This is a genomic window from Uliginosibacterium sp. H1 (assembly GCF_036017065.1).
In the GTDB taxonomy this organism is placed as follows: Bacteria; Pseudomonadota; Gammaproteobacteria; order Burkholderiales; family Rhodocyclaceae; genus Uliginosibacterium.
Genome location: NZ_JAYXHR010000001.1, coordinates 1,881,942 through 1,995,111 on the forward strand (window position 1 = coordinate 1,881,942; position 113,170 = coordinate 1,995,111).

The 113,170-nt window shown below is 66.6% G+C and carries 107 protein-coding genes, 2 tRNA genes, 1 other RNA gene and 1 riboswitch; of the genes, 62 read left to right on the forward strand and 48 right to left on the reverse strand.

Features of this window, described 5'->3' with window-relative positions:
* Positions 1–226: 226 nt before the first annotated feature.
* From VVD47_RS08490 to VVD47_RS08500, 3 genes are read right to left on the reverse strand one after another with little or no spacing between them, the layout of a single operon-like run.
* Positions 227–1,651, reverse strand: coding sequence for an efflux transporter outer membrane subunit (locus VVD47_RS08490; protein ID WP_327602970.1), 1,425 nt, complete (start codon positions 1,649–1,651; stop codon positions 227–229).
* Complete coding sequence (locus VVD47_RS08495) at positions 1,641–4,790, reverse strand: efflux RND transporter permease subunit (protein ID WP_327602971.1); 3,150 nt, start codon at positions 4,788–4,790, stop codon at positions 1,641–1,643. The genes VVD47_RS08490 and VVD47_RS08495 overlap by 11 nt, the downstream gene beginning before the upstream one ends.
* A gap of 24 nt (positions 4,791–4,814) precedes the next feature.
* Complete coding sequence (locus tag VVD47_RS08500) at positions 4,815–6,062, reverse strand: efflux RND transporter periplasmic adaptor subunit (protein WP_327602972.1); 1,248 nt, start codon at positions 6,060–6,062, stop codon at positions 4,815–4,817.
* Positions 6,063–6,230: 168 nt separating this feature from the next.
* On the opposite strand from VVD47_RS08500, the gene VVD47_RS08505 reads away from it, so the two are divergent.
* Entirely contained in the window at positions 6,231–6,851 is a 621-nt protein-coding gene (locus VVD47_RS08505) for a TetR family transcriptional regulator (protein WP_327602973.1), read from the forward strand.
* Between the two features lie 100 nt (positions 6,852–6,951).
* On the opposite strand, the gene VVD47_RS08510 is transcribed toward VVD47_RS08505, so the two are convergent.
* The 16 genes from VVD47_RS08510 to btuB all read right to left on the reverse strand — a co-directional run bounded on the left by VVD47_RS08510 (position 6,952) and on the right by btuB (position 20,814).
* The gene (locus tag VVD47_RS08510; protein WP_327602974.1) at positions 6,952–7,791 is read right to left on the reverse strand and encodes a hypothetical protein; all 840 of its coding nucleotides are present in this window, start codon (positions 7,789–7,791) and stop codon (positions 6,952–6,954) included.
* A 115-nt stretch (positions 7,792–7,906) separates the two neighbouring features.
* Positions 7,907–8,731, reverse strand: a complete 825-nt coding sequence (locus tag VVD47_RS08515; RefSeq protein ID WP_327602975.1) for a sulfite exporter TauE/SafE family protein — start codon at positions 8,729–8,731, stop codon at positions 7,907–7,909.
* Entirely contained in the window at positions 8,731–9,738 is a 1,008-nt protein-coding gene (locus tag VVD47_RS08520; RefSeq protein WP_327602976.1) for a Gfo/Idh/MocA family protein, read from the reverse strand. Before VVD47_RS08520 ends, VVD47_RS08515 begins: the two co-directional genes overlap by 1 nt.
* A complete protein-coding gene (locus tag VVD47_RS08525) occupies positions 9,735–10,202 on the reverse strand; it encodes an EVE domain-containing protein (protein WP_327602977.1) in 468 nt (155 codons plus the stop codon). Before VVD47_RS08525 ends, VVD47_RS08520 begins: the two co-directional genes overlap by 4 nt.
* A gap of 83 nt (positions 10,203–10,285) precedes the next feature.
* A non-coding RNA gene (gene ssrS, locus VVD47_RS08530) (6S RNA) lies at positions 10,286–10,468 on the reverse strand.
* A gap of 110 nt (positions 10,469–10,578) precedes the next feature.
* Positions 10,579–10,875, reverse strand: a complete 297-nt coding sequence (locus VVD47_RS08535; protein WP_327602978.1) for a cell division protein ZapA — start codon at positions 10,873–10,875, stop codon at positions 10,579–10,581.
* Positions 10,875–11,078: a hypothetical protein gene (locus VVD47_RS08540; protein WP_327602979.1), complete on the reverse strand. Its 204-nt coding sequence runs from the start codon at positions 11,076–11,078 to the stop codon at positions 10,875–10,877. Before VVD47_RS08540 ends, VVD47_RS08535 begins: the two co-directional genes overlap by 1 nt.
* A gap of 59 nt (positions 11,079–11,137) precedes the next feature.
* Entirely contained in the window at positions 11,138–12,076 is a 939-nt protein-coding gene (locus VVD47_RS08545) for a cobalamin-binding protein (protein ID WP_327602980.1), read from the reverse strand.
* Positions 12,073–12,918 (reverse strand): ABC transporter ATP-binding protein, encoded by an 846-nt coding sequence (locus VVD47_RS08550; RefSeq protein WP_327602981.1) that lies wholly within the window; start codon positions 12,916–12,918, stop codon positions 12,073–12,075. The genes VVD47_RS08545 and VVD47_RS08550 overlap by 4 nt, the downstream gene beginning before the upstream one ends.
* Positions 12,915–13,898, reverse strand: a complete 984-nt coding sequence (locus VVD47_RS08555) for a FecCD family ABC transporter permease (protein ID WP_327602982.1) — start codon at positions 13,896–13,898, stop codon at positions 12,915–12,917. The genes VVD47_RS08550 and VVD47_RS08555 overlap by 4 nt, the downstream gene beginning before the upstream one ends.
* Positions 13,895–14,572: an HAD family hydrolase gene (locus VVD47_RS08560; protein ID WP_327602983.1), complete on the reverse strand. Its 678-nt coding sequence runs from the start codon at positions 14,570–14,572 to the stop codon at positions 13,895–13,897. Before VVD47_RS08560 ends, VVD47_RS08555 begins: the two co-directional genes overlap by 4 nt.
* Complete coding sequence (locus tag VVD47_RS08565) at positions 14,569–16,113, reverse strand: cobyric acid synthase (RefSeq protein ID WP_327602984.1); 1,545 nt, start codon at positions 16,111–16,113, stop codon at positions 14,569–14,571. Before VVD47_RS08565 ends, VVD47_RS08560 begins: the two co-directional genes overlap by 4 nt.
* Positions 16,101–17,111 carry a threonine-phosphate decarboxylase CobD gene (cobD, locus tag VVD47_RS08570; RefSeq protein WP_327602985.1) on the reverse strand — a complete coding sequence of 337 codons (1,011 nt, stop codon included), beginning with the start codon at positions 17,109–17,111 and terminating at the stop codon, positions 16,101–16,103. Before cobD ends, VVD47_RS08565 begins: the two co-directional genes overlap by 13 nt.
* A complete protein-coding gene (gene cbiB, locus VVD47_RS08575; RefSeq protein ID WP_327602986.1) occupies positions 17,104–18,021 on the reverse strand; it encodes an adenosylcobinamide-phosphate synthase CbiB in 918 nt (305 codons plus the stop codon). Before cbiB ends, cobD begins: the two co-directional genes overlap by 8 nt.
* A gap of 230 nt (positions 18,022–18,251) precedes the next feature.
* Positions 18,252–18,860: a cob(I)yrinic acid a,c-diamide adenosyltransferase gene (gene cobO, locus VVD47_RS08580; protein WP_327602987.1), complete on the reverse strand. Its 609-nt coding sequence runs from the start codon at positions 18,858–18,860 to the stop codon at positions 18,252–18,254.
* Between the two features lie 94 nt (positions 18,861–18,954).
* A complete protein-coding gene (btuB, locus tag VVD47_RS08585) occupies positions 18,955–20,814 on the reverse strand; it encodes a TonB-dependent vitamin B12 receptor (protein ID WP_327602988.1) in 1,860 nt (619 codons plus the stop codon).
* A 123-nt stretch (positions 20,815–20,937) separates the two neighbouring features.
* A riboswitch (cobalamin riboswitch) is annotated at positions 20,938–21,241 on the reverse strand.
* A gap of 121 nt (positions 21,242–21,362) precedes the next feature.
* On the opposite strand from btuB, the gene cobU reads away from it, so the two are divergent.
* From cobU to VVD47_RS08615, 6 genes are all read left to right on the forward strand, one after another.
* Positions 21,363–21,908: a bifunctional adenosylcobinamide kinase/adenosylcobinamide-phosphate guanylyltransferase gene (cobU, locus tag VVD47_RS08590; protein WP_327602989.1), complete on the forward strand. Its 546-nt coding sequence runs from the start codon at positions 21,363–21,365 to the stop codon at positions 21,906–21,908.
* A gap of 42 nt (positions 21,909–21,950) precedes the next feature.
* Positions 21,951–23,006 carry a nicotinate-nucleotide--dimethylbenzimidazole phosphoribosyltransferase gene (cobT, locus tag VVD47_RS08595; protein WP_327602990.1) on the forward strand — a complete coding sequence of 352 codons (1,056 nt, stop codon included), beginning with the start codon at positions 21,951–21,953 and terminating at the stop codon, positions 23,004–23,006.
* Positions 23,007–23,016: 10 nt separating this feature from the next.
* Positions 23,017–23,784 (forward strand): adenosylcobinamide-GDP ribazoletransferase, encoded by a 768-nt coding sequence (locus tag VVD47_RS08600; protein WP_327602991.1) that lies wholly within the window; start codon positions 23,017–23,019, stop codon positions 23,782–23,784.
* A 9-nt stretch (positions 23,785–23,793) separates the two neighbouring features.
* Positions 23,794–24,342 carry an alpha-ribazole phosphatase family protein gene (gene cobC / locus VVD47_RS08605; protein WP_327602992.1) on the forward strand — a complete coding sequence of 183 codons (549 nt, stop codon included), beginning with the start codon at positions 23,794–23,796 and terminating at the stop codon, positions 24,340–24,342.
* A gap of 92 nt (positions 24,343–24,434) precedes the next feature.
* A complete protein-coding gene (locus VVD47_RS08610) occupies positions 24,435–25,304 on the forward strand; it encodes a hypothetical protein (RefSeq protein WP_327602993.1) in 870 nt (289 codons plus the stop codon).
* Entirely contained in the window at positions 25,304–26,575 is a 1,272-nt protein-coding gene (locus tag VVD47_RS08615) for an O-antigen ligase family protein (RefSeq protein WP_327602994.1), read from the forward strand. The genes VVD47_RS08610 and VVD47_RS08615 overlap by 1 nt, the downstream gene beginning before the upstream one ends.
* 6 nt (positions 26,576–26,581) lie before the next feature.
* Here the strand turns inward: VVD47_RS08615 and VVD47_RS08620 are convergent, their stop codons facing one another.
* Positions 26,582–27,286 (reverse strand): fumarylacetoacetate hydrolase family protein, encoded by a 705-nt coding sequence (locus VVD47_RS08620; RefSeq protein ID WP_327602995.1) that lies wholly within the window; start codon positions 27,284–27,286, stop codon positions 26,582–26,584.
* 286 nt (positions 27,287–27,572) lie between these two features.
* On the opposite strand from VVD47_RS08620, the gene VVD47_RS08625 reads away from it, so the two are divergent.
* From VVD47_RS08625 to holA, 6 genes are all read left to right on the forward strand, one after another.
* Positions 27,573–27,908: a hypothetical protein gene (locus tag VVD47_RS08625; RefSeq protein ID WP_327602996.1), complete on the forward strand. Its 336-nt coding sequence runs from the start codon at positions 27,573–27,575 to the stop codon at positions 27,906–27,908.
* A 39-nt stretch (positions 27,909–27,947) separates the two neighbouring features.
* Entirely contained in the window at positions 27,948–30,137 is a 2,190-nt protein-coding gene (locus VVD47_RS08630; RefSeq protein WP_327602997.1) for a type I secretion system permease/ATPase, read from the forward strand.
* The gene (locus VVD47_RS08635; protein ID WP_327602998.1) at positions 30,137–31,534 is read left to right on the forward strand and encodes an HlyD family type I secretion periplasmic adaptor subunit; all 1,398 of its coding nucleotides are present in this window, start codon (positions 30,137–30,139) and stop codon (positions 31,532–31,534) included. The genes VVD47_RS08630 and VVD47_RS08635 overlap by 1 nt, the downstream gene beginning before the upstream one ends.
* Positions 31,535–31,552: 18 nt before the next feature.
* Entirely contained in the window at positions 31,553–32,176 is a 624-nt protein-coding gene (locus VVD47_RS08640; protein ID WP_327602999.1) for a response regulator transcription factor, read from the forward strand.
* Positions 32,177–32,238: 62 nt separating this feature from the next.
* Positions 32,239–32,778 (forward strand): LPS-assembly lipoprotein LptE, encoded by a 540-nt coding sequence (locus VVD47_RS08645; protein WP_327603000.1) that lies wholly within the window; start codon positions 32,239–32,241, stop codon positions 32,776–32,778.
* Positions 32,779–32,788: 10 nt separating this feature from the next.
* Positions 32,789–33,793, forward strand: a complete 1,005-nt coding sequence (holA, locus tag VVD47_RS08650) for a DNA polymerase III subunit delta (RefSeq protein ID WP_327603001.1) — start codon at positions 32,789–32,791, stop codon at positions 33,791–33,793.
* Positions 33,794–33,869: 76 nt separating this feature from the next.
* Here the strand turns inward: holA and VVD47_RS08655 are convergent, their stop codons facing one another.
* A complete protein-coding gene (locus VVD47_RS08655) occupies positions 33,870–34,790 on the reverse strand; it encodes a hypothetical protein (RefSeq protein WP_327603002.1) in 921 nt (306 codons plus the stop codon).
* A 207-nt stretch (positions 34,791–34,997) separates the two neighbouring features.
* Between VVD47_RS08655 and VVD47_RS08660 the strand changes: the two genes are divergently transcribed.
* Positions 34,998–36,026 carry an extracellular solute-binding protein gene (locus tag VVD47_RS08660; RefSeq protein ID WP_327603003.1) on the forward strand — a complete coding sequence of 343 codons (1,029 nt, stop codon included), beginning with the start codon at positions 34,998–35,000 and terminating at the stop codon, positions 36,024–36,026.
* Here VVD47_RS08660 and VVD47_RS08665 read toward each other — a convergent pair.
* Complete coding sequence (locus VVD47_RS08665) at positions 35,995–37,251, reverse strand: MFS transporter (RefSeq protein ID WP_327603004.1); 1,257 nt, start codon at positions 37,249–37,251, stop codon at positions 35,995–35,997. The genes VVD47_RS08660 and VVD47_RS08665 overlap by 32 nt on opposite strands.
* Before the next feature lie 164 nt (positions 37,252–37,415).
* On the opposite strand from VVD47_RS08665, the gene rpsU reads away from it, so the two are divergent.
* The 6 genes from rpsU (at position 37,416) to VVD47_RS08695 (ending at position 43,569) form a co-directional block, all read left to right on the forward strand.
* The gene (gene rpsU, locus VVD47_RS08670) at positions 37,416–37,628 is read left to right on the forward strand and encodes a 30S ribosomal protein S21 (protein WP_327603005.1); all 213 of its coding nucleotides are present in this window, start codon (positions 37,416–37,418) and stop codon (positions 37,626–37,628) included.
* A 131-nt stretch (positions 37,629–37,759) separates the two neighbouring features.
* Positions 37,760–38,206, forward strand: coding sequence for a GatB/YqeY domain-containing protein (locus tag VVD47_RS08675; protein WP_327603006.1), 447 nt, complete (start codon positions 37,760–37,762; stop codon positions 38,204–38,206).
* A 19-nt stretch (positions 38,207–38,225) separates the two neighbouring features.
* Positions 38,226–39,998, forward strand: coding sequence for a DNA primase (gene dnaG / locus VVD47_RS08680; protein ID WP_327603007.1), 1,773 nt, complete (start codon positions 38,226–38,228; stop codon positions 39,996–39,998).
* 56 nt (positions 39,999–40,054) lie between these two features.
* Entirely contained in the window at positions 40,055–42,040 is a 1,986-nt protein-coding gene (gene rpoD / locus VVD47_RS08685; RefSeq protein WP_327603008.1) for an RNA polymerase sigma factor RpoD, read from the forward strand.
* 57 nt (positions 42,041–42,097) lie between these two features.
* Positions 42,098–42,176 (forward strand) — tRNA-Ile (locus tag VVD47_RS08690).
* Between the two features lie 178 nt (positions 42,177–42,354).
* Positions 42,355–43,569: a tyrosine-type recombinase/integrase gene (locus VVD47_RS08695; RefSeq protein WP_327603009.1), complete on the forward strand. Its 1,215-nt coding sequence runs from the start codon at positions 42,355–42,357 to the stop codon at positions 43,567–43,569.
* A gap of 204 nt (positions 43,570–43,773) precedes the next feature.
* Here the strand turns inward: VVD47_RS08695 and VVD47_RS08700 are convergent, their stop codons facing one another.
* Positions 43,774–44,028 carry a hypothetical protein gene (locus tag VVD47_RS08700; protein WP_327603010.1) on the reverse strand — a complete coding sequence of 85 codons (255 nt, stop codon included), beginning with the start codon at positions 44,026–44,028 and terminating at the stop codon, positions 43,774–43,776.
* A 112-nt stretch (positions 44,029–44,140) separates the two neighbouring features.
* Between VVD47_RS08700 and VVD47_RS08705 the strand changes: the two genes are divergently transcribed.
* The 7 genes from VVD47_RS08705 to VVD47_RS08735 all read left to right on the forward strand — a co-directional run bounded on the left by VVD47_RS08705 (position 44,141) and on the right by VVD47_RS08735 (position 52,638).
* Positions 44,141–44,716 (forward strand): hypothetical protein, encoded by a 576-nt coding sequence (locus tag VVD47_RS08705; RefSeq protein WP_327603011.1) that lies wholly within the window; start codon positions 44,141–44,143, stop codon positions 44,714–44,716.
* Between the two features lie 59 nt (positions 44,717–44,775).
* On the forward strand, positions 44,776–45,015 hold the full coding sequence (locus tag VVD47_RS08710) for a helix-turn-helix transcriptional regulator (RefSeq protein WP_327603012.1): 240 nt from the start codon (positions 44,776–44,778) through the stop codon (positions 45,013–45,015).
* Positions 45,012–45,353 carry a hypothetical protein gene (locus VVD47_RS08715; RefSeq protein WP_327603013.1) on the forward strand — a complete coding sequence of 114 codons (342 nt, stop codon included), beginning with the start codon at positions 45,012–45,014 and terminating at the stop codon, positions 45,351–45,353. Before VVD47_RS08710 ends, VVD47_RS08715 begins: the two co-directional genes overlap by 4 nt.
* Positions 45,354–45,560: 207 nt before the next feature.
* The gene (locus VVD47_RS08720) at positions 45,561–48,185 is read left to right on the forward strand and encodes a DUF927 domain-containing protein (RefSeq protein ID WP_327603014.1); all 2,625 of its coding nucleotides are present in this window, start codon (positions 45,561–45,563) and stop codon (positions 48,183–48,185) included.
* Complete coding sequence (locus tag VVD47_RS08725) at positions 48,178–48,771, forward strand: hypothetical protein (protein ID WP_327603015.1); 594 nt, start codon at positions 48,178–48,180, stop codon at positions 48,769–48,771. The genes VVD47_RS08720 and VVD47_RS08725 overlap by 8 nt, the downstream gene beginning before the upstream one ends.
* A gap of 592 nt (positions 48,772–49,363) precedes the next feature.
* Positions 49,364–51,322 (forward strand): ABC transporter substrate-binding protein, encoded by a 1,959-nt coding sequence (locus tag VVD47_RS08730; protein ID WP_327603016.1) that lies wholly within the window; start codon positions 49,364–49,366, stop codon positions 51,320–51,322.
* Between the two features lie 164 nt (positions 51,323–51,486).
* Entirely contained in the window at positions 51,487–52,638 is a 1,152-nt protein-coding gene (locus VVD47_RS08735) for a methyltransferase family protein (RefSeq protein ID WP_327603017.1), read from the forward strand.
* Positions 52,639–52,734: 96 nt separating this feature from the next.
* On the opposite strand, the gene VVD47_RS08740 is transcribed toward VVD47_RS08735, so the two are convergent.
* The 7 genes from VVD47_RS08740 to VVD47_RS08770 form a co-directional block, all read right to left on the reverse strand.
* Positions 52,735–53,214, reverse strand: coding sequence for a VOC family protein (locus VVD47_RS08740; protein ID WP_327603018.1), 480 nt, complete (start codon positions 53,212–53,214; stop codon positions 52,735–52,737).
* A 141-nt stretch (positions 53,215–53,355) separates the two neighbouring features.
* Entirely contained in the window at positions 53,356–54,642 is a 1,287-nt protein-coding gene (locus tag VVD47_RS08745) for a sulfate adenylyltransferase subunit 1 (protein ID WP_327603019.1), read from the reverse strand.
* 1 nt (position 54,643) lies between these two features.
* Positions 54,644–55,579 carry a sulfate adenylyltransferase subunit CysD gene (cysD, locus tag VVD47_RS08750; RefSeq protein WP_327603020.1) on the reverse strand — a complete coding sequence of 312 codons (936 nt, stop codon included), beginning with the start codon at positions 55,577–55,579 and terminating at the stop codon, positions 54,644–54,646.
* 85 nt (positions 55,580–55,664) lie between these two features.
* A complete protein-coding gene (locus tag VVD47_RS08755) occupies positions 55,665–56,432 on the reverse strand; it encodes a phosphoadenylyl-sulfate reductase (protein WP_327603021.1) in 768 nt (255 codons plus the stop codon).
* Positions 56,429–57,076 carry a DUF934 domain-containing protein gene (locus VVD47_RS08760; protein WP_327603022.1) on the reverse strand — a complete coding sequence of 216 codons (648 nt, stop codon included), beginning with the start codon at positions 57,074–57,076 and terminating at the stop codon, positions 56,429–56,431. Before VVD47_RS08760 ends, VVD47_RS08755 begins: the two co-directional genes overlap by 4 nt.
* Positions 57,069–58,754 carry a nitrite/sulfite reductase gene (locus VVD47_RS08765; protein WP_327603023.1) on the reverse strand — a complete coding sequence of 562 codons (1,686 nt, stop codon included), beginning with the start codon at positions 58,752–58,754 and terminating at the stop codon, positions 57,069–57,071. Before VVD47_RS08765 ends, VVD47_RS08760 begins: the two co-directional genes overlap by 8 nt.
* A gap of 17 nt (positions 58,755–58,771) precedes the next feature.
* Positions 58,772–59,551, reverse strand: a complete 780-nt coding sequence (locus tag VVD47_RS08770; protein ID WP_327603024.1) for a sulfite exporter TauE/SafE family protein — start codon at positions 59,549–59,551, stop codon at positions 58,772–58,774.
* Positions 59,552–59,687: 136 nt separating this feature from the next.
* Here VVD47_RS08770 and VVD47_RS08775 point away from each other — a divergent pair, with 136 nt between their 5' ends.
* The 5 genes from VVD47_RS08775 (at position 59,688) to VVD47_RS08795 (ending at position 62,296) form a co-directional block, all read left to right on the forward strand.
* The gene (locus VVD47_RS08775) at positions 59,688–59,810 is read left to right on the forward strand and encodes a hypothetical protein (RefSeq protein WP_327603025.1); all 123 of its coding nucleotides are present in this window, start codon (positions 59,688–59,690) and stop codon (positions 59,808–59,810) included.
* 13 nt (positions 59,811–59,823) lie between these two features.
* Positions 59,824–60,315 (forward strand): YiiD C-terminal domain-containing protein, encoded by a 492-nt coding sequence (locus VVD47_RS08780; RefSeq protein ID WP_327603026.1) that lies wholly within the window; start codon positions 59,824–59,826, stop codon positions 60,313–60,315.
* Positions 60,312–61,256 (forward strand): CysB family HTH-type transcriptional regulator, encoded by a 945-nt coding sequence (locus VVD47_RS08785; protein WP_327603027.1) that lies wholly within the window; start codon positions 60,312–60,314, stop codon positions 61,254–61,256. The genes VVD47_RS08780 and VVD47_RS08785 overlap by 4 nt, the downstream gene beginning before the upstream one ends.
* Before the next feature lie 140 nt (positions 61,257–61,396).
* Positions 61,397–61,777: a DUF1090 domain-containing protein gene (locus VVD47_RS08790; RefSeq protein WP_327603028.1), complete on the forward strand. Its 381-nt coding sequence runs from the start codon at positions 61,397–61,399 to the stop codon at positions 61,775–61,777.
* Positions 61,778–61,786: 9 nt separating this feature from the next.
* On the forward strand, positions 61,787–62,296 hold the full coding sequence (locus tag VVD47_RS08795; protein ID WP_327603029.1) for a GrpB family protein: 510 nt from the start codon (positions 61,787–61,789) through the stop codon (positions 62,294–62,296).
* Positions 62,297–62,560: 264 nt separating this feature from the next.
* Here the strand turns inward: VVD47_RS08795 and VVD47_RS08800 are convergent, their stop codons facing one another.
* The 8 genes from VVD47_RS08800 to cadR form a co-directional block, all read right to left on the reverse strand.
* Positions 62,561–64,795, reverse strand: coding sequence for a pectate lyase family protein (locus VVD47_RS08800; protein WP_327603030.1), 2,235 nt, complete (start codon positions 64,793–64,795; stop codon positions 62,561–62,563).
* A 374-nt stretch (positions 64,796–65,169) separates the two neighbouring features.
* A complete protein-coding gene (locus tag VVD47_RS08805; RefSeq protein ID WP_327603031.1) occupies positions 65,170–66,042 on the reverse strand; it encodes an AEC family transporter in 873 nt (290 codons plus the stop codon).
* Positions 66,043–66,052: 10 nt separating this feature from the next.
* A complete protein-coding gene (locus tag VVD47_RS08810; RefSeq protein WP_327603032.1) occupies positions 66,053–66,928 on the reverse strand; it encodes an AEC family transporter in 876 nt (291 codons plus the stop codon).
* Positions 66,929–67,074: 146 nt separating this feature from the next.
* Positions 67,075–68,304 (reverse strand): NAD(P)/FAD-dependent oxidoreductase, encoded by a 1,230-nt coding sequence (locus tag VVD47_RS08815; RefSeq protein ID WP_327603033.1) that lies wholly within the window; start codon positions 68,302–68,304, stop codon positions 67,075–67,077.
* A 152-nt stretch (positions 68,305–68,456) separates the two neighbouring features.
* The gene (locus VVD47_RS08820; protein WP_327603034.1) at positions 68,457–69,164 is read right to left on the reverse strand and encodes a DsbA family protein; all 708 of its coding nucleotides are present in this window, start codon (positions 69,162–69,164) and stop codon (positions 68,457–68,459) included.
* A gap of 79 nt (positions 69,165–69,243) precedes the next feature.
* The gene (locus VVD47_RS08825; RefSeq protein ID WP_327603035.1) at positions 69,244–69,720 is read right to left on the reverse strand and encodes a disulfide bond formation protein B; all 477 of its coding nucleotides are present in this window, start codon (positions 69,718–69,720) and stop codon (positions 69,244–69,246) included.
* A 119-nt stretch (positions 69,721–69,839) separates the two neighbouring features.
* Positions 69,840–70,241, reverse strand: a complete 402-nt coding sequence (locus VVD47_RS08830) for a hypothetical protein (protein ID WP_327603036.1) — start codon at positions 70,239–70,241, stop codon at positions 69,840–69,842.
* Between the two features lie 75 nt (positions 70,242–70,316).
* Entirely contained in the window at positions 70,317–70,745 is a 429-nt protein-coding gene (cadR, locus tag VVD47_RS08835) for a Cd(II)/Pb(II)-responsive transcriptional regulator (RefSeq protein WP_327603037.1), read from the reverse strand.
* Positions 70,746–70,835: 90 nt separating this feature from the next.
* On the opposite strand from cadR, the gene VVD47_RS08840 reads away from it, so the two are divergent.
* Positions 70,836–73,262 carry a heavy metal translocating P-type ATPase gene (locus VVD47_RS08840; RefSeq protein WP_327603038.1) on the forward strand — a complete coding sequence of 809 codons (2,427 nt, stop codon included), beginning with the start codon at positions 70,836–70,838 and terminating at the stop codon, positions 73,260–73,262.
* 133 nt (positions 73,263–73,395) lie between these two features.
* Here VVD47_RS08840 and VVD47_RS08845 read toward each other — a convergent pair whose 3' ends face one another.
* A complete protein-coding gene (locus VVD47_RS08845; RefSeq protein WP_327603039.1) occupies positions 73,396–74,838 on the reverse strand; it encodes a pectate lyase family protein in 1,443 nt (480 codons plus the stop codon).
* 490 nt (positions 74,839–75,328) lie between these two features.
* Between VVD47_RS08845 and VVD47_RS08850 the strand changes: the two genes are divergently transcribed.
* The 10 genes from VVD47_RS08850 to VVD47_RS08895 all read left to right on the forward strand — a co-directional run bounded on the left by VVD47_RS08850 (position 75,329) and on the right by VVD47_RS08895 (position 88,781).
* Complete coding sequence (locus VVD47_RS08850; protein ID WP_327603040.1) at positions 75,329–76,033, forward strand: PEPxxWA-CTERM sorting domain-containing protein; 705 nt, start codon at positions 75,329–75,331, stop codon at positions 76,031–76,033.
* 97 nt (positions 76,034–76,130) lie between these two features.
* Positions 76,131–76,619 carry a hypothetical protein gene (locus VVD47_RS08855; protein ID WP_327603041.1) on the forward strand — a complete coding sequence of 163 codons (489 nt, stop codon included), beginning with the start codon at positions 76,131–76,133 and terminating at the stop codon, positions 76,617–76,619.
* 203 nt (positions 76,620–76,822) lie between these two features.
* Entirely contained in the window at positions 76,823–77,509 is a 687-nt protein-coding gene (locus VVD47_RS08860) for a TetR/AcrR family transcriptional regulator (RefSeq protein ID WP_327603042.1), read from the forward strand.
* A 44-nt stretch (positions 77,510–77,553) separates the two neighbouring features.
* Positions 77,554–80,055 carry an acyl-CoA dehydrogenase gene (locus VVD47_RS08865; protein ID WP_327603043.1) on the forward strand — a complete coding sequence of 834 codons (2,502 nt, stop codon included), beginning with the start codon at positions 77,554–77,556 and terminating at the stop codon, positions 80,053–80,055.
* A gap of 2 nt (positions 80,056–80,057) precedes the next feature.
* Positions 80,058–81,359 (forward strand): acetyl-CoA C-acetyltransferase, encoded by a 1,302-nt coding sequence (locus VVD47_RS08870; RefSeq protein ID WP_327603044.1) that lies wholly within the window; start codon positions 80,058–80,060, stop codon positions 81,357–81,359.
* Between the two features lie 35 nt (positions 81,360–81,394).
* Positions 81,395–83,341 (forward strand): 3-hydroxyacyl-CoA dehydrogenase NAD-binding domain-containing protein, encoded by a 1,947-nt coding sequence (locus VVD47_RS08875; protein WP_327603045.1) that lies wholly within the window; start codon positions 81,395–81,397, stop codon positions 83,339–83,341.
* A gap of 2 nt (positions 83,342–83,343) precedes the next feature.
* Positions 83,344–83,736, forward strand: a complete 393-nt coding sequence (locus VVD47_RS08880; RefSeq protein WP_327603046.1) for an acyl-CoA thioesterase — start codon at positions 83,344–83,346, stop codon at positions 83,734–83,736.
* A 102-nt stretch (positions 83,737–83,838) separates the two neighbouring features.
* On the forward strand, positions 83,839–85,089 hold the full coding sequence (locus VVD47_RS08885) for an OmpP1/FadL family transporter (protein ID WP_327603047.1): 1,251 nt from the start codon (positions 83,839–83,841) through the stop codon (positions 85,087–85,089).
* Between the two features lie 76 nt (positions 85,090–85,165).
* Positions 85,166–87,565, forward strand: coding sequence for a 3-hydroxyacyl-CoA dehydrogenase/enoyl-CoA hydratase family protein (locus tag VVD47_RS08890; RefSeq protein ID WP_327603048.1), 2,400 nt, complete (start codon positions 85,166–85,168; stop codon positions 87,563–87,565).
* Between the two features lie 13 nt (positions 87,566–87,578).
* On the forward strand, positions 87,579–88,781 hold the full coding sequence (locus VVD47_RS08895) for an acetyl-CoA C-acyltransferase (protein WP_327603049.1): 1,203 nt from the start codon (positions 87,579–87,581) through the stop codon (positions 88,779–88,781).
* Between the two features lie 64 nt (positions 88,782–88,845).
* Here VVD47_RS08895 and VVD47_RS08900 read toward each other — a convergent pair whose 3' ends face one another.
* Positions 88,846–89,673: a YdcF family protein gene (locus VVD47_RS08900; protein ID WP_327603050.1), complete on the reverse strand. Its 828-nt coding sequence runs from the start codon at positions 89,671–89,673 to the stop codon at positions 88,846–88,848.
* An 89-nt stretch (positions 89,674–89,762) separates the two neighbouring features.
* Here VVD47_RS08900 and VVD47_RS08905 point away from each other — a divergent pair, with 89 nt between their 5' ends.
* From VVD47_RS08905 to VVD47_RS08920, 4 genes are all read left to right on the forward strand, one after another.
* Positions 89,763–90,383, forward strand: a complete 621-nt coding sequence (locus VVD47_RS08905; protein ID WP_327603051.1) for a DUF2802 domain-containing protein — start codon at positions 89,763–89,765, stop codon at positions 90,381–90,383.
* Positions 90,380–91,105 (forward strand): SPOR domain-containing protein, encoded by a 726-nt coding sequence (locus VVD47_RS08910; RefSeq protein ID WP_327603052.1) that lies wholly within the window; start codon positions 90,380–90,382, stop codon positions 91,103–91,105. Before VVD47_RS08905 ends, VVD47_RS08910 begins: the two co-directional genes overlap by 4 nt.
* 164 nt (positions 91,106–91,269) lie before the next feature.
* A complete protein-coding gene (gene fliW, locus VVD47_RS08915; RefSeq protein WP_327603053.1) occupies positions 91,270–91,713 on the forward strand; it encodes a flagellar assembly protein FliW in 444 nt (147 codons plus the stop codon).
* Between the two features lie 69 nt (positions 91,714–91,782).
* Positions 91,783–92,163, forward strand: coding sequence for a Rid family detoxifying hydrolase (locus VVD47_RS08920; RefSeq protein ID WP_327603054.1), 381 nt, complete (start codon positions 91,783–91,785; stop codon positions 92,161–92,163).
* 77 nt (positions 92,164–92,240) lie between these two features.
* Here VVD47_RS08920 and VVD47_RS08925 read toward each other — a convergent pair whose 3' ends face one another.
* A complete protein-coding gene (locus tag VVD47_RS08925; RefSeq protein WP_327603055.1) occupies positions 92,241–93,812 on the reverse strand; it encodes a pectate lyase family protein in 1,572 nt (523 codons plus the stop codon).
* 438 nt (positions 93,813–94,250) lie between these two features.
* Here VVD47_RS08925 and recG point away from each other — a divergent pair, with 438 nt between their 5' ends.
* Positions 94,251–96,299 (forward strand): ATP-dependent DNA helicase RecG, encoded by a 2,049-nt coding sequence (gene recG / locus VVD47_RS08930; RefSeq protein ID WP_327603056.1) that lies wholly within the window; start codon positions 94,251–94,253, stop codon positions 96,297–96,299.
* A 25-nt stretch (positions 96,300–96,324) separates the two neighbouring features.
* On the opposite strand, the gene VVD47_RS08935 is transcribed toward recG, so the two are convergent.
* Both VVD47_RS08935 and VVD47_RS08940 read right to left on the reverse strand, forming a co-directional pair.
* On the reverse strand, positions 96,325–97,014 hold the full coding sequence (locus tag VVD47_RS08935) for a transporter substrate-binding domain-containing protein (RefSeq protein WP_327603057.1): 690 nt from the start codon (positions 97,012–97,014) through the stop codon (positions 96,325–96,327).
* Between the two features lie 74 nt (positions 97,015–97,088).
* Positions 97,089–97,913, reverse strand: coding sequence for an HDOD domain-containing protein (locus VVD47_RS08940; RefSeq protein WP_327603058.1), 825 nt, complete (start codon positions 97,911–97,913; stop codon positions 97,089–97,091).
* A 371-nt stretch (positions 97,914–98,284) separates the two neighbouring features.
* Here VVD47_RS08940 and VVD47_RS08945 point away from each other — a divergent pair, with 371 nt between their 5' ends.
* From VVD47_RS08945 to VVD47_RS08955, 3 genes are read left to right on the forward strand one after another with little or no spacing between them, the layout of a single operon-like run.
* Positions 98,285–98,485 (forward strand): DUF1328 domain-containing protein, encoded by a 201-nt coding sequence (locus VVD47_RS08945; protein ID WP_327603059.1) that lies wholly within the window; start codon positions 98,285–98,287, stop codon positions 98,483–98,485.
* A 27-nt stretch (positions 98,486–98,512) separates the two neighbouring features.
* Entirely contained in the window at positions 98,513–99,160 is a 648-nt protein-coding gene (locus tag VVD47_RS08950) for a response regulator transcription factor (protein ID WP_327603060.1), read from the forward strand.
* On the forward strand, positions 99,160–99,567 hold the full coding sequence (locus VVD47_RS08955) for a response regulator (RefSeq protein ID WP_327603061.1): 408 nt from the start codon (positions 99,160–99,162) through the stop codon (positions 99,565–99,567). Before VVD47_RS08950 ends, VVD47_RS08955 begins: the two co-directional genes overlap by 1 nt.
* 116 nt (positions 99,568–99,683) lie before the next feature.
* Here the strand turns inward: VVD47_RS08955 and VVD47_RS08960 are convergent, their stop codons facing one another.
* On the reverse strand, positions 99,684–101,057 hold the full coding sequence (locus tag VVD47_RS08960; protein ID WP_327603062.1) for a CHASE3 domain-containing protein: 1,374 nt from the start codon (positions 101,055–101,057) through the stop codon (positions 99,684–99,686).
* Positions 101,058–101,269: 212 nt separating this feature from the next.
* On the opposite strand from VVD47_RS08960, the gene VVD47_RS08965 reads away from it, so the two are divergent.
* The 9 genes from VVD47_RS08965 (at position 101,270) to VVD47_RS09005 (ending at position 108,056) form a co-directional block, all read left to right on the forward strand.
* Positions 101,270–101,398, forward strand: a complete 129-nt coding sequence (locus tag VVD47_RS08965; protein ID WP_327603063.1) for an entericidin A/B family lipoprotein — start codon at positions 101,270–101,272, stop codon at positions 101,396–101,398.
* A gap of 97 nt (positions 101,399–101,495) precedes the next feature.
* The gene (locus tag VVD47_RS08970; RefSeq protein ID WP_327603064.1) at positions 101,496–102,059 is read left to right on the forward strand and encodes a ferritin-like domain-containing protein; all 564 of its coding nucleotides are present in this window, start codon (positions 101,496–101,498) and stop codon (positions 102,057–102,059) included.
* Between the two features lie 45 nt (positions 102,060–102,104).
* Entirely contained in the window at positions 102,105–102,290 is a 186-nt protein-coding gene (locus VVD47_RS08975) for a PLDc N-terminal domain-containing protein (protein WP_327603065.1), read from the forward strand.
* Between the two features lie 47 nt (positions 102,291–102,337).
* A complete protein-coding gene (locus VVD47_RS08980; protein ID WP_327603066.1) occupies positions 102,338–103,447 on the forward strand; it encodes an AI-2E family transporter in 1,110 nt (369 codons plus the stop codon).
* Positions 103,448–103,543: 96 nt separating this feature from the next.
* Positions 103,544–104,413 (forward strand): bifunctional methylenetetrahydrofolate dehydrogenase/methenyltetrahydrofolate cyclohydrolase FolD, encoded by an 870-nt coding sequence (gene folD / locus VVD47_RS08985; RefSeq protein ID WP_327603067.1) that lies wholly within the window; start codon positions 103,544–103,546, stop codon positions 104,411–104,413.
* Positions 104,410–104,907 (forward strand): 5-(carboxyamino)imidazole ribonucleotide mutase, encoded by a 498-nt coding sequence (purE, locus tag VVD47_RS08990; protein ID WP_327603068.1) that lies wholly within the window; start codon positions 104,410–104,412, stop codon positions 104,905–104,907. Before folD ends, purE begins: the two co-directional genes overlap by 4 nt.
* 73 nt (positions 104,908–104,980) lie before the next feature.
* Positions 104,981–106,186, forward strand: coding sequence for a 5-(carboxyamino)imidazole ribonucleotide synthase (locus VVD47_RS08995; protein WP_327603069.1), 1,206 nt, complete (start codon positions 104,981–104,983; stop codon positions 106,184–106,186).
* A gap of 16 nt (positions 106,187–106,202) precedes the next feature.
* A complete protein-coding gene (locus VVD47_RS09000) occupies positions 106,203–107,177 on the forward strand; it encodes an L-threonylcarbamoyladenylate synthase (protein ID WP_327603070.1) in 975 nt (324 codons plus the stop codon).
* A gap of 105 nt (positions 107,178–107,282) precedes the next feature.
* Positions 107,283–108,056, forward strand: coding sequence for a ferredoxin--NADP reductase (locus VVD47_RS09005; RefSeq protein WP_327603071.1), 774 nt, complete (start codon positions 107,283–107,285; stop codon positions 108,054–108,056).
* Between the two features lie 76 nt (positions 108,057–108,132).
* On the opposite strand, the gene VVD47_RS09010 is transcribed toward VVD47_RS09005, so the two are convergent.
* A complete protein-coding gene (locus VVD47_RS09010; RefSeq protein WP_327603072.1) occupies positions 108,133–109,029 on the reverse strand; it encodes a pirin family protein in 897 nt (298 codons plus the stop codon).
* An 89-nt stretch (positions 109,030–109,118) separates the two neighbouring features.
* Complete coding sequence (locus VVD47_RS09015; RefSeq protein ID WP_327603073.1) at positions 109,119–109,730, reverse strand: FMN-dependent NADH-azoreductase; 612 nt, start codon at positions 109,728–109,730, stop codon at positions 109,119–109,121.
* Between the two features lie 118 nt (positions 109,731–109,848).
* On the opposite strand from VVD47_RS09015, the gene VVD47_RS09020 reads away from it, so the two are divergent.
* On the forward strand, positions 109,849–110,790 hold the full coding sequence (locus VVD47_RS09020) for a LysR family transcriptional regulator (protein WP_327603074.1): 942 nt from the start codon (positions 109,849–109,851) through the stop codon (positions 110,788–110,790).
* 18 nt (positions 110,791–110,808) lie between these two features.
* Here the strand turns inward: VVD47_RS09020 and dctP are convergent, their stop codons facing one another.
* Positions 110,809–111,741: a TRAP transporter substrate-binding protein DctP gene (gene dctP, locus VVD47_RS09025; protein ID WP_327603075.1), complete on the reverse strand. Its 933-nt coding sequence runs from the start codon at positions 111,739–111,741 to the stop codon at positions 110,809–110,811.
* A gap of 264 nt (positions 111,742–112,005) precedes the next feature.
* On the opposite strand from dctP, the gene VVD47_RS09030 reads away from it, so the two are divergent.
* Positions 112,006–112,081, forward strand: a tRNA-Ala gene (locus tag VVD47_RS09030).
* Between the two features lie 124 nt (positions 112,082–112,205).
* Here VVD47_RS09030 and xdp1 read toward each other — a convergent pair.
* Positions 112,206–113,090 (reverse strand): exosortase-dependent surface protein XDP1, encoded by an 885-nt coding sequence (gene xdp1, locus VVD47_RS09035; protein ID WP_327603076.1) that lies wholly within the window; start codon positions 113,088–113,090, stop codon positions 112,206–112,208.
* Positions 113,091–113,170: the final 80 nt, after the last annotated feature.

Consider the following 113,170-nt stretch of genomic DNA (forward strand, 5'->3'; position numbering starts at 1 on the left):
CTCCACGCCGCCAGGTGGAACGGGTTGGCCGCCTCACGGCAACACGGTCCGCTGACCGGACAGGCTTTTACAGAGGTTTGTCCGGAGAGTTGTCTCCTATCTGTCCTCCGTTATGGCCGTCGTCGCGATGCGAACGACGGCCATTTTTTCTGTGCTGCCGCCGGACGCGGACAAGAAAAAGCCGCGAAGGGCATGACCCCTCGCGGCTGGATGACAGGGCAAGCGCTCAGCGCGCTGCCGTAGCCTGACTGTCGATGGACCAGCCGCCGCCCAGTGCCCGGAACACATCCACCGTGGCGCTCATGCGGTCCTGACGGGTCGTGATCTCCTCGGTCTGCGCCTCCAGCAGGGCACGCTCGGCGTCCAGCACCTGCAGGAACGGCACGCTGCCGGAGCGATAGCTGACGCGCGAGATGCGCAGCGCCTCGTTCAGCGCGGTGACGCGATCCGACAGCGGCCGCAGCGTGGCGTTGGCGGCCTCCAGCGAACCCAGCGCGTCATACACCTCCTTGAAGGCGTTCTGCACCGTGCCGACATAACCGGCCTCGACCTGCTGCTGGCGCGCCTTGGCGGCATCCACCTGGGCGTCGATCTTGTTCAAGCCGAAGATCGGCTGCACCAGGCCGGCGGCCAGACGCCACACCACGGCCGGACCGGTGAACAGGTCCGACAGGTCGGCGCTGGAACTGCCGTAGCTGCCGGTCAGCACGATGGTCGGGTAGTAGCGGGCGCGGGCGGACTTCACGTCGGCCTGTGCCGCGGAGAGTCGCGCTTCCGCTTCACGGATGTCCGGACGACGGGCCAGCAGGTCGGACGGCAGGCCGGCCGGTACTTCCGGCGGAGCCGGCAGCACCGTGGTGTCGGTCGCCGCGATGCGGGACTCGACGATGGCACGCGGCGAATCGCCGGCCAGCAGCGCCAGTGCACGCTCGGTACGGGCACGCGCCGAGCGCAGGCCCGGCAGGCGCGAGGCCACGACATCTCGCTGGGCTTCCGCCTGGCGCAGATCGAGGTCACCGCGCAGGCCGGCATCCACCGCCTTGCGCAACAGGCCCACCGCATCTTCGCGGGTCGCCACCGTGCGCTCGGCCAGCAGGATGGTCTGGTCCAGCGCACGCAGGTTGAAGTAGGTGCGCGCGACCTGTGCCGCCAGTGCGGACCGCAGCGCATTCACCGCCTCACGGTCGGCCACGAGGCGCGACAGTGCCGCGTTGCTGGCGTTGCGCACGCGCCCCCACAGGTCCACCTCGTAGGCGACGTTCAGGCTCACGTCATAGTTGTTGCTGAGGTAGGGCGTGCCGGACGGCCGCGACATGACGCCGGCAGCACTGGCACGCTCGCGCGCCGCAGTCGCCGAGACGTTCATGTCCGGCCACTGGTCGCCCCGCGCAAAACGCAGCTGCGCAGCAGCCTCGTCGACGCGGGCCACGGCCATGCGCAGGTCGGTGTTGTGCTGCAGGGCGCGCTCGATCAGGGCGGTGAGCGCCGGGTCATCGAAGCGCTGCCACCAGCGCGACAGGTCGGTCGCCGCCGCGGCGGTAGCCGGTTCGGGCAGCGCCAGCTTCGGGACTTCGGCCGGCTGGTACGTGGTCGCGCAGGCGCTCAGCAACACCACGAGGGGCAGCGCGGCCAGCAGGGACTTACGAGGCATGGCTGGCCTCCTTTCCTTCTTGGTCTTCATTGTGGTGGTGTTTCTCGCGCACCTTGGTGCGGTCCGCGATCAGCTTGAAGAACAGCGGCACGAAGAAGATGGCGAGGAAGGTCGCCGCGATCATGCCGCCCATGACGCCCGTACCCACCGACTGGCGCGCACCGGCACCGGCACCGCTGGAGAAGGCCAGCGGCACCACGCCGAGGATGAAGGCCAGCGAGGTCATCAGGATCGGACGGAAGCGCAGGCGTGCTGCCTCCAGCGCCGCATCGAAGGTGGACATACCCTCCTGGCGTTTCAGCATGGCGAACTCCACGATCAGGATCGCGTTCTTCGCCGCAAGGCCGATCAGGGTCACCAGACCGATCTGGAAGTACACGTCGTTGGTGAAGCTGCGCAGCCACACCGCCAGCAACGCGCCGAAGATGCCGAAGGGCACCGCCAGCAGGATCGACAGCGGGATGGACCAGCGCTCGTACTGGGCGGCGAGGATCAGGAACACCATCACCGCCGCCATGCCCAGCGCGAGGCCGGAGGTCCCGGCGGAGCGCTTCTCCTGGAAGGACGCCCCCGTCCAGTCGAGACTGAAGTCCGGCGGCAGCGTCTCGCGCGCGATGCGCTCCACCGCGGCGATCGCCTGGCCGGAGCTGACGCCTGGCGCGCCCTGGCCGAAGAACTTCACGGCCGGCAGGTTGTTGTAGCGGTCCAGCGAATCCGGGCCTGAGCTGTACTTCACCGTCGCGAAGGCCGACAGCGGCACCATGCGGCCATTGCTGGAGCGCACGTACATGGACCCTACGTCTTCCGGCTTGGTACGGTAGCTCTGTTCCGCCGACATCAGCACCTGCCAGCTGCGGCCGTACTTGCTGAAGTCATTGACGTAGTAGGTGCCCAGGGTCGCCGACAGGGTGTTGAAGGCGTCGTCCAGATTCACGCCCAGCGCGCCGGCCTTCTCGCGGTCCACGTCGACGTAGAGCTGCGGCGTCGACGCGCGCCACAGGGTCTGCATGAAGGCGAGGTTCTTGTCCTGCATCGCCGCGCCCATGAAGGCGTTGGCCACCTCTTCCAGGCGCTTGGCGCCACCCTCACCGCGGTTCTGGATGTAGACCTCGAAACCGCCGGCCGCCCCCAGGCCGAAGATCGCCGGCGGGTTGAAGGCCAGCACCAGGGCATCGCGGATGCCCGCGGTCTTCATGAACAGCTCCCCCACCAGCGCGGAGGTCGGCACGTCGCGTTCGTCCCAGTGCTTCTGCGTGACGAAGATGGTGGCCGCGCTGTTCTTGTAGCCGCCGCCCAGGAAATCGAAGCCGGTGAAGGCGATCACGTCCTCGTTGGCCGGGTTGGACTTGATGGCCTCGGTCACCTGGGCCACCACCTTGTCGGTACGCTCCAGCGACGCGCCATCCGGCAGGAACACCGCGGAGATGTAGAAGCCCTGGTCTTCATCCGGCACCAGCGATCCCGGCACCATGCGCCACATCTGCACAGTCAGCGCGACCATGCCGGCGAACAGCAGCAGGGATATCCACGCGCGGCGCGTCATCCAGCCCACGCCGCCGGTGTAGTGACGCGTCACCCAGCCGAAGCCGTTGTTGAAGCCGCGGAAGAAGGCGTTGGGCGGACGATGCTCCGAGCTCTCGCGCAGGATCATCACGCACAGCGCCGGCGTCAGCGTCAGCGCGACAAGGCCCGAGATGCTCACGGCGATGGCGATGGTCACCGCGAACTGGCGGAACAGCTCGCCGGTCAGGCCGCCGAGGAAAGCGATCGGCACGAACACCGCCACCAGCACCAGCACGATGGCGATGACCGGCCCGGTCACCTCGTGCATGGCCTCGATGGCCGCTCGCCGCACGTTGACGTGCTTCTCGTGGATGATCCGCTCGACGTTCTCCAGCACCACGATGGCGTCATCCACCACGATACCGATGGCCAGCACCATGCCGAACAGGGTCAGCGTGTTGATCGAGTAGCCCAGCATCTGCAGCCCGGCCATGGTGCCGATCAGCGACACCGGAACGGCCAGGATCGGGATGATGGTGGCGCGCCAGTTCTGCAGGAACAGGTAGACGACGATGAACACCAGCAGCATCGCCTCGCCCAGGGTCTTCAGCACTTCGCGGATCGACACTTCGACGAAGCGGGTCGTGTCGTACACCGTGCGGTAGGCCAGGCCCTCCGGGAAGGCCTCGGACATGGAGGACACCGTGCTGTTCACCTCCTGCGCCACCGCCAGCGCATTGGCGCCGGGCTGCAGGAAGATGCCGATCAGGGTGGCCTGCTTGCCGTTCACGCGGCCGACGAAGTCGTAGTCCTTCGAGCCCAGCTCGACGCGGGCCACGTCCTTGAGGCGGATCAGCGAGCCGTCCGGACGGGCGCGCACGATGATCTCCTCGAAGGCCGGCGCATCGCTCAGGCGACCTTGGGTGGTGATGGAATACACCAGCTCCTGGCCGTTCTGCACCGGTGCCTGGCCGATCTTGCCGGGCGCGAACTGCGCGTTCTGCGCGCTCACGGCGGCTGCGATGTCGCTGGCGGCGACGTTGAGCTGCGCCATGCGGTCCGGCTTCAGCCAGATGCGCATCGCATAGTCCTTGGCGCCGAAGATCTGCACGTTGGTCGTGCCGGGAATCCGCTTCAGGCGGTCCAGCACGTTCAGCGTCACGTAGTTGCTGGTGTACAGGTTGTCGTAGCGGTCATCCGGCGAATAGAAGGCGATCACCTGGAGAAAGCTGGACGAGCCTTTCTCCACGGTCACGCCCTGCCGGCGCACTTCCTGCGGCAAGCGGGCTTCCACCTGCTTGACGCGGTTGTTGACGTTGAGCGCCGCGGTATCGACGTCGGTACCGATCTCGAAGGTCACCGTGATGGTGACCACACCGTTCGAAGACGAGGTCGAGTTCATGTACATCATGTTCTCGACGCCGTTGATCTGGTTCTCGATCGGCGCGGCGACGGTCTGCTCCAGCACCTCGGCCGACGCACCCGGATAGGTGGCGATGACCTGCACGGTGGGCGGAGCGATCTCGGGGTACTGCGCGATCGGCAGCACACGGCTGGCCGCGAGGCCCGCCAGGATGATGAAGATGGATATGACGGCCGCAAAGATCGGCCTGTCTATGAAAAAGCGGGAGAACATGGCGTCTGCGCTTCCTTCCTGTTGTTATTGCTTTGCCGGAGCAGAAGCGGCGGCCGGGGCGCTTTGCTGGGCCTGCGCAGCGGCTGCGGCGGCGTCGATCGGCGCCACCGGCGCACCCGGACGCAGCTTGGCCAGGTTGTCGACGATCACCTGGTCGCCGGCATTGAGGCCCTTGCGCACAACCCAGGACCGCTCGCTACCACCGCCGTTGACCCATTCGCCGACTTCGATCGGGCGGGGCTGCGCCACCGGCGAGCCATCCTGCGCCTTGCCCACGACCATCACGATCTTGCCGCCGGGGCCGTCGACCACTGCCTTCTGCGGCACGACGAAGGCGTTCGGACGGCTCGCGCCGTTGAGCACCACACGCACGAACTGGCCGGCGCGCAACTTGCCATCGGCATTGGGCAACTCGGCACGGGTATCCACGGTGCCGGTCTGCAGATTCACGCGGGGTTCGCGGAACAGTACGCGACCGCCCTGGCCCAGCACCCGGCCGTCATTGCTGCGCAATTGCACGGCGAACCCGCCCTTGGGCAGCACCAGCGAGCCATCGGCCACTTCGCGGTCCACCCGCGCCTGCTCGGACTCGGCCACGCCGAAGTTCACCTGCATCGGATTCACCTGGACGATGGTCGTCAGCAAGCTGTCGCCGCTTGCCGGCGAAACGAGGCTGCCTTCGGACTTCACGCCACGGCCTGCGACGCCGGCAATTGGCGCGGTGACCGTGGTGTAGCCGAGATTCAGCTTCGCTTCGATCAGGCGCGCCTGCGCGGCCTTCAGCGCGGCAGCCGAGATCTGCTCGGTCGAGGTGGCGTCGTCAAAATCCTTCTGGCTGGCCACGCGCTCGGCCACCAGCGGCTTCAGCCGCGCGGCTTCGCGCTGGGCCTGGGCCTGGCGCGCCTGGGCGGTCGCGACTTCCGCTTCGGCGGCGGCAACCTGCGCTTCGTAAGGCTTGCGGTCGATCTCGAATAGCAACTGACCCGCACGCACGTAGGCACCTTCCTCGTAGGCGCGACGCTCCAGGATGCCCTGCACACGGCCACGCACTTCCACTTCCTTGGCGCCGACCGTCTGGCCGACGAATTCGAAGCTGACAGGCACGACGGCCGGCTGCACATTCACCACGGTCACCTGCGGCGGCGGCATTGCGCCATGGCCACCGCCCTCGCCTTGCCCGCCCCCCTTGCCACAGGCTGCCACTGCCAGCACAAGGGCGAGCGGCGATACACGAAGGAGCAGGCGCGAGGCCTGGGAACGGGGCAATCTCATGATTTTTTCTCCGGCAAAGGCAGCAAAGTCAAAGGCTTGAAGAATTTCAGCAATGCAAGGGCCACTCCCGCCATGTTGCACTGCGACGGACACGAATTTACATACATCCTTGAATGTATGTCAATCCTGCCGTAGAATTTCAGCAGACGAAATCACCCTGAGTGCTTCATGGTCAGGAAAACGAAAGAGGACGCCCTGGCGACCCGCCACCTGCTGCTCGACGCGGCCAGCCGCGTATTCAGCGAGGGCGGGGTCGGGCACACCACGCTCAACGACATCGCGGCAGCCGCCGGGCTGACGCGCGGCGCGGTGTATTGGCATTTCCAGAACAAGTCCGACCTCATCAACGCCCTGTGGGAAAGGGTTGCCCTGCCGATGCAGCAGGCACTCGACCAGATCCGCAGCGAGTTTGCCCACGACGTGCTGGCGATGACACGCGCCAAATCGCGCTGGGTTCTCCGTCAGGTCGTGCATGACGAGTCCACCCGGCAGTTCATGAGCATCCTGCTGCTGCGTTGCGAGTTTGTTGCCGAACTGGCCAGTGCGCGCGACTACATGCTTGCGCAGCGGGACCAGTGCATCGGACAACTGGCCGATGAATTCGCGCTGGCGATCGCCAGTGGCCAGTTGCCCGTCACGGTACGCGCGCAGGGCGCGGCGATCAGCCTTCTTGCCCTCATGGACGGGCTGTGCATGCACTGGCTGCTGAATCCCGAGGCCTTCGATCTCGAACAGGTCGGCGGCGCTGCACTGGATGCTTTCCTGGCCGGGCTGGCCATCCCCCGCTGAAGCCTGCCGTTGCCGACGCCCTGAAACACAAAGGCCTCTGCGATCGATGATGATCGCAGAGGCCTTTGTGTTTCAGGGAGGTCGGTGGAGAAGCTTCCGTTCAGGCCAGGAGCAGCCCTCCCCGCTTGCGGCCCGGCCCGCCAGGCTCATCGTCCTTCAAGGCATCCTGCGCGCGCAGGATCGCGGTGAGCAGGCGCTGGATGCGCTGCTGGAGCAACTCCATCTGCGCCTTGCGCGCGGTGCGCACGGAAGGATGACGTCGCCGTCCCAGGAAGCCGGCGATCACCGTCAGCCGGCTGCTGTCCCGGCCCAGCTCACGCTGCAGGCGGGCGACCCTGCGCTGCGCCTGCCGCATGTGGCTTTCCAGGCGATCGCGGCCGGCACGCAGGCGCAGGTCGTCACGGCGGCGATCCGCAGCCGTCATCGCCTGCAGGGCCCGCCATTGCCGCAGGCTGTCGTCGATGGCGCGCTCGGCCTGGTGGTCGACGAGCTCGCCATCGTTGAAGCGCAGCACCAGGCGGGCGCCCTCGCCCACGATCTCATCCACGGGCATCACGAAGGGCTCGTACACCTCGGCCACGATGGCGTGTTCCCCGGCACGCAGGTGGGCAGCCACTTCGTCCATCACGGCGACAGGCAGGCCGCTGCGCCAGGTGTCGTAGAGGCTGCCCGCGAGCGCACCGGCGGCAGCGCCCACCACGATGCCGACCGGCCCGGCCGCACCGGCACCGGCCAGTCCGCCGGCCGCAAGACCCAGCGAGCCGGCACCGCCATCGCGCCACAGTGGCGCTTCCAGGCGCAGCGCACGGTCGGGCTGGCGGCACGCCCTCACCACCGAGTACAGGGTCAGGTCTCCGGTGAAATGCAGGTCCTTCAGTTTGCGCATGCCGGCCTCGACGCCGGCCTCGTTCTCATAAACAACCAGCAGCAGCTTGTTCATGATTGCCCTCTCTTTCGGTCAGAGGCCGGTTGCCCGGCCACGTACCCAGCTTAGGAGGGTCAAATCATCATTTGAACTTTATAAATCTGATTTTAAATATTCACTGCAGTGATTTTCAGGCTTGCCAGACACCCCAGAGCATCTTGGCGGCAAGCACGACGAGCAGCACTGCGAAGGCCCTTTTCAGGGTGAGCACAGGCAGGCGGTGAGCCATGCGCGCTCCCAGTGGCGCCGTCAGCACGCTGGCGGCCATCAGGCACACCAGCGCCGGGATGTAGAGATAGCCCACGCTCCCCGTTGGCAGGCCCTGCGCCTGAACACCGTTCCACAGGTAGCCCAGGCTGCCGAACACTGCGATCGGAAAACCCATGGCGGCCGACGTGCCGATCGCCCGCTGCAACGGCAGGTTGCACCAGGAAAGCCAGGGCACGGTCATCGCGCCACCGCCGATCGCCACCAGCGCCGACACGGCCCCGATTCCCGTCCCCACGCCGGCCACCCCGAGCGGGCCTGGCAGGGTCCGGCTGGGCCTGGGTTTCAGGTTGGCCGCCATCTGGATGGCCACGAGCAGCACGAAGAAACCGAAGAACAACGCCAGCGCTCGCGTGGAGATGCGTGCAGCGATCAGCGTGCCGATGAAGGTGCCGGCAATCACCCCCGGTGTTAGCTGCCTCACCAGCGGCCACTCGATGGCGCCATGCGACTGGTGCGCGCGCAGGCTGGACAGCGATGTGAACACGATGGTCGCCATCGAGGTGCCCAGCGCCAGATGCAGGATGTGCTCATGCGCAAAGCCCTGGGCCGTGAACATCATCGCCAGCAGGGACACGATGACCACCCCGCCGCCGATGCCGAACAAGCCCGCCATGAAGCCCGAGAACAAGCCCAACGCGCCGTAGCCAAGCAGCCACGGAGACCACCACCCGGCCGATTCAAGCATCAGTCATCCAGACCTTGTGACGAGAACGATGCGGTGCCGCCCGCGTCGGCAGCCTGGCGTGCCAGCAGGCAGGCTTCCGTGACGGCGAAGGCGTCGTCAGCACTCACGAGGGAACCCTGTCCGCGCAGACCGGCTACGAAATCGGCAAAGCACTGTGGCGGCGCTTGCAGCGGAAGCGGCACGGCGTCGGTCTCTCCATTCCTCCACACCCATGCCTGCCCGTCGCGCACTTCCAGCACGCCGTCCGTGCCCACCACGCGTACCCGATCGTCATCATGGCGACGCTGGCTGTCGGGGCGCAGGTAGTCGAGGCTGACATGGCCGATCACGCCTCCGTGCATGGCGAACAGACAGGCCGCCGTGACCTCCACGTCACCCTGGCCACGATTGCCGGTCGTCGAATGCAGGGCCGTGACGCGCTCGAACCCGGTGCCGGCAAACCAGCGCACCCAATCCACCGCGTGGGCACCGACCCAGGGAATCGTGCCGCCGTAAGTGTCCCGAGCGTGATAGAAGGCCTCGCGATGGCCAAGCCGGTAGGATTTCTGCGCGCCGACCATCCGCACCGCGCCAATGCCGCCCGCGCTCACGTGCCGCCAGGCGCTGTACATCGCCGGGACGTAGCGCAGGCCGAACATGGCACCGAGCTGTGCGCCCAGCCCTTCGTCGTACACCGCGCGCAGGGTGCGCAGATCGTCCAGCGTCGTCGCCAGCGGCTTCTCGGCGTAGACATGATGGCCGCGGCGCAGGCAGGCCATGCTGATCGCCGCACAGGCGCCGAACCAGGTGTTCACCACCACCACGTCCGGGCGCAATTCGTCCAGCATCGCCTGCCACTGGCCGAAACGTCGCGCGCCGATACCTGCGCCTTGCAACGCGGCCTCCAGCTTGTCGAGCTTCTCGCCGCCCACGCCCGGCGCGTATCCGGCCAGCGAGGCCCGTGCTTCCGCCAGACCGGCCAGCACGTACTGGTAGTGGCCGGAGCCACCGATGATGCAGACCTTCATGCCTTGCCCATCAGGTTCTTCACGATGTACTGCCACTCTGCGGGGTCCACCGGCGTGATCGACAGGCGATTGGCCGGCTGCAGCAGGCGCATCTGCGCCAGGGCCTCATGCTTGCGCAGTTCCGCCAGCGGCACCAGCGGCGTCTTGCGCACGAAGGCGACGTCCACGTTCAGCCAGCGCGGATTCTCCTGCGTGGACTTGGCATCGTAAAAGCGGCTCTTCTCGTCGAACTGCGTCTCGTCGGGATAGGCCGGACTCGCGACCTTCGCCAGCCCGGCGATCCCCGGTTCCGGACAGGACGAGTGATAGAAGAACATCTGGTCGCCCACCTTCATGACGTCGCGCATGAAGTTGCGTGCCTGGTAGTTGCGCACGCCGTACCAGGGCACGGTCTGCTTCGGCATCGCCGCCAGATCGTCGATGGAACAATCGTCGGGCTCGGATTTCATCAGCCAGTAGCGCATGGGCGTTTCCTCGCATCGTCAATGCAGAAAACATCGCACAAAAAGCAAAGGGCGCGAAGCCGTGTGCTTCGCGCCCTGCATGGGGATCCCCCGCCTGTGCCGTGTGTGCCGTCATCCTGAACCGGGGGTTCAGGGGGTCGCGACCGGCCCGCCTCAGGTGCGCCCGGCAAAGGGGCGCTCACAACAGCGGGTTGTTCGGCCAGCAACCATGTCGCGTAGACATTGGTTCAAGGAGTATGTGGCCCACACGAACACCGCAGGGGAAAACTGTTGGTCGCGCCATCGAAACCGCGTGACCTTGAAATCATTATCGACCTACGCAGCAGGGAATGAATGCCGGAAAGCTCTCATAACCGTGTAGTCGATCACTGCTTGCTCAGAACAACTTTTCCTGCTTGGCCAGCGCATCGTCGATGTGCTCGGCCATGGCGGAAATTCTACGCCTGCTGCCGGCCAGATCAACCCCGCCACCGGCCCGGCTTTGTATGAATTCGTGAGCGATGTTGAGGGCGGTCATCACCGCCAGCAATTCCCCGCCGCTGGTCGTTTTACCGGCGAGTTGTTGCATCTTTTCGTCTACGAGGGCTACGGCCGCCTGCAGGCTCTCGCGCTCCTCGGGCTTCACGGTGACGCTGTACTCGCGCCCCATCAGGTGGATGTCCAGTCGCTCCATCACGCGTCCTCCGATTCGGGCAGGCTGGCCAGCACTTCTTCCACCTTGCGGATGGCGTGCTGCACCTTGTCGGCCAGCACGCGGTTTTCCGCTTCCAGCGCGGCAATGCGTTCGAGCAGCACGCGCTTGTCGGCGCGCAGCTGGCCATGTTCCTCGATCAGCGTCGCGACGCGCGCTTCGAGTTGCGAGAGTTCGGCATCCATGACAAAGATGCTAAGGCGCCAACCCGGCGAGGGTCAAGGAAGCCGCGGCCGGACGGCGATCAGCGCGCGGCGCGCACGGCGTCCAGCGCGGTGCAGACCGCGTCGGCGGCGTCCAGGATGCGCGGGCCATGGCGGGCGATGAGATCGCCGGGAATGGTCCACACCTGGCCGTTCTTCACGGCCCGCATGCTCGTATAGCGTTGCCAGTGCGCGAGGCTCTGCGCCTGCGGATCGCGCAGCGGCGCCAGGTCGGCGTCGTCGCGGCTGCGATGGGCCGCCAGGATGACCTCGGGGTTGGCCGCTACCACGCTTTCGGTGGACAGTTGCGGCACCAGCATCGGCTGGTCGGCAAACACGTTCTCGCCACCGCACAGGGCCATGACATCCGAAATGAGGTGGGTGCCGTTGATGGTCATCAGCGGCTGCGACCAGATCTGGTAGAAGGTCCGCACCCTGGGCACGCCAGCGTGGCGCGCACGCTGGCTGGCGAGGCGCGCGCGGTAGCGCGTCGAGGCATCACGGGCCGCCGCCTCGGTCCCGAAGAGCCGCCCCAGGCGCTCGAACACCGCCGGCAGGTCATCGAGGTGCTTGGGCTCCAGGTAGAACATCGGGATACCCATCGCCCGCAGCCGTTCGATCTCGCGCTGGCCGTTGCCGTGGTACCACACGAAGATCATGTCCGGCTTCAGCGTGGCGATCCGCTCCAGGTCCAGCTTCTGGTTGCTGCCCACCCGCGGCAGGGCGCGCGCAGCGGCCGGGTAGTCGCTGTACTCCACCACGCCGACCAGGCGGTCACCGCCGCCCGTGGCAAAGATCAGCTCGGTGAGGCTGGGGGCCAGCGCAATGGCGCGCTGCACGGGCCGGGCCAGCGTGTGTTCGCGGCCCGCGTCGTCGCGCACCACGAAGGGCCGGACGGGCTCCTGGGCATGCACGGGCAGTGTGCAGGCGAGCACCAACCACCACGACACGAGTATTTTCACGCTCGACAATCTGTTCATTGTCCTGTCTTCCTCTGTTCGTTGCCGCCGTTCCCGGTTGCGGACAGATCCACCCGGAACCAGCGCGCATCGCCCTCCTCCAGCACGCTGACCGGTACGGCGTAGGCGTGCGACAGGGGGGCGGCCTGCAATATTTCGTCGCGCGTGCCGGCCGCGAAACCGCCCCGTCCGTCCAGGAGCAAGGCATGCGTGGCAAAGCTCCACGCCATGTTGAGATCGTGGACCGCCGCGAACACCGTGCCACCGGCGGCCGACCACGCCGTCAGCAAGGGTTGCAGCAATACCTGGTGCGCCCAGTCCAGGTGCGCCGTCGGCTCGTCCAGCAGCAGCAGCGGCGCGGCCTGCGCGCAGGCCGTGGCGAGTGCCACCCGCTGACGTTCGCCGCCGGACAGCGTGCGCACATCGCTGTCGGCCAGCGCACCGACGTCAAAGCGCTGCAACCAGTCGCGCGCGACGTCCTCCGCGCGCTGTGCGCTCACCGCTGGTTGCGTGGCCACGACGGCGCAGGCCACCGTCTCCCAGCTGCTTGCCGGAAAGGGGTCCAGCCAGAACTGCGGGCACCAGGCGCGCTGCCTGACCAGCTCGCGCGCCGGCCACTGCGCCAGCACCCGCTCGCCGATACGCAATTCCCCGCCAGCGGGAAGCGCCAGGCCGGCGACCGCCGCCAGCAAGGTGGACTTGCCGGCGCCGTTGGGCCCCAGCAACGCCCAGCGCTGCCCCGGCTCGATGGACAGCGACAAGCCGGACACCAGCAAGCGGCCCGCACCGCCGGCGCGCAGTGACAGCTCGCGCAGATGCAGCGGCAGGGGCGATGCATTCAGGTGGATATTCTGCTGGCTCATCGCCCCTGGCTCCTTCGCAACAGCAGGAACAGGAACAGCGGCACCCCCACCGCCGCCGACACCACTCCGACCGGCAATTGCGCGGGCGCGATCAAGGTGCGCGCCACCGTATCCGCCAGCACCAGGAACACCCCGCCGAACACAGCGGAGAAAGGCAACAGGGCACGCGCATGGCGCAGGCCCACCAGCCGGACGATGTGCGGCGCCACCAGTCCCACGAAGCCGATGCTCCCCGCCGTCGCCACCGCGGCGCCGGTCGCGATGCAGGCCGCCAGGATGGCCAGCCGGCGCCGTTGCGCGACCGGCACCCCGAGCGTCCACGCCCAGGCATCGCCACGCGTCAGCCAGTCCAGTTCGCGCGCCCGCGGCCAGGCCAGCAGCAAGGCGAGGCCGACCGCCGCCCACAGCGGCCACCACAGCGAGGCGCCGTTCAGGTCGCCCAGCAGCCAGAAGACCAGGCTGCGCAACTGCTGGTCGTTGGCCACGGCCAGCATGAAGGACACCGCCGCGCCGCAGGCCGCGCCGATCATCACACCGACCAGCAGGACCACCACCGTGCCGGGCTGGTTGGCGATGCGGCCGGCACTGTTGCCCATCGCGCGCCAGGTGAACAGGAAGGCGAGGCTGGTGGCCGCCAGGGCGCCGAGTACGGCGCCGACTTCCGGCGCCAGGAACAGGCCTGCGGGCAACAGCATGAGCGCCAGCAGGGCACCGACCGATGCACCGCTGCTGACCCCCAGCACGTACGGGTCGGCCAGCGGGTTGCGGGTGACGAGTTGTATCAGGGCACCGGCCAGCGCCAGGCCGGCACCGGTGCCGAAGGCGGACAGCACGCGTGGCAGGCGGATCAGCCACAGAATGTCGCCCTGCGGCCAGCCCCAGCCGGACGAACCCGCCATCAGGCCGATGCAAAGCGCGGCCGGCACGCACACGGCAGCGAGCAGCAAGGCCGCGGCGAGCGGCGGTGGCTTCAGGATCATCGCGGCCCCGGCGCCCCGGGCAGCAGCGGAAGCAGTTCCGCCAACACGGCGATCCTGGCGCGATGGCAAGGCACGAGATCGGTCGGCCACGCCAGGTGACGCTGCAGCCAGATGGCATGCAGCCCGGCCGCCGCGGCGCCCTGCACGTCGGCACGCGGATCGTCGCCGACGAACCAGGCCGCCTCGGCCATCACGCCAAGCTGTTCGAGGGCATGCGCGAAGATGCGGGCATCCGGCTTGTCGATACCCAGTTCGCCGGAGATCGTCACTGCATCGACCAGACCGCCCAGTGCGCTGTTGTCGATCTTGGCGCGCTGCGTGCGCGACTGGCCGTTGCTCACGATGCCGATCGCGTAGCCGCGCTCCTTCAGTTCGCGCAGCACCGGCACCGCATCGTCGAACAGGGGCGGCTCGTTCCAGGCGGTGGCGACGAAGGTCTCGGCCACCTCGATCGGATCGGCATGCGGCAGGCATTCGGCGCACAGGCGCTCGAAAAACACCGGGCGCTTGACGCGGCCGTTGCCGTCCAGCTCCATGAAGCGCGCCAGGAAGGCGGCACCATCCGTCATCGTCGTCCGGCCACTGTCCCACAGGCCCTTCGCGGAGCGCAGCAGACCTGCCCGGCGGTCGACCAGGGTTTCGTCCAGATCGAAAACAACGGCTGCCTTGCTCATGCCGTGCCCTGCACAGGCACTGCACCCGCGCTGGCCTGCAGTATCTGCATCAGTACCGCCGTGTCCATGTGCGCGGCCACCGTGTCGGCCAGCCGTTCGATGCTGGCTTCGCGCAAGGCGGCCAGGTCCGGCGCCCGCGGCGCGGCCAGGCCCGCCCAGTCCAGCAATGCGTCGCAGGCTGCGGGCTCGTCGAAGAGGCCATGCACATAGCTGCCTAGCACCTGCCCTGCCGCATCGATGGCGCCATCCGCGATGCTGTCCTCGCCCCCTGCAAGCAGCACGGCCGGCCGTGCCATCGCCGGCCCCTCGCTGGCGCCGGCATGGATTTCGTAGCCACGCAGCGGCGCGTCACGCAGGCACAGGCGCCCGCTCACGTTGCGCAATTGCTTCTGCGCCTGCAGCACGGTGCGCATGTCCAGCCAGCCCAGCCCGTCGCTGGCACCCGGTGCGCCTTCCAGGCCGAGCGGGTCGTCGATCTGCCGGCCCAGCATCTGGAAGCCCCCGCACACGCCGATGAGCTTGCCGCCATAGCGCAGGTGCCGCGCGATCGCCGCGTCCCAGCCCTGCGCGCGCAGCCACGCGAGGTCCGCTCGCACGGCCTTCGAGCCGGGCAGGATAATGAGGTCCGCCGGCGGGATGGGTTCGTCCGGGCCGATGAAGCGGAAGTCCACCTGCGGGTGGATGCGCAAGGCATCGAAATCGGTGTGGTTGGAGATGCGCGGCGTCACCGGGACGATGATCCGCAGCCGGGGCACGTCAGCCTGCGCGGCGGGTGTCGTTGCGGGACTCGTTGCAGGCACAAGGTCGCGCGCGATGGCGTCCTCCGCCTCCAGCTGCAGGCCGTGAAGATAGGGCAGCACGCCCAGCACCGGTTTGCCGGTGCGTTCCTCCAGCCAGTCCAGGCCCGACTGCAGCAGCGCGATGTCGCCACGGAACCGGTTGATGACGAACCCCTTCACCCGCACCTGCTCGCTCTCCGACAGCAAGGCCAGCGTGCCGACGAGGTGCGCAAACACGCCGCCGCGGTCGATGTCGGCGACGAGGATCACCGGACAGTCCACCGCCTCCGCGAAACCCATGTTGGCGATGTCGTTGGCACGCAGGTTGATCTCGGCCGGCGAGCCGGCGCCCTCCACGACCACGCAGGCATGGCGTGCGCGCAGGCGCGCGAAGGAGTCGAGCACCGCCGCGCGGGCGGTCTGTTTGTAGGCGTGGTAGTCCAGGGCATCCATGTTGCCGATGGCATGGCCCTGGATGATGACCTGCGCGCCGACATCGGTGTTCGGCTTCAGCAGCACCGGGTTCATGTCGACATGCGGAGCGATGCCGCATGCCGCCGCCTGCGCGGCCTGGGCACGGCCGATCTCGCCGAAGCCGCCGCGGCCGTCACTCGCCACCGCGGCGTTGAGCGCCATGTTCTGGGGCTTGAACGGCGCCACATCGACACCCTGCCGCAGCAGCCAGCGGCAGATGGCCGCCACCAGCGTGCTCTTGCCGGCGTCCGAGGTGCAACCCTGCACCATCAGCATCATGGCTGCCATGCCCCCAGCACGTCCGCGAGTTTCTCCCAGCCCGCCTCGTCCGCCGGCAGGCCGATGCGGATGCCGGTGTGCGGTGGCTCCGGGAAATGCCGGACGAGTATCGCCTTGCGCGCGCAGTGGTCGTGGAGTTCCCGGGCACGGCCCAGCGGCAACCAGCGGAACAGGGCGCAGCCGCTGGTCGATTCCAGGCCGTTTGCCGCCAGCAGGTCGGCGAGCCGCGCGCTGTCGCGCTGCAGTCGTTCCCGCGTCGATGCCTGCCAGGCGGCATCGGCCAGCGCCCGTTGCGCGACCCAGCGGGCGGGGTGGCTGAGCGCCCACGGCCCGACTTCATCGTGCAGCGCGTCGATGATGGTCCGCGGGCCCAGTACGAAGCCGCAGCGCAGCCCCGCCAGCCCCCAGAACTTGCCCAGCGAGCGCAGCAGCACGAGACCCGGCCGCCCGGCTTCGGCGATCAGGCTGTGCGCCGGCGTCGCGTCGATGAAGGCCTCGTCCACCACCAGGCAGCCACCGCGCGCGGCCAGCCCGGCACGCCAGGCCTGCAGTTGCGCCAGCGGACGCAAGGCGCCGCTGGGGTTGTCCGGATTCACCACCACCAGCACGTCCAGCATCGGCAGGTGGCGTTCGACATCGTCGAAACCGATCTCGCGCACGGCATGGCCGGCGCGCCGCCAGGCCTGCGCATGCTCCGCGTAGGTCGGCGACACGATGCCGACCCGGCTGGTCGCCCACAGGCGCGGCAGGGCCTGGATGGCGGCCTGCGACCCGGGCACGGGCAGGATCGGCGCGGTGCCGAAGTACGCGCTCATCGCCATCACGAGGCCGTCCTCTTCCTCGGGGAGCCGCTGCCACGCTGTGGGCGGCAGTTCCGGCACCGGCCAGCCTTGGGGATTGATGCCGGTCGACAGGTCCAGCCAGTGCTGCAGCGGAATACGCCAGTGATGGGCGGCCGCGCGCAGGCGGCCACCGTGCGGCAGGGAGCCTTCAGCCATTTCAGCCATACAGGCGCTCCGCCAGCCACAGCAGCAGCACCAGCGCGGCGCACCACAGCCAGGTGGTCCGTCGCACCAGCAGGACCGCACGCCAGATGTCGCCGGCATGCGGCGCGGCGCCGATGCCGAACACCGGCCGCTCTTCATGCTGGCCGTGGTAGGTGGCTGCACCACCGACGCGCAAACCCAGCGCGCCAGCCCCCGCCGCCATCACCGGGCCGGCGTTCGGGCTGTCGTGCAAGGGGGCCTGGGTGCGCCAGCAGTTGATCGCCTCGGTGAAGCGTCCGAACAGGGCGTAGCTGAATGCGGTGAGGCGCGCCGGGACATAGGCGAGCACATCGTCGATCCGCGCCGCCGCCCAGCCGAAATGAAGGTAGCGCGGCGTGCGGTAGCCCCACATCGCGTCCAGCGTGTTGGCCAGGCGGAACAGCACCGCACCCGGCCCCCCCAGCAGGGCGAACCAGAACAACGTGCCGAAGACGGCGTCATTGCCGTTCTCCAGCACCGATTCGATGGTGGCGGCCGCCACGCCGGATTCGTCGAGCGTCGTGGTGTCGCGACTGACCATGCGCGACAGTGCGCTGCGAGCCGCGTCCAGGTCACCGGCGGCAAGGGGCTGCATCACCGCCCGCGCGTGTTCGCCCAGGCTGCGCGCGCCCAGCGCGAGAAACAGCAACACCGCATCCACCCACCAGCCCAGGTGCAGGCACAGCCACATGCTGACGGCCACCGCGGGAACCACCGCCAACACCCAGGCCAGCACGCCGCCGCCCCGCTGGACCGCCGTGGTGGCGCCATCGACATTCAGGTTCGCCTCCAGCATCGCCGCCCAACGCCCGAAGCCCACCAGCGGATGCCAGCGCTTCGGCTCGCCGAGCAGGGTGTCGAGGAGATAACCGAGGATCAGGGCGAAGCTCATGCGCTGCAACTACGACTGCGTAAGAAAAGACACGGGATTGCGGCCTTCGCCGGAATGACGAAGGTGCAGACGAAGGCGCAGGTTCCCGACGCCATCACATCGAGCGGTTGCCGGCGGAGGAAGCGTAGCGAGCGCGCCGAGGTCGCGACGAGGCGCGGAGCTGTACGAAAAGTACAGCGAGCACCGGAATCGCGAGATCGACGTGCGCAGTCGCTTCATCCGCCAGAAACCTACCATTCGATGCCAGGCATGGCTTTCACTCCCGCGTGGAAGGCATGTTTCTCCAGCCGCATTTCCGTCACCGTGTCGGCAGCCTCGACCAGCCCATCCGGCGCGGCGCGCCCGGTGATGATGACGTGCTGCATGGCGGGGCGCGCCTGCACGGCGGCCAGCACTTCCTCCAGCGTCACCCAGCCGAACTTCAGCGCGTAGGTGAATTCGTCCAGCACCAGCAGGTCCACCTTGTCGTCGGCCAGGTACGCCTTTGCCTGCTCCCACGCGGCGCGCGCGGTCTTCAGGTCCTTGTCGGCGTCCTGCGTCTCCCAGGTGAAGCCGTCGCCCATGACGTGCCAGGTCACGTCGGAGTGCTTCGTGAAGAAGGCTTCCTCGCCGGTGTCCGTCCGGCTCTTGATGAACTGCACCACCGCACAGCGCATGCCGTGACCGAGGGCGCGGGCCAGCACGCCGAACGCGGCGCTGCTCTTGCCCTTACCGGTGCCGGTATTCACCAGCAGCAGACCGCGCTCGACGTCGGCGCGATCGATGGCGGCATCCACCACTTCCTTCTTGCGCTGCATGCGCTGGCGGTGGCGTGTGTCCTTGTCGCTATCGGTCGTCATGGCAGATGTGTTCCCGCGAAAATCGCCGCAGGCCCGCACCGGCGGACCTGCGGACGCGCATTGCTGCGCCTTCCTGTTGCACTTTCCCGTGCGCTTACTTCGGCTGATAGCGCAGGGTCAGCAGCCAGTTGATGCCGGCCTGGTTGTACCACTGCACCGTCTCGTACTGCTTGTCGAGCACGTTGCCCACCTTGCCCTGCACGCGCCAGTCGCGCGCCAGCTGGTATTCGCCACGCAGGTCGAGCAGCGCGAAGCCACCCAGCTTCTTCGTGTTGGCGAGGTCATCGTAACGCTTGCCTTCGCCGGACAGCGTGGTGCCGAAGCGCCAGGCGCCCCAGGTGTAGTCGAAGTCTACGCGACCGGCCAGTTGCGAGCGGCGCGGCAGCACGTTGCCTTCGTTGGCGCCGCTGCTGCGGTTCTCCGGGTCCAGCCAGGTCAGGCTGCCGCCCAGTTCGGCATTGCCGAAGCGGGTGGAGGCGGTGGTCTCGACGCCGATGATGCGCGCCTTGTCGATGTTGGCCGGAACGAAGCTGGCGTCGTTGCCGATCAGGTCCTTGATGTCGGTGCGGAACACGTGCGCGCTCCAGCGCGACTGCGACAGCTTGCCGTCCAGACCGAACTCGAAGCTCTTCGACGATTCCGGCCGCAGGTTGGGGTTGCCGAAACCCGGGAAGTACAGCTCGTTGAAGGTCGGTGCCTTGAACGCCGTGCCGTAGCTGGCGGTCGCGCGCAGCGACTGCAGCAGGTCCCAGCCCCAGGCGAGGCCGCCGGTGTTCTTCTTGCCGAACTGCGAGTTGTCGTCGTTGCGCAGGCTCGCCTGCAGGCTGTGCGCGCCGAAGTCACCCTGCCACTGTCCGAACACGCCGTTGTTGCTGCGCGAGTTGACCGGGTAGGCCGTGCTGCTGCGCACGTTGTCGCTCTGGATGTCGGCGCCCAGCGTCACCAGGTTGGCGCTGCCGATGGCGATGTCGTTCTGCACGCTCGCCGTTTCGCGACGCGTGTCGAAGCTCGTGCGGTACGCGCTATTGTAGTAGTTGTCGTTGCGCGTCTCGCTCTGGCCGGCATTCACCGACAACTTCCAGATGTCGGTCATCTGGCCGGCGAAACGGGCGCCGACGGCGTTGTCCGCCGTCTTGGACGAGTTCTGCGAGCTGCCATCGAATTCGCTGAGGCCCTCGCCGTACAGGAGGTTGGCCTCCAGCTCGTAGCGGTTGTCCACGCGGAACCCGCCACGCGCCGACACCGAGGTGTTGCGGTAGGCATCGTCGTCCGGCTCGAACACGAAACAGCCGGCACCACCGGGCGCCGGGCGGCCCTTGCAGGCGTTGAAGCCGCTGGTGCGCTGGCGCGACAGGTTGAGGCTGTACCACTTGCTGGCATCGCCACCGGAGAAGCCCAGGGTGCCCTGGTAGCTGTTCTGGCTGCCACCGGCGAGCGCGCCGTTCAGGTGGGGGGCGCCGTCGCCGCGACGGGTGAAGATCTGCACCACGCCGCCGATGGCTTCCGAACCGTAGAGGCTGGAGCGCGGGCCGCGCACGATCTCGATGCGGTCGATCTGCTCCACCGGCAGGTCCTGCCAGTTGAAGCCGCCGCTGGTGGCGGAGCCGGCCTTGATGCCGTCGATCAGCACCAGGGTGTGGTCGGATTCGGTGCCGCGCAGGAACAGCGAGGTGTTCTTGCCGGCGCCGCCGTTGGCGGCGAAGGACACGCCCGGCATGCCACGCAGCAGCTCGGGCACCGAAGTGGCCTGGCTGCGCTCGATGTCGGCGCGGCGCAGCACCGTCACCGGAGCCAGGGTGTCGTCCACGGTGCGGGCGGTGCGGGTGGCGGTCACCACCACCGGGTCGAGTTGCTGCTCGCCGCTCGCCTGGCTGGCGGGCAACGACTGGGCGTGGACGAGCGGAGACAGGGCCGCGCCGATGGCGGCCGCAAGGGCGGTCTTGGAGATGGACATGAAAGGACTTTCCGTCGGCTTCCGCAGCGTCCCCGCAGCGGAAGCGGTTTCTAATACCAGTCGGAGGTACGGACGGAACGGTCGCCGGCAGGACGGGATCGCCCGGCCGCACACCCCGCAGCCTGATCGCTTGTGTCCCGGGCCGGTATCCGGGCTCACGAGTCGATGCAGCATGCGGACATGTCATGCACCAGCCGACCACCGCCTTCCCGAAGCAGTGCTTCAGTGGCATCGGGCGCGATGAAACCTTGAGTCACGACACCTGGATGGTGCCGGCTTCATTGCGCCAGGGGTCGGCCCTCGCTTACCGTTGCGGGGGCAGCACAGGCTTTGCGGCATCCGGCCTTGCCGGACGGAGCGCGCACCTGTTTCCCGTTTAACCCTGCTCGCGACGAGCACGCAGGGCACCTGGAACGCGTGCCGGCAAGAGAGACGAAAGTGAGTCTTGACCTTGCCGGCACGGGCTGCGATGGTAGCACGCCCTCCCCTCGTCCCTCTCTCCCACAGCCTCCCGCAGCCTCCTGGCATCCCCGCCGACCTCGCCTTCCATGAGCCTCATTGCGCCAATCCAGCAAACCCAGCGAACCCTCGTCATCGGCGGTGCCCGTTCCGGCAAGAGCGGCCATGCGCAGAACGCGGCCATCGCCAGCGGGCTGCCCGTCACGCTGATCGTCACCGCCGAGATCCGCGACGCGGAAATGCAGGCACGCGTCGATCGCCATCGCGCCGAACGCCCGGCGAGCTGGACGGTGATCGAGGCTGCCGACAGCCTGCCCGGTGCCCTTCGCGAGCACGTCCGTCCCGGCCGTGCCGTGCTGGTGGACTGCGTCACCCTGTGGCTGTCGCGCCTGCTCTGCGACGCACCGGACGAACTGGAAGCCGGTTGCGACGCGCTGGTCGCTGCCGTGCGCGACGCGCAGGGCAGCCTGTGGCTGGTGTCCAACGAGGTGGGCTGGAGCCTGGTGCCGGAACATCCGCTGGGGCGCCGTTTCCGCGACGAGCAGGGCCGCCTCAACCAGCGCCTCGCCAGCGTGTGCGACAGCGTCGTGCTGGTAGCCGCCGGCCTGCCGCTGATGCTCAAGCAACCGGCATAATCCCCTCCCCGCAGATCCTCCCCCGTAGCGGCCCGTCTTGCCATGGACCTGAACATTCCCCCACTCGACCGCAGCCTCGCAGGCGCCCTGCAGGCCCGGCTCGACTCGCGCACCAAGCCGCCCGGCAGCCTGGGCCAGCTGGAGGCCATCGCCCTGCAGGCCGGGCTGATCTTCAACACCACCACGCCACAGCTGCGTGCGCCGCGCGTCGTGGTGTTCGCCGGCGACCACGGCGCGGCACTCGAAGGCGTGTCGGCCTTCCCTCAGGCCGTCACCCAGCAGATGGTGATGAACTTCCTGCGCGGCGGTGCCGCCATCAACGTCCTCGCCCGTCAGGCGGCACTGGCGATGACGGTGGTGGACGCGGGCGTGGTCGGCGACTTTCCCGCCCCGCCGCGCGGCGGCGATGTGGAATGGGTGGCAGCCAAGATCGCGCCCGGCACCGACAACTTCATCGAGCGCGCCGCCATGAGCCGCAGCCAGTGCATCGCCGCCGTGGTGCGCGGTGCCGGCCTGGTGCGCGGCTGGCACGCGGCCGGCTGCAATGCCATCGCCTTCGGCGAGATGGGCATCGGCAACACCGCCTCGGCCAGCCTGCTCACCCAGGCCATCACCGGCGTTCCGCTGGCCGACGTGGTGGGACGCGGCACCGGGCTGGACGATGCCGGCCTGGCCCGCAAGCGTGCCTTGCTGGCCAGGGCCCAGGCCCGCGTCGCGGGCCGCCAGATGGCACCGCTGGACCTGCTGGCCGAGTTCGGCGGTTATGAAATCGCCATGATGGTCGGCGGCTTCATCGCGGCCGCCCAGTCACGCATGCTGGTCGTGGTGGACGGCTTCATCGTCACTGCCGCCCTGCTGGTCGCCCACGCGCTGTCGCCCAACGTGCGCGACTACTGCGTGTTCGCCCATCGCTCCGGCGAGGCCGGCCACATCGTGCAGTTGCGCCACCTCGGCGCACCGGTGCTGCTGGACGCCGGCATGCGCCTGGGCGAAGGCAGTGGCGCCGCGCTGGCCTTTCCCATCGTGCGCGCGGCGCTGGCCCTGATGAACGACATGGCCGGTTTTGCCGACGCCGGCATCAGCGAACAGGCGCGATGACGGAGCGCGGATGAACGAGCTGCGCCGCTTCTTCCTCGCGCTGGCCTACTTCACGCGCATCCCGGTGCCCGCTTGGGTGGGCTGGCAGCCGGACGAGCTGAACCGCGCGGCGCGCTACTTCCCGCTGGTCGGGCTGCTGGTGGGTGCCGTCGCCGCGGCCGTGCTGTGGCTGGCGGCACAGGTGCTGCCGCTGACACTCGCCGTCCTGCTGTCGATGGCTGCGTCCATCCTGCTGACCGGGGCCTTCCACGAGGATGGCCTGGCTGACAGCGCGGATGGCTTCGGCGGCGGATACACGCCGCAGCGGGTGCTGGAGATCATGAAGGATTCACGCATCGGCAGCTTCGGTGCCATCGCACTGGTGCTCGTGCTGCTGGGCAAGCACCAGACGCTGCTGGCGCTGGACCTGCGCGGCGCCTGCATCGCTTTGCTGGTGATGCATCCGGCATCGCGCTGGGCCGCCCTGCTGGTCATGGGCACGATGCGCTACGTGCGCGGCGATGACGCGGATGCACGCGCCAAGCCGGTCGCCGAAGGCATCGGCTGCAGCGAACTGGTCATCGGCAGCCTGTGCGGCCTGCTGCCTCTGGCGGCGCTGGCGACACGCGACGGCCTGCTCGCCCTCGGCGTGCTGCTGAGCATCCTCGCCGTCACCGTGGTGGCGGGCGCCTGGTTCCGGCGCCGCATCGGCGGCTACACCGGCGACTGCCTGGGCGCCCTCCAGCAACTGGCGGAGCTGGCCGGCTGCATGACCCTGCTGGCGCTGGCCATCCGCTGAGCGCCAGCCATGACGACGTCACTGCTGCTGTTGCGTCACCCACCGGTCGCGGTCGGCGCCGGCACCTGCTTCGGCCGCAGCGACGTGCCGCTGGCAGACGACGTGGCGGCCGCGGCCGACCGGCTGCGCGCCCTGCTTCCCTCGCAGGTCCGCATCGTGAGCAGCCCGCTTGCCCGCTGCCGCCTGCTTGCCGAAGCCCTGGGGCCGTGCCGCCTCGACGATCGCCTGATGGAGATGGATTTCGGCGACTGGGAGATGCGCAGCTTCGATGCCATCGGCCGTGATGCGATCGACCTGTGGGCGGCAGACCCCATGCATTTCCGGCCGCCGGGCGGCGAAAGCGTCATCGACATGGCCAGGCGGGTGATCGCTGCCTTGCAGGATGCGCTCGCCGGGGACTCCTCGCCCCTGCTGCTGGTCTCCCACGGCGGCCCGATCCGCGCGATCCTCGGTCACCTGCTGCAGTTGCCGGCCGAGCTCTGGCAGCAGCAGCCCGTTCCGCACGCGGCCCTGCTCAGGCTGGAAGAGCAAGGCGGGCTGTGGCGCCGGGCAGCCTGAGCCGGCGCCACGCCAGGGGCCCGCTCTCGACACCCCCCCCGCGCGGCCCGCACAATACCCGCCTCTTCATTCCGGCAGCCCGCCACCCGGCCATGAAAATCAGCGGCTTCACCTTCCTGCGCAATGGCAGCCTGCTCGGCTATCCCTATATCGAGAGCCTGAAGAGCCTGCTGCTGGTGGCCGACGAAGTGATCGTCGCGGTCGGCGAGAGCGTCGACGACACGCTGGAGCAGGTGCGCGCCATCGGCGACCCGCGCATCCGCATCATCGAGACGGTGTGGAACGAATCGATGCAGGACCGCGGCTTCGTGTATGCCCAGCAGAAGATGAGCGCCCAGTTTTCCTGCACCGGCGACTGGGCCTTCTACCTGGAGGGCGACGAGGTGATCCACGAAGACGATGCGCCGAAGATCCGCGCCGTCCTGGAAAGGCACCTGAACAACCCGAAGGTGGAAGCGCTGGCCTTCGACTATCACCACTTCTACGGCGCGCCCAACAAGGTGGCGCGCTCGCCGGCCTGGTACCGCAAGGCGGTGCGCGTCATCCGCAACAGCGTGCGCAACTACTCGCCGGACGGCCTGTTCTTCGTGGTGATGGAGCACAACAAGATCGGCCGCTACCCGCGCGCCGCGCTGGCCGGCGTGCCGATCTACCACTACGGCCATGTGCGCAAGTCCGCCGCGATGCAGGAGAAGATCAACCAGGTGTCGCGCTACTGGAAGCACACGCCCAAGCAACACAACTACGGCGCGATCGACCCGCAGACGGTGGTGCCGTTCGACGGCAGCCACCCACGGCTCGTGCAAGCCTGGCTGGCCGAGAATGCCGAGCAGCACTTCGAGCCCGACCCCGGCCACACCCTGACCCGCCGCGAGCGCAAGCACCGCTGGGTCATGAAGGTCGAGCGCCTGCTCGGCGGCGCGGACTTCACGCGCAAGCACTATTCACTCGTCAAAGACTGATGCTCACCCTCGATTCCCGGGCCTTGCCGCAGGTGGCCGACGAACAGCTCGGCACCTGGCAGCGACGCCTCCTGCTGGCCAGTGCCATCTTTGCCGGTCTGGCCATTCCGCTGTCGACCGCCGCACAGAACATCAGCACCGGTTTCCTGCTGCTGTGCTGCGTTTTCATGCGCCCCTTGCGCATGCAACTGCCGCGACTGGTCCGCGAACCCTTTCCGCTGGCCTGCCTGTCGCTGTTCCTGCTGATGACCGTCGCGCTGGCGTGGTCGTCGGCCAGCTGGGACGCCCGCCTGGAAATGCTGCCGCGCTTCCGCGAGTACCTGCTGGTGCCGGTATTCATGGCCTGCCTGCTGCATGCCGGCGCGCGGCGCGCGCTGGTGATTTCGTTCGCCGCGGCGACCTTCCTGTCGGTGCTGATGTCCTTCGGTCTCAGCGTGATGGGCCTGCATTTCCTCAACACGCTGCCGGCCCAGAACAGCTGGCCGGTTTTCCATTCGCATACCTATCACAACCTGTTCATCGCCTGGCTGGGCAGCGGCATCCTTGCCGCGCTGTGCTGCAAGGCGCTGGAGACACCGCTGCAGACGCGGCTGGCGTGGACGGCCCTGGCCCTGTGCGTGGCCAATGCCTATTTCTGGGTCGTGGGGCGCACCGGCCAGGGCCAGTTCCTGCTCATGCTGCTGTTCATCCTCGTGCGGCACCAGCCGCGCCGCTGGCTGGTGCCCGGAATCGTGGCGCTGGTGGCCTTGCCGGTCCTGCTCTACCTGGGGTCTGCCCACGTGCGCAAGGGCATCACGAACATGCAGCAGGACATCGTGCAGATGCAGGCCGGCAACTCGGACACCAGCATCGGGCTGCGCATCCTGTATGCCCGTAGCGCCGTGGCGCTGATCGGCGAAGCGCCCGTGTTCGGGCACGGCACCGGCGCCTACCCCGGGGAATACGCGAGGCTGACCGGCTACAGCAAGGGTAACCTCTCCAGCGGCCATCCCCACAACGACTACCTGTGGCTGTGGGCGGAGGCCGGCATCCTCGGCCCGCTGGCCCTGCTGGGCGTCCTGATCGGTCTGGTGCTGCAGGCCCGCAAGCTGCCGCGCCCGCAGCAGCTCTGGGTCGAGTCGCTGGCGCTGTGCATGGGAGTCGGCACCCTGCTGCATGCACTGTTTACCGACAACGTGTCCGGTGTCGGCTTTGCCGTGCTGGCGAGCGCGCTCAGCGCCGGGGCGCTGACGTCGTCACCCCCCCGGCCCGTGGCAGGCACACGGGCCTAGGCAGGCTCAGGCTGCTTCGGCCTCGCCCACGGTGGCGCTCAGGCGCCCCAGGCCGGCAATCTCGCCGACCATCGCGTCGCCCGCCACCACCGGACCGACGCCATGCGGCGTACCGGTGAAGATCAGGTCGCCGGCCTGCAGGCGGTAATGCAGCGACAGGTTGGCGATGATCTCCGGCAGCTTCCAGATCAGCTGCGAAATATCTGAATCCTGTTTCGTCTCGCCATTCACGGTGAGATGGATCCGCCCGCTCTCGATATGCCCGGTCTGCGCCACCGGATGCACCGGCCCGCAGGGCGTGGCGTGCTCGAAGGCCTTGCCCAGCTCCCAGGGCTGGTTCTTGCCGGCCAGCGCCTTCTGGACATCACGCTTCGTCATGTCCAGCCCGATGGCATAACCGAATACATGGGCCAGAGCCTGGTCCGGCGCAATGCCGTAGCCACCGGACTTCAGCGCCATGACCAGCTCCAGCTCGAAGTGCAGGTTCTGCGTGCCGGGCGGATAGGGCACGATGCCACCGTCCTGCACGATGCTGTCGGTCGGTTTCATGAAGAACACCGGTGGCTCGCGCTCATCGTTGCCCAGCTCGCGGATGTGTTCCAGGTAGTTGCGGCCCACACAGAAGATGCGGCGGACGGGAAAGCGGCCGCCACCTGCAACCGGCAGGCTGACGACGGCGGGCGGGGCGATGACGTATTCGGTGCTGCTCATGGCGGGTGCTCCGGTTGGACGAGCCACCATTCTCGCACCGCCGCCGACCGCGGCACCACCGACGGCGTCGGGCCAGGGCAACACGGCCCGTGGCGACGGGGCGGAGTGCGGCCGCGTCGGTTTCTCAAGCCCGCGCGGCCGGTGCCGTCAATACCGTTGTCCCCCGCCGAGGGGCGGGGAACCTGCTACACCGGATATTTGTCACGCGACAAACGATTGTGACCAGCCGGGACACCATCCGCGCAAGACGATTGGTAAAGTAGCCCCTACTCGAAAGGCTTGTGCCATGCCATTTGTCAGACGTTCTGCCGAAGGGAGCATCGTCGCCCTGCTCGACCGCGCAGGTGCGGATGCCGCGGAGGAGCTGCCGGCCAGCCATCCCGAAGTACGTGCTTTCCTGGGCCTGCAAGCCGAGGCGACGCACACGGAGCGTGGCTTCTCCGATCTCGATGCCGATTTCATCCGCGTCATGGAAGATCTCATCGACGTGCTGATCGAGAAAGGCGTACTGCGCCTGACCGACCTGCCGCCGCAGGCGCAACGCAAGCTGCTGGCCCGCAAGGACAAGCGCCGCCGCCTGCAAGGGGCTCTCAACCTGCTGGGCGGCGGCGACGTGATCTGACCCCGACCTGGTCGCCTCACCGGAAACCATCACTGGACGATGAACGATCCCGCCACTGCACCGTTGCAAGGCAAGACCGCCGGGCCCGCCGCCTGGCCTTCCGATCCGCATGCGACCCATGTGGATCCACTACTGGACTGCCTCGTCTTCCTGACCCGGGTGCATGGCAACCCGTGGACCGCCGAAGCCCTGTCCGCCGGCCTGCCACGCGCCGAGAACCTGCTGCCGCCGTCGCAGGTGCCGCGCGCCGCTGCCCGCGCCGGGCTGTCGGCGAGGCTGATCAAGGAATCCCTGCTCGACATCCCGCGCCACCTGCTGCCGGTGATCCTGGTGCTGAAGGACCGGCGCGCCTGCGTGCTGACCGAACGCCTGCCCAACGGCCTGCTGCGCGTCCACGACCCCGAGTCGCCGGAATCGGTCAGCGAGATGGCGCCCGAGCAGCTCATCGAGCACTACACCGGCACCGCCATCACGGTGCGGCCGCGTTTCCGTTTCGACACCCGCACCCAGCAACTGGCCAAGCTGCGCGGCAAGCACTGGTTCTGGAGCGCCATCTTCGCCAACTGGCGGCTGTACCGCGACGCCCTGCTCGCGGCCCTCGTGGTGAACATCTTCTCGGTGGTGTTCCCCATGTACTCCATGAACGTGTATGACCGCGTCGTACCCAACAACGCGGTCGAGACGCTATGGGTGCTGTCCATCGGCGCCATGCTGATGCTGCTCTTCGACTTCGCGCTGCGGACGATCCGCGCCCACATCATCGACAGCGCCAGCAAGCGCGTGGACGTGGTGCTGTCCGCCCGCATCATGGAGCGCGTGCTGGGTGTGAAGCTGGCCGCGCGGCCGGCGTCGGTCGGCTCGTTCGCCGCCAACCTGAAAGCCTTCGAGAGCGTGCGCGACTTCATCGCCTCGGCCACCGTCACCACGCTGATCGACCTGCCCTTCACCGTCCTGTTCCTGCTGGTGCTGGCGTGGATCTCGCCCTGGCTGATCCTCCCCCCGCTGGTGGGCATGTGCCTGGTCGTGCTGGGGGCGGCGCTGACGCAGCAGAAGATGCACGAGCTGACGGAGACCAGCTACCGCGCCAGCGCGCAGCGCAACGCCACGCTGATCGAGAGCCTGGTCGGCCTGGAGACGGTGAAGACCCTGTCGGCCGAAGGCGAGATCCAGCGCCGCTGGGAGCGCGCCACCCAGTTCATGGCACAGGTATCGACACGCGTGCGCCTGCTGTCGTCCTCCACCGTCAACTTCGCGCAGTTCATCCAGCAACTGGTGTCGGTCACCATCATCATGGTGGGCGTCTACCTGTTGTCGGAAGGCAAGATGAGCATGGGCGGCATCATCGCCGCCGGCATGCTGGCGGGACGCGCGATGGCACCGCTGGGCGCGGTGGCCGGCCTGATGATGCAGTTCCAGGGCGCGCGCACCGGCCTTACCGCGGTGGAGAACCAGATGGAGCTGCCGGTCGAGCGACCGGAAGAAGCGCCCTTCGTCCACCGCGCGGCCTTCCGCGGCGACATCGAGTTCAAGGAGGTCAGCTTCGCCTACCCGGGCCGTGACCAGAACGCGCTGCGCCGGGTGAGCTTCCGCATCAAGGCTGGCGAGAAAGTGGGCGTCATCGGTCGCGTCGGCTCCGGCAAGACGACCATCGAGAAACTGGTGCTGGGCCTCTATCACCCCACCGAGGGCGCGGTACTCATCGACGGCGTGGATGCCCGCCAGATCGACCCGGCAGAGCTTCGCCGCGCCATCGGCTTCGTGTCGCAGGACGTCACGCTGTTCTTCGGATCGCTGCGCCAGAACATCGCGCTCGGCGCCCCCTTCGCCGATGACCACGCGATCCTCACTGCGGCGGAGATCGCCGGCGTCACCGAGTTCGCCAACGCGCACCCGCAGGGCTTCGACATGCCGATCGGCGAGCGCGGCGAATCCCTGTCGGGCGGCCAGCGCCAGGCGGTCGGCATCGCCCGCGCGCTGATCAACGATCCGCCCATCCTGGTGCTGGACGAACCTTCCAGCAGCATGGACCACCAGAGCGAGGAGCAACTGCGCCAGCGGCTGCGCAGCTACGCAGCCTCCAAGACGGTGTTGCTGGTGACCCACCGCACCTCGCTGCTCGACCTCGTCGAACGCCTCATCGTCATCGACGCCGGCACCGTCGTGGCCGACGGTCCGAAGGCCCAGGTCATCGAGGCCCTGCAGCATGGCCGCGTCGGGAGGGCGAACTGATGAAGGCGCATTTCGACCGTTTCTTCGACCGCCTCTACGCACGCTTCTCCCCCGCTTTCGACCGCCTCATGGATGGCGTGGAGAAGAGCGAGCTGCACGACGACACCGACTTCGAACGCGATGCCGAATGGGCGATGCACGAGCAGCGCCAGCGCGGCGCCCGTGCGGCGGTGTGGATCACCGCGCTGGCACTGCTGGTGTTCTTCATCTGGGCCGCGTTCGCCGAGCTGGATGAAGTCACCCGCGGGGAAGGCAAGGTCATCCCCTCGCGTCAGATCCAGGTCATCCAGAGCCTGGATGGCGGCATCGTTTCCGAGATCCTGGTGCGCGAAGGCCAGTCGGTACAGGCCGGCCAGTTGCTGGCGAAGATCGACCCGACGCGTTTCGTCTCCAGCCTGAAGGAGAATCGCGCCGAATACCTGGCCCTGCTCGCCAAGGCCGCCCGCCTGCAGGCAGTGGCCGACGGCTCGGCCTTCGTCGCACCGGAAGAAGCATTGAAGGAAGTGCCCCAGCTCGTCGAACAGGAACGCGCGCTGTACGAATCCAAGCGCGCCGAACTGGGCGCCAACGTGTCCATCGCCGAGCAGCAACTGGCCCAGCGCAGCCAGGAACTCAACGAAGTCCGCGCCAAGCGCGAATCGGCCACGCGCAGCTTCGAGCTGACCCAGCAGGAGCTGGAGAAGACCCGCCCGCTGCTGCGCACCGGGGCCGTGTCCGACGTCGAACTGCTGCGCCTGGAGCGCGACGTGGCGCGCTACCGTGGCGAGCGGGACTCGGCCAACGCCACCATTCCGCGCATCGAGGCCTCGATCACCGAAGCGCGCCGCAAGATCCAGGAGGTGGAACTGAATTTCCGCAACCTGGCCCGCTCCGAACTCTCCGAGATCAACGCCAAGGTCGGTCGCCTGTCCGAAGGCAGCGTGGGCCTGGCCGACCGCGTGAAGCAATCCGAGATCCGCTCGCCGGTACGCGGCACGGTCAACCAGTTGCTGGTCAACACGGTGGGCGGTGTGGTCCAGCCCGGCAAGGAAGTCATGGAGATCGTCCCGACCGACGACACCCTGCTGCTGGAAGCCCGGGTATCGCCGCGCGACATCGCCTTCCTGCGGCCGGGGCAGCCTGCGCTGGTGAAGTTCACCGCCTACGACTTCGCCACCTATGGCGGCATGGACGCGGAGCTGGTGCACATCGGCGCCGACACCGTCACCGACGACAAGGGCAATGCCTTCTACATCGTGCGGGTGCGCACCAAGGAAAGCACGCTGGGCCAGCGCCACCTGCCGATCATTCCCGGCATGGTGGCGGAGGTCGATATCCTCACCGGCAAGAAATCCATCCTGGCCTACCTGTTCAAACCCGTGCTGCGGGCGCAACAGCGCGCGCTCACCGAACGCTGAAAAACGACTCACGGACCAATGGCTGTCACCGCCCTCTGCTTGCTGAGCCGCGACGAAACCCTGTTTGCCCGCCTGCGTGCCGCTGCCGGCAGCCGCCCCGCTCACCGCCTGTCCAACCCTGCCGCGCTGGACAGCCTGGCCGCCGGCACGCTGGTGGTGGTGGACAGCGCGCTGCCCGGCCTGCCGGCGCTGGGCGACGCGCGCTGGCGCCACTGGTGCGGGCACCTGAGCCTGATCCTCGCCAGCAGCACGCCGAGCGATGCGGAGGGGCTGGCGGCGCTGGAATGCGGCGCGGCCGGCTACTGCCATGCCTATGCCGCGGTGGAGACGCTGCAGCAGGTGATCGAAGTGGTGGCCAGCGGTGAGCTGTGGGTGGGCCGCAGCCTGCTGGGGCGTCTGATCGGTGGGCTGGGCCGCGGCCTGGAGTCCCGCCCCGCGCCACCGGTGGATTGGGCCGCTGCACTCACCGAGCGGGAGCGCGAAGTCGCGCGGATGGCCGCCATGGGCGACGCCAATGCTCGCATCGCCATCCACCTCGGCATCACCGAACGCACCGTGAAGGCCCACCTCAGCGCGATCTTCGACAAGCTGCAGGTCGACGACCGCCTGCAACTGGCGCTGAAGGTCCACGGCATCCGCTGAAGCGCAGGGCAGGCTCCGTCGCAAGGTACAATCGCCGCGACCCGAGCCCGCCCTTGTTCCCCATGTCTGCATCCACTCTCCTGCGCAGCCTCGTGCTGGCGCTGCTGCTCTCCCTCGCTGCCTGTGGTTTCAAGCTGCGCGGTGTGCAGCAGCTGCCCTTCGACAGCATCTACCTGGACATGAATGCCTATTCCGAATTTGCCGCCAGCATCAAGCGGCAGATCCAGGCCAATGGCAGCCGCGTGACCGAACGGCGCGAGGACGCGCAGGTGCGCCTGGTCGTCGTGCAGGACGCGCGCGAGAAACACATCCTGACCCTGAACACGTCCGGCACCGTGCGCGAGTACCAGCTGCGCCAGCGTTTCGGTTTCCGCCTCATCGACGCGCACGGCCGCGAGCTGATGCCACTGAACGAGATCTACGTGTTCCGCGACATCAGCTTCAACGACAACCAGACCCTCGCCAAGGAACAGGAAGAAGTCCTGCTCTACCGCGACATGGAAAACGATGTGGTGACCCAGTTGCTGCGCCGGCTCGGCAAGGCCCCGGCACCGCAACCCGCCCCGGCGGACGCCACCTCCGCACCCGCCGCCACGAAGTAGCAGCGCCGCCATGAGCCCTGACCAGCTCGCAGCCCAGCTCGGCCGCGACCTCGCGCCGCTATACGTATTGCATGGCGACGAACCGCTGCTGGTCATCGAGGCGGCCGACACGATCCGCGCCGCTGCGCGTGCCCAGGGCGTGCTGGAGCGCGAAGTGATGGTCGTGACCACCGGCTTCAAATGGCGCGAGCTGGAACTCACGGCCGGCAACCTGTCCCTGTTCGGCGACCGCAAGCTCGTCGACCTGCGCATCCCCACCGGCAAGCCGGGACGCGAAGGCGGCGAGGTCCTGCAGCGCTACGCCCGCAACCTCGACCCCAGCGGCGGCACCATCACCCTGGTGACCCTGCCGCAACTGGACTGGGCCGCCAGGAAGAGCGCCTGGGTCGTCGCCCTGCTGGAAGCCGGCACCGAAGTGGAATGCAACGCGCCACCGCTCGCGGAGTTGCCGCGCTGGATCGCCGGCCGCCTGGCACGCCAGGGGCAGCGCGCACCGCAGGACGCCCTGCTGTTCATTGCCGAGCACGTCGAGGGCAACCTGCTTGCCGCCCACCAGGAAATCCAGAAGCTCGGCCTGCTGCACGGCGAGGGCGAACTGAGCCTGGAGCAGGTGCAGGACGCGGTGCTGCGCGTGGCGCGCTACGACACCGAAAAACTGCGCACCGCCCTGCTGGACGGCGATGCCGCGCGCTGCGCACGCCTGCTGGAAGGCCTGAAGGGCGAAGGCGCCGCCACGCCGCTGGTGCTGTGGACCATGGCCAACGAGATTCGCACCTTGGCCCGCATCCGCAACGCGGTGGACGGCGGCTTGCCGCCGGATGCCGCCCTGAAGGCCGAGCGCGTGTTCGGCCCGCGCCAGGCGCAATGCCGCCGCGCCATCCAGCGCCTGCGCGGCGCCACGCTGCGCAGCGCCCTGATGCATGCAGCCCGCATCGACCGCATGGTCAAGGGGCTGGTGCAGGGCGATGTCTGGGACGAATTCCTGCAACTGGCCTTGCGCGTATCGGTGCGCTGAACGCGCCCGGTCAATCCCGGGCGGGATCACCCGCTCCCGAAGTGCCCCGCTCCCTTTCCCACGTTTTTTCCCGCGACTAGCGCAGCCGGCATTGCCCGAACTCGCAGCGAATGCTCAGGCTGCGCGCACCGCAGTTCGCCCGATATACCTCCACACCGGTTGATTGCTCGACCAGCTGCACCGTTGGTGGCGCGCCATTCGCGTCGCGACAGCCCTCGGCGCTCGCCACCCGTTCCGCCGCGTACTCCAGGCGCCCCCGCGGCAGCGGTGCCGCCGGGCTGACCACGGTCTCCTTCACCACCGGAGCCTGCTGCACCGGAACGGCCTGCGGCACCGGAGCCGGCACGACCGGTGCGGGTGCGGGTGCGGGTGCGGGTGCGGGTGCGGGTGCGGGTGCGGGTGCGGGTGCGGGTGCGGGTGCGGGTGCGGGTGCGGGTGCGGGTGCGGGTGCGGGCAGGATGGTTGGCGCCGGCGCAGACGACGTCAAGGGCAAGATGGCCGGAGCCGGAGCCGGAGCCGGAGCCGCCAGCACGGTCGGACGCGGCCGCAGGCCGGCGGCCACGTCGACGAGGCGACTGTCGCGCACGGCACGCATGCCGGCCTCCAGGTCGTCCTCGATCATCTGGGCACGCGGCGAAGCAAAGCCCTGCAGCAGGGTCTGCCGTACGAAGAGGCTCTCTCCCTGGATCGCCAGGAAGCCCAGCGAGGCGTCATTTTCCGCACGCGACAACAAGGTGTGGCGGCCTGGTTCCAGTTCGAGGGCCAGGTAGGTCCGCGCGTCCAGAAACCCCGCCGGCTGCCCGTCCAGCCACACCGCGACCCGCGCGGCAGCGGCCTGCGACGGATCTCGATAGACATACACATAGGATCGGGCGCCCGGCGAAGGGAAGCGCTTCAGTTGCGCGTCGAGCCCCTCGTCACGTTCCGGCAGGCCGCCGCAGGCCGCCAGCATCGCCGCCACCCAGACGACCAGCCAGCATGTCAGATGCTTTGTCATTTGAAGCCCCGTGTTTTTGCGTTTTCTTCGCCGGCCGCGCCGGTCCGTTCAAAATACTTAGCAATCATGCTCTTAGGGTTGCCCTCGCTTGCCGGCAGGCAGGCAAGCGCCGACAATCGGGCACGCCCACCCGAGCATTCAGGCACAGGCGCTGGCCGTATCGCTGGCCTCGCGATATCCTTTCTGCATATTTCGCAACATCGTTCCATGCTGCGTCACGCCCTGCTCCTGTTCGCTGTCTGGCTTCACTGCGCGCCCGCGCTGGCGGGTGAAACGCTGCGCGTGCTGGCCTGGCCCGGCTATGCCGACCGCGATCTGGTGCGGGTCTTCGAGATCCGCCACGACGTCACGGTCGAAGTCACCTTCATCGGTGACGACGACGAATTGTGGCAGCGGGCCTCGTCCAACGACGGCGCCAACTTCGACGTGATGGCCGTCAACACGGCCGAGCTGCGTCGCTACCTGGACAAGACGCTGCTGCAGCCGGTCCGTACGAAGAACATCCCGAACACGCGCAACCAGCTGCCCCGCTTCCGCGAACTCGGCGCGGTTCCCGGGCTGATCCACGAAGGCGAGCCCTACGGCATCCCCTTCGCCTATGGTGCCATGGGCCTGATCTACAACCGCCAGTTGGTGAAGCAGGCGCCCACGTCGATGAGTGCGCTGTGGGACCCTCGCTGGAAAGGCAAGGTCCTGGCCTACAGCGGCAGCAGCCACAGCTTCAGCTTCACCGCGCTGACGATGGGGGTGAAGAACCCGTTCCAGCTCAGCCAGAACCAGTTCGTCGAAGTCGTGCACCGCCTCAGCCGGCTGCGCGACAACGCCCAGCTTTTCTACAGCCGCCCCGAGGAAGTGGTCGACAGCTTCCGCAACAAGGAGGTGGCGCTGGTGTTCGCCAACTACGGCGACCAGCAGGTGCAGTTGCTGCGCCGCGCCGGTGCAGACGTCGGTTACGTCATCCCGCAGGAAGGCGCACTGGCCTGGCTGGACGTGTGGGCGGTGCTGCGCGGTGCGCGCGACCGCAATCTGGCCGAGGCCTGGATCAATCACATGCTGAGCTCCGGCGTCAGCGGCGCGCTGACCGAGCGTCAGGGCCTGGCCAATACGCTGACGTCCATGAGCGATGGCAGGCACAACCGCGACAAGCTGGTCTGGCTGGAGCCGGTGGAAGACGTTACCAAGCGCGCCCAGCTGTGGGAACGGATCATGTCGGTGGCGCCGCGCGCGCCACGCTGACCATCGCCGGGCGCGGCAGGCAGCGCGTCGCCAGCAGGCCCATCACCACGCACACCACCGCAAGGCTCATGAACACCGGCACCAGGCCGACACCGTCCGCCGCACGGCCGATGGCGATGGTGCCCAGCGGCGCGGGAATGATGGAGACGAAACGCATGCTGGTGACCATGCGCCCCAGCAGGGCGTCCGGTGTCACGGCCTGGCGCAGGCTCAGGTAGTTCACGACGTAGACGGCCGCGCCACAGTCGAACACCATCAGGCCGAGCCCCGCGCCCCAGGCGGCCAGGGCCCAATCCGCACGCGGCAGCGCGTACAGGCACAGGCCTGCGCCGGCGAGCAGCACCCCCGCGGCCAGCGCGCGGCGGATCCCGAAACGCCGCTCCAGCCAGTGCGCCAGCGGCGCCCCTGCCAGGCCACCCAGCGCACCCAGCGTGTTGATCAGTGCAATGTCGCCGGCCGCCAGCGACAGGTTGCGTGCGGCGTGCAACACGTACAGCGCGCGGAACGCATCCGACACGATGATCCACAGCGCCACGATCCACACCAGCGAGCGCAGCGTCGGCGTGCGCCACACCAGCACCAGCCCTTCGCGCATCTGTGCCAGCCAGGACACGCCGGCCGCCACGGCGTTGATCACCTCGCGATGACGGATGCTCGCCACCAGCATCGCCGAGCAGACGAAGCTCAAGGCGTCCACGGTCACCGCCATGGGCGCTCCCACCATCGCAACCAACGCAGCGGCAATGGCAGGGCCGATGACCAGGGCCACGGAAGAAGCCGCCGACAACTTGCTGTTGGCGAGCACCAGCCGCTCCCGCCCGACCAGTTGCGTGGTGAACACCTGCAGGGCGGAGCCGCCGATGGCCTCGGTGCTGGACACGACGAAACCGACCACGCACAACAAGGGCATCGACAGGAAATCGAACATGGCTCCCAGCGGCACCAGCGCCAGCCCGGCCGCCGCACTCAGGTCGAACAGGACGGCGATGCGACGCTTGTGCGCGCGGTCGATCCACACACCGGCGGGCAAGCCCACCGTCACGAAGGGCAACAGCTGGCACGCCGCCAGGATGCCCATGTCGGTCGCACTCGCGTTCAGCAACTGCACCGCGGTGAGCGGCAGCGCCATCTGCGAGATCGAGGTGCCCAGCACGGTCAGCGTGGTGGCCAGGAAGAGGCGCAGGAAATTGCGGTCACGCCACAGGCTGTCGGCGGGCAGGGACATCACGGGTGCGGCGGTGCTGGCGGAAAGGGCGCGCAGTGTGTGCCGGCCCGCCGCGGCGGGTCAAGGCCCGCCCCTGCGCCCGGCCGAAAAGTTAACTTGGCAATCCGGATGAAGGTGGTTACACTCCCGCCCCTCATCTTGCCGACCAATCAAGGAACCCAGAAATGCCGGGTGTACGCGTCAAAGAAAACGAGCCGTTCGAAGTCGCCATTCGCCGCTTCAAGCGCACCATCGAAAAAGCTGGCCTGCTGACCGAACTGCGCGCCCGTGAGTTCTACGAAAAGCCGACCTCCGAGCGCAAGCGCAAGAAAGCTGCTGCCGTGAAGCGCCTGCACAAGCGCCTGCGCAGCCAGCAACTGCCGCCGAAGCTGTACTGATCGGCCTGCGCCCCGCAATCGCGGCGGCGCTCAGCAAAGTACGAGGCAAAAAGCCTGAAATGGCCCGGCCCCCGCGAGGGTAGCCGGGTTTTTCTGTTTGTCGTTCCTACCTCGCAGCCAAGGAGCTTGCCGTGTCGCTGAAAGACCAGATCAACGAAGACATGAAGACCGCCATGCGCGCCAAGGAAACCGCGCGCCTGGGTGCCATCCGCCTGCTGCTGGCCGCGATCAAGCAGAAGGAAGTGGATGAGCGCGTGACGCTGGACGACGCGGCGGTGATCGCGATCGTCGACAAGCTCATCAAGCAGCGCAAGGACTCCATCAGCCAGTACGACAGCGCCGGCCGCCAGGACCTGGCGGATGCCGAGCGTTTCGAGCTGGATGTCCTGTCGGCCTACAAGCCGGCCGGCCTGTCCGACGCCGAGATCGACGCCGCCGTGGCCGCCGCCATCGCGCAGACCGGCGCCGCCGGCCCCGCCGACATGGGCAAGGTCATGGCCGTGGTGAAGCCGCAACTCGCCGGCCGCGCGGACATGGGCCAGGTGTCGGGCAAGATCAAGGCAGCCCTCGCCAAGTGACCTCACGCCCGCCGCGGCGATGATCCCCGAATCATTCATCCAGGAAGTGCTCGCCCGGGTCGACATCGTCGATCTGATCGAGCGTTACGTGCCGCTGAAAAAAGGCGGTGCGAACTACTCTGCCTGCTGCCCTTTCCACAACGAGAAATCGCCCAGCTTCACGGTAAGTCCCACCAAGCAGTTCTATCACTGCTTCGGTTGCGGCGCCCACGGCACGGCAGTGGGCTTCCTGATGGAATACGCCGGCATGAGCTTTCGCGATGCGATTCGCGAACTCGCCGGCCAGGTCGGCATGACAGTGCCGGAGGAAACCGGTGCGCCCACTGCGCAGGAGCGCGCGCAGACGCAGTCCCTGCTGCAGGTGATGGACACCGCGATGAACTTCTACCGCGCCAGCCTGAAGCGGTCCCCGCAGGCCATTGACTACTTCAAGTCGCGCGGCCTCACCGGCGAGATCGCCGCACGCTTTCAACTGGGCTACGCACCGGACGACTGGCAGCCCTTGCAAGGGGCCTTCCAGCGCTACGACGACAACGCGCTGCTGGAGGCTGGCCTGGTCATCCAGAACGACACCGGCCGACGCTATGACCGCTTCCGCGATCGCGTGATGTTTCCGATCCACGACCAGCGCGGCAACGTCATCGGCTTCGGCGGGCGCGTCATCGGCGCGGGCGAGCCGAAGTACCTGAACTCGCCGGAGACTCCGCTGTTCCAGAAAGGCAGCGAGCTGTACGGCCTGCACCAGGCACGCCAGGCGATCCGCGAGAGCGGCCTGGTCGTGGTGACGGAGGGCTACATGGACGTGGTGGCACTCGCCCAGTACGGCTTTCCGAATGCAGTGGCGGCGCTGGGCACGGCGACGACGCCGGTGCACATCCAGAAACTGATGCGGCAAGCGGAGCGCATCGTCTTCTGCTTCGACGGCGACAAGGCGGGTCGCAAGGCCGCACACCGCGCGCTGGACGCCAGCATCGAACAACTGGCCGACGACCACAGCATCGCCTTCCTGTTCCTGCCGCCTGAGCACGACCCCGACAGCTACGTGCGCGAACAGGGCCTGGAAGCCTGGCGCCGCGCGCTCGACGGCGCGATGCCGCTCACCGAATTCCTGATGCATACGCTGAAGGACGACATCGAGCTCACCACCGCAGAAGGACGGGCGCGGCTGGTCCACGAAGCCAAGGGCGTGGTGCCACGCATTCCGGCACCGATGCTGCGCCTGCAGATGATCCGCCAGATCGCGCAGGACGCCGGGCTGGAGGTCGCTGAAGTCGAACGGGCCTTCGGCCTCAAGCCCAGCGGCGGAAACGGGCGCGGAAAACAGGCACCGCCGCGCCTTCCGCGTGCGGCCGTACTCGGACCGGTACAGCAGATGTTGCGCCTGCTGAGCACCCATCCCGACCTCGTCGGTCGCCTGCCATCGGATGCACTGGCGATGCTGGGCGACACACCGGAAGCAACCGTGCTGCAGGCATTGATCGACGCGCACGACGACGGCTCGCTCGACTCCCGCAGCCTCGCCATCCTGTACGAACGCTGGCGCGACACGCCGCAGGAAAACGTCATCGCCGACCTGCTGCAGGCCAGCGAGGAACTGGCCGCCGATAGCGAGGCCGCGCCGGACATCCTCGAGGGCTTGCTGAACAACCTGCGTCGCGGCGATGTGGAGAGAGCGTTCGACACCCTCCAGCGGCGCCTGGCCTCCGGCGACGCGCTCAGCGCCGACGAGATGCAACAGTACAAGGCGCTTCTATTGCAAAAACAGAAACTTAAGTCTGGACAGTCAGACTGAAGTCGTATATAGTTATCTGTTTCCCCGCTCCACCCGCCCTGCCTCTTGAGGAATCCATGGCCAAGGAAAAAGCCGTCGCTACAGCCAAAGAAACCCCGCGCAAGGATCAACCAAAAGCTCCTGCCGGGCGCCGTGCCAAGGACAAGACGAAGGACCTGATCACGCCGGTGCTGAGCGCCGACCCCAGCAAGGATGCCGAGGTCCGCCGCACCCGCCTCAAGACCCTCATCGCGCTGGGCAAGGAGCGCGGCTACCTCACGTACGCCGAAATCAACGACCACCTGCCCGAAGACATGGTGGACGCGGAACAGATCGAATCGATCATTTCCACGTTCAACGACATGGGCGTGCAGGTCTACGACGAAGCCCCGGCCGCCGAAGAACTGCTGATGTCCGACGCAGTGCCGGCCGCTGCCGTGGACGAAGAAGCCGAGGAACAGGCCGAGCAGGCACTGGCTTCCGTCGAATCCGAATTCGGCCGCACCACCGACCCGGTCCGCATGTACATGCGCGAGATGGGCACCGTGGAGCTCCTCACGCGTGATGGCGAAATCGAGATCGCCAAGCGCATCGAGGAAGGCCTCAAGCACATGGTCATCGCCATCTCGGCCTGCCCCACCACCATCGCCGACATCCTCGCGATGGTCGACAAGGTGACCAAGGACGAGATGCGCATCGACGACGTCATCGACGGCCTGGTCGATCCGAACGCCGTGGAAGAACAAGCCGCTGCCGCTGCGGAAGAAGAGATCGAGCTGGAAGACGACGCCGAGGAAGAAGACGAAGACGGCGAAAGTAGCGCTGCCGCCATGTCGGCCTCGCTGCAACAGCTCAAGACCGATGCGCTGGAGCGCTTCGAGATCATCCGCGGCCTGTACACCAAGGCCCTGCCGATCCTCGCCAAGAAGGGTCCGCAGGACAAGACCTACGTCAAGTACCAGGGCCAGATCAGCGCCGAGCTGATGAACATCCGCTTCTCGGCACGCGTGATCGAGAACCTGTGCGACTCCGTGCGCCACATGGTCGAGAGCGTGCGCAAGCACGAGCGCAAGATCCTGGAGCTGTGCGTGGATCGCGCCGGCATGCCGCGCGCCCACTTCATCAAGAGCTTCCCCGGCCATGAGTCCGACCTGGACTGGCTGAAGAACGAGATCTCCGCAGGAGGCGCCTACGCCGCCACGCTGATGCGCCTGCAGCCGGCCGTGCTGGAAGAACAGCAGAAGCTGATCGACCTGCAGACCCGCATCCAGATTTCGCTGAAGGACCTGAAGGACATCAACAAGCAGATGTCCACCGGTGAAGCGAAGATGCGCCGTGCCAAGCGCGAGATGACCGAGGCCAACCTGCGCCTCGTGATCTCGATCGCCAAGAAGTACACCAACCGCGGCCTGCAGTTCCTCGACCTCATCCAGGAAGGCAACATCGGCCTGATGAAGGCGGTGGACAAGTTCGAATACCGTCGCGGCTACAAGTTCTCCACGTACGCCACGTGGTGGATCCGTCAGGCCATCACCCGCTCGATCGCCGACCAGGCGCGCACCATCCGCATCCCGGTGCACATGATCGAGACGATCAACAAGATGAACCGCATCTCCCGTCAGATCCTGCAGGAAACCGGTGCCGAGCCGGATCCCGCAACGCTGGCGATCAAGATGGAGATGCCCGAGGACAAGATCCGCAAGATCCTGAAGATCAGCAAGGAGCCGATCTCCATGGAGACGCCGATCGGCGACGACGACGACTCCCACCTCGGCGACTTCATCGAGGACACCACCACCGTGTCCCCGGGCGATGCCGCGCTGTACTCCTCGCTCAAGGGTGTGACGAAGGAAATCCTCGACTCCCTGACGCCGCGCGAAGCCAAGGTGCTGCGCATGCGTTTCGGTATCGAGATGAACACCGACCACACGCTGGAAGAAGTCGGCAAGCAATTCGACGTCACTCGCGAACGCATCCGCCAGATCGAAGCCAAGGCCCTGCGCAAGCTGCGTCACCCCAGCCGCTCCGAGAAACTGAAGAGCTTCCTCGACGGCGAAGGCTGATCCCGCCACACCGATTGATCCTGACGCGGCTACTCACGAGGTAGCCGCGCTCACATCGGGCCTCTAGCTCATGCCTGGTTAGAGCAGCGGACTCATAATCCGTTGGTGCCGAGTTCGACTCTCGGGGGGCCCACCAAATTCAAGAACCACAGCGTATCAGAACGACTCAAAAACCCGCCATATAGCGGGTTTTTTCTTGCCTTCGCCGAATCAGTACGTTGCAGGACATGCCCCTAAAGCGCATCATGAATGGGGGCACAACAGGGGGCAACCTTGTGCCCCACGCAATCCATGCCCCCACCACAGGAGGGAGCATGCCGCTAACCGATCTGCAGGCCCGCAAGGCCCTACCCAAGGACAAGCCCTACCGCCTGGCTGACGGCGCCGGCATGTACCTGGAGGTACATCCGAACGGCAGCAAGTACTGGCGCCTCAAGTACCGCTTCGCCAACAAGGAAAAGCGCCTCGCCCTGGGCGTCTATCCCGATACCTCGCTGGGCGAGGCCCGCGAGCAACGGGACGAAGCCCGCAAGCTGCTGGCCGCTGGCGTTGATCCCGGCCTCGCCCGCAGGGCGCAGAAGGCAGCAAGGGCGACGGCCCACGCCAACAGCTTTGAGGCTGTCGCTCGTGAGTGGTACGCCAAGCGTCTGCCGACCTGGAGCGAGAAGTACGCTAGCGGAGCCCTTGCCAAACTTGAGCAAGGTCTGTTTCCCTGGCTTGGATCGCGGCCGATTGCCGAAGTCAAAGCGCCTGAGCTGCTGCAGTGCCTGCGGCGAATCGAGGGGCGCGGCACCATCGATACAGCACACCGCACCAAGGGCATTGCGGGCGAGGTCTTCCGCTACGCCGTTGCCACTGGCCGGGCGGAGCGCGACCCCAGCGCAGACCTCAAGGGCGCCCTCGCCCCCGTGAAGGTGCAACACCTCAAGGCTCTGACCGAACCCGCCCAGGTGGCGCCTCTGCTGCGGGCCATTGATGGCTATAGCGGTGGTCCAGTGGTGTGCGCAGCCCTTCGCCTTGCCCCCATGTTGTTTGTTCGCCCTGGCGAGCTGCGCCGCGCGGAGTGGGTGGATATCGACCTGGCCGCAGAGGAATGGCGCTACACCGTGACGAAGACCGATACCCAGCACATCGTTCCCCTACCCTCCCAAGCCGTTGCGATCCTGCGCGAGCTGCAAGCTATCACCGGAGAGGGTCGCTATGTCTTCCCGTCCGGGCGAGGCGCGTCTCGCCCCATGAGCGAGAACGGCGTTACCGCCGCCCTGCACGCTATGGGCTTCGGCGACGTGATGACCGGCCACGGCTTCCGCGCCATGGCTCGCACGATCCTGGATGAAGTAGTTGGCGTCCGACCCGATTACATCGAACACCAGTTAGCCCACGCTGTCCGCGATCCGAATGGCCGCGCCTACAACCGCACCGCCTTCCTTGCGGAGCGCAAGAAGATGATGCAGACCTGGGCCGACTACCTGGACAGACTCAAGTCTGGAGCCGAGGTTATTCCGCTTCGCGGGGGTGTTGCGGCATGAGTGCGCTACCGATTCCCCCGTTTTTCAGCGGGCCAGATGGGCCGAGTGGGCCAGCGCCCGGCAAACCGCATGGCTACTGGGTTATCGTCTTGCCCGCATGCCGGGCCGGGGTGGATTTTGGCCGGGCCACGCTGGGCCAGCGCAACGGCCTGATGCGTCCTGAGAATTTGTAGAAGCGCGCGGTAGCCTTGGCGCATGTGTGACTCAGCGAACTACTGACGATGAGGCTTTATGAAAAAGCGAATCAGCAGTCTGGTGGGTGAGGTGGTTTCGATTGATGCTGGGCACGCCCGAGAAACTGCCGCTGCGCTCCGAACTCTGGCAGATCAGGCTGAACGGGGTCTCATCACCGGCGTTGGTTACATCGTCGCCAGTGCAAGCCGAAAAATGAAACAAGGGGCCGTTGGTTACGTTGCCGCGAACCCCGAGCAATGCTCTTATGCGGCACACCGTCTGCATGCCGCACTGTGCTGGCCCGACGTCGAATAGTAGTGACGTAGCAGATCTTTGCCCCGCCTAGGTTTGGCCGCCGAAAAGCCGGATACCTTCACCGGCCTGGCGGGGCTCCTAATTGAAGGCCAGCGACGAAGGCGCTGACGTGGAGAAGAACCGCAACTCGTACCTTTTCTCAAAGAGAACCCGTGGGCAGGACGATGAAGATGGCTTCGGTGATGAGTGGTTTCAGACCGAAGCGTGGCCTGTCGCCCAACTTTCGGAGCCGACAGATTTCAGCAAGTACATGGAGCGCATTGCTGATGGCACCGCAACGGAGCGACATCATGAAGAGTTCGCGCTACGCATGATCTTGCGCTTTTGCGAGAACGCGGAGTCCGCATCAGTTGAGCCCGTCGTGCTTCGTTATCTTGCGGAGCAACTTTTCAAGGTGGCTATGGGCGGCCGTTGGGAAGACGAGCTTCCCCTGCCATGGGCCAAGATGAGCCTGCCCTGGACGCGTGCAGAGTGGGACGCGCTGCAGATATATTGCTTCGTTTCCAGTACGCACTCTGCGGACTCAAGCCAGCCCATCACCAAGGCAATCGAAAAGGCTGCGGCCCACTTCTCGTGCAGCTACGAGAAGGCGCGCGCTGCCTACTACGATCTTCGTCACCTATGTCCAGACCCTTCTAAATCTGAAGGGGATTCTTAGAAAGACGTTTGCATCGCTGAGGCCGACAGTGGTGACTCCTCAACACAAGGAGTCACTACATGTCCTGCCGTAGCCCCGCGTCTATTCCCGATGCACTCAAGTGCTTCGACTCGCTTCCCGACTCGGCCAGCGTACGACAGCCCGTCGTCGAAGCCCTCTTCTCCTGCTCAGCCGCTACCGTTTGGCGCCGGGTTCGCGATGGCCGCATCCCCCAGCCTCGTAAACTCTCTGACCGGGTAACCGCCTGGAACGTTGGCGAACTGCGTGCAGCCCTCGCCAAGGTAGGAGTAGCCCAATGAGCCGGCACCAGCAGCCTTGCCTGGCGCTCTCTCACACCAAGCAACCCACCCGCCCCGCCTACCTCCTGCGTCGCGCGCTGCGCGCTGTCGAGCAAGCGCACGCACAGGGCAAGAGGAATCCAAGAGCGGCCCTTACCGAGGAGGAACAGGAAGTACTGGAGGGAGCGCTCGCCAAGGCTCGACAGCAGCTCGACATTCCACCGCATCGCTCTGTGGCCTCCCTGCCCTTCAAGCACCATGGCGTGACCATGCGGATGTGGTTTCACGAGGACGGGCACCTGTACCTGATGAGCGATCTAGGGCACCGGCTGTTTTCATGCCTCGACGCGTGGGCGTGAGGTGTCTATGGGAAACCGAGAGCACCTGAGCCTCGCCCAAGTCGAGCGCCGCTTTCTGGAGGCCATGAACACCGCAGGCGTTGCTTGCGAGGCCGAGCTGGATCTGTCCGGCAAACTGGTTCGCTTCCACGTGGCTGGCGACAAGAAGGGGCGCAAAGACGGGTGGTACGTGGCCCATGCGGACGGCAACCCCAGTATCTGCTTTGGATGGTGGGGCGCATCGAGGCGCAGACGTTATCGCTGTTCGATGCGGCCACCCTGACAGCAGAAGAGCGCAGCCAACATGCCATACGAATAGAAGCTGCTAAGCAGATACGTCGCCGAGATGAGGCGCAGCGCCGCAGCAAGGCGGCGGGTGTGGCCACGACCGTGTGGACCAAGGCGCGACCAGCCCCAGCCGACCATTCCTACCTCGCCCACAAGCGCGTGGCACCGTACGCCCTGCGCGTCACCACCTGGCGGAAATGGGTGCGTGATGATGCTGGCGAGTGGCAGGAGCGGCAGTATCCCGATGCCCTGCTAGTACCCCTCTACAACGCAGCCGGCGAGCTGCGGAACCTGCAGGCCATCCTTGGCGACAAGGCCCTCCCTGGTGGCCGCGACAAGGATTTTCTGTCCGGCGCGGAAAAGGCCGGCTGTTTCCACCTGATCGGCACGCCGGGCGCAGGCGTGCCGCTACTGGTGTGCGAGGGCTACGCCACAGGCGCCACCTTGCACGCTGCTACCGGGCACGCCGTGGCCTTGGCGTTCGACTGCGGGAACCTCAAGCCTGTGGCCCTCGCCCTCCACGAAAAATGGCCCGATGCGCTGCTGCTGGTCGCTGGCGATGATGACCGGCACACGGAAGGTAACCCCGGTGCCACGAAGGCGAGAGAGGCGGCAGAAGCCATCGGCGGGCGCTGGTGCGTGCCCGACTTTTCCGGGCAGGGCGAGGCCACCAAGGCGACTGACTTCAATGACCTTGCCGCACTGGCAGATGCTGCGGAAGTGGCCCGCCAGATTGCCGCCGCTTTGGCATTGCCCGCATGCGAGGCGCCAGCCTCGCCCAGTCCCGCACCTTCTATGCAGACGTCTGCAAAGCCTTCGGCACCTGCGCGCTTTTCGCTGAATCCGCCCGGTCTGGCTGATGGCGTGTATTTCACCGAGCTGGACCGTGAGGGCAACGCCAAGGCACCCCGCTGGATCGCGGCGCCGCTGGACATTCCTGCCCTCACGCGTGACGCCAACGGCACCGGCTGGGGTTGCCTGTGCGTGTTCGATGATCCTGACTACGTAGAGCACCGGATCATCATCCCAGCGGAGAAGCTGAGGGGCGATGGCTTGGAAGCCTTGGGCATGCTGCTGGACCAAGGTTTGCGCGTATCCCCTGCCGGCAAGCGCCTGCTGGTGGAGTACCTGCAGACAGCCATGCCCAAGGGCCGTGCACGAATTTCCAAGCGCACCGGATGGCAGGACGTGAATGGGGGCGGCCGCGTGTTCCTGCTGCCTTCTGGCGCCATTGGCGCAGGGGGCGAAGCGTGGATCTATGAAGGTAGTGCCGAGCACTACCGCAAAGCCGGCACGCTGGCGGAGTGGCGTGAGCATGTGGCCCAGCCATGCGGCGGTAACTCGCGCCTGGTGTTCTCGCTGGCCGTGGCTTTTTCCGCGCCGCTGCTGCGTCTGGCCTCCACCGAATCAGGCGGCGGCTTCCACTGGCGTGGCGATTCAAGCCTGGGCAAGTCCCTGCTGCTGGAGCTTTGCGCGTCGGTCATTGGCTCGCCAGAGAAGGTACCCAAGTGGAACGCCACAGGCGTTGGGCTGGAAGGGCTGGCCGCTGCCTACTGCGATGCAGCCTTGCCCTTGGATGAGATCAAGATGGTCGATCCCAAGCAGGCTGCCACCAGCGCCTACCTGCTGACCAGCGGACAGGACCGGGCGCGCGGCAAGGCTGAGGGCGGCTTGCGCGCGCGCCTCTCCTGGCGGGGTCTGATCCTCTCAAGCGGGGAAATATCACTGGGCCAGCATGTGCAGGAAGCAGGCGGCAAGAACTACGCAGGCCAGGACGTACGTCTGTGCGATCTGCCGGCCGCCGCCTCGCCCGAGCTGGGTGTGTTTGACATCCTGCACGATGCGACCAGCTCGAAATCGATGCATGACCGCCTGAGCCGCGCAGTGCGCAAGTACCACGGCACGGCCTTCCCTGCGTGGCTGGAGTGGGTAGCAAAGGCGGATGCCGTGACGCTCGCTGATGCCGTGCGCGCCATGACTGACAGGTTCGAGCAGGAGTACTTGACCGATGAGGCCAGCGGGCAAGCCAGGCGCGTTGCCACCCGCTTTGCGCTGATCGCTGCCGCTGGTGAGCTGGCAACTCAGCAGGGCCTCACCGACTGGGCCATGGGCGAGGCGCTGAAGGCGGCAGGCCGGCTGTTTGGCGAGTGGCTGCGGGCACGCGGCGGCGAAGGGCGAAGCGAGGACCGCGACATGCTGCGACAGGTGCGCCTGTTCCCGGAGGCGCACGGCGAGGCCCGTTTTACCGACATGGGCCGCGCTGGCGACGATCACGCCCCCAAGACGCTGCACCGTGCGGGCTACCGACGCATCACCGCAGACACGGAGAACAAGCCCAAAGAGGACCGACGCACCGAGTATTTCCTCTTGCCCGAGGTCTGGCGTGTAGAGGTATGCAAAGGCTTCGACCCTGCCGCCGTAGCTCGCTTGATGCTCACGCATGGATATATGCGAAACGGGGGCGAGGCACAACGCATCGGGCAGGTGCGCGAACACATACCGGGCCATGGGCGCCAGCGCGTGTATCACGTCCTGCCGGCCTTCCTGGAGGCCGACCATGACTGACACGACCCACCCCGCGGGCCAACTTGGCCGGCTCGATATCGATGCGTTGTTCGTTGCCGCAAGACTGCCACAGGGCGAGGCTTGCGATTCTCAGGACGCATCAGGCCGTAGCAATGGCCCAGCGTGGCCCAGCCCGAACCCACTTCGACCTGACATGCGGGCCAGCCACAAACCCAGCAACCATGAGGGTTTGCGGGATGCTGGCCCACTTGGCCCATCTGGCCCACCTGAGAATGAGGGAATCGAGCATGCAACCTCTCAACGTGCGCCGGGTAGCGGGTACGCCGAAGGTGAATTTCGCGCTGCAGAGAAGTCCGCAAACCTGAGCCGCCCTACCCTGCACTATCGCCTCAAGGGCGAGGCGGGCGGCTCGGGTGGCACCGTCATCGGTAAGCCATCCGACAGCTTGGCCGACCTGCTGACTGAGCTGCAGCAGCGCTACGGCTCACGCCTTGATGTGGAGTCAGTGCATGAGGCTTTCGATGAGCGCGCCGGCATCATGCAGTTCGAGGCAGGGCTAGGGGTCGTCGAGGCAGAGCAGAAGGCTGCAGAGGATATTCTGAGCCGGTGGGAGCCTGGCGTCTGATGCATGGGGTGGGGGCGGTCAAAAGTCCCTGTCCTTGCTGCTCCAGACCGGCCGCTTAGCGTCCTGTTCATGGGGAGTTTCTGAAACAGGGGGGAGGGGTTGCCGTGGCTGCCCTTCCCTTGGTCTATCTGCAGTCTCGATAGCATTTGCCCCATCCGGTTCGATTGGCTGGAGCAGCGAGCCGTTCAACACGCCCTATCCCTATACTCCGCCCAGGGGTCTCGTCATCCAGATTCAAGGCGTTGCCGAAGGGTGGTTGCCCCCAGCCCGGATGCTTCGGGGGCATATTTGGGGGCACATCACGAAGCCACCCCTCCGCAGCAGCTTAAATGTCAATGACATACAAACGGCATTCTTCTCCCGGGGGGCCAAGAACATCCAGCACTTCCTTCGGGCCCGCATCTCTGCGGGCCTTTTGCTTGGTTTCCTCGGGAGCCACGCGCGTCCACTACCCTCCCATCAGTACGTCCTTGCAACGGCAACGCCGCCTGCTAGTCTGCTCATGTCAGACAAATACAATATTAGCCGGACAAATGTAAAAGACCGTGGCCCGACGTCGTGCCACGTCAATCACCAAGGGAGGAGACTGGCGATGAACTGTTCGTTCTTGCGGGACAGGAAGAACCTCGTTCGCATGGCAGCACGCGGCGGACGGCTGGGCGGAGTGCTGGTGATGTCCTGTGCAATGCTCGGGCTGTCGCCCGGCGCGTGGGCCTATGCGGAAGCGCCGATGCTGGCGACGGCGGTCAAGGCGGGGAAGCTGCCCCCGATAGACAAACGCCTGCCGGAACACCCGGACGTGGTGACGCCGATCAACCGCGTCGGCAGCTACGGAGGGGTGCTGCGCTCTGCCCTGCGTGGCAATGGGGATGGCAACGCCATCCTGCGGATCATCAGCCCGCAGGGTCTGGTGCGCTGGTCGCCGGACTTCTCGAAGGTCGTCCCGAATGTGGCGGAGAGCTGGACGCTCAGTCCGGACGCGAAGGAGTATGTCTTCAAGCTGCGACGCGGAATGAAGTGGTCGGACGGGTCCACCTTCAATGCCGATGACATCCTGTTCGCCACCAACGACCTGATCGCCAACAGGCAGTTCTTCTCCACGCCGCCCGGCCGCTATGCGGCCGACGGCAAGATGATGGCGGTGGACAAGCTGGACGACTACACCGTCCGCTTCCGCTTCAGCGCCCCGTACCGCACCTTCATCGAGGAACTGGCCACGCCGCTCGGACAGCACCCCGTGATGTACCCGAAGAATTATTGTCAGAAGTTCCACCCGAAGTACAACCCGAAGGTGGATGACGACGTCAAGGCGGCCCGCCTGCAGGACTGGGCCGCGCTGATGCGGGTCAAGTGCGGCGATATCGAGGTGGCAACCCGCTGGAGCAACCCCGACAAGCCGACGCTGGACCCCTGGGTCATCAAGGAGCCCTATGCCGGCAGCGTCACCCGCGTGTCATTGCAACGCAACCCGTATTTCTGGGAGGTCGACACCGCCGGCAACCAGTTGCCCTACATCGACAGCATCCAGTTCTCGGTGATCTCCGAAGTGGAAACCATCGTACTGGCGGCGATGAACGGCCAGCTCGATTTCCAGGTGCGCCACATCCTCAACATCCAGAACCGGCCGGTGCTCAGCGAGAACGCGACGCGCGGTGGCTACACCATGCTCGCCCTGCCCGACATCAACGCCACCTCCACGGCGGTCTTCATCAACCAGTCGACCAAGAACGAGAAATTGCGCCCGCTGGCCCGCAACAAGGATTTCCGGGTCGCCCTGTCGCTGGCGATGAACCGCAAGGAGATCAGCGACATCGTCTTCCTCGGCCAGGGCACGCCCTGGCAGATCGGACCCGCGCCGGCCAACAAGTTCTACAACGAGAAGCTTGCGCGCCAGTACACCCAGTACGACCTCAAACAGGCCAACGCACTGCTCGACAAGATCGGCCTCACCCAGCGCGATGCCGAAGGCTTCCGGCTGTACCCGGGCGGTGGTCGCATCTCGATGGGGGTGATCGTCAGTATCGCCAGCAGCTACCAGGTGGAACTGCTGGAACTGGTGCGCGCGCAGTGGGCAAAGGCCGGCCTGGAACTGGTCATCCAGGCTTCCGAACGCACGCTCTACTACGACCGCGCCAGCAACAACGACTACGACCTGTCGGTCGACAGTCTGGCGGGTGGCTACGATCCGACGCAGAACCCGCGCGGCTTCCTGGCCGTGCATCCGCTTGAGTCACGCCAGAGCCTGCTGTGGGTGCGCTGGTACGAAAGCGGTGGCAAGCAGGGCGAGGAGCCGCCGCCCAGCATGAAGAAACGCCTGCAGCTCTACGACCAGTGGAAGGCGGCCACCACCGACAAGGAGGCCGATGAGCTGTTCCGCCAGATCCTCGCCATCGCGGCCGACGAGCTGGAAGTGCTGGGCACGGTGAGCCCGCCGCGCAACACCGGCATCCGCAACGCGAAGCTGGGCAATGTGCTGGACACCATGCCCTGGGGCTGGACCTATCCCTCGCCCGGCCCCAGCCTCGTGCAACAGTGGTACTACACCCGGTAGACACCCCGCCCTTCTCCGCCGTGCAGTGAGGTGGCGAAGGGCTTGCCGGCAGGCGCACCCACCCGGCCGAGAATGACAGGCGCGGCCATCGCGCCGCAACAAGCAGGCTTCGCGCTTGCCCCTACAATACCGCCCACTAGACCAACAAGGATGGGCGGAGAGACATGGGCAAGAAAGCAAAAATGCGGGGGGCAGCACTGGCGGCGCCCATGCCGCGGGCGCTGAGCGCAGGACAACGGCTGGACCGCCTGCTGGGCAATTACCTCAGCACGATGGCCTTCCTGCTCGGGGCCTATTTCATCTGCTTCGAGCTGTCGCCCTTCCACCAGCGCGAACTGACGCGCGACTTCAACTTCGCCTACATCGGCCTGCCGCTGGAGCCGCTGGGCTTCTCCACCAGCTTCGTGCCGGTGCAATGGATCTTCCGCCTGCTGATCGCCATCTACGCGGTAGTGCTGATCCGCTTCTACCTGAAGTATCCGTACATCCGCTCCAAGGCCTACATCTTCCTGCGCGGCCTGTGGCCCAGCATCCGACGCGAGAAGGGGTTCTCGCGCGACACCAAGCAGGCCGGCCTCGCGCTGCTGCTGAAGTTCTTCTTCGCACCGCTGATGATCAACTGGTGCTGGGGACATATCGCCGACATGGTGGGCAGCGTCGGCCGCACGCTGGAGATGTGGGGCCACACCGACACCTTCCGCACGCTCTTCGATGCCAGCCTGTTCTGGGCCTGCTTCCAGCTCATCCTGTTCATCGACACCTTCCTGTTCACGCTGGGCTACATCATCGAGACCCCGCGCCTGAAGAACCGCATCGTCACGGTGGAGCCAACCTTCTTCGGCTGGTTCATCTGCCTGGCCTGCTACCCCCCGTTCAACGGCTTCACCAGCCAGTTCTTCGAGTGGCACAGCAGCGACTTCCCGAACTTCGAAACCACCTGGCTCCACGTCGCCGCCGGCGTCGCCGCGTTGTCGCTGATGGGCATCTACTCCTGGGCTTCGGTCGCACTGGGCTTCAAGGCCAGCAACCTGACCAACCGCGGCATCATTTCGCACGGCCCCTACAAGTACGTGCGCCACCCGGCCTACACGGCGAAGAACCTCGCCTGGTGGATCGGCGCCACGCCGATCATCATCGGCGCCTTCAACAACGGCGGACTGCGCACCGGCCTGTACGCCGCCGGCTGCACCGCGGCCTGGAGCTGCATCTACGCGCTGCGCGCATGGACCGAAGAGCGTCACCTGCTGATGACCGACAACGGTTACGCCGAGTACAAGAAGAAAGTGCCGTACCGGTTCATCCCGGGCGTCGTCTGAAGACCCATCCGATCCAGCAAAAGAGAACGGCGCCTTGTGGCGCCGTTCTCTTGCCAGCTACCCCAACGCATCCAGGCGACGCGCCGGGCAAGGTACTCAACCGCGCCGTGCCGCCTCGATCGTCGCGATGTCGATCTTCTTCATCTCCATCATCGCGTCGAACGCCCGCTTCGCCGCCGCACGGTCCGGGTCCGTCGTCGCGGCGATCAGCGCGCGTGGGGTGATCTGCCATGACAGGCCCCACTTGTCCTTGCACCAACCACACTGGCTTTCCTGGCCGCCGTTCCCGACGATCGCGTTCCACAGGCGGTCGGTCTCGGCCTGGTCATCCGTCGCCACCTGGAAGGAAAACGCCTCGCTGTGCTGGAATTCGGGACCGCCATTCAGGCCCAGGCAGGGAATCCCCATCACCGTGAAGTCGACGGTCAGGACATCACCCTCCTTGCCCGCGGGATAGTCGCCCGGCGCGCGCTGCGCCGCGCCCACCTTGCTGTCGGGAAAAGTCTTCGCGTAGAACTCGGCGGCATCCAGCGCGTCGCCGTCATACCAGAGGCAGATCGTATTCTTGCTGACCATGTTCGTTCTCCGTGTGTGGGGAACTGATTGGAACACGGTCCGTAGCGGGCGTTCATGAAGAAACGGGCTCGCAATCCCACGATGGCGAGCCCGTTCCATATGGCAGTGTCTGCTCCGCCGGCGTGACGGAGCCGCGGGTGACTACAGCACCATCCCAGCGCCCACCGTGTTGTTGGTGCTTTCGTCGATGACGATGAAGGCACCGGTGGCACGGTTGTCGGTATAGGCATCGGCGAACACGGGTTGCGCCAGTTTCCAGCTCACTTTGGCGATGTCGTTCATCGACAGCTGGGTGGCGTCCACGTGTTCCTGCGAGTTCACGTCCACCTTGAAGGCAACACCGGTGAGCTTGGCCTTGCTGGTGCGCGTGGTGTGACGAATCAGGTAGGTGCGGGCCGGCGACAGCGGCGTCTCGGACAGCCAGCACAGCATGGCCTCGACTTCCTTCTTCTGCTCAGGCACCTCGCCGGATTTCACCAGCATGTCGCCGCGCGAGATGTCGATCTCGTCTTCCAGCAGGATGGTCACGGACTGCTCGGTCACGCCCTCGGCAATGTTCTCGCCGCCGATCTGCACCGCTTTCACGCGACTCTCGCGGCCATTCGGTAGCGCGGTCAGCAGATCGCCGACCTTCACCGAGCCGGACTCGATCCGGCCCTGGAAACCGCGGTAATCATGCAGTTCCGGATTCGCGGAATCCTGCGGGCGGCACACGAACTGCACCGGGAAGCGGAAGGCTTCGGTGCGCTCGCTGTGCGCGCCCGGCGCACGCTCCAGGATGTCCAGCATCGTCGGCCCCTGGTACCAGGCCATGGTCTCGGAGCGATCCACCACGTTGTCGCCGTTGAGCGCCGACAGCGGAATGAACTGGATGTCGGCACGGCCTTCGAACAGGCCCATCTTCGCCACGAAGGCCTTGTACTCGGCGATGATCGCCTCGTACTTCGCCTGGTCGTGGTCGATCAGGTCCATCTTGTTCACCGCCACGACGATGTGCGGAATGCCGACCAGGTGCGCCAGGTAGCTGTGGCGGCGGGTCTGGGTCAGCACGCCCTTGCGCGCGTCGATGAGGATGATGGCGAGGTTGGCCGTCGAGGCCGCGGTCACCATGTTGCGGGTGTATTGCTCGTGGCCCGGCGCATCGGCAATGATGTACTTGCGCGTACCGGTACTGAAGTAGCGGTACGCGACGTCGATGGTGATGCCCTGCTCGCGCTCGGCCTGCAGGCCATCGGTCAGCAGCGAGAGGTCAACCGCCTCCATGCCGCGCTTCTTCGAGGTCTTCTCGATGGCGGTCAGCGTGTCGGCCAGGATGGTCTTGGTGTCGAACAGCAGGCGACCGATCAGGGTGCTCTTGCCGTCGTCCACGCTGCCGCAGGTCATGAAGCGCAGCAAGCCGTTGTCGGTGATGTTGTCGTGGGCGGACATCTCAGAAATACCCTTCCTTCTTGCGTTGCTCCATCGAGGCGTCCGAGGTCTGGTCGTCCAGACGCGTCGCGCCGCGCTCGGTGATGGTCGTCGTCGCCGTTTCCAGCACGATCTTGCCGACGTTGTCGGCGTCCGACTCCACCGGCGCCGTGCAGGTGATGTCGCCGACGGTGCGGAAGCGCACCTGCAGGTCGATGACCTGCTCGCCCGCCTTCGGCACGTTCACCAGTTCGCCGTTTCCGGAAGCCACGTTCACCGGCACGATGGCACCGCCACGCATCACCACCGGGCGCGTGTGCGAGAAGTAGATGCTGGGCAGTTCCAGCTTCTCGCGCTCGATGTACTGCCACACGTCCATCTCGGTCCAGTTGCTGATCGGGAAAGCGCGGATGTTCTCGCCACGATGCGAGCGCGCGTTGTACAGGTTCCACAACTCGGGGCGCTGGTTCTTGGGGTCCCACTGGCCGAACTCGTCGCGGAAGCTCATCACGCGCTCCTTGGCGCGGGCCTTCTCCTCGTCACGACGGGCGCCGCCGATGCAGGCGTCGAACTCGAACTCGGCAATCGCCTCCAGCAGGGTCACCGACTGGTGCTTGTTGCGCGGTTCGTCCGGATGCTTCAGCACCACGGTGCCACGCTTCATGGAGTCTTCCACCGAGCGCACGATCAGGCGCTCGCCCAGTTCGGCCGCGCGCTTGTCGCGGAAGTCGGTGACTTCCTTGTAGTTGTGGCCGGTGTCGATGTGCATCAGCGGGAACGGGAATTTGCCCGGGCGGAAGGCCTTCTCGGCCACGCGCAGCATGCAGATGGAATCCTTGCCGCCGGAGAACAGCAGCACCGGGCGCTCGCACTGGCCAGCCACCTCACGCATGATGTGGATGGCCTCGGCTTCCAGCCAGTCGAGATGGGACAGGGTTTGTTTGGTCAGAGTGCTCATCGTCTTGGTGAAACGTGAAAGGTGAAAAGTGAAACGTGGAGGTACGCGCTTGCGTTTCACCTTTCACGTTTGACGTTTCACGAAGCTATTTCTTTACGTGCAGTCCGCATTCCTTGGAGGTGGGATCCTCCCACCACCAACGTCCAGCACGCACGTCCTCGCCCAGCGCCACGGCACGCGTGCAGGGCGCGCAGCCGATGCTGGGGTAGAACTGGTCGTGCAGGGCGTTGTAGGGCACGCCGTTGGCGCGGATGTAGGCCCACACTTCCGCCTCGCTCCAGTCCGACAGCGGGTTGAATTTCTCCAGCTTGTTGCCGGCGTCGAACTCGCGCACGGCCAGCTCGGTGCGCGTCGCGGACTGTGCCGCACGCATGCCGGTAATCCACGCGCCCTTGCCGGCGAGTGCGCGCCTGAGCGGTTCCACCTTGCGGATGCCGCAGCATTCCTTGCGCAGGTCCACCGACTCGTAGAAGGCGTTGATGCCCTTGATGCGCACGAACTGCTCGACCGCCTCGGATTGCGGGAAGAACACCTTCAGCTTGATGTCGTAGTGCTTCTCCACCTCGCCCATCAGCGTGTAGGTCTCGGCGGGCAGGCGGCCGGTATCCAGCGAGAAGATCTCGATGGGCAGGCCGCTCTTCACGATGAGATCGGTCAGCACCATGTCCTCGGCGCCGAAGCTGTTGGCAAAAGTCGCGCCACCCTTGGCGTCGAACTCTTCCGCAATCGCGTGCAGCAGCTCCAGCACCTGGCGCGACTTCACCTGCACGCTGGCGCGCAGCGCATCGGTCAGCTCGGGCCGGGTCGCCGGGTTGCCCGGTGGCGGACGCAGCATGGAGACGGCACCACTCACGCGGTCACGCTCCTCGCATGGCGACGCCACAGCGGACGCTTGTCATCCACCGCGCCCTGGTAGGGTTCGCTGAAGTCCTTAAGCGATGCGATGGCATCCTCGGCCGAGCGATCGGCGCGGATCAGGAAGGCATCGAAGCCGGTGCGCTTGAAGAAGAACAGCTGGTCGCGCAGCACGTCGCCCAGCGCGCGCAACTCGTTGCGGTAACCGAAACGGGTGCGCAGCAAGGCGCCGGCGGAATAGATGCGGCCATCGGCGAAGCGCTCGACGTGGACCGCAATCAGCGGCAGCACGTTGATGTCCGGCAGGCTGGCGACCAGGTCCTCGACCAGCTCGTGGGTCTCGACCCACACGCCGATCTCGTTGGCGGCAACACGCGCCGACAGTTCATCCTTGCGCGCCAGCCAAACTGTCAGCGGCAGCAGCACGCGGCCCTGGGCCGGGATGTCGGTGGCGGCGATCTCGTCCGCCGATGCCGTGGCATCGCCGGTCAGCTTGAACAGCACGACCTTGCCGGCCTGCTTCTTCACTTCCTCGGTCGCCTTGTTGATGCGTACCCAGGTCCAGTCGTCGGCGACGATGCGGCCGACACCGTTTTCCAGCTTGATGAGATTGGACGTGCTGGAGTTCACCGCATCAGACATTTGCTGCTTCCTTCTTCGCCGGCTGGCGATCCGCGTACACGCGGGTCTTGAACGGCGTGACGCCGAGGCGGCGCACGGTGTCGATGAAACGCTCTTCCGGCGTGCGGTTCTCGACGTACACATCGATCAGGCGTTGCACCACGCCGGCCACTTCATCCGCCGCGAAGGACGGCCCGATCACCGAGCCGAGGCTGGCGTCGTTGCCCTGCTTGCCGCCGATGGAGACCTGGTACCACTCCTCGTCGTTCTTATCGACGCCCAGGATGCCGATGTGGCCCACGTGGTGGTGGCCGCAGGAGTTCATGCAGCCGGAGATGTTCAGTTCCATCTCGCCGATGTCGTGCTGGTAGTCCAGGTCGTCGAACTGGCGCTGGATGGATTCCGCGATCGGAATGCTCTTGGCATTGGCTAGGTCGCAGAACGAACCGCCGGGGCAGCAGATGATGTCGGTGATGAGGCCGATGTTGGAGGTCGCCAGTCCAGCCGCCTTCGCTTCCTGCCACACGGCGTACAGGTCGCTGAGCCTGACGTCGGACAGCACGATGTTCTGCTCGTGGGTGGTGCGCAGTTCGCCGAAGCTGAACTTGTCGGCCAGGTCCGCCACGGTGTCCAGCTGGCTGTCGGTAATGTCGCCCGGCGCCACGCCGGTGGGCTTCAGCGACAGGGTGACGGCGCGATAGCCCGGCACCTTGTGGGCGTGCACATTGCGCTTCACCCAGTTGTCGAAGGCCTTCTCGGCCGCGCGCTTCGCGTCGATGCCGGCGTCGGCCTCCACCAGGGTTTCGTAGGGCGGCGCGGTGAAGTACTGCGCCACGCGGTCGAACTCTTCCTGGGTCAGCGTGGTTTCGCGATCCCGGGTGTGCGCCCACTCGTCTTCCACCTGGCGCTTGAACTCGGCAATGCCCAGCGCCTTCACCAGGATCTTGATGCGTGCCTTGTAGATGTTGTCGCGACGGCCATAGCGGTTGTAGACGCGGATGATCGCCTCGCAGTAACTGATGAGGTGACGCCAGGGCAGCGCGTCCTCGATCACTTCGCCGAGGATGGGCGTACGGCCCAGGCCGCCGCCGACCCACACCTTCGCCAGCAGCTCACCGGCGGCATCGCGGTACAGCTCCAGACCGATGTCGTGCATCTGCACCACGGCGCGGTCTTCCTTGGTGCCGCTGATGGCGATCTTGAACTTGCGCGGCAGCAGCGCGAACTCGGGGTGGAAGGTGCTCCACTGGCGGATGATCTCGGCCAGCGGACGCGGGTCCACCACTTCGTCGGGCGCGATGCCGGCGAACTGGTCGGTCGTGGTGTTGCGGATGCAGTTGCCGGAGGTCTGGATGGCGTGCATCTGCACGCTGGCCAGCTCTTCCAGGATGTCCGGCACGTCCTTCAGCTCCGGCCAGTTGTACTGGAAGTTCTGGCGCGTCGACACGTGGGCATAGCCGCGGTCGTACTTGCGCGCGATGTGCGCCAGCTTGCGGATCTGCGTCGAGTTGAGCAGACCGTAGGGCACGGCCACGCGCAGCATCGGCGCGTAGCGCTGGATGTACAGGCCGTTCTGCAGGCGCAGCGGCTTGTACTCGTCGCCCGTCAATTCGCCCGCCAGGAAGCGGCGGGTCTGGTCGCGGAACTGCGCGACGCGTTCATTGACGATCTGTTGGTCGTATTGGTCGTAGCGGTACATCTCGCTTCCTTCTCAGCTCAGCGTGCAATCAGCTTGGCGCCCACCAGCACCAGCATCAATGCAAGCAACGGGCGCAATACGCGCTCGGGAATCTTCACGGACACCTGGCTACCCAGCCAGATGCCCGGCAGCGAACCGACCAGCAGGCTGCCCAGCAGCTTCCAGTCGATCTCGCCCAGCCACCAGTGGCCCAGGCCCGCCACCAGCGTCAGCGGCACGGCGTGGGCGATATCGCTGCCGACGACGCGGATCGCCGGCAGCGCGGGATACAGCAGGAACAGCGCCGTCACGCCCAGCGCGCCCGCCCCCACCGACGAGATGGACACCAGCACGCCCAGGATGGCGCCGGTCACCACCGTCAGCACCTCGGTGCGACGCGGGTTGGGCGTGGCAGGCGCATGACGCAGCGCGAAGGCCTGGATCTTCTTGCGGAGCACCAGCGCCGCAGCGGTCAGCAGCAGGGCCACGCCCAGCGCGTAGGAAATGACCTGTGACGCACCTTTGAGACCACCCGGCGCGAAGTTCGTTACCAGCACCAGGGTGATCGCCGCGGCCGGGATCGAACCCGTCGCCAGCAGGCGGGTGATCTTCCAGTCCACCGTCCCCTTGAGGCTGTGCGCCAGCGTACCGCCCGCCTTGGTGATGGCGGCGTACAGCAGGTCGGTGCCGACGGCCACCGCGGGGTGGATGCCGAACAGCAACACCAGCAGTGGCGTCATCAGCGAGCCGCCGCCCACACCGGTGATGCCCACGATGGCACCTACGGCAAAGCCGGCGAGAGGGTAGGCGAAGTCCATGTCCTGTTCTGGTGTTATGCACACTCTCGGTCAGACTGCGGATGTTAAGAGCCGCCCATAGGGAAAAGAAGCCGCTATCTGTTAGGCACAAATAAGAAAAAGTAATATGAGGCCTTCACCCGCAGAAGGCCTTTCCATGGTTCTACCCATCGCGTGCTGGCGCCCTGACGGCACCATCAAGGCCGCCGCCGGGCAGGCGCACCCCACCTGGCCCCCCACGGAAGCGCCCGGCGGCCTCGTGGCCGGCCGCAAGCGCTGAGCCGGGACCCGCCATGTCCACCGCCATCAGCCGGGACGACTTCCAGCGCTACCTGCACCAGCACATCCCCCTGTCGCAGGCCATGCAGGTCGAGCTGGTCTCGCTCGCCGACGACCACCTGAGTGTCAGCGCGCCGCTGGAGCCCAACCTCAACCACCGCGGCACCTTCTTCGGCGGCAGCGCCTCCACGCTGTGCATCCTGTCCGCCTGGTCCCTGCTCTACACGCGGCTGCGCGCCGCCGGCCGCGACTGCCGGCTGGTCATCCGCCGCAACAGCATGGAATACACCCGCCCGGTGGAAGGCCGCGCCACCGCCACCGCGCGGCTGGCCGAACCCGCCGGCGGGGACACGGGGTGGGAAGCGTTCCTGCAGGCCTTCGACCGACGCGGCAAGGCGCGCATCCGTGTCGTTTCCGTACTGAGCTACGACGGCCAGGAAGCCGGGCGACTGGAAGGCGAGTTCATCGCGCTGGCCCATGACGACACCACCGGAGCCGGCGCATGAACCTGCAACAGCTCCGCTACGTGCTGGAAGTTGCCCGCCACAACCTGTCGGTGTCCGAAGCCGCCGACGCCCTGTTCACCTCCCAGCCCGGCGTCTCCAAGCAGATCCGCCTGCTGGAAGAAGAACTCGGCCTCGACGTCTTCGTCCGCCACGGCAAGCGCCTGGTGTCCATCACCGAGCCCGGCAAGAAAGTGCTGGCGATCGCCGAGCGCATGCTGCGCGAAGCCGACAACCTGCGCGCTGTAGCCGACGAATTCCACGCCGAGGACAGCGGCCGCCTGGTCATCGCCACCACCCACACCCAGGCGCGCTACGCCCTGCCCAAGGTGGTGGGCGAATTCATGCGCCGCTATCCCAAGGTACAACTCGAACTCCACCAGGCCAGCCCCAAGCAGATCGCCGAACAGGTGCTGGCCGGCGAGGCCGACCTCGGCATCGCCACCGAAGCACTGACCAACCACGCCGAGCTGGCCACCCTGCCCTGCCACCAGTGGAACCGCAGCGTCATCGCCAAGACCGGCCACCCGCTGCTGCGCGAGCGCGTTCTGACGCTGGAAGCCATCGCCCGCTACCCCATCATTACCTACGACGCCGCCTTCACCGGCCGCAGCGCCATCAACCGCGCCTTCCTCGCCCGCGGCCTCAAACCGAACATCGTGCTCACCGCGCTGGATTCCGACGTCATCAAGACCTACGTCGGCATGGACCTCGGCATCGGCATCGTCGCCACCATGGCGCTCGACCCGATGAGCGACCGCGGCCTGCAGGCCGTGGATGCCGCCCATCTGTTCGAGTCGAGTACCACCCGCGTCGGCCTGCCGCGCAATGCATGGTTGCGGGGCTATGTGTATGCCTTCATCGAGCTGTTTGCGCCCCAGCTGACGCGGAAGGTGGTGGATGCGGCATTGGGCGGGGAGATGGGGAGCGATCCGGGGCTCTGAGCGTCGCCGCCATGCCCGTGCACACCGATGTGTGGCATCGGACAATGATCAAGGCATGGCCGGACGGTCGGCATCGTGCAACCATGGCAGCGCACAATGGCAAGGACAGTGCACCTGCTCCAACTGCGGAAGGAAACACCATGCGCAACCCCTCCATCCTGTCGCTGCTGCTGGCACTGCACGCAGCCCCCTCTGCTGCCGCGCCCCTCTCCCCCGCGTGCGAAGCCAAGCGAACAAGAATCGAGACACAGATTGCCGAAGCCACCGCACGCGGCAACAAGCAGGAACTGGCCGGCCTGAACCGCGCCCTGCGCGCCACCACCGCCAACTGTACAGACGCGTCACTTGCGAAAGAACGCGACGCCCGGATCCGCAAAGCAGAGAAGGAGATTGCAGAGCGCGAGAAGGACCTGGCGCAGGCCCAGAAATCCGGCGACGCGGACAAAGTGGAAAAACGACGCGAGAAGCTGGAAGAAGCGCGTCGCGAACTGGTCGAGGCGCAGAAACCGGTCACGCCTTAGCGTCATGGCATGCCGCTGACCAGCGTAATCGAGCACTACGACCCGGCATGGCCACTGCGCTACGAGGAGGCAGTGGCCTACCTTAGGCCGACCGTCGGCTCATCGCTCCTGGCAATCCACCACGTCGGCAGCACAGCGGTCCCCCAACTGGCCGCCAAACCCGAGATCGACATCCTGATCGTCGTCACGCCAGCATCTGCGGATCACGACTGGTCAGGCAGGCTGTCAACACACGGCTATCGCCGTGGCGGTGATCTTTCGACGGGACATCAGTTCTACAAGCGCGATGCAGGCGGTGTCCGTACCCACAAGCTGCACGTGTGTGTCGAGGGCCATCCCGAGATAGCGCGGATGCTGCGCTTCCGCGATCTGCTGCGTGACGACGATCTACTCCGTGCAGAGTACGCAGCACTGAAGCTGATGCTGGAGCGCACGAAATCGGATGGCATCGACGAGTACCCTCGAAAGAAGGCGCCGTTCATTGACGACGCATTGGCGACGGACTCGTCGGCGAACTGACGACGCAGTGCCGGCCCTGCCGCTGGGACTTTGCTTCTTCGTTACGCTTGCCCGGGAGTTCGCCCCGGCGGGAGCTGGCAGAACGGCAATTCGTCAAAGGCAACAACACTGGATTCCTGCTGAGCAGGAATGACGGGTTCAGTCCAGTGCCGGATCGACGAGTCACTTCCGAGTAGTAACGCAAGAAATACAAAGCCCCGGCAGTGCCGGGGCTTTGCAGTCACGAACGGGAGCCCGTGTCGACGACGGGCCCTGTCATGACGCTTACGGCGTCAGGCTCACGCCGCTGAACACGCTGTATGTGCTCACCGTCGAGTTGGTGCCGGACGAGCCCGCCAAGCCGACCAGCACTTCGGCGCCGAGCGGCGAGGTCAGGCTGAAGTCCTTCGCGGGCGCATCGACCCAGGTCGAGCCGTCGTACGAGTACGACACCTGCACCACCTGCCCCGTGCGCGTCAGCTTCATCCACAGTGGCGACACGTTGGTCGGCATGCTGGGAATGGTGACAACGGCGGTGTTGCCAGCACTCGCGCAACTGGTGTCGCGGAAGTTGGTTCGCAGGCTCTTGTTTCCGCGCAGCATCATGCTGTAGTACAGCGAGCGCGGATTGGTGTCGTTGCGCAGCATGACACCGGCCACGATGTTCGCTGCGGAGAGCGTACCCGGCACCTCCATCGACTCCAGCTTCGCGACCAGCGTGAAGTTGCCGGTCACTTTCTTGTAGGCCATGGTCAGGCCATCCCCCGCACCGGCCAGTGCGCCACCCGCAGTCACCGTGTAAGTGCCCGCGCTATAGCTCGCCCCTGCGTTGGACGGCAGGTCGGTGGTGTCTTTCTGGAAAGCGTAGAAAGCCGGGAACGGCGTACCGCCTGCGATGCCGGAATCAACCGAGGTCCAGTCAGCCGGACAGGAGTTGGTCACTGGCGGCGGTGGCAGGATCGGGCCCGGCGTGGCGGCCGCGGCGGGCAGCTCGATCGCCAGCTTGCCGGCACCGGCATTGGCGTCGACATGCTTGCGCAGTGCCGTCACCGTCGGCGCGGGCGTGTAGTTGTACGGCGGCGTCCAGCCCAGTTCGTTGGTGTAGGCGGCCAGCGTGAAACCGTACGACGCGGATGCGGCCTGCGCGTCGCTCCAGCGCGCTTCCAGTTCTGCCTTGGCGGTGGCCTCCAGCGCGGCCGAGGACGGTGTGCCGTTGTACCAGGAGCCCACGTCCTTGAACTGGTAGCCGTTCCAGTTCTCGATCACGTAGCCGATGCTGGCCTTGCTGCCCGCGATGTCGAAGGCATTCGTCTCCGACAGGATGCGGGACTCGGCACCCATACCGATGTAGTAGCCGACCGCGTAGGTCGGCGCGTCGGTGTTGCCGCTGTAGTAGTTGTTGTAGACGTGGATGCGGCCGAAGCGGGCGCGCGGCGCGCGCTGAGCGGAATCCTTCCAGCGATTGTGGCTGAAGGTCAGGCGATTGACGTCGCGTTCCTTGAAGCCGTTGGAGTCGCCCGAACCACCCACCATGTTGGTCTTGTCGTGGTTCTTGAACTCGGTGTAGGACACGGTGATGTAGTCGGAGCCATCCTCGATGTCGAGCAGGCCGTCGTGGCGCTGCACCGGCATGGTCACGCCGTTGATGGTGAGCAGCTCGGTGTCCTGGTTCTGGCCGTCACTCAGGGTCACGTGGTCGATCCACACCTGCTTGGCAGTGCCGATGGAGATGGCGTCGTAGCGTGCGTTCCACTCCGGGTGCGCGCCACCCTGGTAGGCGGTGGCGAGGTCGGTCGGTGCCTCGAACTCGATGTTGCGCACGATGACGTTGTTCACCGAGCTGATGGCCAGGTAGCCGTCGATCAGCTTTGCGTTGTTGCCCACGCCGATGATGCTGGTGTTCGACGTCACCGGAAACTGGATCTGCGCCTTCTGCAGATTCATGATGGTGGTGCGGCCGGTCGACAGGTCGGCGATCCTCGTCTTGGTGGCGATCGCCGCAGAGTCGCTCGCGGCGACCTTCGCGTTCAGGTCGGCCATGAAGGCGTCGTCCAGGCTCTGGATGTATAGATCCCAGTCCCACTTGGCGGCATTGGCGGACTGGCTGCGGTACCAGGCCATGTCCGCCTTGCTGCCGTTGCCGAGATCGGTGCCGTAGATGCTGCCCACCACGTAGATGATCTTCGGCTCCGACTTCGCGGCCGTCTGGTTGGTGGCGTAGGTCGGGCTGCTGGTGTTGGCCAGCGCGGCCAGCAACTCGGTGCGGTTGGTCACCCGGTAGATGTTCGTCGCCGGTGCGTTGGCGCCGCCGGTCGTGCCCGCGCCCTGGCTGGCCCAGCCACTCACTTCGCCGACAACGGTCATCGTGGGTTCGGCGGGGGGCGTTACGGGAGGAGGATTGCCGCCGGCTGCAGGGGGTGGCGTGTCGCTACCACCACCACAGGCGGCGAGCATGCCGGCGAGAGAAACGGAAATGACGAATGCAGCCAGCCTTTGGCCAGCGGTCTCCTGAAAGAACATGGTGCTCCTTTGCGTGAATCTCGCGGCTTTCTGGATGCCGCAGGACGCACCGCGTGCGTTTCAGCCGACGCGCCCTGCTTTCACGGGCCGGCCGCGCACGGCCCGCAAATTCGTGCTGGTCGCGGAGAACTCCGCAACCGGAATGTGGGCGCAAAGGATAGGAGCGGAAAACACTTACGGCTTGTACGAATGCGACAAAGCCGCAGTGCGACACAGAATGATGCATCGGGCATACACGCCGACGCATTTCCGTGCGGACACGACGCAGCGGAAACATGTTTCCAGCAGATAGGGACAAGCCGGGATGGAAGATGTCACCCGACACCACCCGGTGTCGACCGGCGACGGCTACACCGGCACCAGGGAGGCGGAGGCTACAGCACCCACCACAACGCCAGCGGCAGGAACACCAGCGACATCAGGTTGCCGATGAGCACCATCGACGCCACCCGCTGCGGCTCCTGCTTGTAGCGCTCGGCGAAGATGAAGTTGAGCACGGCCGGCGGCATGGCGCCGAAGACGATGAGCAGCGCGGTCTCCCAGTCCTGCAGGCCGATCAACTCGGCGACGCCCCAGGACAGCAACATGCCGGCGATGGGCCTGACGCAGCCGGCGACGATTCCATCGCGCCAGTTGCCGAGATCCATGCCGATGAGGCGCACGCCGAGCGCGAGGATGTTGAGGGGAATCGCCACCTGGCCGAGCAGGCGGATGGAGTCGACGGCCGGTTCCCACAGGTGGATGCCCAGCAGGGACACCACCAGGCCGGCGATCATCGCGGCCACCGGCGGAATGCGCCACAGGGTGGACACGCGCGCCTCCCGGTTGAGCAGCCACGAGCCGAAGCCGAAGTGAAGCGTCACCGACACCATGAACAGCACCACCGCGGGTTGCAGCATCTTGTCGCCGAAGGCCAGCATCGCCACCGGGATGGCGAGGTTGGCGGAGTTGCCGAACATGATGAGCGGCGCCCAGGTGCGGCCGTCCTGTCGCAGCAGGCGCGCCAGCAGCCAGCCGGTGGCACCGCAGGCAAAGGTGGCGACGAACATGCCGAGCGCGAGCCGCCAGTACTGCGCAATGTGGAAGTCCTGGCCGGCCAGCGCGCCGAAGATCAGCGCCGGCACGAACACGTCCATCGTCAGGCGGTTGGCCTCCGAGAAATCCGGCCTGTAGCGCCAGGCGATCCAGGCGCCGACGCCGGTGAGGAAGAACACCGGGAAGACGACGGAGATGATGCGTTCGAACATGCAGTGCGCTTCAGTGCAGGGTGAGCGCCAGGGCGATGGGCAGCGACACGACGGCGAAGAGGTTGCCGATCAGCACGATGGAGGCGACGTGCTCCGGCTCCTGCCCGTAGCGCTCGGCGAAGATGTAGTTGAGCACCGCCGGCGGCAGGGCGCCGTAGATGAGCAGCATGGCCATCTCCTGCCCCTGCAGGCCCAGCAGGTGGCCGACAAGCCAGGACAGGCCCATGCCGATGACCGGCCGCGCGATGCCACCGATGACGCCCAGCCGCCAGGCGGAGAAGTTGATGTCGCACATGCGCACGCCCAGGGCGAAGAGCATCAGCGGAATGGAGATGTCGCCCAGCATGCGGATGGAGATCACCAGCGGCGGCCACAGCTCGATATCCAGCAACGACACGGCAAGGCCGGCGATGGTCGCGAGTACCGAAGGCACCTGCCAGACGCTCCAGATGCGAGCGCCCGGGCTCAGCATGTGCACGCCGTAGGTGAAGTGCACCAGGGTGGAGCTCATGAACAGGATGAGCGCCACCGGCAGCGCCTCCTGCCCGAAGGCCAGCACGGCCAGCGGCAGGCCGAGGTTGCCGGAGTTGCCGTACATCATCGGCGGCACGAAGGTCTTCGGGGCCACCTTGAGCATGCGCGACAGCCCCCAGGCCACGACGCCGGACAGGGCGACGACGATGATCATGGCAATGGCGGTCCAGCGGAATTGCGCCACGTCGAAGTCGCGGCTGGCCAGCGCGCCGAAGATCAGCGCCGGCACGAACACGTCCATGGTCAGCCGGTTGGCATCCAGCATGTCCGGCCGCCGCTTGCGCGCCACGAAGTAGCCAATGGCGGTGATGGCGAAGACCGGGAAGAGGATGGAGACGATGCGGATCAGCATGACGGCGGGGTCATGGAAAGCATCGATTGTAGCGGCCCGGCCCGCGCACGCCGGCGGCGGCACGGATATTCACTATGGCGCAGGCTGCAGACTCGAACGAGGTGGATCGAGAAGCTCCCTTCGACAAGCTCAGGAAGCGGAAGTCGTCACAGCTCGATCAGCTCTTCCAGCACGCCCAGCCGGCGTTCGGTGCGCGCCACGTAGGGGTTGGTGCGGTCCCAGGCGTAGCCGGCGAGGATGGAGGAGATCATGCGGCGCACGGCATCGGTCTGGCCGGGGTGGAAGATCAGCTTCTGGAAGCTGCCGGCGTACCAGGCCTCGACGAAGGCACGGAAGGTGTTGACGCCGGCCTTCAGCGCCTCGGCGTAGTCGTGCTCCCAGTCCACCGTCTCGCCGCGCGCTTCGCGCTCCAGGCAGGCGGTGGCGAGGCTGGCGGACTTGAAGGCGATGGTCACGCCGGAGGAGAACACCGGGTCGAGGAATTCCCCGGCGTTGCCCAGCAGTGCGAAGCGCTTGCCCCACAGCGACTTCACGTTGGCGGCATAGCCGACGATCTGGCGCGCGGGCGTGTCCCAGGTGGCGTCCTTCAGCAACTGCGACAGCGCGGGGTCCTCGCTGACCAGCGCGCGCAGGCGTTCGGTCTCGGTGCCGGCGTACTGCGCGAGGAATTCCTGCTTCGCCACCACGCCCAGCGAGCACCGGCCGTCGGAGAACGGGATGGTCCAGTACCAGACGTCCACATGCTCCGGGTGCACGGTGATGCGGATCTTCTCGCGGTCGAAGCCACCGGGCGGGATGTTGTCCTGCACGTGGGTGAAGATCGCGCCGCGTGCCGGGAAGGATGACGGCTCGTCCAGCTTCAGCAAGCGCGGCAGCAGGCGGCCGAAGCCGGAGGCGTCCAGCACGAAGCCCGCGCTGACGTGGTACTCGTGGCCGTCGGGGTTACGCACGGTGATCAGCGGGCGATCGCCTTCCACATCGATGGCCGTCACCTCGTGGCGGTAGCGGATCTCGGCGCCCATGCGCTCGGCGGCGTCCGCCAGCACCTTGTCGAAGCGCGCACGCTGCACCTGGTAGGTGGTGCCCCAGCCTTCGCTGAACTTCTCGCGGAAGTCGAAGTGGGTGTACCTGTCGCCCCACGCGAAGGCGGCGCCGTTCTTGTACTGGAAGCCGGCCTCCACGACATCGCGCAGCATGCCGGCCTCCTCGATGTACTGCATGCTCTGCGGCAGCAGGCTCTCGCCGATGGAGAAGCGTGGGAACTGCTCGCGCTCCAGGATCAGCACCTGGCGGCCCTGCTTGCGCAGCATGCCGGCTGCCACCGCGCCAGCCGGGCCTGCGCCGGCGATGAGGATGTCCACGTTCTCGACTTGCATGCGACCGGTTCCTGACACGGGGATCTGAAAAAGGAAACTGAAAAGCTGGAAAGCCCGCGCGCCAACCGGCACGCGGGTTGCCATTTTAGCGTGGCGCCCGCGGCTTTCGACGGCCGCCGTCCTGCGGTGACCGTCGATCGCCACAAGGAGCCTCAGCGGATCGTGCGGCCAGCCTCCTCCGCAACCTGGGCGGCAAGACCGTCAGGCCCGAAGTTGCGCAGGGGCTTGCCGTTGACGAAGAAGGTCGGCGTCTGGCGCACGCCCAGCGCCACGATGTCCTCGGCGTCCTGCTTGAGGCGCGCGGCGATGTCGGGGTCGTTCATGTCGCGCTTCGCCCGCTCGACATCCACCCCCACGCGCGGCAGGAATTCCCAGATGCGTTCCGGCTGCGACCGGCCGTGGTCAGCCCACACCGGTTGCGCCGCCAGCACCGCCTCGACGGCGCGCCAGTAGAGGTCCAGCCCCTGCAGGCGGATGGCCTCCAGCGCCTTCGACACGTACTCGGAGCCGTCGTGGAAGTTGGCGTAGCGCAGGCTCAGGCGCGCGCTGCCCTCGTGCTTCGCCATGATGTCCTTCACGTAGGGATAAAAGGCGCGGCAGGACTCGCAGGCCGGGTCGAAGAATTCCATGATCTGGACCTTCGCCATCAACGGGCCCATGGACGGCATGCCGGGGCGGCTGAAGGCATCGCGCGTTTCGCTGGCACGCTGGGCGGCAGCTTCCTTCGCCCGCGTGTCGTAGAACCATGCGCCCAGGGCAAAGACGCCGAGCAGCGCAAAGACGGTGATGGCCACGAGGGCCTGCCGCCGGGTGAGTCCCTTGCGGGCGGGTGAATGCTTGCGGGTGGATTGCTTGTTCATGTGTTTCTTTCCTTGTACCGGGACCGGCTGTGCGAGCCCCGACGTCGATGAAGGGATGCGGTGCGGATGACAGGACGCCTCATGCGTCCGGCAGCGCGCGCGATTTGCGGTGGATGGCGACGAGCAGGCCGACGATGGCGACGAAGGCCGCGAGCGACAGCAGCGGAATCGTGACGAAGCCGGCCAGCTCGACATCCACGTCGGCACACGAGACGCCCTGCGTGCAGGCCGTCATGCGTTCCGGAATCACGCCCATGTAGAGCAGGCAGTGGTACAGCGCGAAGCCGGTGCCGGCGATGGCCAGCGGCAGCGCGTAGCGCACGCAGCGAGGGTCGAAGCGCAGCAGACCCATGCCGAGGATGAGCGGCAAGGGAAACATGAAGATGCGCTGGTACCAGCACAGCACACAGGGCTCGCGCCCCATGACCATGCTGAAGAACAGGCTGCCGAGGGTGCTAGCGCTGGCAAGCACCCAGCACAGGAACAGCAGGCTCCAGACCCGCGCTGCGGCGGTCTGGTCGGTTGCCCCGGGATCGCCCGGTAGAGGATGAAGCATGTTTTCTCCAGATCAGGATTGGCCGCAGCGATGCCTGCGCGCCGCTACGCGTAGCGGCACGGAGGCACGGCGGACTGGAAGGGATGAAGACGAGGCGGCGCGAAGTGCGCCGGGCCGGCTCAGGCCAGGGAAGATGCGATCCAGTCGGGGCGTTCGGGCCGGACCGGCAGCAGCAGTTGCAACAGTGGCGTGACGGCCGACGGCGCGGCATGGCCTGCGGGACGCAGCGCACTGGCAAGCCCCGGCAGCAATGCGGCGCCCTGGTGACCGTGGCAACTGCCGCAGTCGGCAGTGGACGAGGCGGCCTCGTCAGCACCGGCTTCCGCGGCATGCATGCCGTGACAGGGATCCGGGCAATCGCGGGATGCCTCAGCGTCCACCGCGTCGCCTGCAGGGCTGACGACTCCGGCGATGGTGACGGTCGCGACGATTGCGACGGCGCCGCAATACACGCCGACGGCAGCCCACACGGACTGGACCGACAGGCACATCAGCACGAGGACGCACAGGCAACGCTTCATGGCGCCGGCAGTGTAGGGCCTGCCTGCCGCGCGGACCAGCCGCAGTGCATCACCATCGGGCAAGCGCGAATCTGCCTACAGGTGGGTGTGCCGGTCATGGCGGGGCTCGCTCTCCATCTCGGCAATCGCGTGCAGGATGCCGCAGCTGTCCACCGCCTGCTCCGACTGGCAACGCCGGCGCATGCTGCCGAGGGCCTGCTTCAGTTGCTCCAGCTCACGGATGCGTTCATCCACATGCGCGATGTGCTGATCGAACACTTCGTTGACCGCGCCACAACCGAGCGCGGGCTGGTCGGCCAGCGCCAGCAGGCGGCGGATTTCCTCCTGGCTCATGTCCAGCGCCCGGCAATTGCGGATGAAGCGCAGGCGCTCCACGTGCCCGGTGCCGTACTGGCGGAAGTTGGCCGGGGTGCGTGCCGGTGGCGGCAGCAGGCCTTCCTTCTCGTAGTAACGCACCGTTTCCACGGTGCATTGGGCGGCTTGCGCCAGTTCGCCGATCTTCATGGCCTGCTCCGGTGGCGGGTGTTGACCCTATAGTAGCTTCAGGGTGTCAGATGCCGGAAACGTTCCGCAAGGCCTTCCGGAATCAACACCATGTCCGCTTCCGACAAGCACCACGATCACCTGCACGACGACCCCCACGGCCATTCACACGACCCGTCGCATGCCGGCGCCGGCTGCTGCACACCCGCCGCGAAGGCCTCCCCGCAGGGCACATTGCTGTCGCTGAGCGAGCCCTCCTCCACGGACGCCGGCTGCGCAAGCGGCTGCTGCGACGACCCGCCTGCCGTCACGCTGTATGGCATCGCCGAACCGGACAGCGGCGCAGCCTGCGCGACGGACTGCTGTGGCGACCACGATGGCGCCGTGGCAGCTGCGCCCGCCAAGCTCGCGCCCGCCGCACCGGTGGCCGGTGGCATCCGCACGCCCATCCGCATCATGCAGATGGACTGCCCGACCGAGGAAGGCCTGCTGCGCAAGAAGCTGGGCGGCATGCCGCAGGTGACGCAGCTGGACTTCAACCTCATGCAGCGCGTGCTGACCGTGACCCACGCGCCGGCCGCCCTGCCGGCGGTACTGGACGCCGTGCGCTCGCTCGGCTTCACGCCCGAAGTCGCGGATGGCGATGCAACCCCGCAGGCCCCGGTGGCCGAGCCCGCGAAGCCCTGGTGGCCGCTGGCGCTCGCCGGCGCTGCGGCGGTGGGTTCCGAAGTCGCGCACTGGCTGTCGGCGCCGGAGTGGCTGTCGGCGGCACTCGCCATCCTGGCCGTGCTGGCCTGCGGCATCACGACGTACCGGAAGGGCTGGATCGCGGTCCGCAACGGCAACCTGAACATCAACGCACTGATGAGCATCGCCGTCACCGGCGCCCTGCTCATCGGGCAATGGCCCGAGGCCGCGATGGTGATGGTGCTGTTCACCATCGCCGAGATGATCGAAGCGAAATCGCTGGATCGCGCGCGCAATGCCATCCGCGGCCTGATGGATCTGGCGCCGGAAAAAGCCACCGTACAGCAGCCGGACGGCAGCTGGCAGGAGCGGCCGGCGAAGGACGTGGCGCCGGGCGCGCATGTCCGCGTACGGCCCGGCGAACGCATCGCGCTGGACGGCACCGTGGTCAGCGGCAGCTCCACGGTAAACCAGGCACCGATCACCGGCGAAAGCCTGCCGGTGGACAAGGCAACGGGCGACGTCGTGTTTGCCGGCACGATCAACGAAGCCGGCTCCTTCGAGTACTGCGTGAAGGCCGGCGCCACCGACAGCACGCTGGCCCGCATCATCCACGCCATCGAGGCCGCGCAGGGTGCGCGTGCGCCGACGCAGCGCTTCGTCGACCGCTTTGCACGCGTCTATACGCCCATCGTGTTCCTCTTCGCGCTGGGCGTCGCCGTGCTGCCACCGCTGCTGTTCGGCGGCGCGTGGTTCGAATGGATCTACAAGGCGCTGGTGCTGCTGGTGATCGCCTGCCCCTGCGCCCTGGTCATCTCCACGCCGGTCACCATCGTCAGCGGGCTGGCCGCGGCGGCGCGCCAGGGCATCCTGATCAAGGGCGGCGTCCATCTGGAGGAAGGCCGCAGGCTGGACTGGATCGCGCTCGACAAGACCGGCACGCTCACGCACGGCAAGCCGGCGCAGACGGATTTCGCCGCGCTGGCGGACGTGCCGGAGCACGAGGTACGCAGCCTCGCCGCCAGCCTCGCCGCGCGCTCCGATCACCCGGTGTCGCGCGCCGTGGCGCAGGCTGCGCAACGCGATGACATCCCGGCGCAGGACGTGGACGGCTTCGAGGCCCTGCCCGGTCGCGGCACCCAGGGCCTCATCCATGGCGCCCGCTATCGTCTGGGCAACCACCGCCTCGTCCACGAACTGGGGCTGTGCTCCGATGCGCTGGAGTCCCGCCTGGCGGCACTCGAAACGCAGGGCAAGACGGTCATCCTGATCGCCGACGAGGCACGCGTGCTCGGGCTGTTCGCCGTGGCGGACACGCTGAAGGACAGCAGCCGCGCGGCCGTCGCCGAACTGCACGCGCTCGGCGTCAGGACAGTGATGCTCACCGGTGACAACAGCGCCACCGCGCGCGCGATTGCCACCCAGGCAGGCATCGACGAAGCGCAGGGTGAGCTGCTGCCGGAAGACAAGCTCGGGTTCATCGAGAGCCGGCTCGCGGAGGGACTTGCCGTCGGCATGGTGGGCGATGGCATCAACGACGCGCCGGCACTGGCCCGCGCCGACATCGGCTTCGCAATGGGCGCAGCCGGCACGGGCACCGCCATCGAAACCGCCGACGTGGCGCTGATGGACGACGACCTGCGCAAGCTGCCGCGCTTCGTCCGGCTGTCGCGCCGCACGCATGCGGTGCTGCTGCAGAACATCGTGTTCGCGCTGGGCATCAAGGCCGTGTTCTTCGCCATCACCCTGGCCGGCATCGGCACGATGTGGATGGCGGTGTTCGCCGACGTGGGCGCCAGCCTGCTGGTGGTGGCCAATGGCCTGCGCCTGCTACGCAGCCCGAAGGACTGAGCGGCCACGCGCAGTGCGAAAACGGTGAAGGGGTGAAGGCGAAGGGGAAGCGAAGAAGTGAGGATGCAAATGCAGCCGCAAACAAAAAGGGCCGGAGAAACTCCGGCCCTTTCCTTTACTGCCTTGCTGGCTGTTACAGCTTGCCGACACCTGCACCGCCCGTCACGATGGTCGGGACGTTGGCTGCGCTGTCAAGGCCGTACGAGTAGGGAATGCTGATCGAGGTGGTGGAGCTCACGTTCGGGCCAGCCGGATGCTCATCGGCGCTCGACACCCAGGTGACGCCCGTGCCGAAGATGTTGCCGCTCACGTCCCAGTAACCCATGTCGTTGGTGTAGAAGGTGCCGAGCGGGTTACGGGCATTCACGAAGTAGTTGTTCTCCGCCTTGATCTTGCCGCCGACGCGCGGGTTCATGCCCGATTCAACAATACCGTTGTAGTAGTTGTTGTAGGCGTGAGCCGTCGCGAAGCGCAGCAGGGGCACGCGCGAGTTCAGGTTCTGGTAGTGGTTGTGGTGGTAGGTGATGAAGTTGTTGGCGCTATCGCTGTCACCCGAACCGACCAGGCCACCGCGCTCCGAGTTCTTCAGGTGCGCCCACGACAGGGTCACGTACTTGACGTTGCTCTTCATGTCGAAGAGACCGTCGTAGCCCTGCGCTTCGCCACCGGAAGCTTCCAGCGTGACGTGGTCGACCCACACGTTCGACACGTTGGTCTCCATGCCGATCGCGTCGCCGCCGTTGGAGGTCGGGGAGCCCGACTTCTTCACGTTACGCACGTGCACGTTCTGGATGATGATGTTGCGTGCGTCGCGGATGTGGATGCCGATCTGGTCGAACACGGCGCTGGCGCCGACACCGATGATCGAGATGTTGCTCACGCCCTTCAGGTCGATCACGTCGGCGGCGGTGCTGCAGCTACCGCTGGCCTTCACGGTGTTGCCATGAGTGATGGTGCCGTTCACGCGGATGATGATCGGGGTGCTGGTGCTGGCGCGGTTGCAGAGCGCCGAGTTGAGTTGCGCACCGGTGCTGACGGTGACCGTCGCGCCACCCAGACCGCCCGTGGTGCCACCGTTCTGCGTGGCGTAGCCCACCGGGCCTGCACCCAGCCATGCGCCCGACGACGAACCGTTGCCCGACGAAGACGAGCTGGAGGACGACGACGAAGAGGACGACGAGCTGGAGCTGCTGCTCGAGCTGCTCGACGACGAGCTGGACGAGGAGGAGCTGCTCGACGAGCTGCTGGAAGAGCTCGACGAGGAAGAAGAGGACGAAGACGAGCTGGAGCTGGACGACGAGCTGCTCTGCAGCGGGCCGTAGGAACACCAGGTCGAGGTGCTGCCAGCGTACGGGCTGGACGGGAAGTTGCTGGCCTGGCAGACCACGCCGTTGGTGTAGGTGGCGTAGACGAAGCTGTCCGACTTGCCGAAGGCCACGGAGCGCGTGCCGGAGAACGCGCACTGGGCGCCCTTGTTCTGCGCACACTTCGTGAAGCCGGAGGGGTAATCAAGAGCTTGCGCGCTGAACGCAAGCGAAGACATGGCTGCAGCAACAGCCAGGTAGCGGAACTTCATTGTGTGTCTCCTCGTATGTTTTTGTGTGCGTGCAGGACAGGTCTGCCCGGGCCGCGGTAGGAATATGGATGACAGGGTTAGCCCCCGCAAGGCGCAAAGCAGCATGAAATAACAGGGACTTGCGTCGGCCGGCGCCGACAGCGCCTGGCGTTTTCCAGACACCGCAACGCTCGCAGCGCTGTCGGGAAACCGCGACTCGCCACGCTGCGCCGCAATATCGATTTGTTCGGACGCCTTCTGAACCTATTCGAAACCGGGTTTCCGCTGTCCGCGCATGGTCATGCCCAGCAGTACTTTCGGACCATTCGCCGGGCGCCTCGCCTCGTACCCCGGTAACCGCCGCCGCGTAAGGTCTGGCGCATCGACGCGTTGCCGGTTTTCGCGGGTTTCTGCAGCCGGAAACGTCGTCGATGTCGATGGCCATGTCCGCCTCATTGCGCATGGCCGTCGAACGAATTCCTCTGAATCGTCGATGTCCAGGAGTCGAGTCATGTCCCTATCTGCAATCAAGTTGAAAGTTCTCGCCAGCCTTATGCTGGCCTTCGCCGGCAGTGCTTCCGCCGTCACCTACACCAACGTGCCCGGCGGGGCGAGCAACGGCTTGCCGTTTGCCTACTTCGGCAACGCGGCCAACCCGGCCGGTGATTCGCCGAAAGTCGGCGAAGTCTTTGCGCTGACCTCGGACTCCCTGCTGTCTTCGTTCAGCTTCCATGCCATCGGCAACTACACGGCGCTCCCGCTGCAACTGACCGTGGCGCAGTGGAACCCCGATACGAACGCCAAGAACCAGGCAAGCAACGTGGTCGGTCCGGCGCTGCTGACGACGACCGCCGCAGCCATCGAGACCTTCAACGCGGCGGGCGGATTCACCACCATCGAGTTCGCCAACCTGGGGCTGAACCTGGACGCCGGCACCAAGTACATCGCCTACCTGAGCAGCAACGACCCGACGGTGACCGGCATCCAGCTGTCGCGCACGCAGACGGCGGCGGACACCTCCGGCTTCGGGATCGGCCACGCCTACCTCAGCAACGTTCCCGGCAGCGGCTGGCAGCTCCCGTTCAACGGCAACGGCTTCCTGAGCCTGCAATACACGGCGGTGGCCGCCGCCGTGCCGGAGCCCGAGTCGTACGCGCTGATGCTCGCAGGCCTGGGCCTGATCGGCGCTGCGGCAAGGCGACGCAAATCCGCCTGAGCAGCTTGCTCGACGCACGGATGCCGGGAGTCCGCGCTCCCGGTATCCGTCCGGCAACGCGGTGCAGGCCGCCTGCGCGGCCGCCCCTGCTGGCACGATGACCACTCCCCTCAATGAAGACCAGCAGAAGACCTTGCGCAGCTACGCGTGGGGGCATTTCGTCCAGCATGCCGAGCAGCGTCTGAAGACCTTCAACTTCTACGTCGTCTTCTGCACCGTCCTCATCGGTGCCTTCTCGACCCTCGCGTCCAAGGACGGCATCTCGGCAAACTTCGTACTCCTGCCGCTGCTGCTGAGCGTCCTCTCTTTCGTGTTCTGGAAGCTGGATGAGAGAACGAAGATGCTGATCGCCGTATCGTCAGATGCGCTCAGGTACCTGGACCGACTCGCGCTCGCCGACGCCCCGCCGGAGGCACAGGTGCTCGGGCTGTTCGCGATGGACGACTCGAACACATCCCGGCAATCGAAGTACCCGCTCCTGTCCGGCCACTTCAACTATTCACGCGTGTTCAACTGGGTGTTCGGCCTCATGGGCCTGGTCGGCCTTGCCGGAACGCTGGCCTGCCTCCTTCTCCCGCAGGCCTGAGCCGGCCGGCTCACGCATCAGGGCCTCACCCCCGAGGCCGGCCGACAGTACCCCCCCCCGGTGCAACCCGAAGCAACACCGCGTCGGCGCTCGCCACGCGGCTTACAGGAAAACCCCAGCCTTGACTTTCAGGCATTCTGGCTTAGCATTCAAACGAACGTTTGATTGCAATGTGGCAATCAGAACCTTCGCCGGACACCCGCATGCCCCAGCCCGTCGCCGACAACCGCAACAGCCCCGACACCCGCGAGCGCATCCTCGACGCGGCGGAATGGCTTTTCGCGGAGCATGGTTTCGACGGCACCTCGATGCGCCAGATCACCAGCCAGGCCTCGGTGAACCTCGCCGCCGTGAATTACCACTTCGGCAGCAAGGAAGCGCTCTTCCATGAAGTCTTCCACCGCCGCCTCAACCAGCTGAACCTGCTGCGCCTGCAGGAACTCGACAAGCTGGAACAGGAGGTCGGCGACGCGCCGCTGAAGCCCAGCCAGGTGCTGGAAGGCTTCTTCGGCCCGGCGCTGGAGATGGCTGCCGACACCACCCACGGCGGCCACACCTTCATGCGCCTGCTGGGCCGCACCTACACCGAGCCGGCGGAGTTCGTCCGCAAGTTCATGGCCGAGGAGTACGCCGAGGTGATGGAGCGCTACACCGTGGCGCTGTACCGCTCCCTGCCTGACGTGCCGCGCGCCGAGATCGTCTGGCGCCTGCACTTCATGATGGGCGCGGTGTCCTACGCCATCTCCGGCATCGACGCACTGGCCCTGGTGACCGGTCGCTTCGACGACGACCCCGCATTGCTCAAACCCCGTCTCACCTCCTTCCTGCTCGGCGGCCTGCGCGCACCGCTGCCCGAGCAGGTCATGCAGGACACCAAGCCGGCCCGCTGAGGGCCGCCCAAGAACACCCCCGATATTTCCCTGGAGAACCTTTCATGATCTGGCTGACGATTCTTGCCCTGCCCGTCGTACTCATGGTGCTGGCCGTATGGCGCGCACCCTGGGTGTTCTGGGTGGCGGCCAAGGCCCTGTGGGTCATGGCGCTGTGCGCGGTGGCGGGCTGGCCGGATGCGGTGAGCATGGCGCTGGTGCTGCTGGTGGTCGCCGGCGGCATCCTCTTCGGCCTCAAGCCGCTGCGTCGCGCGCTGGTGACGAAGCCGGTCTTCCGCGCCTTCCAGAAGATCCTGCCGCCGATGTCCGAGACCGAGCGCACCGCCATCGAGGCCGGCACGGTGTGGTGGGAAGGCCAGCTCTTCTCCGGCAAGCCGGACTGGAACGTGCTGCTGAAATATCCGCAGCCCGTGCTGACGCCGGAGGAACAATCCTTCGTCGACAACGAGACGGAAGAGCTCTGCCGCCTCACCGATGACTGGCAGACCACCCACGTCCATAACGACCTGTCGCCGGAAGCCTGGCAGTACATCAAGGACAAGGGCTTCCTCGGCATGATCATTCCGAAGGCCTTCGGCGGCAAAGGCTTCTCCGCCTATGCCCACTCGCAGGTCGTCACCAAGCTGGCGACGCGCAGTTCGGCGTCTGCGGTGAGCGTGATGGTGCCCAACTCGCTAGGCCCGGCCGAGCTGCTGCTGCACTACGGCACCGACGAGCAGAAGGCCCACTACCTGCCGCGCCTCGCCCGCGGCGAGGAGATTCCCGCCTTCGCGCTGACCAGTCCGCAGGCCGGCTCCGACGCCGCCTCCATCCCGGATTCCGGCGTCATCTGCAAGGGCACCTGGCAGGGCCAGGAAGTCATCGGCATGCGCGTCACATGGGACAAGCGCTACATCACGCTGGGCCCCATCTGCACCATCCTCGGCCTCGCCTTCCGCCTGTACGACCCGGACGGCATGCTCGGCGACACGGAGGACCTCGGCATCACCTGCGCCCTGGTGCCGCGTAACCACCCGGGCGTGAACATCGGCCGCCGTCACTTCCCGCTCAACGCCGTCTTCCAGAACGGACCGAACTGGGGCACGGACGTGTTCATGCCGCTGGACTTCATCATCGGCGGGCCGAAGATGGCCGGCCAGGGCTGGCGCATGCTGATGGAATGCCTGGCCGCCGGCCGTTCCATCTCGCTGCCCGGCTCCAACACCGGCATGATGAAACTGACCGCCCGCGCCGTCGGTGCCTACTCCCGCGTGCGCAGCCAGTTCAAGACGGCCATCGGCCGCTTCGAAGGCGTGGAGGAGCCGCTGGCGCGCATCGGCGGCAACCTGTACATGAGCGACGCGGCACGCGTGATGACCGCCGGCGCCATCGACCTCGGCGAGAAGCCCTCGGTCGTCTCCGCCATAGTGAAGTACCACATCACCGAGCGCGCCCGTCAGGCGGTGAATGACGGCATGGACATCCTGGGCGGCAAGGGCATCTGCATGGGCCCGAGCAACTTCCTCGGCCGCGCCTACCAGCAGATCCCCATCGGCATCACCGTGGAAGGCGCCAACATCCTGACGCGCAGCCTGATCATCTTCGGCCAGGGCGCGATCCGCTGCCATCCGTACGTGCTGAAGGAAATGATGGCGACGCAGGAGGCCGACAGCCAGCGTGGCCTGCGCAACTTCGACGAGGCCTTGTTCGCCCATGTCGGCTTCACCGTCAGCAACGCGGCACGCAGCCTGTGGATGGGCCTGACCGGCTCGCACTTCGTCGGCACGCCCAAGGTGGCGCCGGAAACCCGCCGCTACTACCAGCAGCTCACCCGCTTCTCCGCCGCGCTGGCCTTCGTGGCCGATGTGTCGATGCTGGTGATGGGCGGCGACCTGAAGCGCCGCGAGAAGCTGTCGGCCCGCCTGGGCGACATCCTGTCGATGCTCTACCTGTGCTCGGCCGCGCTGAAGCGCTACGAGTCGGAAGGCCGCCAGCAGGCCGACGCGCCGCTGCTGCACTGGTCCATCTGGGATGCGATGTTCAAGGCGCAGAACGCCTTCGAGGGCGTCATCTCCAACTTCCCGAACAAGTTCATCTCCACGCTGCTGCACCTGATGATCTTCCCGTTCGGCCGTCCCTACGTGGTGCCGTCCGACCGCCTCGGCCATGAAGTGGCGCGGGTGCTGATCGAGCCGGGCCCCGCACGCGACCGACTGGTGGCCAACAGCTACGCACCGGCTGACGAGGACGACGCGGTCGGCGTGCTGGAAGCCGCCCTGCTCGCCGCCGTGGCTGCCGAAAGCGTCGACGCGAAGGTGCGCGCCGCGCAGAAGGCGAAGCAACTCACCTCGCGAGGCGACGCCGCGCTGGACGAAGCACTCGCCAAGGGCATCATCAACGCGCAGGACAAGGCCGTGCTGGAGCGCCGCGAGGTGCTGCGCCAGAAGGTCATCCGCGTCGACGACTTCCCGCAGGACTTCGGCATCGGCGACGCCAACGCCCATGTGCGCGGCGAGGACATCGGCGACGTGCTGCACGTACGCGGCAACAGCAAGGCGGTGGCCTGAGCATGGCGTTCAAACCGGTCTACATCATCGACGGTGCGCGCTCGCCTTTCCTGAAGGCGAAGAATGCGCCGGGGCCGTTCGCGGCCTCGGACATCGCTGCCATCACCGGCCGCGCGCTGCTGTCGCGCCAGAAGTTCACGCCCGAGCAACTGGACGAGGTCATCCTCGGCTGTGCCTCGCCCTCGCCGGACGAAGTGAACATCGGCCGCGTGGTGGCGCTGCGCATGGGCTGCGGCCTCAAGGTGCCGGGCTGGACGGTGATGCGCAACTGCGCCTCCGGCATGCAGGCCATCGACTCCGCGCTGACCAATATCCAGGCCGGCCGCGCGCACCTTGTGATGGCCGGTGGCGTCGATGCGCTGTCCCGCGCGCCGCTGTTGTTCAATGACGCGGCCGTGCGCTGGCTGTCCCGCATGAGCACCGCCAAGACCCTTGGGCAACGCATCGCAGCGCTCAGCCAGATCCGACCCGGCTTTCTCTTCTCGCCGGTGATCGGCATCGTCAAGGGCCTGACCGATCCGGTGGTCGGCCTGATGATGGGCCAGACTGCCGAAAACCTCGCCTGGCGCTTCGGCATCACGCGCGAGCAGATGGACGAGTTCGCCGTACGCAGCCACCAGCGCGTGGCCGCCGCGCACGACTCCGGCGATTTCAAGGCCGAGCTGGTGCCGTTGATCGACGCCAAGGGCAAGGTGTACGCGGAGGACGACGGCCTGCGCCGCGACGCCTCCATGCCCAATCTCGCCAAGCCACGTCCCGTCTTCGACAAGCGCCACGGCAAGGTCACGGCCGGCAACAGCTCGCAGATCACGGACGGTGCAGCATGGACCATCCTCGCCTCTGAAGAGGCGGTGGAAGCGCTCGGCGTGCGTCCGCTCGGGGTCATCCGCGACGCGCAGTGGGCCGGCCTCGCGCCGGAGCAGATGGGCCTGGGTCCGGTGCATGCCGCTACGCCCATCCTCGAACGACATGGCCTGAGCCTCAACGACCTGGATGCCTGGGAGATCAACGAGGCCTTCGCCGCGCAGGTACTCGGTTGCCTGCGCGCCTGGGAGGACGCCGACTACTGCCGCGAACACCTCGGGCTCGACGGCGCGCTCGGCACGCTGGACATGAAGAAACTGAACATTGATGGCGGTGCCATCGCCATGGGTCACCCGGTGGGCGCCAGCGGCGCGCGCATCGTGCTGCACCTGTTGCACATCCTGCGGCGCGGCGAAGGCGATCCGGCCGGACGCCGTGGCATCGCCAGCATCTGCATCGGCGGCGGCCAGGGTGGCGCCATGCTGGTGGAGGCCCTGTGATGAACACGTCGAACGCCACAAACGCCACGAATGCCATGAGCACCGCACTCCGCCACTGGCACCTGGACCGCGACGCCGCCGGCATCGCCTGGGCCGCCATCGACGTCGCCGACAGCGGCGCCAACACGCTGGGCAGCGACGTGCTGCGCGAGTTCGGCCTGCTGCTCGATCAACTTTCCGCGCAGCCGCCCAGGGGCCTCGTCATCCTTTCCGGCAAGAGCGCGGGCTACATCGCCGGCGCCGACCTGGAGGAATACACCCGCATCGAGACGACCGAGGGCATCGCGGAGATCATCCGCCGCAACACCGCGCTCTTCGACCGCCTGGAAGCCCTGCCCTTCCCCACGCTGGCGCTGATCCGCGGCCACTGCATGGGCGGTGGCCTGGAGCTGTCGCTGGCCTGCCGCTACCGCATCGCGGTGGACGAGCCGGGCACCCGCCTGTCGCTGCCGGAAGTGATGCTCGGCATCGTGCCCGGCTGGGGTGGCATGAAGCGCCTGCCACGCCTGATCGGCCCGGCGGCGGCGATGGACATGATGCTGACCGGCAAGGGCATCGACGCCCGCCGCGCGAAGAAGATGGGCCTGGTGGACGACGCCGTGCCGCCACGCGTGATGGAAGCCGCCGCGCGCAACGTGGTGCTGTCCGGCGCGCCGGCGCATCGCCCGCCTTTCCTGCAACGTCTGCTCAACGGCCCGCTGAAGTTCGTGGTAGCCAGCGGTGCCCGCAAGCAGGTGGCGAAACGCGCGCGCCGCGAACACTACCCGGCGCCTTACGCGATCATCGACACCTGGCAGCGTTACGACGGCGACTGGCTGCAGATGCCAGCCAGCGATCCGAGCTCGCTGTCCTCCATCTTCGCGCAGGGCACCGCACGCAACCTCGTGCGCGTGTTCTTCCTGCAGCAGCGCCTGAAGGGCCTGGGCAAGCAGGATATCGCCGACTTCAAGCCACGCCATGTGCATGTGATCGGCGCCGGCGTGATGGGCGGCGACATCGCCGCCTGGTGCGTGCAGCGCGGCATGACCGTGACGCTGCAGGACCAGACGGTGGAGCGCATCGCACCGGCCATCGCACGCGCGGCGGAAGGCTTCGGCAAGAAGTGGCGCAACGACCGGCGCGAAGTGCGCTTCGCGCTGGATCGCCTGATCGCCGACCCGAGTGGCGGCGGCGTGGCGCAGGCCGACGTCATCATCGAGGCCATCTACGAGAACCTCGAGGCCAAGCAGGCGCTGTTCCGCGATCTCGAACAGCGCGCGAAGCCGGACGCCGTGCTGGCCAGCAACACCTCCAGCCTGAAGCTGGAAGACATCGCGCAGGCCATGGCACAACCGCAACGCCTGGTGGGCATCCACTTCTTCAACCCGGTGGCGAAGATGCCGCTGGTCGAGGTGGTGCGGGGTGCCGACAGCGACGACGGCCAGGTGGCGCGTGCCACCAGCTTCGTGCACAAGCTGGACAAGCTGCCGCTGCCCGTGAAGAGCGCGCCCGGCTTCCTCGTCAATGCCGTGCTCGGCCCCTACCTGCTGGAAGCCATGCGCTGCGTGGATGAAGGCATCGCGCCCGAAGTGGTCGACGAAGCCGCGCTGGCCTTCGGCATGCCGATGGGGCCGATCGAACTGGCCGACACCGTGGGCCTGGATGTCGCCATGGCGGCCGGCAAGGGACTCACCGACGCGGCCGCGCCGCCGCGACGCCTGCAGGCCCTGTTCGACGCCGGCAAGCTGGGCAAGAAGACCGGCGAAGGCTTCTACACATGGCTGGACGGCAAGCCACAGAAAAAGGCAGTAACACAGGCCGCCGCGCAGGTGCCGGCGGGCCTCGCCGACCGCATGATCCGCCCGCTGCTGGAAGCGACCCAGCGACTGGTCGCCGAGGGCGTGGTGGCGGACGCGGAACTCGCCGACGCCGGCGTGATCTTCGGAACGGGCTTCGCGCCTTTCACCGGCGGCCCGATGAACTATCTCGCAGCAAGGAAGTAACGATGGGCAACACCACCACCCTGCCGGACAAGCAACCGGCATTGCGGGTCATCCCGATGCCGAAGGACCTCAACGCGGCCGGTGACGTATTCGGCGGCTGGATCATGGCGCACGTGGACATCGCCGGCTCCATTCCCGCACTGCGGCGCGCCAAGGGACGCGTCGTCACCGTTGCTGTCAATTCCTTCGTTTTTCACGAACCCGTCTTCACCAGTGACCTCGTCAGCTTTTATGCCGAGGTGATACGTGAAGGCACTACTTCCATCACCGTGGAGGTAGAGGTCTACTCCGAGCGCAATCCGGCGGACCCGAAGGTCTACCGGGTCACCGAGGCACAGCTGACCTATGTCTGCATCGATGCCAAGGGACAGAAGCGCCCATTGCCCCCCACATAGAAACCTGTTCGCCCTGTCAGCATGTTGCATGTCGGCGTTCCGGCCACCGGCGCAGCAGATAAAACCCACAACCGGAATCCAGCTAGAGGAGAAACCCAAACCATGAAACAGAAGAACATCACCCTGATCGTGGCCGCCGCCATTGCAGCCATGACCGCCGGCACCGCCGCCGCGTCCGGCTTCCAGTTGCTGGAGCAGAACGCCAGCGGCCTGGGCAACGCCTACGCGGGTTCGGCTGCCGTCGCGGAAGACGCCAGCACCATCTACTTCAACCCGGCCGGCATGACGCAGCTGAAGCAACGCGAGTTCTCCCTCGGCGGCGCAGCCATCAAGCCCTCGTTCAAGTTCACCAACAACGGTTCGAACGTCGCCCCCGCCACCAACAGCGGCAACGGTGGCGACGCCGGCGACTGGGCCGTGCTGCCGAATGCCTACCTGTCGTGGGGCGTCACCAAGGACATCTACCTCGGCCTCGGCCTGGGTGCACCGTTCGGCCTCAAGACCGAGTACGACGACGACTGGGTCGGCCGTTACCAGGCCACCCTGTTCGACATCAAGACCTACAACCTCAACCCATCGATTGCCTGGCGGGTGAACGACAAGGTCTCGCTGGGTTTCGGCCTGAACTACCAGCGCATGGAAGCCACCTACGAGCGCTACGCCGCAGTGGTGAACTCGGCCACCCGTAGCACCAAGGTGTCGCTGGATGCGGATGGTGACGCCTGGGGCTGGAACATCGGCGCGCTGTTCAACGTCAGCCCTTCGACCAAGGTCGGTATCTCCTACCGTTCGGAGATCGAGCATGAACTGGAAGGCGACCTGACCTCGAACAACCAGCTCGTGGCACCGAACGCCGCCGCGAGTGCCGACGTGACCCTGCCGCAGACCTTCATCCTCAGCACCACGCAGAAGCTGAACAACCAGTGGGAAATGATGGGTGATATCTCCTGGACGGGCTGGAGCTCCATCCAGAAGATCGACATCAAGCGCACGGGCACGACGGTGCAGTCGCTGGACGCGGAGTTCCGTGACACCTGGCGCGTGGCGCTGGGCGCCAACTACCAGATGAACTCCTCCTGGAAGCTGCGCGGTGGCGTGGCATGGGACCAGTCGCCGGTGCGCGGCGCTTCCACCCGCCTGGTGTCGCTGCCGGACAACGATCGCGTCTGGCTGTCGGCAGGGGCGCAGTGGAAAGCCAGCGAGGCCTCGCGCCTGGACTTCGGCCTGTCGTACCTGATCATCGGCGACACCGAGATCGACAACAACCAGCTGGCCGCCGGCCGCGGTCGCGTCACCGGCACTTACGAAGGCAGCGTCTTCATCGTCGGCGCGCAGTACTCGCAGGCTTTCTGAGCCCTCACCCTGAACGGGCGGTCCCGGCCGCCCGTTTGTCATCTGCAGCATTCATCTGCATCACGAGGAGTCCGACGTGAGCAAATTCCGCATCCGCAAGGTGGCCGTGCTGGGCGCTGGCGTCATGGGCGCGCAGATCGCCGCCCACTGCGCCAACGCCGAAGTACCGGTCATCCTCTTCGACTTGCCGGCCAAGGACGGCAAGCCCAACGGCATCGTGCAGAAGGCCATCGACGGCCTGAAGAAACTCGAGCCCTCGCCGCTCGCGACCAGTGACCGCGTGCAGTACATCGAGGCCGCCAACTACGACCAGCACATCGCTCGCCTCGCCGAGTGCGACCTCATCATCGAGGCCATCGCCGAGAAGATGGAATGGAAGCTGGACCTGTACAAGCGGGTGGCACCGCACGTGCGTGCCGACGCCATCTTCGCCACCAACACCTCCGGCCTGTCGATCAACGCGCTGTCCGAGGGTTGCCCGGATTCGCTGCGCCCGCGCTTCTGCGGCGTGCACTTCTTCAACCCGCCGCGCTACATGACGCTGGTGGAACTGATTCCCTGTCGCGGCACCGACGCCGCGCTGCTCGACCAGCTGGAAGAATTCCTCACCACCACGCTGGGCAAGGGCGTGGTGCGCGCGCTGGACACGCCCAACTTCGTGGCCAACCGCGTCGGCGTGTTCTCGATGCTGGCGGTGATGCACCACACGCAGCGCCTGGGCCTCGGCTTCGATGAAGTCGATGCGCTGACCGGCCCGCTGATCGGCCGTCCCAAGAGCGCCACCTATCGCACTGCCGACGTGGTGGGCCTGGACACGCTGGCGCACGTCATCAAGACGATGACCGACAACCTGCGCGACGATCCCTGGCACAAGCACTACCAGGCACCGGAGTGGCTGTCGTCGCTGATCGCGAAAGGTGCGCTCGGACAGAAGACCAAGGCCGGGGTGTATCGCAAGGACGGCAAACAGATCAAGGTCATCGACCTGGCGAAACAGGATTACCGCGACAGCGCCGGCGAAGCCGCCGAGGAAGTCGTCGCCATCCTGAAGAACAGGAACCCGGCTGAGCGCTTCACGCAGCTGCGCGCGAGCACGCATCCGCAGGCGCAGTTCCTGTGGAGCATCTTCCGCGACGTGTTCCATTACGTCGCCTTCCATCTGGCGCACATCGCCCATAACGCGCGCGATGTAGACCTCGCGATGCGCTGGGGCTTCGGCTGGGCGCAGGGCCCCTTCGAAACCTGGCAGGCCGCGGGCTGGAGGCAGATCGCCGAAGCCGTGCGCGATGAAATCGCCGCCGGCAAGGGCATGAGCGATGCGCCGTTGCCGGCCTGGGTGTTCAGCCACGACCGCGTGCATGGCGAGCCGGGCTCCTTCTCTGCGAAGAGCGGCCTGTTCGAGCCACGCTCCACGCTGCCGGTCTATCAACGCCAGTTGTTCCCCGAGCGGGTGTTCGGCGAGAGCGGCGAATTCTCCCTGCAACACACCGGCAAGACAGTGTGGGAGAACGACGAGGTCCGCCTGTGGACGCTGCCCGATGACGATGGCAAGCGCGTCCCCGTGCTGTCCTTCAAGAGCCAGATGTGCGCGGTGGGGCCGGTGGTGCTGGACGGCATCATCGAAGCGGTGCAACGCGCCGAGGCCGACTACGACGGTCTGGTCATCTGGCAGCCGAAGGCGCCCTTCTCCGTCGGCGCCAACCTGAAGCAGATCCGCCCGGTGCTGGAGGCGGGTGACTTCGTCGGCCTGGAGAAGATCGTCGCGCGCTTCCAGGAGATGAGCCAGACCATCAAGTATTCGCAGGTGCCTGTCATCGCCGCGGTGAACGGCATGGCGCTGGGTGGCGGGTGCGAGATCGTCATGCATTCCACTCGCGCGGTGTGCGCGCTGGAGAGCTACATCGGCCTCGTCGAGGCTGGCGTGGGGCTGATCCCGGCCGGTGGCGGCTGCAAGGAGTTCGCCATCCGCACCGGCGCCTGGGCTGCGCAGACCGCCAGCAACGACGCGATGATCTGGTTGCAGAACATCTTCCAGACCATCGCCATGGCCAACGTGTCGAAGAGCGCCAAGCAGGCGAAGGAACTGTTCCTGCTGCGCGAATCGGACACGGTCATCTTCAATCCGCAGGAACTGCTGTACGTCGCGCGCAAGACCGCGCTGGGCATCGCCGCGGCGGGCTACCGCCCCAAGCTGGCGCCTGCCGGTGTGCCGGTGACCGGCCGTGCCGGCATCGCCGTGCTGGAGATGATGCTGGTGAACATGCACGCGGGCGGCATGATCTCCGACCACGACTACCGCGTGTCGAAAGCCGCCGCCACTGCGTTGTGCGGCGGCGAGGTGGACGCCGGCACGCTGGTCAGCGAGAAGTGGCTGCTGGACGTGGAGCGCGCGCAGTTCGTCGACCTGCTGCGCACCGAAGAGACGAAGGCACGGTTGATCCACATGCTGGAAACCGGCAAGCCCCTGCGCAACTGAGTAGGAGACTGACATGAGCAAACAGATCCAGGACGCCTACATCGTCGCCACCACCCGCACGCCGGTGGCCAAGCGTCGCGGCGCATTCCGCAACGTCCGGCCGGACGACATGCTGGCCCACGTGATCCGCAGCGTCGTCGCCAAAGCGCCGGGGCTGGACCTTCACGAGATCCGCGACGTCATCGTCGGCTGCGCGATGCCGGAGGCCGAACAGGGCATGAACGTCGCGCGCATCGGCCTGCTGCTGGCCGGCCTGCCGGACACGGTGCCGGGCATCACCATCAACCGCTTCTGTTCGTCCGGCGTGAATGCGGTGGCGGATGCGGCGAAGGCCATCCAGCTCGGCGAGGCGGACGTGATGATCGGCGCCGGCACCGAGTCGATGACGGTCATGCCGCAGATGATGGGCAACAAGGTGTCGATGAACCCGGCCGTGTTCGAGCGCGACGAGAACCTCGCCATCGCCTACGGCATGGGCCTCACCGCCGAATGCGTCGCCACGCAGTACAAGGTGTCGCGCGAGGACCAGGACGCCTTTGCGCTGGCCTCGCACCAGAAGGCCGTCGCCGCCATCGCGGCGGGCGCATTCCGTGACGAGATCACGCCCTACGCGGTGATGGATCACCTGCCCGACTTCGCCACCAGCACGGTGCGCGTCGCCGAGCGCCTGGTGGACACCGACGAAGGCCCGCGCCCCGAGTCCTCGCTGGAGGCCCTGGCGAAGCTGCGCCCGGTGTTCGCCGCAAAGGGCAGCGTCACCGCCGGCAACAGCTCGCAGATGTCGGATGGCGCGGCCGCCGTGCTGCTGATGAGCGAGGCGGCGCTGAAGCGCTACAACCTGACGCCGATCGCATGCTATCGCGGCTACGCGGTGGCCGGTGTGCCGCCGGAGGTGATGGGCATCGGCCCGGTGGAGGCGATTCCGCGCGTGCTGAAGCAGGCAGGCGTGGCACAGGACGCGCTGGACTGGGTGGAACTGAACGAGGCTTTCGCTGCGCAGGCACTGGCGGTCATCCGCACGCTGGGCCTCGACCCCGCGAAGGTGAACCCGCAGGGCGGTGCCATCGCACTGGGCCACCCGCTGGGGGCCACCGGCGCGATCCGCACCGCCACGCTGATGAGCGCCATGCAGCGCGACCCGAAGCTGAAGTACGGCATGGTGACGATGTGCATCGGCACCGGCATGGGCGCGGCAGGTCTGTTCGAACGCGTGTGACGCGAACAGCCCGTCGACAAGAAAGGCCGCCTGCGGGCGGCCTTTCTTTTTCTTGCGGTCGGGATTAGCGGGCTACGGCATCCGCGTCGTTCCCGCTATTCGTATCACCATCCGCACCACCATCCGTACCGCCCAGCATCCGCAGCTTCTGCGCCAGCAGGCCCAGCGACTCGTGCAGGACATAGAAGCCCGCATACGCCGTGGTGGCCGATGGCAGGTAGTCGAAGAACTCCTCTCCATTGGGCCCCTGGTTGAAGTACGCCGTCGGCGCCGCGTACACCGTGAAGCCCTGCGCCTCGAACTCGCGGCGCGCACGCGGCAGGTGCGCGGCATGGCTCACCAGGGCAATCCGCTGGACGCCCGCTGCGCGCAGCATGGGTGCGCTCAGGCGCGCGTTGTCGTAGGTGTCGAGCGATTCGGTCTCCAGCCAGCGCGGACTCACGCCGTACTCTTCCAGCGCGGTCTTCATCGCCAGCGCCTCCGGGCGAACGCCGGTGGGTGCACCACCGGAAGCGAGCACCGGCAGCCCGGTCTGCCTGGCAAGCAGGGCACCGTAGCGCACGCGCTGCAGGGTGATGCGGTTGACGCTCGAGGTACGGCCCAGCTCGGGCGCGTTGCGCACCTGGCCACCGGCCAGGATGACGATGGCCTGCGCTTCGCGCAGTTCGGCCGCACTTACCGGCGGATCCGACTCCAGTTCCCGCGCCGCCCAGCCGACGCTGACCGGCGTGCTGACCAGCAGCCCGAGCACGACGCCCGACCACGCCAGCGCCCTGCCCAGCCGCGGTTTCCTGCGCAACAGCAGCAGGCCGGCAGCAGTCAGCCACAGGGGCAGCAGTGGAGGTTGGAGCATCACGCTCAGTATTTTCTTGGCGACAAACAGCCAGCTCATGGAGTCTCCCGATGCGCGAAGGCGCAGCAGCCAGTATTATCGCGACCATCCAGGCCCCCGCCGAGGGCTCACCATCGAGAGGAGATGCATTGAGCGCACGCACGATCATCGTTGGCCTGATCGTTTTGCTGGCGATCTACCTGTGTTTCCTGCTGCTGCGCTACCTGCGCCTCGGCCGCCCGTCACGCAAGACGTCCCCTTCCCTGCAGTTCCGCGAGCCCTCGCTGCCCGTCGCCGCACGGGACCCGCTGGCCGACGACGACATGGCCGATGCCAGGGTCAGCCTGGGGGGTCGCGATCCGCTCGCGGCCGTCTACGGCCGGACCGAGCCGGATGACCACGATGGCGAGGACGACGACGCCGACAACAGCATCCAGGCCGCCGTCGAACGCCAGCGGCCACGCCCGCCGGCCGAACCCGACGCGTCCAGCTTCGGTTTCGACGCCTTGCTGGAAGTGCGCCAGATGCGCCACATCATCGACGGCCTGAAGGCCCGCCTCGATAGCCAGGACGCCTACATCCACCAGTTGCAGGAACAGATCGACAAGATGCGGGCCAGCCAGCGCGTCGCGCCGCAGTACGGCGAAGCGGTGGCCCTGGCGCGCGATGGTTACGATGCCCTCAGCATCGCCGAACGCTGCGGCATATCCGTGTCGGAAGCCGAGATGGTGCGATCCCTGGCCAATCCCGATCCCAAGGACGATCAATGAAAGAAGAATCCCGCGACACCGCGCCGGCCGGCGGCAACGAGAACCGCCGCCAGTTGATCCTGCGCGGCGCCATTGCCACGGCGCTCATCGTCGCCCTGCTGGCGGGCCTGCTGATGGTGGAAGGCGGGTCCGACGAAGAACCGGCGCCGACCGCGCGCGTCGTGGCCGGCCCGGGATCGTCCATCTCCCAAGGCGCGCGCGACGCCGTGCGCCAGTCGCCCGATGCACCGGAGGTGCGTACCGCAGCCGATGCAGCGGAGGCCAGCGCGCCCGCGGCCGCACCGGAAGTCAGCGCGCCCCCCCTGCCCCCTGCCGGCAGCGCCCCGGTGGTCGCCGAAGAGAGTGCCGACCCCGCTGCGGGCAGCATGCTGGGTGTGCCGCCCACCCCAGCCGGCGCCAAAACCGCGCCCGCCCCGCAGCCGCCCCCCGCAAGACCTGCTGCGCCGGGCGACGTCAGCCGCCTGGTGCTGCAATCGGCTCCGCCAGCACCGCGCCCTGCACGGCCCGCCGAGGAAGGCTTCACCCTGCAGGTGGGCGTGTTCTCCAGCCACTCCAATGCGCAGGAGCTGTTCGACAAGCTCAAATCCAACGGCATACCCAGCCAGCTGGAGACACGGGTCAGCGTCGGCCCCTTCAAGACCCGCGAGGAAGCGCAGGCCGCCCAGCAGAAGCTCGCCCGCCTGGGCGTCGAGCGCGGCATCCTGGTCGCGCCCCGCAAGTGAGCCCCGTGGGCCACGGCAGGAAAGGCGCAGGGAAGATGGCCAGGGAGCCAAGGAATTGGCAAGGGTTTTCCCCGCTCCTCGCCGCAACCCGCTTGGCGTACAAGGCTTAGGCTGGCTTCACTGGACACAACCGCCTGCCGGCCCCTACCCCCGGAGAATGCCCCATGAAGATCGACAGCCCCCGCTTTGGCAGCCTGGAAGTCGAAGCAGACAAGCTCATCAACTTTCCCGCAGGCCTGCCCGGCCTGGAGGACTGCAAGCGCTTCACCCTGATCGAGGTCGGCGACAAGCTGCCGGTCCTGGCCGTGCTGCAGAGCGCCGATCAGCCTGACGTCGCCTTCTCCGTGACCAGCCCGGACGTGCTGGGCCTGCAGTACGAGCTCACGCTCAACGAGGAAGAAGAGGAACTGCTGCGCACCGACACCCCGGATGACATCACGGTGCTGCTGATCCTGCGCAACGAAGAGACGCCGCATCGCCGCCAGGGCGACCTGTCCGTGAAGGCCAACCTGATGGCGCCGCTCGTCATCAACACGGCGAGTCGCATCGGCCTGCAGAAGATCATCGGCAAGCTAGGCTGCGACGTCACGCTGCGCGCCGCCGAGTAGGTCAGGCGCATCCCGCCGGCCGGCACCGCGTGTCGGCCTACAATGGAGGCTCGCAACAAGGAGTCCTCCATGACCAAGCAGATCATCGCCACCCCAGCGGCTCCAGCCGCCATTGGCACTTACTCCCAGGCAGTACGCGCCGGCAATACCGTCTACCTCTCCGGCCAGATCGGCCTGGATCCGCAGACCATGACGCTGGCCGAGGGCTTCGAAGCCCAGGCCGTGCGCGTGTTCGAGAATCTCAAAACCGTGGCAGAGGCCGCCGGCGCCTCGCTGGCCGACGCGGTCAAGTTCAACCTGTACCTGACCGATCTCGGCAATTTCGCGCAGCTCAACGAGATCATGGCGCGCTATGTCAGCGCCCCTTTGCCGGCTCGCGCAGCCGTCGGCGTGGCAGCGCTGCCACGCGGTGCGCTGGTGGAAGCAGATGCGGTACTCGTCACAGGCTGAGTAGTCGCCCCCTCAGGCGACAGCCCATAAAAAAGCCCGGCCGAAGCCGGGCTTTTTGCTGTCAGGCGATGCCTGGCTTACAGACGGCCGGCACCAGCCTTCGCCTTGGCCGTGGCCTTCACCTGGTTGCTGGGCAACAGGGTGTAGTTGTAAGTCTGCGACGGCACCCAGATGGTGTTGGTGTCCACCAGCGCCGGCTTGCCTTGCGTCACTGCCGTTGCCTGGGCTGCAGCCGTGATGCTGCGCGGCTGACCGTTCAGGATCGTGCCGGAGTCGTAGAAGTAGGTGTATTGCGTCACACCACCCACGGCTGCGTTCGCACCGTACCAGTTGAAGAACATGACGGAGTCATCCACCGTCACGCCTGCACCGCCCTTGATCTCGTACACGTTGTTCTCGGCATAGATCTTGGCGAAGTTACCGATACCGATACCGTAGAGGAAGCGGTTCTTCGGCATCGGCTGGTCGCTCATCGGCGCGTACTGACCCAGGTAGCCCGCGGTGCCGAAGAAGAAGTTGTTGTAGACGTGCACCTTGCCGAAACGCACGCGCGGCAGACGCTGGCCGGCGTTTTCGTACCAGTTGTTGGCAACGGTGATGGACAGCGCGCCCCAGCCGTTGGCGGCGGTGGCGGTGTTGGAGCTGCCCAGCAGGTTGGTCTTGTCGTGGTTCTCGAACACGTTGGACGAGATGGTCACGAAGTCCGAGGTGCCGGTGACGTCGACAGCGCCGTCGTGGCGGACCACCAGGTAGTCCACGCCGCGGTGCGGCGCTTCGAACACGGACGGGTACTTCCAGTCATCGCGGCCACCGTCGTCGAAGGTGCAGTGGTCAACCCACACGTTCTTCGAGTTGTGGATGGCAACCATGTCGAACTCGGTGTTCCAGCGGCCGCCCGGGCACTTCTGCGGGCCGGTGCTGGCATCCACGTAAGTGGCCTGGCAGCCGGGCGAAGCCGGGGTGGTCAGCGAGAACGAGTCGGTCGGATCCCATTCCGGGAAATGGTCGAAGGCATCTTCGAAGGTGATGTTGCGGATCACCACATTGGTCTTGCCATCGACACGCAGCGTGCCGTTGATGATGCGGGCGTCGCTACCCACACCGATGATCGAGGTGTTGGAGCCGACCGGGATCACGATGACCGCAGCCTGATTGGCCGACGAACGCTTGCGGGCGTCTTCAATCGGGCCGGAGGGCAGCAGCGGACGATTGGTCGTGGCGTTCCAGTTGGCGGGGTTGGCGGTCCACACGCTGGGCTTGTAGGCTGCAACGTAGGCGTCGAAGTCGTAGCCCGGATCCTTGAAGTGTTCGTACTTCAGTTCGCGGCCGCTGCCGTCGTGGGACAGGTTGATCTTGCCCTTGACGTAGATAATCTTCTTGGTGGCGTCCGGACCGGCTGCCGAGGTGAAGGTACCGTTGGCGGCGATGACTGCATCCGGCATCAGGGCCTTGATCAGTTGCGCGCGGGTGGTGACGGTGTAGGTCTGCGCAGCAGCCGCGCCGTGACCGCCGGTAGTGCCGCCATTCGTGGCTGCCCAGCCATAGGCACCCAACGAGTCGGGCGTCTTGGCCGCGAAAGCGCTGGTTGCCGCCAGCGCCATGGCTGCCACCATCGGCGCGAGCATGAAGCGTTGAACTTTCTTGTGCATCTTATGTGTCCCCCAGAAGAAGGTGTACGTCAGTTACCACTACGAGATGGATGGACAGGCCTGGCCGTCTCTGAGCCCACGCACTGTCCACGCTGACTGCCACTTCCAGACTCCGGTGTTCCTCAACCTGAAAAGGTTTGTGCAGTGCAGGAGTCCGGCGCTTCGCCAGCTTTGGCAAAACGCCGGGCGATTCTGGCGAGGCCAATTGGGTTGCGCAACGTACAAATGTGCGGAGAATCACGCAGTCTTACAACTAACTGACGACCGGCAGCGAATCCCAGAACCAGCGGCAACAGGTATGGCAGTTGGATTCCGTAAAGAGTTGTGGTGTCGTATATGCCTTTGCTGTAGCGCGCTGTTGCGCTGAAATAGCGACCTGCGCAGCGGCCCGGATTGCCGCTCTCCCGATACCGGTCACACGCCTCCACTCCGTCCGCCTTGAGCGCTCCCGCCGCCAAACCCGCCTCGGCTCTCGCTGGCCGTCTTGCCAAGCTCGGCGTCTTCAACGACAGCGACCTGCTGCTGCACATGCCGCTGCGCTACGAGGACGAAACGCGCGTCACCCGCATTGCCGATGCACCACCTGGCGAGCCGGTGCAGGTCGAAGGCGAGGTGGAGCACAGCGAGATCGTCTTCCGCCCGCGGCGCACGCTGGTGGCACGCCTGCGGGACGACAGCGGCACGCTGACCCTGCGCTTCCTCAATTTCTATCCGGCGCAGCAGAAGCTGTTGACACCCGGCGCGCGCCTGCGCGCATTCGGCGAGGTGCGCACCGGCTTCTGGGGCGACGAGATGATCCATCCGCGCCTGCAGGCGACGGCTGCCGAGCAGCCGTTGCCGCAGGCGCTGACGCCGGTGTACCCCACCACCGCGGGGCTTGCGCAAAGCGCGCTGCGCAAGCTCGTTGCGCGGGCGCTGGAGCGTGCCGGCGCGCGGGGCGACCTGGGTGACCTGCTGCCGGAGGACATCCGCGCCCACGCGCGCCTGCCGGGGTGGGAGCGCAGCCTGCGCTTCCTGCACCAGCCGCCACCCGAGGCGCGCCTGGACAGCCTGGAAGACCGTAGCCACCCGGCCTGGCGCCGCATCAAGTTCGACGAACTGCTGGTGCAGCAGTTGTCGCTGCGCAGGGCCTGGGAAGAGCGCCGTCAGCATGGCGCGCCAGTGCTGCTGCCGCGCGGCCATCTGTGCTCCGGCCTGCTGGCGGGCCTTCCCTTCGCGCTGACCGGCGCACAGCGTCGCGCGGTGGACGAAATCGCCCGCGAACTTGCCCTGCCTTACCCCATGCAACGCCTGTTGCAGGGCGACGTGGGCAGCGGCAAGACCGTCGTGGCGGCGCTGGCGATGCTGCAGGCGGCCGAGAACGGCCATCAGGCGGCCTTGATGGCACCCACCGAAATCCTTGCCGAGCAGCATTACCGCAAGCTGGCGGACTGGCTCGCCCCGCTGGGCATCGAGGTCGCCTGGCTGTCGGGTTCGCAGAAGAAGCGCGAACGCGAGACGATGCGCGCGAAGCTCGCCAGCGGTGAAGCCCTGCTGGCTGTCGGCACCCATGCCCTGATCGAGGACGACGTCGCCCTGCATCGCCTCGGACTGGCGGTCGTGGACGAGCAGCACCGCTTCGGCGTGCGCCAGCGCCTCGCCCTGCGCGAGAAGACGATCGGCGGGCTGCCGCACATGCTGATGATGAGCGCCACGCCCATCCCGCGCACGCTGGCGATGAGCTACCTCGCCGACCTCGACGTCAGCACCCTGGACGAGCTGCCGCCGGGCCGCACGCCGATCGTCACCAAGCTCGTGGCCGACACGCGCCGCGACCAGGTGGTGGCCCGCGTGCGCGATGCCTGCCAGGAGGGCCGGCAGGCCTACTGGGTGTGCCCGCTGATCGAGGAAAGCGAAAGCCTGCAGTTGCAGACGGCCGTGGATACCTGCGAGCACCTGCGGGCCGAGCTGCCCGAACTGAAGGTCGGCCTCGTGCACGGCCGGCTGAAACCCGCGGAGAAGGCCGCCGTGATGGATGCCTTCGTCCGCAACGAATTGCAGCTGCTGGTGGCCACCACGGTCATCGAGGTAGGTGTGGACGTCCCCAATGCCAGCCTGATGGTGATCGAGCACGCGGAGCGCTTCGGCCTGGCGCAGCTGCACCAGTTGCGCGGCCGGGTGGGTCGCGGCGCGGCGGCGTCGAGCTGCGTGCTGCTGTATGCGACGCCCCTGTCGCAGAACGGCCGTGAGCGGCTGAAGGTCATCTACGAACACAGCGATGGCTTCGAGATCGCGCGGCGCGACCTGCAGTTGCGCGGGCCCGGCGAGTTCGTCGGCGCGCGCCAGAGCGGCGTGCCGCTGTTGCGCTACGCCGACCTGGAGGCCGACGTCGATCTGCTGGAACTGGCGCGCCAGGCGGCGGACGAGATGCTGCGCCACCATCCCCGCCAGGCCGAGGCCTTGCAGGCGCGCTGGTATGCCGGCCGCAGTGCCTACCTGAAGGCCTGATCGAAGGATTGATCGCCTGGAAGCATCAAGGCTTCAGTGCGCGTGCGATCGCCTGGTTGATCTGCTGCAGGGTGGCCGGCGGCACATGGCGGTTGCAGTAGAAGTAGCGCATCTCGCCCTCGGCGAGATCGGCCAGCTGCACGATGCGCACATCGGTCACCGGCGCCGGCAGGCCGCGCAGGGACAGCTCTGCTTCGTCCTCGTGCATCAGCACGAAGTCGATACGTCCCGCGCCCAGCAGCGCGACGAAATCCTCGTTGTCGCGCGAGAAGCCGAGGACATGGGCACGCGCAATCCGCAACTGGCGCCTCACGTAGTCGCTGTAGTGGAAACCGCTCTTCACGCCCCAGCGCGCCTCTGGCGCGGCAGCCCAGTCGAGCAGGCGCGGCGCGCGCTCCTCCTTGCGGAAGCCGTCGCGCACCAGGGCGACATAACGGCGCGACACGAAGAACGGCGAGCTGAAGACGCCGATGCGCGCCCGCTCCTCGTTGTGCACACGGCCGACTGCGCAGACCGGCACGGTGCCATGCTCGATCATCGACAACTGGCGCTGCACCGGCGCCGGCTTCAACTGGTAGCGCAGGCCGCTGGCCGCCAGCGCGCGCTGCGCGCGCACGCCCATCTCGCCGACCAGCTTGCCGTCCTGCACGTCGAGCAAGGGCGGACGGGGGTCGTACAGCATCACCAGCGGATCGGCGGCGTGGGCAGCCATCATGGCCACGGCCAGGAAGACGGTCGCGCAGAGCTTCCGGAAAACGTCGGCAACCGGCATACAGGGCATACGGCGACTCAGACCAGGCGGGCCACTTCGTAGCGCAGTGCGGCGCCACGATGGATCGCCAGCAGCAGGCTCGCCTCCTGCAACCCGAGGTCGCGCCACAGGGCTGCCGGCAGGTAGCCGATGATGATCCCGGCGGCCTCGTCGTCCTCGCAACCCAGGGCGATCTGCGCCGCGAGATGCACGAGGCCCGCACAGGTACCGGCGCCCTCCTGCATGGGGTCGGCGTAGTGGCGCAGGGCCTGGTGTACGCAGGACGGAAAGTGCCAGCGCCGGGCCAGCTCGGCGCCCACGGCGCAGTGGTCGAAACCGAGCAGGTCGTGCTCCGCTGCGACCACCTCGCCCACCGGCATGCGGCGCCAGTCCCGCTCGATCCGCGCGATCACGTCGGGGTGGCCCAGCGCGATCAGCAACTGGCCGATGCGATGCATCAGGCCGGTGCTGTACGCCACCTCGCGTTGCACGCCGGCGGCCGGCGCCAGTTCGCCTGCCAGCCCGGCGGTGAGCAGCGCGTGCGTCCAGAAGGCGTTGAGGTTCATGCCCGGCACCCGCGACAACGCGCCCATCACGCCCGACGTGACCACCAGGGTGCGCAGTGCGTTGAGCCCGATCATGGCCACCGCGTCGTCGATCGAGCCGATGCGGCCACTGGAACCGTAGTAACTGGAATTGGCCAGCCGCAGCACGCGCGCGGACAGCGTCGGGTCCTGGCGCAGGTCTCGCGACAGGCTGCCGAGTTCGACGTTCTCGTCATTGAGACCGACTATCAGCGACTGTACGACCTTGGGCATGCTGGGCAGCGTGCCGAGGGCGTCGAAAAGGCGGTTCATCGTCATGAAGGTGCTGCAGAAAACCACGCGTTACATCTACGCGTTACATGCTAGCAGGCCATTGGCATGGCCGAACCGCCGACCTGCCGGATGGCGGGAGGCAGCTGCAACACCGCTTACCGGCCCGCTTTCCGGCCCGCATGCCTGCCACGACCCCGACAGGACAGCGGGCCGCATCGGTCGGGTGTATCGCCGGTTTGTAGGACAGCCTGTAGGACGATTCTTACGCCGCCTTCAGCACGCACCGATAGGGCGACCAGACCACGCCACGTAGATTGCAGCTCAGGTGGTCGCCCTGTGCGGCCCATTGAACGGTGGCCGGCAGCAAGGCGCCCGCGCCGGATGGCTCGTCCAACGGTTGCGAGAGGAGACAAAGCATGCTGGACTACACACTGACCTTCCTTGCACTTGCCGTGGTCGCAGGCCTGTTCGGGTTCGGGGGCGTCGCGGCAGGTGCCGAGAGCGTTTCCCAGATCCTGTTCGTGATCTTCCTGCTGCTGGCACTGATCAGCTTCGTGGTCGATCATCTGCAGGGGCGACCGCGGACTGACTCGAAGAATGACCCCCAACCGCAGTGATGCGGAAACTGCCCAGAGGTAACTGTCGTGATTCATGTCGGCATTGTGGATGACCACGAAATCGTTCGCGCAGGCTTCCGCGAACTCATCAACCGCGAGACGGACATCATCGTGTCCTTCGAGGCGCCTTCCGGCGACGACACCATCAAGCAGCTGCGCGAGGTGCGCTGCAACGTGCTGCTGCTGGACCTGTCGCTGCGCGGCGAGAACGGCGTGGACGTCCTGCGTTCGGTGCGCCAGCGCTTCCCGGACACGCAGGTGCTGGTGCTGTCCAGCTACCCCGAGGACCGCTACGCGATGGCGATGATCCGCAATGGCGCCTCCGGCTACCTGTGCAAGGACTGCGACGGCAGCGAGCTGCTGCGCGCGATCCGCACCGTGGCCAGCGGCCGTCGCTACCTGAGCGAAGCCGGCATGCAGCTGATGGCCGGCCAGATGCTCGGCGAAGTGACGCAGGCGCCGCACGACGCCCTGTCGGAGCGCGAGCTGCAGGTCTTCCTGCGCCTGGCGGCCGGTGAAAGCGTGTCCGAGGTGTCCAACCACCTCAACCTCAGCGTCAAGACGGTGAGCACCTATCGCTCCCGCGTGCTGGAGAAGCTGGACATCTCAAGCAATGCCGAAATGGCGGTCTACGCGCTGCGCCACGGCCTGATGACGGATGGAGCGCCGCACTGATGGAAAGCAGCACCCTGACGGCCTTGCGCGTCTTCCTGGTCGAAGATTCGCCCCTGCTGCGCCAGGTGCTGTCTGAAACGCTGTCCACGATTCCCGGCGTCCAGGTCATCGGCGCCGCCGACACGGAAAGCGAAGCACTGGACGAGCTGCAGGATTCGCCTGCCGACCTGGTGGTGGTGGATATCGAACTGCGCCACGGCAGCGGGCTGGGCGTGCTGAAAGCCCTGAAGACCGACCCCGGCCGCTTCCACGCGGTGCGCCCGGTCGTGCTGACCAATTTTGCCCACGCGACGATCCGCCACCGCTGCACTGAACTCGGTTGCCCGACCGTGTTCGACAAGTCGATGCAGGTGGATGACCTGATCCGCCACGTCGAGCAGCAACGCACGCAGCACCTGCGCACCTAGACGCACGCTTCCAGGCCTGGACCTGCTGAACGGCGCAGGTTGGCTCCTGCTTCCGCGCTCAGCGAGCCCGGTTCCTCAGCAAGTCCTTCCCGAAGTTCCTTCCCGCAGCGCCGCGTTCACACCGCCTCCACCGGCTGGACCGCGATGCACACCGTCAACGTGCAGCCCTGCCCCGGCGCGCTGACGACTTCCAGCGACCCTTCCAGCATGTCGGCACGATGGCGGATGCCGACCAGTCCGTGCCGCTTCGCGCTGATCGCTGCCGGGTCGAAGCCCTTTCCGTTGTCACTGATACGCAGGCACAAACGGCCATCGTCCAGCACGTCGAGGCTCATCACCACCTGGGTGGCCTGCGCATGCTTCTGGATGTTGGTCAGCGCCTCCTGCGCGATGCGGTAGAGCGCCAGCGCGGCCTCTTCGTCCACCAGGGGCAGGTCGGGGTCGGCCTGGAAATCCATGCCGATCTCCTTACGACGCTGGAAGTCGTCCGCGAGATCGCGCAAGGCCTCGGCCAGCCCCAGGCTGTCGAGCAGCGGCGGACGCAGGTCGTCAATGACGCGACGCTTGATCGCCACCCCTTCGCCCAGCCACTTCATCAGCCTTTCCAGGCGAGCGTCGAGCTGCTCGTCACCACGCCCCGCAAAGCTGCGCTGCAACCATGCGGCCTCCATGCGGGCGGCGGTCAGGATCGCGCCCAGTTCGTCGTGCAACTCGCGCGCCAGGCGGAACTTCTCTTCCTCCTCGACACGGCCGAGGTGGCGCGACAAGGCGGTGATCTCGCGCGTGCGCGCAGCGACCTCCACCTCCAGGCTGCTCTTCCGCTCGTTGAGGGCGGCGGTCAGTTGCTCACGCAAGCGCATCTGGCGTTCGGTCAGTAGCAGCACGAGGCCGACCAGCAGCGATGCGCCGATGCCGAAGCCCAGCACCGCGACGCGGGTCCGCTGCAGTTCCGACTGGGTCAGTGCGCGGGCCCGGGTGGCGGTGAGCAACAGGCTTTCACGCAGGGGCTCCAGGTCGGCACGCAGCTTGTCCATCACCGACCTGCCGGCGGCGATGTGCTCGGCCAGGGACTCACCCTCCATGGTGCGCAGGGCGATGGAGTTGCGCAGGATGGTCAGCTCATCGTCCACGAGCGCCTGGATGCGGCGCGCAACCACGCGCCCCGCTTCGTCCGGCACTGCCTCGACCAGCGCGGCCGCGGTGGGACGGATGGCGCTCACCGCCTCTTCATAGGGTTCCAGGTAACGCGGCTCGCCGGTCAACAGGAAGCCGCGCACGCCGGTCTCTGCATCCGTGAGGCCCTGGTTCAGGCGGCTGGCCAGCAGGCGCGCCTGCGCCACCTGGTCGACCTGCTCGATCGACCGCAGGCTGGTCTCCACGAAGCTCAGGCCACCCGCCACCATCATGACAATGGCAACGAAACCGGTGACGAATCCGAAGCGTAGCCAGGTGCGCGCGCTGAGGACCCCGAGGCTCTCAGCGATGGTCATGGTGCTCTTCATTGCGCTCCCCGAAATTGCCTTCCGGCCTGCCCGGAATGATGCACCCGCGGGAAGGTCCGGGGGTGCAGGAATAGTCTGACATGCCTTTCCGCTGGCTCCGACAGGGCGGGCAAGGGCCGCTCCTTAAGCTGGCGTCCATGCACTGGCCGTTCCGGTAAGTGCGGAAACGCAAACTTCCATCAGAAAAAAGGAGTCATGCCATGAAACTCATTTCCTCCCTCATCGCCGCCATGCTCATCGTGACCGGCTGTAACACCATCCAGGGCGCCGGCAAGGACGTCGAGCGCGGCGGCGAGAAGATCCAGAACGCGGCCGATCGCGCGAAGTAAGTCGAAAGCACGCCGCTGCCGAAAGCGGGGTAGCGCTTCGCCACCTCGCCTTTCGCCACCACCGGCCCCAACCCCAACCTACCGCACGGAGCTAGCCATGAACGGACCTGACACTCCCTCTTTGTCACCGGCACCGTCCGGCCCCTTCCTGTCCGACGTGTATGCGCTGCGCGAGCGCGCACGTGCGCACATCGAGCAGGGGCCGGTGACCGAAGACTATCCGCTGGAACCGCAACGCGCGGTCGCCATCCTCAACGTTGCGCTGGCGACCGAGCTGGTCTGCGTACTGCGCTACCGACTGCACTACTTCATGGCCGAAGGCATGCAGGCAGGCAGCGTCGCCGCCGAGTTCCTCGAACATTCCAACGAAGAACTGTCGCACGCCGACCTGCTGGCAGCCCGCATCGTCCAGCTGGGTGGCGAGCCCAACTTCGCCCCCGACACCTTGTCTGCGCAGAGCCACGCTGAATATGTACGCGCCACTTCGCTGCGCGACATGATCCGCGAGAACCTGATTGCCGAACGCATCGCGGTCGAAAGCTATCGCGAGATGATCGTATACTTCGGTGAAGACGATCCTGTCACCCGCAGGCTGCTCGAAGACATCCTCGCCACGGAAGAGAAACACGCCGACGAGTTGCGCAGCCTGTTCGCACAGTAAATCTTCACCCGCTTCCCGCAATAACAACAGAAGAGAGGAAAAACCATGCTCGGCGAATACGGCGGCATATTCGGAATCATCATCCTGGCCCTCGACATCTGGGCCATCCTGAAGATCGTCCAGAGCGGTGCGAGCACCGGCAACAAGGTGCTGTGGATCCTGCTGATCGTGCTGCTGCCGGTGATCGGCCTGATCATCTGGGCACTGGTCGGCCCGCGCAGCAGTAGCTGACGCGCACCGGAGCGAACGGCGTGTCAGCCCCCTTGCCACCAGGATCCGTGGTTGACGCGCTGCAGAGCACCGCAGCCGAACAGACGCCCCAGACGCCCGAACCCGAGTCAGCCACCCCGGTCCGCCACTGGGCGGTCACCGGGCTGTTCCTGCTGGCGCTGGTGGCCGGGTTGCACGCGGCCAAGCACGTCCTGCTGCCGGTGGTGCTGGCAATCCTGCTGTACTTCCTGCTGTCGCCGGCCGTGCGTGGCCTGCGACGTTCAGGCATTCCGGAGCCCGTCGGGGCAAGTGTCATCCTGCTGATGGCGGTGCTGATCTTCGGTGCCGGCCTGGCCACCCTGGCGCAGCCCGCCAGCGAATGGCTGCAACGCGCGCCGCAGGCGATGGCGGAAGCCGACCGCAAGCTGCGCACCATTAAGCAGACCGTCGTGGACGTGAAGCGCGCCACCGACAGGGTGGAGAAGCTCACGTCGCTGGACGGCAGCAGCACGCGCAACCCGGTGGTGGTCAAGGAAGCGCCCAAGCTCAGCGAGCTGATCATGAACAGCACGCACAAGTTCGTGCTGAGCACCTTCTCCACGCTGATGCTGACCTTCTTCCTGCTGGCCTCGGGGGATCTCTTCCTGCGCAAGATCATCGCCGTGTTGCCGCGCCTGCGCGACCGGCGCAGGGCCGTGGAGGTGGGGCGCACGATGCAGAAGGAGATCGGCCGCTACTTCCTGCTCATCAGCGCGATCAATCTCGGCCTCGGTTTCACGACCGCTGTGTTGATGTACATCCTGGGCCTGCCCAATGCGGCGCTGTGGGGCGCCCTGGTCGCGGTGCTCAACTTCGTGCCCTACCTCGGGCCGTTGATGAGCCTGGGCGTGCTGACCGGCGCCGCCCTGCTGTCCTTCGACAGCCTGGACATGATCTGGCCCGTGCCGCTGTCCTTCGCCATCCTGGCCCTCGTCGAAGGGCAGTTCCTGCAGCCCGTGCTGGCGGGGCACACGATGGCCCTCAACCCGGTGTTCATCTTCATCAGCTTCCTGTTCTGGGGCTGGCTGTGGGGCCTGCCCGGCATGCTGATCGCCGTGCCCATCCTCATCGTGCTCAAGGTGATGTGCAATCACCTGCCGGGCCTGGGCGGGCTCGGCCTCTTCCTCGACAAGCGCTAGGCCCGGCGCCGTTCCCGGCCTGCTGCAAAGAGTTGGTTTCCCCCGCCGCCACAGGCGGGTAGAATGCCCGGTTTTTCAATCGCTTAAGCCGCAGCCATGACCGCCCGCATTCTTGATGGCAACGCACTCGCCGCGCAGGTGCGCGAAGACATCGCGCAACAGGCCGCCGCCCTGATCGCACAGGGTGTGCAGCCCTGCCTCGCCGTGATCCTGGTTGGCGACAACCCGGCCTCCGCCGTGTACGTGCGCAACAAGGTGGCCGCCTGCGAGAAGGCCGGCTTCCGTTCGCTGAAGTTCGACTACCCGGCCGACGTGTCGCCCGAAGTCGTGCTGGCGAAGATCGACGAACTGAACCGCGACCCGCTGGTGCACGGCATCCTCGTGCAACTGCCGCTGCCGAAGCAGTTCAACGAAGAAGAAGTGCTGGAAGCGATCTCGCCCGCCAAGGACGTCGACGGCTTCCACGCCGAGAACTTCGGTCTGCTGCTGCAAGGCCGCAAGAGCTTCTACCCGTGCACGCCCTGGGGCGTCATGAAGATGCTGGAAGTCGGTGGCGTGTCGCTGAAGGGTGCCGAGGCCGTGGTCATCGGCCGCAGCAACATCGTCGGCAAGCCGATGGCGGTCATGCTGCTGTCGCAGGGTGCCACCGTCACGGTGTGCCACTCGCAGACGCGCGACCTCGCCTTCCACACGAAACGCGCCGACATCGTGGTGGCCGCGGTGGGCAAGCCGAAGTTCGTCACCGGCGACATGATCAAGCCGGGCGCCACCGTCATCGACGTGGGCATCAACCGCCTGCCTGATGGAAAACTGTGCGGTGACGTGGACTTCGAGTCCGCCAAGGAAGTCGCCGGCCTGATCACCCCGGTACCCGGTGGCGTCGGCCCGATGACCATCACCATGCTGCTGTCGAACACCCTCGAATCCGCACGCCGCGCCGCGGCCCACTTCCAGAGCACGCCATGAGCAACGTTTCGTCTTCGCCGCTGGTCGGCATCATCATGGGCTCCAACTCGGACTGGCCCACGCTGCAGGCCGCTGCGAAGCTGCTGGAAGAGTTCGGCGTGCCTTTCGAAGCGCGCGTCGTGTCCGCCCACCGCACGCCGGACCTGATGTTCGAGTACGCCGAGAACGCCCGCGGACGCGGCCTCAAGGCCATCATCGCCGGCGCGGGTGGTGCCGCCCACCTGCCGGGCATGGTCGCCGCCAAGACGACGCTGCCGGTGCTGGGCGTGCCCGTGCAGAGCAAGGCGCTGTCGGGCCTGGATTCGCTGTATTCCATCGTGCAGATGCCCAAGGGCATCCCGGTCGCCACCTTCGCCATCGGCGAGGCCGGTGCTGCCAACGCGGCGCTGTTCGCCATCTCGCTGCTGGCCAACAACGATCCGGTGCTGGTGACGAAGCTGGAAGAATTCCGCACGCGTCAGACCCAGACCGTGCTGGACATGAAACTGGACTGACGCACTGCGCAGCCCGCCGGGCTGTGCGCTGCGATCCGCCCCCCTCTCCGCATTCACGCGCCACGGTGCATTGATGGCCGCTCAAGACAACACCACCAGCACATCCTCTTCGCCCATCCTGCCGCCCGCCACGCTGGGCATGCTCGGTGGCGGCCAGCTCGGCCGCTTCTTCGTGCTCGCGGCCCACGAGATGGGCTACAAGGTATGGGTGCTGGACCCGGACGCCAACAGCCCGGCCGGCATCGCCGCCGACCGCCACCTGAAGGCCGACTACGACGACCTCGGCGCGCTGGATGAACTGGCGGCGCACTGCGCCGCCATCACCACCGAGTTCGAGAACGTGCCCGCCGGCACGCTGGAATACCTCGCAAAGTTCCTGCCGGTGCGCCCCGGCGCGGATGCCGTCGGCATCTGCCAGAACCGTGTCGCGGAGAAGATGTTCCTGCGCAACAGCGGCATCCCGCATGCCGACTTTGCCGCCATCAATACCGAACAGGACCTGCGCGACGCGCCGGCACACCTGTTCCCGGGCATCCTCAAGGTGGCCCGCTTCGGCTACGACGGCAAGGGGCAGGCGCGCGTCGCCAGCCGCGAAGAGGCGATCCACGCCTTCCACGGCTTCCGCAACGAAGCCTGCGTGCTGGAAGAGCTGGTCAAGCTGGATTACGAAGTGTCCGTCGTGCTGGCCCGCGACGAGCAGGGCAACACGCGCTGCTTCCCGGTCGCCGAGAACATCCACGCGCGCGGCATCCTCGACGTGTCCATCGCGCCGGTGCGTGCCTCCAGCTGCCAGCAGGACAGCGTGCAGGAAATCGGCGAGCGCATCGCCGACAGGCTCGGCTTCGTCGGCACGCTGGGCGTGGAGTTCTTCGTATCGCGCGGCAAGCTGTACGTGAACGAGATGGCACCGCGCCCGCACAACAGCGGCCACTACACGGTGGATGCCTGCGTCACCAGCCAGTTCGAGCAGCAGGTACGCGCCCTGTGTGGCCTGCCGCTGGGTGAAGCCCGTGCGCACAGCGCCGCGGTGATGGTGAACCTGCTGGGCGACATCTGGTACGACGCCAGCCAGCCCGGCCCCGACAGCCACGGCGCCTACCGCGAACCGGACTGGTCGAAGCTGCTCGCCTTTCCGACGCTGAAGCTGCATCTCTACGGCAAGCACCACGCCCGCCCGGGCCGCAAGATGGGCCACTTCACGGTGGTGGACAGCGACCCGCAGCGCGCCTACGACGTGGCGATGGCCGCCCGCGCCGCCGTCGGCATCCGCGACGAGTGAGCCGTCGCCACCGCCCATGATCGTCACGCCCGACGCCGACCACATCGCCCGCGCCGCCGCCCTGCTGCGTGCCGGCGAACTGGTGGCCCTGCCCACCGAGACGGTGTACGGCCTCGGGGCGGACGCAGGCAACCCGGCCGCGGTGGCGAAGATCTTCGCCGCCAAGAACCGCCCGGCCGATCACCCGCTGATCGTGCACCTCGCCGACGCGGAAGCGCTGACACAGTGGGCGCGCGAGATCCCCAAAGAGGCCATCGCCCTGGCCCGCGCCTTCTGGCCGGGCCCGCTGACGCTGATCCTCAAGAAGGAAGAGGATGTGCCGCCCGAAGTCACCGGCGGCCAGGACACGGTGGGCCTGCGCGTGCCGGACCATCCTGTCGCACTGGCGCTGCTGCGTGCCTTCGGCGGCGGCGTGGCCGCCCCGTCGGCCAACCGCTTCGGCCGCATCAGCCCGACCACTGCCCGGCATGTATTCGACGAACTGGGCGAATCGGTCGCCCTGGTGCTTGACGGCGGCGCATGCCAGGTGGGTATCGAATCCACCATCCTCGACCTGTCGCGTGGCGAACCGGTGATCCTGCGTCCCGGCATGATCGGCGTGGACGCCATCGCCGCGGTGATCGGCCGCCGCCCGCGCATGCCGCAGCGACAGGAAGACGCGCCACGTGTCTCCGGCGCCCTCGCCGCACACTACGCACCCAGCACGCCGATGAAGATGGTCGATGCGCTGGCGCTGCTGTCCGCGCCGGCCGAGGCAGCGGTGCTGGCCCGGGAGGCGATGCGGCCACGTCACTTCACTGGCCGCTGGATCAACGCCCCGCAGGACGCCGCCGGCTTCGCTCACGACCTGTACGCCAACCTGCGCGCACTGGACGCCGCGGCAGCGGGCAGCATCCTCGTCGAGTCGCTGCCCGAGGACGGCGACTGGGATGCCTTGCGCGATCGCCTCGGCCGCGCCGTCGTGGGCTCCGGCGAGCAGGACGAAACCTGACTCACGCCTGATCCCCCGGGAAGCATCCGGGGGCCGACGAAACCTGTGGGTCGCGCTACAGTCACACCTGTACCGTCTCGATGGCGGAATGACCCCAACGGCATCATGGATCCCACCACCCGTCACAGTGCGCAGCGCTGGACCAGCGAACGCATCACCACCGTACAACGCTGGGCACCACACCAGTGGTCCCTGCGCATCACACGACCCGCCGACTTCCGCTTCCAGCCCGGGCACTACGCCAAGCTGGGCCTCGCCCTGCCGGACGGGCAGGAAGTGTGGCGGCCCTACTCCATCGTCTCCGCGCCGACGGAGGACGAGCTGGAATTCCTGCTGACCCTGGTGCCGGGCGGCGCCCTGACGCCAGCACTGGACGCGCTGGGCGTGGGCGATGAAGTGCGCTTCGAGCATCTCGCCATGGGCTTCTTCATCGAGACGCAGCTCGCCGCAGGCGATCGCCTGTGGATGCTGGCGACCGGCAGCGGGCTGGGGCCTTACGTCTCGATGCTGCGCGACGGTGCGGCACTGGCCCGCCACGGGCAGATCGTGCTGGTGCATAGCGTTCGATATGCCAATGAGCTGGCCTACGCCGACGAGTTCCGTGCGCTGGCCGATCGCCTTGCCGGCCGTCTGCATTACGTTCCGGTAGTGACCCGCGAGCCGCAGGCTGGTGGGCTGTCGCGGCGGATTCCGGCAATGATCGAGGACGGTGCGCTGGAAGCGCATGTCGGCATGCCGATGGACGCGCAGGGCAGTCGCGTGATGGTCTGCGGCAACCCGGATTTCACCACCGAGATGCGCCGCATCCTCAACGGCCGCAGCTTCGTGCCCTGCCGCCGCGGGCTGTCCGGCAGCATGCTGTTCGAGAAGTACTGGTAGCCCACACGGCTGCTGGCGCGCAAGAAAAAAGGCCGCAGATCGCTCTGCGGCCTTTCACCTTCTACGGCATTGCGACTCAGGCTTCCTGCACCACCTTGGCGGCGTGGAAGTGGCCGGCCTGGTAATCGCGCAGGGTCTGCTCGATCTCGGCACCGGTGTTCATCACGAACGGGCCGTACTGCGCGATCGGCTCGTTCAACGGCTTGCCGGCGATGAGGATCAGGCGGGCATCCTCCACCGCGCGCACGCTGATGCCATCCGCATCCGCCTCGTTGGCGAGGATCGCCATGTTCTGCACCGGCACGCCTTCGTTCTCGCGGCCGACGGTGACGCTGCCGCGATAGACATACACGAACGCGTTGCGGTCCGCCGGCACCACCTGCTCGAAGCTCGCCCCGGCGGGCAGATGCACGTCGAGGTACAGCGGCTCGGTGTCCGGGCGCTGGACGGCACCCTGCACGCCGTGGCTTTCACCCGCGATCACGCGCACCGTCACGCCGGCTTCCGTGGTGAGCTCGGGAATCGCCGAAGACGGAATGTCGCGGTAGGCCGGCCGCACCATCTTGTTCCTGGCAGGCAGGTTGACCCACAGCTGGAAGCCTTCCATCACGCCCTCTTCCTGCTCGGGCAGCTCGGAGTGGATCAGGCCGCTGCCGGCTGTCATCCACTGCACGCCACCGTTGGTGAGCAGGCCTTCGTGCCCGGCACTGTCGCGGTGGCGCATGCGGCCGGCGAGCATGTAGGTGACGGTCTCGAAGCCGCGGTGCGGGTGATCGGGGAAGCCGCCGATGTAGTCGCCCGGGTTGTCGCTGCCGAAGGCATCCAGCATCAGGAAGGGATCGAGCCGGCGCTGCAGCGGTTGTGTCAGCACGCGGGTGAGACGCACGCCGGCACCGTCCGAAGTCGGACGGCCGGTGACGCGGCGCTCGACGCGACGAGCGTTCTTCACTGTGTTGCTCACGATCTTGCTCATGGTGTTTCCCTTTCTGCGCCAACCCTTGTGGCGCCTTCCATGATGCGGCCAGCCCCATGCCGGCCGCGTCCGTTGCCTGCGGTAAGTGCTCAGGCGGCCACCGCCTCCACCACAGCCTCGATTTCCTGCCGCGCGGCGTCGAAGGCCTTCGTCACGGCCTCTTCACCCATGCCCAGCCCTTCGGCAAACACGAAGCGTACATCCGTCATGCCAAGGAAGCCGAGCATGGTCTTCAGGTAGGGCACGATGTGGTCGGTGGGCGTATCGCGGTACATGCCACCACGCGTCAAGGCCACGTAGACCTGCTTGTCCTTCAGCAGCCCCTCCGGCCCCTTGTCGGTGTACCGGAAGGTCACCTTGGCGCGCGAGATCGCATCGATCCAGGCCTTGAACTGCACCGACACCGAGAAGTTGTACATCGGCACGCCCAGCACCACGACATCCGCCGCCTGGATCTCGGCAATCGCCCCGTCGTCGATGGCGACGCGTGCAGTCTGCTCCGCACTGCGCTGCTCAGCGGGCGTGAACAGCGCCCCCAGCGCGGCTTCGTCGAGCACCGGCATCGGGTTGCGGGCCAGATCACGCAGCACGAAGCCTGCGGTCGGGTTCTGCGCACGCAGCCGGTCGGTGATGCTGTTGGCCAGGCGGGTGGACTGGGCGCCTTCGCTGCGGGCGCTGGCGTTGATCTGCAGGATGTTCATGGTCGCGGGTCCTTGTCGTTGAGACTGTGGGAGCGACTGTATTCCTTGCAATCCAGCACCAGAAGCCATACAAACAGATAAAATTGTTCCAATTTTGGAACACTGAACAGGAGCCGCCATGTCGGTACCGCTGGATGCCAACGACCTGCTGCTGTTTGCCCGCGTCGCGGACACGGGCAGTTTCAGCCGCGCCGCCGAACAACTGGGGCTGCCGAAGTCTACGGTGTCACGGCGCATCGCCGCGCTGGAGGCACAACTCGGCGAACGCCTGCTCACCCGCAGCACGCGTTACCTGGCGCTGACCGATTTCGGCCAGGGCGTGGCGAGCCACGCCCGCCGTCTGGCGGAGGAAGCGGACGCTGCCGCAGCCTTCGCGCAGGCCCGCCAGGAGACGCCGCGCGGGCTGCTCAAGGTGTCGCTGCCACCGTTCGCCGACCGCGACCTGGCGCATTTCCTGCGCGCGTTCACCGCCGCCTATCCACTGGTCCAGCTGCGCCTGGACATCTCCGCCCGCAACGTCGACCTGATTGCGGAACAGTTCGACGTGGTGATCCGCGTCGCGCGCCAACTGCCCGACGACGCCACGCTGGTGGCGCGTCGCCTGCGCGACCAGATAGCCGCCATCTACGCCAGCCCGGCCTACCTGGCCGGGCACGGCACGCCGGCGATGCCGGAAGAGCTGCTGCAGCACACGGCCATCCGGCTCGTCGCCGGCAACGGCGAAACACCGGCCTGGGTGCTCATTCGCGGCAAGGACACCTGGAATGGTCTGCCCGATGCCGGGCTCAGCTGCAACTCGATCGGCCTGATCGGCGAGATGGCGGTGGCTGGCGCCGGTCTCGCCAGCCTGCCCGATCACTACGCAGCCCCGCTCGTCACCAGCGGCCAGCTGGTGCGGGTGCTGCCGGACTGGCATTCGCCGGTGTCCTCCATCTGGGCGGTCATGCCCAGCCGGCGGCATATTCCATCGCGCACGCGGGCATTCATCGACGCGGTGGAGCAGCACCTGCTGCCGCGATGCGATGAGCTGCCCGGGCAGGACGCGCCAGCATTGCGCTGACGCTCCGCCCGCCAGGGATCAACGCGACTGCATGATCTTGATGACCGTATCGAGGTCCGCCGGATCGGTGATGTAGGTGGTGTAGAGCTTGGTCGCCGCGCCTTCGATGCCGGTCAGCGACATCTGCTTCTTCTCCACGATGGTCACGCCCGCCTTGCGCGCCGCATCCAGCGACTCCCGCTCCTTGGCCGCCCAGAGCTTGCCCATGAATTCGGCGGACGCCTCGGCCGCACTGGTCAGATGCGCCTGTTGCTGCGCACCCAGCCTGTCCCAGGCTTTCTTCGAGATCAACAGCACTTCCGGCACCATGGAGTGCTCATCCAGGCTGAGGTAGCGCGCGTACTTGTAATGCTCGCTACCCACATAGGACGGCAGGTTGTTCTCGGCCGCATCGATCTCGCCGTCGCGCAACGCCCCCACCACCTTGTCGTACGGCAGCGGTACCGGCGTCGCGCCCAGGCCGGTGATCAGATCCCTGTAGACCGGCGAGGGCTGCACGCGGACCCGCATGCCCTCGAAATCCTGGCGCGTGCGGATGGCCTTCTTCACGCTGTAGAAGCTGCGCGTGCCGCTATCGTAGAAAGTCAGCGCCACCGCGCCGGTCGCTTCCAGCTCGCGACCGAGGCGCTTGCCGAAGTCTCCCTTCAGGACCTTCCACATGTGCTCGCGCGAGCGGAACAGGTAAGGCAGGGACATCAGCTTGGCGGCCGGCACGGTATCCGCCAGCACGCCCATGTTGATACGGGCCATGTCCAACTCGCCTTTGCGCACCTTTTCCAGCACGGCGGACTCGGTCCCCAGCTCGCCACTGTGCTTGACGACGACCTGCCACTCGCCCTTGGTACGCTCCGCGAGCGATTTTGCGAGGAACTCCTGCGACTGCACCACCGGGTGATCCGGCTTGTGAACATCGGCCGTCACCAGCGTCGCCGCCAGCGATACGGCGCTCATCGAACCGAGCGCGATGACACCCCATATCCGCAGACAAACCGTTTGCGAAAACATCCCGAGAACCCTCCTAGATAGCTGAAACGCCACCCTCGATTGCCTCTCATGCATGCCAACCGGGGCGCCGGGCTGCAAGCACTTTGTCATATTGTTTGGTGGCCGCATTCTAGCCGCAGATTAGCGCCAGGCAATGACACGCTGCACCAAGTGCCGACCGCACCAGGTTGGCATTCAAACAGCAGCACCCTATAATCGGCAACTCGCGTGGGGGGGGTAGCTCAGCTGGGAGAGCGTCGCGTTCGCAATGCGAAGGTCGGGAGTTCGATCCTCCTCCTCTCCACCACACGAACAATTGGAAAGGGTTGGCACATGCCAACCCTTTTTTCTTTGTCGACCCCGACAACAAACATTGCTTCAAAACAAAAAAACGGCACCCGCGGGTGCCGTTTTTTCTGTCTGGACTCAGATCACACCTGGCGGCGCTTGCGCAGGCCTGCAAGTGCGGCCACCGACAGGCTCACCAGGAGAAGGCTGCCCGGTTCCGGCACCGTGCCACCGCTGGAGCTGCTGGACGAGGAAGACGAGGTGCTGTATTCGCCGAACAGGTACTTCACCTTGACGTTGTCGTCGCCCTGCGAGTAAGCCGCAGAACCGCCCAAGGGGTTGTAGGCGCCGAGCAGCCAGTGCTGGGAGCTGATCCCGCCAGCGTTCACCACGGTCTTGTTCGACTGCACATTCGAGTAGCTGTTGACCAGCACCCAGCCATTGGTCAGCAGGCTGCTGTAGGTCAGGCCGATCAGCTTGCTGCTGGGGATGGAGCCGTCCTGGTTCAGGGCGCCGGTATAGGCCAGCAGCGTGATGTCGGAATCACCAGACCACCAGCCCATCTGGACCGCGGTCAGCTGGATGGCGGACGTGAAGCTGAACAGCAGGGAGTCGTAGCGCTGGTTGTTGTCCAGCGAGTGCTCGGGGTTGGAGCCTTCCGAGGTGTCGATGATCTGACCGCTACGGGAGGTGGCGTCGTAGTTGGTCACGCCGAGCTCGCCCGGATTCGACGAATACACGCCGACATAGGCCTGCTCGATCGTCTGCAGGTTGCTGCGCGACGGGTTGGTCGCACCGTTGGCGGAATCGGTGCCGGTCCAGCTGTTGCCGCCGGTATTGGAATAGGCACGCGCCGTCACGTCGGGCGCCGAGCTCGGGCTGCCCGTCGAGGAGCAGGAGCCGTACAGGCTGTTGCCCACGCCGTTGGAGCAGCTGGAAGACGAGAACGACCACGAGACTTCGGCCGATGCAGGCATCGAGGCCATGAAGCCAAGCGCCACAGTCGCCGTCACGATGATTCGATTCATGAACATCTTGGACCTCTCACTCTTTGAATTCTTGCCGCAGGACGATTGCCTTGGCGGTCTGTCGGGGGTTGTAAAGCAAC

Coding starts and splice junctions, on each gene's coding strand:
- VVD47_RS08490 (WP_327602970.1), bottom strand. CDS start 1,651: ATGCCTCGTAAGTCCCTGCTGGCCGCGCTGCCCCTCGTGGTGTTGCTG.
- VVD47_RS08495 (WP_327602971.1), bottom strand. CDS start 4,790: ATGTTCTCCCGCTTTTTCATAGACAGGCCGATCTTTGCGGCCGTCATA.
- VVD47_RS08500 (WP_327602972.1), bottom strand. CDS start 6,062: ATGAGATTGCCCCGTTCCCAGGCCTCGCGCCTGCTCCTTCGTGTATCG.
- VVD47_RS08505 (WP_327602973.1), top strand. CDS start 6,231: ATGGTCAGGAAAACGAAAGAGGACGCCCTGGCGACCCGCCACCTGCTG.
- VVD47_RS08510 (WP_327602974.1), bottom strand. CDS start 7,791: ATGAACAAGCTGCTGCTGGTTGTTTATGAGAACGAGGCCGGCGTCGAG.
- VVD47_RS08515 (WP_327602975.1), bottom strand. CDS start 8,731: ATGCTTGAATCGGCCGGGTGGTGGTCTCCGTGGCTGCTTGGCTACGGC.
- VVD47_RS08520 (WP_327602976.1), bottom strand. CDS start 9,738: ATGAAGGTCTGCATCATCGGTGGCTCCGGCCACTACCAGTACGTGCTG.
- VVD47_RS08525 (WP_327602977.1), bottom strand. CDS start 10,202: ATGCGCTACTGGCTGATGAAATCCGAGCCCGACGATTGTTCCATCGAC.
- VVD47_RS08535 (WP_327602978.1), bottom strand. CDS start 10,875: ATGGAGCGACTGGACATCCACCTGATGGGGCGCGAGTACAGCGTCACC.
- VVD47_RS08540 (WP_327602979.1), bottom strand. CDS start 11,078: ATGGATGCCGAACTCTCGCAACTCGAAGCGCGCGTCGCGACGCTGATC.
- VVD47_RS08545 (WP_327602980.1), bottom strand. CDS start 12,076: ATGAACAGATTGTCGAGCGTGAAAATACTCGTGTCGTGGTGGTTGGTG.
- VVD47_RS08550 (WP_327602981.1), bottom strand. CDS start 12,918: ATGAGCCAGCAGAATATCCACCTGAATGCATCGCCCCTGCCGCTGCAT.
- VVD47_RS08555 (WP_327602982.1), bottom strand. CDS start 13,898: ATGATCCTGAAGCCACCGCCGCTCGCCGCGGCCTTGCTGCTCGCTGCC.
- VVD47_RS08560 (WP_327602983.1), bottom strand. CDS start 14,572: ATGAGCAAGGCAGCCGTTGTTTTCGATCTGGACGAAACCCTGGTCGAC.
- VVD47_RS08565 (WP_327602984.1), bottom strand. CDS start 16,113: ATGGCAGCCATGATGCTGATGGTGCAGGGTTGCACCTCGGACGCCGGC.
- cobD (WP_327602985.1), bottom strand. CDS start 17,111: ATGGCTGAAATGGCTGAAGGCTCCCTGCCGCACGGTGGCCGCCTGCGC.
- cbiB (WP_327602986.1), bottom strand. CDS start 18,021: ATGAGCTTCGCCCTGATCCTCGGTTATCTCCTCGACACCCTGCTCGGC.
- cobO (WP_327602987.1), bottom strand. CDS start 18,860: ATGACGACCGATAGCGACAAGGACACACGCCACCGCCAGCGCATGCAG.
- btuB (WP_327602988.1), bottom strand. CDS start 20,814: ATGTCCATCTCCAAGACCGCCCTTGCGGCCGCCATCGGCGCGGCCCTG.
- cobU (WP_327602989.1), top strand. CDS start 21,363: ATGAGCCTCATTGCGCCAATCCAGCAAACCCAGCGAACCCTCGTCATC.
- cobT (WP_327602990.1), top strand. CDS start 21,951: ATGGACCTGAACATTCCCCCACTCGACCGCAGCCTCGCAGGCGCCCTG.
- VVD47_RS08600 (WP_327602991.1), top strand. CDS start 23,017: ATGAACGAGCTGCGCCGCTTCTTCCTCGCGCTGGCCTACTTCACGCGC.
- cobC (WP_327602992.1), top strand. CDS start 23,794: ATGACGACGTCACTGCTGCTGTTGCGTCACCCACCGGTCGCGGTCGGC.
- VVD47_RS08610 (WP_327602993.1), top strand. CDS start 24,435: ATGAAAATCAGCGGCTTCACCTTCCTGCGCAATGGCAGCCTGCTCGGC.
- VVD47_RS08615 (WP_327602994.1), top strand. CDS start 25,304: ATGCTCACCCTCGATTCCCGGGCCTTGCCGCAGGTGGCCGACGAACAG.
- VVD47_RS08620 (WP_327602995.1), bottom strand. CDS start 27,286: ATGAGCAGCACCGAATACGTCATCGCCCCGCCCGCCGTCGTCAGCCTG.
- VVD47_RS08625 (WP_327602996.1), top strand. CDS start 27,573: ATGCCATTTGTCAGACGTTCTGCCGAAGGGAGCATCGTCGCCCTGCTC.
- VVD47_RS08630 (WP_327602997.1), top strand. CDS start 27,948: ATGAACGATCCCGCCACTGCACCGTTGCAAGGCAAGACCGCCGGGCCC.
- VVD47_RS08635 (WP_327602998.1), top strand. CDS start 30,137: ATGAAGGCGCATTTCGACCGTTTCTTCGACCGCCTCTACGCACGCTTC.
- VVD47_RS08640 (WP_327602999.1), top strand. CDS start 31,553: ATGGCTGTCACCGCCCTCTGCTTGCTGAGCCGCGACGAAACCCTGTTT.
- VVD47_RS08645 (WP_327603000.1), top strand. CDS start 32,239: ATGTCTGCATCCACTCTCCTGCGCAGCCTCGTGCTGGCGCTGCTGCTC.
- holA (WP_327603001.1), top strand. CDS start 32,789: ATGAGCCCTGACCAGCTCGCAGCCCAGCTCGGCCGCGACCTCGCGCCG.
- VVD47_RS08655 (WP_327603002.1), bottom strand. CDS start 34,790: ATGACAAAGCATCTGACATGCTGGCTGGTCGTCTGGGTGGCGGCGATG.
- VVD47_RS08660 (WP_327603003.1), top strand. CDS start 34,998: ATGCTGCGTCACGCCCTGCTCCTGTTCGCTGTCTGGCTTCACTGCGCG.
- VVD47_RS08665 (WP_327603004.1), bottom strand. CDS start 37,251: ATGTCCCTGCCCGCCGACAGCCTGTGGCGTGACCGCAATTTCCTGCGC.
- rpsU (WP_327603005.1), top strand. CDS start 37,416: ATGCCGGGTGTACGCGTCAAAGAAAACGAGCCGTTCGAAGTCGCCATT.
- dnaG (WP_327603007.1), top strand. CDS start 38,226: ATGATCCCCGAATCATTCATCCAGGAAGTGCTCGCCCGGGTCGACATC.
- rpoD (WP_327603008.1), top strand. CDS start 40,055: ATGGCCAAGGAAAAAGCCGTCGCTACAGCCAAAGAAACCCCGCGCAAG.
- VVD47_RS08695 (WP_327603009.1), top strand. CDS start 42,355: ATGCCGCTAACCGATCTGCAGGCCCGCAAGGCCCTACCCAAGGACAAG.
- VVD47_RS08700 (WP_327603010.1), bottom strand. CDS start 44,028: ATGCAGACGGTGTGCCGCATAAGAGCATTGCTCGGGGTTCGCGGCAAC.
- VVD47_RS08710 (WP_327603012.1), top strand. CDS start 44,776: ATGTCCTGCCGTAGCCCCGCGTCTATTCCCGATGCACTCAAGTGCTTC.
- VVD47_RS08715 (WP_327603013.1), top strand. CDS start 45,012: ATGAGCCGGCACCAGCAGCCTTGCCTGGCGCTCTCTCACACCAAGCAA.
- VVD47_RS08720 (WP_327603014.1), top strand. CDS start 45,561: ATGGTGGGGCGCATCGAGGCGCAGACGTTATCGCTGTTCGATGCGGCC.
- VVD47_RS08725 (WP_327603015.1), top strand. CDS start 48,178: ATGACTGACACGACCCACCCCGCGGGCCAACTTGGCCGGCTCGATATC.
- VVD47_RS08730 (WP_327603016.1), top strand. CDS start 49,364: ATGAACTGTTCGTTCTTGCGGGACAGGAAGAACCTCGTTCGCATGGCA.
- VVD47_RS08735 (WP_327603017.1), top strand. CDS start 51,487: ATGGGCAAGAAAGCAAAAATGCGGGGGGCAGCACTGGCGGCGCCCATG.
- VVD47_RS08740 (WP_327603018.1), bottom strand. CDS start 53,214: ATGGTCAGCAAGAATACGATCTGCCTCTGGTATGACGGCGACGCGCTG.
- VVD47_RS08745 (WP_327603019.1), bottom strand. CDS start 54,642: ATGTCCGCCCACGACAACATCACCGACAACGGCTTGCTGCGCTTCATG.
- cysD (WP_327603020.1), bottom strand. CDS start 55,579: ATGAGCACTCTGACCAAACAAACCCTGTCCCATCTCGACTGGCTGGAA.
- VVD47_RS08760 (WP_327603022.1), bottom strand. CDS start 57,076: ATGTCTGATGCGGTGAACTCCAGCACGTCCAATCTCATCAAGCTGGAA.
- VVD47_RS08765 (WP_327603023.1), bottom strand. CDS start 58,754: ATGTACCGCTACGACCAATACGACCAACAGATCGTCAATGAACGCGTC.
- VVD47_RS08770 (WP_327603024.1), bottom strand. CDS start 59,551: ATGGACTTCGCCTACCCTCTCGCCGGCTTTGCCGTAGGTGCCATCGTG.
- VVD47_RS08775 (WP_327603025.1), top strand. CDS start 59,688: ATGGTTCTACCCATCGCGTGCTGGCGCCCTGACGGCACCATCAAGGCC.
- VVD47_RS08780 (WP_327603026.1), top strand. CDS start 59,824: ATGTCCACCGCCATCAGCCGGGACGACTTCCAGCGCTACCTGCACCAG.
- VVD47_RS08785 (WP_327603027.1), top strand. CDS start 60,312: ATGAACCTGCAACAGCTCCGCTACGTGCTGGAAGTTGCCCGCCACAAC.
- VVD47_RS08790 (WP_327603028.1), top strand. CDS start 61,397: ATGCGCAACCCCTCCATCCTGTCGCTGCTGCTGGCACTGCACGCAGCC.
- VVD47_RS08795 (WP_327603029.1), top strand. CDS start 61,787: ATGCCGCTGACCAGCGTAATCGAGCACTACGACCCGGCATGGCCACTG.
- VVD47_RS08800 (WP_327603030.1), bottom strand. CDS start 64,795: ATGTTCTTTCAGGAGACCGCTGGCCAAAGGCTGGCTGCATTCGTCATT.
- VVD47_RS08805 (WP_327603031.1), bottom strand. CDS start 66,042: ATGTTCGAACGCATCATCTCCGTCGTCTTCCCGGTGTTCTTCCTCACC.
- VVD47_RS08810 (WP_327603032.1), bottom strand. CDS start 66,928: ATGCTGATCCGCATCGTCTCCATCCTCTTCCCGGTCTTCGCCATCACC.
- VVD47_RS08815 (WP_327603033.1), bottom strand. CDS start 68,304: ATGCAAGTCGAGAACGTGGACATCCTCATCGCCGGCGCAGGCCCGGCT.
- VVD47_RS08820 (WP_327603034.1), bottom strand. CDS start 69,164: ATGAACAAGCAATCCACCCGCAAGCATTCACCCGCCCGCAAGGGACTC.
- VVD47_RS08825 (WP_327603035.1), bottom strand. CDS start 69,720: ATGCTTCATCCTCTACCGGGCGATCCCGGGGCAACCGACCAGACCGCC.
- VVD47_RS08830 (WP_327603036.1), bottom strand. CDS start 70,241: ATGAAGCGTTGCCTGTGCGTCCTCGTGCTGATGTGCCTGTCGGTCCAG.
- cadR (WP_327603037.1), bottom strand. CDS start 70,745: ATGAAGATCGGCGAACTGGCGCAAGCCGCCCAATGCACCGTGGAAACG.
- VVD47_RS08840 (WP_327603038.1), top strand. CDS start 70,836: ATGTCCGCTTCCGACAAGCACCACGATCACCTGCACGACGACCCCCAC.
- VVD47_RS08845 (WP_327603039.1), bottom strand. CDS start 74,838: ATGAAGTTCCGCTACCTGGCTGTTGCTGCAGCCATGTCTTCGCTTGCG.
- VVD47_RS08850 (WP_327603040.1), top strand. CDS start 75,329: ATGTCCCTATCTGCAATCAAGTTGAAAGTTCTCGCCAGCCTTATGCTG.
- VVD47_RS08855 (WP_327603041.1), top strand. CDS start 76,131: ATGACCACTCCCCTCAATGAAGACCAGCAGAAGACCTTGCGCAGCTAC.
- VVD47_RS08860 (WP_327603042.1), top strand. CDS start 76,823: ATGCCCCAGCCCGTCGCCGACAACCGCAACAGCCCCGACACCCGCGAG.
- VVD47_RS08865 (WP_327603043.1), top strand. CDS start 77,554: ATGATCTGGCTGACGATTCTTGCCCTGCCCGTCGTACTCATGGTGCTG.
- VVD47_RS08870 (WP_327603044.1), top strand. CDS start 80,058: ATGGCGTTCAAACCGGTCTACATCATCGACGGTGCGCGCTCGCCTTTC.
- VVD47_RS08875 (WP_327603045.1), top strand. CDS start 81,395: ATGAGCACCGCACTCCGCCACTGGCACCTGGACCGCGACGCCGCCGGC.
- VVD47_RS08880 (WP_327603046.1), top strand. CDS start 83,344: ATGGGCAACACCACCACCCTGCCGGACAAGCAACCGGCATTGCGGGTC.
- VVD47_RS08885 (WP_327603047.1), top strand. CDS start 83,839: ATGAAACAGAAGAACATCACCCTGATCGTGGCCGCCGCCATTGCAGCC.
- VVD47_RS08895 (WP_327603049.1), top strand. CDS start 87,579: ATGAGCAAACAGATCCAGGACGCCTACATCGTCGCCACCACCCGCACG.
- VVD47_RS08900 (WP_327603050.1), bottom strand. CDS start 89,673: ATGAGCTGGCTGTTTGTCGCCAAGAAAATACTGAGCGTGATGCTCCAA.
- VVD47_RS08910 (WP_327603052.1), top strand. CDS start 90,380: ATGAAAGAAGAATCCCGCGACACCGCGCCGGCCGGCGGCAACGAGAAC.
- fliW (WP_327603053.1), top strand. CDS start 91,270: ATGAAGATCGACAGCCCCCGCTTTGGCAGCCTGGAAGTCGAAGCAGAC.
- VVD47_RS08920 (WP_327603054.1), top strand. CDS start 91,783: ATGACCAAGCAGATCATCGCCACCCCAGCGGCTCCAGCCGCCATTGGC.
- VVD47_RS08925 (WP_327603055.1), bottom strand. CDS start 93,812: ATGCACAAGAAAGTTCAACGCTTCATGCTCGCGCCGATGGTGGCAGCC.
- VVD47_RS08935 (WP_327603057.1), bottom strand. CDS start 97,014: ATGATGGCTGCCCACGCCGCCGATCCGCTGGTGATGCTGTACGACCCC.
- VVD47_RS08940 (WP_327603058.1), bottom strand. CDS start 97,913: ATGACGATGAACCGCCTTTTCGACGCCCTCGGCACGCTGCCCAGCATG.
- VVD47_RS08945 (WP_327603059.1), top strand. CDS start 98,285: ATGCTGGACTACACACTGACCTTCCTTGCACTTGCCGTGGTCGCAGGC.
- VVD47_RS08955 (WP_327603061.1), top strand. CDS start 99,160: ATGGAAAGCAGCACCCTGACGGCCTTGCGCGTCTTCCTGGTCGAAGAT.
- VVD47_RS08960 (WP_327603062.1), bottom strand. CDS start 101,057: ATGACCATCGCTGAGAGCCTCGGGGTCCTCAGCGCGCGCACCTGGCTA.
- VVD47_RS08965 (WP_327603063.1), top strand. CDS start 101,270: ATGAAACTCATTTCCTCCCTCATCGCCGCCATGCTCATCGTGACCGGC.
- VVD47_RS08970 (WP_327603064.1), top strand. CDS start 101,496: ATGAACGGACCTGACACTCCCTCTTTGTCACCGGCACCGTCCGGCCCC.
- VVD47_RS08975 (WP_327603065.1), top strand. CDS start 102,105: ATGCTCGGCGAATACGGCGGCATATTCGGAATCATCATCCTGGCCCTC.
- folD (WP_327603067.1), top strand. CDS start 103,544: ATGACCGCCCGCATTCTTGATGGCAACGCACTCGCCGCGCAGGTGCGC.
- purE (WP_327603068.1), top strand. CDS start 104,410: ATGAGCAACGTTTCGTCTTCGCCGCTGGTCGGCATCATCATGGGCTCC.
- VVD47_RS08995 (WP_327603069.1), top strand. CDS start 104,981: ATGGCCGCTCAAGACAACACCACCAGCACATCCTCTTCGCCCATCCTG.
- VVD47_RS09000 (WP_327603070.1), top strand. CDS start 106,203: ATGATCGTCACGCCCGACGCCGACCACATCGCCCGCGCCGCCGCCCTG.
- VVD47_RS09005 (WP_327603071.1), top strand. CDS start 107,283: ATGGATCCCACCACCCGTCACAGTGCGCAGCGCTGGACCAGCGAACGC.
- VVD47_RS09010 (WP_327603072.1), bottom strand. CDS start 109,029: ATGAGCAAGATCGTGAGCAACACAGTGAAGAACGCTCGTCGCGTCGAG.
- VVD47_RS09015 (WP_327603073.1), bottom strand. CDS start 109,730: ATGAACATCCTGCAGATCAACGCCAGCGCCCGCAGCGAAGGCGCCCAG.
- VVD47_RS09020 (WP_327603074.1), top strand. CDS start 109,849: ATGTCGGTACCGCTGGATGCCAACGACCTGCTGCTGTTTGCCCGCGTC.
- dctP (WP_327603075.1), bottom strand. CDS start 111,741: ATGAGCGCCGTATCGCTGGCGGCGACGCTGGTGACGGCCGATGTTCAC.
- xdp1 (WP_327603076.1), bottom strand. CDS start 113,090: ATGAATCGAATCATCGTGACGGCGACTGTGGCGCTTGGCTTCATGGCC.